The following is a 115,343-nucleotide window of genomic DNA, read 5'->3' as shown; positions in this document are numbered from 1 at the left end:
CTCAGTCCCAGTGTGGCCGGTCACCCTCTCAGGCCGGCTACCCGTCGTCGCCTTGGTAGGCCATTACCCCACCAACAAGCTGATAGGCCGCGAGTCCATCCAAAACCACAAAAGCTTTCCACCAACCACCATGCGATGATCAGTCATATCCGGTATTAGACCCAGTTTCCCAGGCTTATCCCAGAGTCAAGGGCAGGTTACTCACGTGTTACTCACCCGTTCGCCACTAATCCACCAGCAAGCTGGCATCATCGTTCGACTTGCATGTGTTAAGCACGCCGCCAGCGTTCATCCTGAGCCAGGATCAAACTCTCCGTTGAAAACAAACAGACACAACCACAACCACCGGAAATAACGGCGACCACGGCTGCACAAAATTTGAAACCAGCCAAAAACACCATGCACACCACGGGGTGGCGGCACAGCACAATCAACCAATCACATTACATAATCGGTATCAACAAACTTGGCACACTATTGAGTTCTCAAACAACAGACACACCCGGCACCACCCAAACCAACGTTCAGGATCGCTCCGGAGCAACTTTTCAAACTTACCCGCTGGCATCCTGCGTGTCAAACCGGCGTCCGCGACCATCCTCAGCATAAGCTTTTAGGGGATCGTGTTTTCCGTCTGACTCCGTGGAGCAGCGCGGAAATAAACTGTACCACCACTCTTCCGGGATTGCCACTCCACCCTGGACGGACGTCCCCCAAGCAGCTGAAAGGCCCGGAATCACGCGGATTCCGGGCCTTTCGCTCACTCAGAACCGGCTTGTCCAAAGCCGGGCCGGATCACTCAGCCGATGCTGCTCCCGGCTTGAAGTAGGACGCACCAAGCGGCGGCAGCGTAACGGTCAAGGTGGCCGGCTGGCCGTCCTGTCCATGGTCGGTTGCCTTCAGTTCGCCTTCGTTTAGGACGCCCGATCCGCCGTACGTGGTGTGGTCCGTGTTGAGGACCTCGGTCCAGGCGCCGGCCGACGGGACGCCGAGGGTGTAGCCAACATGTGGGGCGCCGGAGAAGTTGATAGCGCACACGACCGGGTTGCCGTCGGCATCCCACCGGATGAAGGACAGGACGTTCCGGTCTGCATCGCCGCCGTTGATCCACTGGAACCCGGCGGGAACGTTGTCCTGCGTGTAGAGGGCCGGAGTGGATGCGTACAACTCGTTCAGGTCCTTGGTCAGCAACTGCAGTCCCCTGTGTGCAGGAATGTCCGCGAGCCACCAGTCCAGGCCGTGCTGCTCAGACCATTCGGCCTCCTGGCCAAATTCGGTGCCCATGAAAATGAGCTGCTTGCCGGGGTGCGCCCACTGGTAGGCAAAGAAGGCGCGGAGGTTGGCCAACTGCTGCCAGCGGTCGCCGGGCATCTTGCGGAGCATGGAGCCCTTGCCGTGCACTACCTCGTCGTGGCTGATCGGCAGCAGGAAGTTCTCCGTGAAGGCATATACCAGGGAGAAGGTCACCGTGCCGTGGTGCCACCTGCGGTTGTAGGGGTCCTCGGAGATGTACTTGAGCGAATCGTGCATCCAGCCCATGTTCCACTTCAGGCCGAAGCCCAGGCCGCCGTGGCTGGTGGGCGCGGTAACGCCGGGGAACGCAGTGGATTCTTCCGCGATCATGACAGCGCCCGGGTGGGTCTTGTACACGGTAGCGTTGACTTCCTGCAGGAAGGAGATGGCTTCCAGGTTCTCCCTGCCGCCGAAGCGGTTGGGCCGCCACTGGCCTTCCTGCCGGGAGTAGTCCAGGTAGAGCATGGAGGCCACCGCGTCCACGCGCAGGCCGTCAATGTGGAACTCCTCCAGCCAGTAGAGTGCGTTCGCCACCAGGAAGTTCCGGACCTCGGAGCGGCCAAAATCGAAAATGAGGGTGCCCCAGTCGGGGTGTTCGCCCAAGGCGGGGTCGGAGTGCTCGTACAGCGGCTCCCCGTCGAACCGGGCCAGGGCCCAGGCATCCTTGGGGAAGTGCGCCGGCACCCAGTCCAGCAGCACGCCGATGCCGGCCTGGTGGAGGGCGTCCACCAGGTAGCGGAACTCATCCGGGTGGCCGAACCTGGACGTGGGGGCGTAGTAGGACGTGACCTGGTAACCCCAGGAACCGCCGAAGGGGTGCTCGGCGACGGGCATGAATTCGACGTGGGTGAACCCGAGCCACTTCACGTACTCCACCAGTTCCTTGGCGAGCTCCCGGTAGCCGAGGCCAAGGCGCCAGGATCCCAGGTGCACCTCGTAGACGCTCATGGCGGAGTTGTGGGGGTCGCGGTTGGCCCGCGCTTCCATCCATTCCTTGTCCTTGAAGGCGTACGACGGCTCCACCACCCGGGACGCGGTCAACGGAGGAACCTCGGTGCCGAACGCCAGGGGGTCGGCCTTTTCAACCCAGTAGCCGCCCCGTGTCAGGATCTCAAACTTGTAGCAAGCCCCTGCCGTAACGCCGGGAATGAAAACTTCCCAGACACCGGAGGAACCCAGCGAGCGCATGGAGTTCTCGCGGCCGTCCCACGCGTTGAAGTCGCCCTTGACGCGGACTGCCTGCGCATTGGGAGCCCACACGGCAAACGACACACCGTTGACGTCGCCCAGCGATGACTTGTAGTGCTGGACGTGGGCGCCGAGCACCTTCCACAGCTTCTCGTGCCGGCCTTCGCCGACGAGGTGCAGGTCCACTTCACCCACGGTTGGCAGGTAGCGGTAGGGCTCGTCAACCGTCACCGGTTCCTTGCCCGGGTATGTCACCGAGAGCCGGTAATCCGGAACGTGTCCCTGCTCCACTGGTTCCAGGACCGCAACCCACACGCCGTGGGCCTCATGCTGCATGGGAACTTCACCGGCCTGGGTGACCACGGTGATTGCTTCGGCGAGGTGCTTCACGGTCCGGATGGTGACATGGCCGTGGTCGTCCAGGTGCGCGCCCAGGACGGAGTGGGGGGCGTGGTGTTCACCGTTCGCGATCCTGCCCAGAGTGCCTTCATCCACGTGCAGGGGCACCCCCGGGCGGTCAGTTCGTGCTGAGCCTGTCATTTTGTTACCTTCCGATGCTGCACCGGCGGAGCCGCCGGCACCATTACTGCCCAGGAGCCGCCTGGAGGCGTTTACAGGAATCGCCACCCAGTCGGGCCTGTTCCGCATTTCATAAACAACTTCGTACAGCGCCTTGTCCAGCCACAATGCCACAAACAGCGGTGAGGTCCGATCCACCGTGCCGGGAATGACCCCGGCATACCCTGCCAGGAAAGCATCGGCGCAGTCGTCCACCCATGTGTCCGGGACCTGCGCACCGTCCTGTTCGCGCTGCGCTGCACCGGCTGCGTAGTCGAAGGACCGGAGCATCCCCACGACGTCGCGCAGGGGGACGTCCGGGACGTTACGTTCGGCAATGGGCCGCAGCGGCTCACCCTCGAAGTCCAGGATGGCCCACCGCGACTCGTCGCCGGACTGTCCGGTCACCAGGAGGATCTGGCCCAGGTGCAGGTCGCCGTGGATGCGCTGCAGCGGCCCGGCCGGCGTTTTGTCCAAGTTGGCCAGCAGCGCGTTCAGGGCATCGTCGTAAGGCCCGACGGCGGCACGGGCTTCAGCCCAGGCGGTGCGGACACGCTGGGCAACGGCAGGTCCTGCCTCCTTGCCGGGTTCAGGCTGGGCTGATTGCCCCAAAGCCTCCGCCAGGCGCTTGTGCACCGTAGCCGTTGCCGCACCAAGGGCCCGGGCTTCTGCCGTAAAGTCCCTGCCCGAGCGCGCGGCGTCCACCGCCAAGCGCCAGGCGTCCCGGCCGCCGGCGAGGAACTCGTGGGCCACGGCAAGCTCACCCTGGACATACCTGGTACCGGAGCCGGCATTACCCTCGGCTCCTTGCCCCAGCCACTCCCCCCTGACCCAGCCAAGGGTGGCCGGGACCTCGGCGGTGCCGGCCTTCGTTAGGGCGGCACCCACTTCAATCTCAGGGTTGGTGCCGTCCGAAAGCACCCGGAAGAATTTCACCATGGCGGCCGATTCGCCGTCGTCCACCATGACGGAACTGTTGGACTGCTCGCCGGAGAGCACCTTCACAACGCCCTTGGCGGTGGGCAGCCGGTAAGGACCGTCAACCCGGAACCCCCTGGCGGTGCCGCTGGCGGCTTTCTCCTCCTGCCGGATCAGTTCCAACCACGCGCCCACGAAGTCGGGGTCGTGCACTGCGTCGTAGACCCAGGGGCGGGTGGGATCCATTCCCGCCGCGTTGCCCACCAGGGCCCGCTCCATCCCGCCTGCCGGTGCCGGCCGGAAGCTCAAGGGAACCTGGACCACGGCCGTCCGTACGCCGCCGTCGGGCCCCTCCGTGGTGACATTGAGCAGGAACACGGCCAGTGCTGCATGTCCGCTGGGGTCGGTCAGCCCCAGGCTGCCTGCCTGGGAGACATCGAAATCGGGGGTTTTGACGGGAAACCACCGCTGCTGCGGCAGCCATTCCTTGAGCAGCGCGGTGAGGGCGGGAGTGAGGATTGGCTGGTTCATCTCAGTTCTCTATCGACAGGATGGGCATGGCCTGGGTGTAGGGCGACGACGGGTTGGAACCCGCCGAGCGCAACCGGAGCCAGAAGAAATCGTGGCTTCCGATGGTCAAGGTGAGGCTGCCGTCGTCGCCGATGCCAGGGAAGATCTGGCCGCCGAAGACGTCACGGAGCCCCCGCCCGGCATACTCGGGGATGCGCAGTGTGGCAGCCACGGGGTGCTGGGAAAGGTTGAAGGCACAAAGGATGGTCTCGGCGTCGGCACCGGCAGGATTGCCGGCCGGCAGCTCCCTCAGGTACGCCAGGACAGCGTCGTGGTCTGCTTCCACATGTTTGAATCCGCCCAGCCCAAAGGCGGGGTGGTTCTTGCGGACGCTGAGGATCTGCCTGGTCCAGCGCAGGAGGGACCCTGAATGTGCGGCCTCCGCTTCCACGTTGGCCATGCCGTAGTTGTAGACCAGCGATTGGATGGGCGGCAGGTACAGCTTTCCGGGATCCGCGTGGGAGAAGCCGGCGTTGCGGTCCGGGTTCCATTGCATGGGTGTGCGGACGGCGTCGCGGTCCTCGAGCCAGATGTTGTCCCCCATGCCGATTTCGTCCCCGTAGTACAGGAACGGGCTGCCAGGAAGCGAGAGCAGCAGTGCGTTGATCAGCTCGATCTCGGCCCGTGAGTTGTCCAGCAGCGGTGCCAGCCGCCGCCGGATGCCAATGTTGGCGCGCATGCGTGGGTCGGGCGCGTACCACCCCAGCATGGCCGCCCGCTCATCGGCGGTGACCATTTCCAGGGTCAATTCGTCGTGGTTGCGGAGGAACGTTCCCCATTGGGCGCCCTCAGGGATATCCGGGGTTTCGCGCATTGTTTGGATGATAGGTGCGGCCTTTTGGTCCCGCAGGGCGTAATACAGGCGGGGCATGATGGGGAAGTGGAAAGCCATGTGGCATTCGGGCTCCTCCGCGGTCCCGAAATACTCCACCACCTCGTTGGGCGGCTGGTTTGCTTCGGCGATGATCACCCGGCCCGGGTAGTTTTCATCCACCATGGCCCGCAGGTCCCGGAGGAACTCATGCGTTGCCGGCAGGTTCTCGCAGTTGGTGCCCTCCTCCTCGTAGAGGTAGGGGATGGCGTCTGCCCGGAAACCATCGATTCCCTGGTCCAGCCAGAACCGGACCACGTCGAAGACGGCGTCGATCACCGCCGGATTCTCGAAGTTCAGGTCCGGCTGGTGGCTGAAAAACCGGTGCCAGAAGAACTGCCGGCGGATGGGATCGAACGTCCAGTTCGATTCCTCCGTGTCCACGAAGATGATGCGGGCGTCCTGGTACTTCTCGTCGGTGTCGCTCCAGACGTAGAAGTCACCGAAGGGCCCGTCCGGGTCCTTGCGGGATTCCTGGAACCAGGGGTGCTGGTCCGAGGTGTGGTTCAGCGGAAGGTCGATGATCACCCGGACGCCGCGGGCGTGGGCCTCTGCCACCAGGCGCTTGAAGTCGCTGATGGTGCCGAACTCGTCCAGGACGGAGTTGTAGTCGGAAATGTCATAACCGCCGTCCCGCAGCGGCGACTGGAAGAACGGGGGCAGCCAAAGGCAGTCAACGCCCAGCCACTGCAGGTAGTCCAGCCGGTCGATGAGTCCGGAGAAGTCCCCGGACCCATCGCCGTTGGCATCCGCAAAGGCCCGCACAAGTACTTCGTAGAACACTGCCTTGCGGTACCACAACGGGTCATGCTGCAGGCCGGGCGCATTTAGCTCGAACGTGCTCTTTGGGGTGAAGTGGCCGGAACTTTGCGGATTGAAATTCACTGATGCATTCTCCTCACGCTGAGGATGTGGGCGGGCTCCACGTGCGGATCCAGGCGCACGTAGTTGTACTCGCCCCATTCCCAGCTTTGGCCGGAGATCAGGTCATCCACATAGAAGCCACCGCCCGGTGTAAGGTCCTGCGGGTCCAGTTCCAGGGCTGCCAGGTCCAGCGCCACGCTGCATTCCTTGGTGACGTGCGGATCCACATTGACCACCACGATGATGGTGTCCTTGGACCCGTCGGGCAGCGTCTTGTGCTTGGAGAAGACCACAGTGGACTCATCCGTGCTCTGGTGGACCGTCAGGTTCTGCAGGTCCAGCAGCGCCGGGTGGTCCCGCCGGATGTGGTTCAGCCGCGTGATGTACGGGGCCAGCGAGCGCCCTGATTCCGCGGCCGCATCCCAGTCGCGGGCCTTGTATTCGAACTTCTCGTTGTCGATGTACTCCTCCGCCCCTGGCCGGGCCACGTGCTCGAACAGTTCGTAGCCCGCGTAGACACCCCAGAGTGGGCTGCCCGTGGAGGCAAGCACCGCCCGGATCCGGAACGCCGCCGGTCCCCCATATTGCAGGTATTCAGTGAGGATGTCGGGGGTGTTGACGAAGAAGTTGGGGCGGAAGAAGGCCGGGGACTCGTGGCTGACTTCGTCGAAGTACGACTCGATTTCCTTCTTGGTGTTCCGCCAGGTGAAGTAGGTGTACGACTGCTGGAAGCCTGCCCTGCCCAGTGCGTGCATCATGGCGGGCCGGGTGAAGGCCTCGGCGAGGAACACCACGCCGGGCTCCGTTTTATTCACTTCGGCAATAAGCCATTCCCAGAACCAGACGGGTTTGGTGTGCGGGTTATCCACGCGGAAAATCTTTACGCCATGGCTGACCCAGAGCAGCACAATCCGCAGAATTTCCTGCGAAAGGCCTTCCGGGTCATTATCGAAATTGAGCGGATATATGTCCTGGTACTTCTTTGGCGGGTTTTCCGCGTAGGCAATGCTGCCGTCCACGCGGGTGGTAAACCATTCCGGGTGGGACTGCACCCAGGGGTGGTCCGGGGCGGCCTGGAGCGCGAGGTCCAGGGCTACTTCCAGGCCCAGCTCGTTGGCACGGGCCACGAAGGCATCGAAGTCCTCGAAGGAACCGAGGTCGGGATGGATGGCGTCGTGGCCGCCCTCCTTGGCTCCGATCGCCCAGGGCGAGCCGGGGTCGTTGGGGCCCGCCACGAGCGTGTTGTTGGGACCCTTGCGGTGCTGCAGTCCGATGGGATGGATAGGCGGCATGTACAGGACGTCGAATCCCATGGCGGCCACGGCGTCGAGCCGTTTTGCCGCGGTCCGGAAGTTCCCTGAGGTCCAGGTGCCGGTGTTGTGGTCCTTGACGGCGCCTTCGGACCGGGGGAAGAACTCGTACCAGGCGCCACGGCCGGCACGGTCCCGCTCCACCAGCAGCGGGTATTTCCGCGACACGGTCACCAGTTCGCGGATGGGCTGGCGGGCAACGATGTCCGCGATTTCCACGCTGAACCCGGCCCCGAGGCGTTCCTCGGTGCCGCGGGACTGGTCCGCGAGGACGTCCGCGGCACGCTGCAGGGCTGCCCGGTCCACGTCGTCCCGAAAGTCCTCCGCGGCGGCTTCGCCAAGCAGCTTGGCACCCTCCGCAAGCATGAGTTCGACGTCGATGCCGGCGTCGATCTTCACTTCAGCGTTGTGGTGCCAGGTGCCGTAGCGGTCGTGCCAGGCTTCGATGACGAAGGACCAGTTTCCGGTTTCCGACGGCGTGAGGATGCCTTCCCAGCGGTCGGTCCCCATTCCGCGTTCCCCGCGGGGCGGCGCAAGCCGGACGCGCTGGCGCTCTGCACCGGACGGGTCCAGGAGCACTGCGCTGACGCCGAGCATGTCATGGCCTTCGCGGAAGGCGGTGGCGCCCACCACGATCCCCTCGCCGGGCAGGGCCTTGGCCGGGAACTTGCCGTCCTCAACGACAGGCTGCACGGCGGTGATGGGAAAACGTCCGAACCGCAGGCCCTCGGTGATTCGGCGCTGGGGCATTTTGGTGGATGCTGCACTGGTTCCTGAGTTAGTCGTCACAGGCTTGACGTTAGCGAGAAATGAGCAGGATTGCTAAGCCTGCTCACTAAATCCGCCGTGCCGCGGCCCAATTTCTTCATGCCCCTGTCATTTACCCAAAAGAAACCGAAAGCTGGTTCCGGCCGCGCATGTTGTCGGTTAGTGTGACGCAGGTGAAGGCAATCCGCAGGTTTACGGTCCGTACAGTCCTCCCCGAGCCCATTCGGCCGCTGGCCAGGCTGGCCAGCAATTTGCGGTGGTCCTGGCACCGCCCTACCCGGGAACTTTTTGCCGGCTTGAACCCGCGCCTCTGGGAGGAAAGTGGGCAGGACCCCATCGGTTTCCTGGGGATGGTCAGCCGGGAGGAGTTCCAGCAGCTCGCCGCGGACCAGTCCGTGGTGGAGCGGGTGCGCGCCGCCGAAAAGGACCTCGACCGGTACCTTGAGGAGCCGCGCTGGTACCAGGGGCTGGGCGCGGATGCACCCGCCTCCATTGCCTACTTCTCCCCCGAGTTCGGCATCACTGAGGTGCTTCCCCAGTATTCGGGTGGCCTGGGCATCCTCGCCGGCGACCACCTCAAGGCAGCCTCGGACCTGGGCGTCCCCCTCATCGGGGTGGGCCTGCTCTACCAGGCCGGCTACTTCAAGCAGTCGCTCTCCCGCGATGCCTGGCAGCAGGAGACCTACCCCGTCCTGGACCCGGACGGCCTCCCCCTCACCCTGCTCCGGGAGCCCTCCCCGGACGGCAACGGCAAGGCCCTGCAGGTCTCCCTCCCCCTGCCCAACGGCCGGCGCCTGCTGGCACACATCTGGCGGGCCGACGTCGGACGCGTGCCCTTGCTCCTCCTGGACTCCAACGTTCCCGGCAACGACGACGCCGCCCGCAGCATCACCGACCGGCTGTACGGCGGCGGCGGCGACCACCGGCTGCAGCAGGAGCTCCTGCTGGGGATGGGCGGGGTCAAGGCCCTGCGCGCCTTCCAGAAACTGACCGGCTGCGCGGCCCCGGAAGTGTTTCACACCAACGAGGGCCACGCCGGGTTCCTCGGAATCGAGCGCATCCAGGAACTGATGTCCGGCGAACAGGCACTGACCTTCGACGAAGCGCTGGCCGCCGGCCGCGCCTCAACCGTGTTCACCACCCACACGCCGGTCCCGGCCGGCATCGACCGGTTCGAAATCAACCAGATCAGCCACTTCTTCCAGGCCGGGCTGGCCCCCGCGGTGCCGGTGGACCGGATCCTGGAACTCGGCCGGGAAAACTACGCGGACGGAAACCCCTCCGTCTTCAACATGGCCGTCATGGGCCTGCGCCTGGCCCAGCGCGCCAACGGCGTCGCCAAGCTCCACGGTGAGGTGTCCCGCGGCATGTTCTCCGCGCTGTGGCCGGGCTTCGACCACTCGGAGGTGCCCATCACCTCGGTGACCAACGGCGTCCACGTGCCCACGTGGGTGGACAGCCGCATCTCCAAGCTGGCCCGCGACCAGTTCGGCAGCGAGGCTGAAGCGCTGGGCAAGTGGGACCTCGCCTACAACGTCAGCGACGCCGATGTCTGGGCCCTGCGCCGGGAAATGCGGGCGGCCCTGGTGGAGGACGTCCGGCGCAGGTTGCGTGCCGCTTGGAAGAAGCGCGGTGCCGCCGACGCTGAGCTGGGCTGGACCGACAACGTCCTGGACCCGGACGTGCTCACCATCGGGTTTGCCCGCCGTGTGCCCACGTACAAGCGGCTCACCCTGATGCTGCGCGAACCTGCCCGGCTGAAGGCACTGCTCCTGCACAAGGAACACCCCATCCAGCTGGTCATCGCCGGCAAGTCCCACCCCGCCGATGACGCCGGCAAGAAGATGATCCAGGACCTGGTGCGTTTCTCGGATGATCCGGAAATCAGGCACCGGATCGCATTCCTGCCCAACTACGACATCGCCATGGCCAGGACCCTGTTCCCCGGCTGCGACGTCTGGCTGAACAATCCGCTGCGGCCTTTGGAAGCCTGCGGCACGTCAGGCATGAAGGCGGCACTGAACGGGTCCCTGAACCTGTCCGTCCTGGATGGCTGGTGGGACGAGATGTACGACGGCGAGAACGGCTGGGCCATCCCCACCGCCAACAACGACGCCTCGCCGGAGGAACGCGACGACATCGAAGCTGCCGCGCTCTACGAGCTGCTGGAAACGCAGGTGGCTCCGCGCTTCTACGGGAGCACGGTCTCTGAGGGCGCCGGGGCTGCGGGGCCGTCGACCACCAGGAGCGAAACGGTGCCCACCCACTGGGTGTCCATGATCAAGCACACCCTGTCCCACCTGGGGCCGCAGGTCTCGGCCGAACGCATGCTCCGGGACTACGTGAACACCCTGTACCGCCCCGCCGCGGATGCAGGCCGCAGCGCCACCGCCAACTCCTACGCCCAGGCCCGGGCGCTGGCGTCCTGGTCGGCGAAGGTCCGCGGCGCGTGGCCGCAGGTGCATGTGGAGCATGTGGACTCCGTGGGCGTTTCCGAGGACCCGCAGATCGGCGACACCCTGCAGGTCAACGCCTACGTGGCCCTGAACGCGCTCACCCCCGACGATGTCTGCGTGGAGGTGGCCTACGGGCGGGCGGAAGAGAATGACACCCTGGCGGACATCACCATGATGGAGATGCAGGTGAAGGAGGACCTGGGCAACGGCCGCCATCTGTTCAGCGGTTCCCTGGTGATTGACCGCTCGGGGCCGTTCGGCTACACCGTACGGGTCCTGCCGCGGCACGAAGCACTGGCATCCAAGGCCGAGCTGGGACTGATCGTCAACGCTTAGCCTCCGGGTCTGATGGGTACGGTTCCTGGCAGGCAGGCCAGGAACCCGACCCAGGAGGACCAATGACCGAACGTACGGTGGCCGATGTAATTGTGGAGCGCCTCACCACGTGGGGTGTGGACCGGGTCTTCGGCTACAGCGGCGACGGCATCAACGGGTTCATGGGCGCCCTGCGCCGCACCGAGGGCCGGGTTGAGTTTGTCCAGGCGCGGCATGAGGAGTCCGCGGCGTTCATGGCCGTGGGCCATGCAAAATACACCGGCGGCGTAGGAGTGGTCACCTCCACCCAAGGCCCCGGCGCCGTCCACCTGCTCAACGGGCTGTACGACGCCAAGCTGGACGGCGTGCCGGTGGTGGCCGTCGTGGGGCAGCAAAGCCGCACCGTGCTGGGTTCTGCCTACATGCAGGAAATCGACCTCATGGCGCTGTTCAAGGACGTTGCTTCCCAGTTCGTGCAGCAGGTCAGCACGGCGGAGCAGGTGCCCATGGTGCTGGACCGGGCCTTCCGGACGGCGAAGGCCACCTCCTCCCCCTGCGTGGTGATCATCCCGCACGACGTTCAGTCCGAGCCGGCGCCGGAGCTTGAACAGCAGCACGGCATCGTGGTCACCGCCCCGTCCTGGAGCGCCGCAGCCAAGACGCCGCGCGAAGAGGACCTTGCAGCCGCGGCCGTCCTGCTCAACTCGGCGGAACGGGTGGCGCTCCTGGTGGGCCAGGGAGCAAGGCACGCGCGCGAGGAAGTAGTGGCGATTGCCGAGAAGCTTGGCGCTGGAATCGCCACCAGCCTGCTGGGCAAGCCCTACGTGGATGAGACCCTGCCCATCGCGGTGGGAACCATGGGACACCTCGGCACCACGGCCAGCGCGCACCTGCTGGGCACCTGCGACGCCCTCCTGATTGTGGGCTCCAACGATCCCTGGACCGAGTTCTATCCGCCGCCCGGTGCGGCCCGTACCGTCCAGATCGACATCGACGAAAAGAAGATCGGCAACCGCTACCCCGTGGAGGTGGGCCTGGCAGGCGACGCCGCTTCAGCCCTTGACGCCCTCAACCAACGGCTGGAACACCGTCCGCGGACCCCGTGGCGCTCCGAGGTGGAGGAAGAAGTCAGCCGTTGGCGCATCCTGGCTGCAGACCGCGCCGCTGTCCCCGCCAGCCCTGTCAACCCGGAACGTGTGGTGCGCGAGCTCAATGGCCGGCTTCCCGAAGACGCCTTGGTGAGTGTCGACGTCGGGAGCTGCGTGTACTGGTACGCCCGCCAACTGACGCTCCCCCAGGGTGTCCCTGCCCACCTCTCCGGGACCCTCGCCAGCATGGGCTGCTCCATCCCGTACGGCATCGCTGCCAAGCTGGCGCACCCTGACCGTCCGTTGCTGGCCCTGGCCGGGGACGGCGCGATGCAGATGCTGGGCGTGGCCGAGCTGGTCACGGTGGCGCACCGCTGGCGCCAGTGGCAGGACCCGCGGTTCGTGGTGTGCGTCTTCAACAACCGGGAGCTGACCGAGGTTACCTGGGAACAGCGCGAGTCGGAGGCGGAGCCGCGGTTTGCGGCGAGCCAGGAATTGCCCGATTTTCCCTTTGCCGGCTACGCCGACCTGCTGGGGCTCAAAGGCATCCGGGTCGAGGATCCGGAGCTTCTTGCAGAGGCGTGGGACCAGGCCTTCGCCGCGGACTGCCCCGTGGTGATCGAGGTGCTGACCGACCCCGAAGTCCCGCTTCTCCCGCCCTTCCCGGCAGGGCGGGAAAAGGCGGAAAGCATGCGGAAGGGCTTGGCGCAGGAGGACGACGGCGGCAGGGCCTCGGCACTGCTGGACACCTATGTTTCGCACGAGGAGCGCCCGCAGGGCTAGTGCTGGCGGCGCGGGGTTAGGGCATCAAGGTCTGATTCAGAGCAGCACTGCCGTGACGGCAAGGTCCTTGCCCGCGTACCGTTCGGCATCCTGCAGGATTTCGCAGATGATGCCGAACGACCGGTCGCTGCGGAACGGGGCGGCCACCTGCCACAGCACCGTGACGGGCGGATTGCCGTTGTCGGTAATGCTGTCGGCGAAGTCGTGGAGCGAGTCGTTCAGGGCATCGAGGTTCACGCCATAGTGTTCGGGAAAGCCCAGGACCTCGCCGAAGGTTTCCAGGACCGCGCGCTTGCTGTCCGCCGGCGGGACCACCACGCTGCGGCGCCCGGCATCGGCAACCTGTTCCTGCAGTTCTTCCAGGGTCCAGGTGTCGCCGGAGAAGATTTTCATGGTTGTGCTAACTGCCTTCCGCTATGTACTTGAACGTTGCGTAGTGGTCCCCCGTGTAATACTTCTCGCCGCCGTTCCCTGCCACGATGCGCCGGGCGCCCCGGTCCCCTTCGCCGGGCGTGGGGACCGTGTATTCGCGGTAGTAGCCCCGGTCCCTGGCTGGCAGGACGCGCTCGAAGTTGCCGAAGACCTGGTCATCCTGGCTGTACGGGTACGGGCCGCCCGCGCGGATCAGCGCCAGCACCCTGCGGCCTTCGACCGGGAGCGAGGACTCCCTGATTTCGGGCAGGCTGGACGGGTTGGCAGCGCGGTGGGGCGCAGACTGCTTCGCCGCCCCGGACGCAGCCGCGCCGCCCGGAGGGGACGCCTGGCTGGAAACCGTTCCCGGCGTCGTACTTTCCGTCTGCCCGCCCAGTAGCCCGGCCCCGCCGAACGCCACCATGGCCAGCACCACCAGGGTGGTGATGAGCAAGGGAACGATGGAGCGGTTGCGCATTCGGGGTACCTGCCGGCTTGTCCTGGTTGTTCTGGGGCTGGGTAGTTTCTGGCTACGTGCGGTAGATGTTGATGGAGTTGGCCTCCGCGAGGTCCGTTTCCCCCGACGGCACCTGTATGCCCTGCCGCTCCTTGTGGCGCGGTGAGGTAGTCAGCCGAAGCTCGAACAGGCTGGGGGCCGGCCTCCCTGTGTTCGGAAGGGTGACCTGCACGTCCGAGGCGCTGCCGTTGACCACCACAAGGCCAGCAAGGTCGCCGCCGTCATCGCCGAGCAGCAGCTGCATGACACGTTGCTGCGGATCATTCCAGCGTTCGGCGGACATGGGCTGCCCGTCCTGGTCGAACCAGTACAGATAGGACTGCTCGTCCCGGACCGGGAAGTCGTGAGGCTGGGCGGCCAGGAACTCTTTGCGCAACCGGATGTACCGCTTGGTGCTGCGCAGCATTTCGTGTGCCTCCGGCGAGAGCGTCCAGTCCAGCCAGGTGATGTGGTTGTCCTGGCAGTAGGCGTTGTTGTTGCCCTGTTGCGTCCTTGCCAGCTCGTCTCCGGCAGTAATCATGGGCACCCCCAGCGAGACCATCAGCGATGCCATCAGGTTGCGCCTGGACTGGGCCCGCTTGGCCAGGATCGCACCGTTCTCGGTAGGGCCCTCCACACCGTGGTTGTAGCTGCGGTTGTCCCCGTGCCCGTCCCTGTTCTCTTCGCCGTTGTCCTCGTTGTGCTTGCGGTCGTAGGACACCAGGTCGTTCATGGTGAAGCCGTCGTGGGCGGTAACAAAGTTGACCGAGGCCAGGCGCGAACGGCCGGAGGCCTGGAAGAGGCCTGCGGAACCGGACAGGGCGTCCGCCAGCTTGGCCATGGTCCCGCCGTGGCCGCCGGAATCGATCGCCGCCCTGTCTGCCAGCCAAAAGGTCCGCACTGCGTCCCGGAAGTGGTCGTTCCAGTCCACCCACCCGGGCGGGAACTGGCCGGTCTGCCAGCCGCCGTAGCCAATGTCCCAGGGTTCGGCGATCAGCTTGACCTCGGACAGGACGGGATCGGCGGCGACGCCGGTGAGGAAGGGGTGCTTGGGGTCGAATTCGTTCGCCGCGTTGCGGCACAGCGTGACAGCCAGGTCGAAGCGGAAGCCGTCGATGTGGAACTCGTCCACCCAGTACCGCATCGAGTCAGTCACCAGCTGGACCACCCGTGGTTCAGCAAAGTTGAGCGAGTTGCCGCAGCCGGTGGTATCGACGAACTTGCCGTGGCCGTCCACCCGGTAGTACGTGTCCTCCCCCAAGCCCTTAAAGCTTAGGACCGGCCCGTCCTCTCCGCCTTCCGCGGTGTGGTTGTAGACGACGTCGAGGATGACCTCCAGCCCGGCGGCGTGCAGCGCCTTGACCATGGCCTTGAACTCGTCCTGGACAGCCTGGGCACCGGCTTCCTGTGCCGCATGGGTGGCGTACCCCGGGTGGGGGGCAAAAAAGGCAGCGGTGTTGTAGCCCCAGTAGTTGCTGAGGCCCAGGTCCTGCAGGTGCGGCTCATCGATGTGGAAGTGGACTGGCAGCAGCTGGACAGACGTGATGCCCAGGCTGGTGAGGTGCTCGACGACGGCAGGATGCGCCAGGCCGGCGTAGGTGCCCCTCAGTTTTTCCGGCACATCCGGGTGCAGCATGCTCTGGCCGCGCACATGGGCTTCATAGACGATGGTGTTGCGCCAGGGAAGACTAAGGCGTTCATCGGTTCCCCAGTCGAACTCGGTGGCGGTGCGGACACTGGTGAGGACGCCGCCGCGCTGGTCGATGCCCCTGCCGTACGGGTCCAGCAGGAGGGGCTGCCTGCCCGAACCGTTCCCGTTGCCCGGGATAAGGGCCGGCGGCAACGGCCGGGTGTCCGATGACGGACGGAAGCCGTAGCGCGAGCCGTAGGGCATGTCCTCAACGATGCCGTGGTGGACGCCTTTTGTGATGTTGGCCAGGGTCTGGATCCGCCACTGGCCGCCCGGAGGGCAGTAGACGATGTCCAGGCTGGAGACGGCCGGCGCGAAGCATGCAACGTTGGCCCGTCCGCCCGTGTGGTGGCGGGTGCCGCCGGAATCCGCGCGCGGAACGCTCACCCCAAGCGGAACAGCCGTGGAGGCGTCCATGGCGGATGTTGTGTCGAAAAGCGGCATGACCATCACCTAAATAGTAGCGGTCAGCAGCACTTGACCAGCCCGGACGCCCCTGCGGCGCCGGCAACCTGCCCGGGATCAAGTCCCGGAGAAACTATCCCGCCGAAACTATCCCGCGGCGCGCTGGCGTGAGACCTCGTACAGCGAGATGCCCACGGCCATCGAGGCGTTGAGCGACTCCATGGCGGAATCGATGGGGATGGAGACAATCTGGTCGCAGTTTTCCCGGACCAGGCGGCTCAGGCCCTTTCCTTCCGAGCCCACCACGATGCACACCGGTTCGGTGGCCAGGGTGAGGTCCGGCAGCGAAACGTCGCCGTCGCCGTCGAGCCCCAGCACGAAGATGCCCATGTTCTTGAACTGCTTCAGGGCGTTGTTCAGGTTGGAGGCGCGGGCCACGGGCACGCGGACTGCGGCGCCGGCGCTGGTCTTCCATGCGGCGGCGGTTACGCCCACGGAGCGGCGCTCGGGCACGATGACGCCGTGGCCGCTGAACGCGGAGACGGATCGGATGATGGCGCCCAGGTTCCGGGGGTCAGTGATGCCGTCCAGGGCGACGAAGAGCGGGGCGTTGGCAACGTGCCCCTTCTTCCACTTCTCCACGGTTTCTTCGGCCAGTTCGTAAGCGTCCTGGTACTCGTAGGGCGGGATCTGCAGCACCAGGCCCTGGTGGACGGCGTCATCCGTCATCCGGTCCAGCTCGGGCTTGCCGGTCTCCATCAGCGGGATGCCGCGTTCGGCGGCAAGCTTCAGGGATTCCTTGACGCGGTCGTCCATCTCGATGCGGATGGCCACGTGCAGTGCCTTGGCGGGGATGCCGGCGCGGAGGGCTTCAACCACCGAGTTGCGTCCGGTGACCACTTCCTCGGTGGCGCGTCCCTTGGGGCCGGATTTGGCGGCGCCGGCGCTGCGGGCACCGGTACCGCGCTTCGCGGCGGACCGTTCGGCGAGCTGCCGTGCCTTGTGGGCCTTGTGGTAGACGCGGTCCTCGGCCTTGGGCGTGGGGCCCTTGCCTTCGAGGGCCTTGCGGCCGTGGCCCCCGGTTCCGACGGTTGGGCCCTTCTTCGCTTTCACCGATCGGCGACCATTGTTGGCCATGATGTTCCACCCTTGATTGTGCTGACTGAGTCTGCATACCAGTCTACTGACCCGAAAAAAATCGGGGCTGGCCGCCGGTGAGTGGGGTTCAACCGGGCTGGGCAGGTTCAGTCGCGCTTGAGGCTCCAGGTGGCGCCATCCGGGCCGTCCTCCACCACCACGCCGGCCTGGTTCAGGGTGTCCCGGATGGCATCGGAAGCCGCCCAGTCCTTTTCGGCGCGGGCAGCTGCGCGCGCTGCCAGTTGGGCTTCCACGAGGACCTCCAGCGCCTCGGCCTCCCGCGTGTTCACGGCTGCGGACCCGGCGACGGCGTTGAGGCCCAGGACGTCCGTCATGAGGACCACCGCGTGCATCGCATCCCGTGCGGCGGCGTCGTCACCTTCCGCCAGGGCAGTGTTGCCGGCCCGGACCGTCTCGTGCAACGCCGCCAGGGCGCGGGGAACGTTGAGGTCGTCGTCCATGGCTTCGCAGAATGCGTCGATTCCGGAGGAGGGGCCGTGGTTGCCATCGGCGATCCCGGCGTCGCCGCCGAACCGTGCCGCGGCCTTGGCCAGGAACCCGTCTATGCGTTCGACGGCGGCCGCGGCCTCCTGCAGCGAGGTGGGCCGGTAATCCAGCACCGAGCGGTAATGCGCCTGGCCAAGGTAGTACCGCACCACGCGTGGCGGGGCCAGCTCCAGCATCTCGGCAGGGCTGATGGTGTTGCCGATGGACTTGGACATCTTCTCGCCCTGGTAGGTCACCATCCCGTTGTGCATCCAGAAGTTGGCAAACGGATGGCCGGCCGCCTGCGACTGCGCCATCTCGTTTTCGTGGTGCGGGAAGCGCAGGTCCAGGCCGCCGCCGTGGATATCGAAAGCAGTGCCGAGGTACTTGGTGACCATAGCGGAGCACTCAAGATGCCAGCCCGGCCGGCCCTTGCCCCAGGGCGAGGCCCAGCTGGCGGTGGCCGGCTCTCCTTCCTTGGAGCCCTTCCACAGCGCAAAGTCGCGGGGGTCCTTCTTGCCGCGGGGATCGGCGTCGGGCGCTGCCTGCATGTCGTCGATGTTCTGCCGGGTCAACGCACCATACCGGCCCCAGGAGCGGACGTCGAAGTAGACGTCACCGGAATCGTCAAGGGCAGGGTAGGCATGGCCGCGGTCGATCAGCTGCTGGATCAGGGCGTGCATCTCGGGGATATGCCCGGTGGCCCGAGGTTCGTAGGTAGGGCGGGAAACGCCGAGGGTGTCGTACGCCTTCAGGAATTCGCGCTCGTAGCGGTACGCCAGCGCCCACCACTCTTCGCGGGGCACCTCCCCCGCTTCCGGGCTGAAGTCCGGCGCGAAGGAAGCCTCAGACTTGGCCAGGATCTTGTCATCGATGTCCGTCACGTTGCGGACGACGGTGACCCGCAGGCCCCGATACTGCAGCCAGCGCGTCAGCTGGTCGAAAGCGATGGCGGAACGGATGTGGCCCACGTGCGGCATGCCCTGGACGGTGGCCCCGCAGTAATAGAGGCTGGCCTTGCCCTCGATGAGGGGGACGAAGTTCCGGACTTCGGCGGAGGCAGTGTCATAGAAGCGCAGGGTCACCGCTCCAGACTAGCCGATGGCTTGGGACTGCTGCGGGTACACCAGGGCGGTGGCTACCGCGGAGATGCCCTCTCCACGTCCGGTGAAGCCCAAGCCGTCGCTGGTGGTTGCCGTGACCCCCACATGCGCGCCCGCCGCTTCGCTGAGGACTCTTTGGGATTCCTCCCGGCGGGGCCCGAACTTGGGCCGGTTAGCCACGAACTGCACCGCAACGTTGCCGATCTCGAAGCCGGCTGCCCGGACAATCCGGGCTGCCTCGGCCAGGAGGGTGGCACCGGAGGCGCCGGCAAACTCGGGCCGGTCCGTGCCGAAGTGCGTGCCAAGGTCCCCGATGCCGGCGGCGGAGAACAGCGCGTCCGCGGCAGCGTGCGCCACGGCATCACCGTCAGAGTGCCCGGCGAGGCCGCGTTCTCCGGGCCAGAGCAGGCCACCCAGCCAGAGCGGGCGTGGGGCGTCGTGGGGGGCGTAGGCATGGACGTCGATTCCCACGCCGGTCCGCGGGAGGACCATGTCGTGGCTCATCCTTCCACCCACCGGGCTCCGAGCGGGCCTTCCAGGAGGCCTTCGGCGAAGATCAGGTCCAGCGGAGTGGTGATTTTGAGGGACTGCGTTGATCCGCGGACCACGTGGACGGAAGTGCCGAGCATTTCAACCAGCATGGCGTCATCGGTGACAGCCGCGGACTGTTCCTCGTCCAAGGACTGTGCCGCCTGGTGGCCCTGCAACAGGGTGTCGATCCTGAAACCCTGGGGCGTCTGGACCGCGCGCAGTTCCTCGCGGCGGGCAGTCCCGGTAACAACCTCGGGGGCGAAAACCGCGCCCTCCCCCGCGGTGGCGGCTACGGTCTTGACCGTGTCCACGACCGGAAGCGCGGGAATGACGGCATCTGCACCGGCGGCCAGCGCGTCGGACACACGGTGGAAAACCGACTCAGGTGTCAGTGCGCGCGCGGCATCGTGCACCAGCACCGCCTCGATCCCCTCCATCAGGGCAGCGATGCCGGCCCGGACGGAGTCAGCCCTGGTGGACCCGCCTTCGACAAGGCTCAGGAGGGGACCGCCGTCGGCGAGTTCTCCGCGGAAGTCGTCGCACAGCTGGCGCAGGCCCTGGTCCCCCGCGGGCAAGGCGACGCACACCTGCGTGGCAACCCCGGACGCGACGATGCCGCGCAGGGAATGCATCAGGATCGGCTCGCCGCCAAGCGGCACGGCCGCCTTGGGCATGCCATAGCCGAGGCGTTGCCCGGAACCTGCGGCCACCAGGATGACGGCTGTGACCAGGCGCGGAGGTGATTCACTCATGCGGACTAGCCTACGACGCCGGCACTTCCGGCGGGTGCGCGGGCACCGCCGGTGCGCCCAAAAAAAGAAGCCCCGGCGGCACTTGCGTGCGCCGGGGCTAAATTCTTAGGAAGCCAGGACCTCGTCGAGAACGCTTGCAGCCTTCTCCTCGTCGGTCTTTTCAGCCAGCGCCAGTTCTGAAATCAGAATCTGGCGGGCCTTGGCCAGCATTCGCTTCTCGCCTGCGGAAAGGCCCCGGTCGTGATCCCGGCGCCACAGGTCGCGAACAACCTCTGCCACCTTGATGACGTCACCGGAAGCAAGCTTCTCCAGGTTTGCCTTGTACCTGCGTGACCAGTTGGTGGGCTCCTCGGTGAACTCGGCGCGGAGCACATCGAACACGTGCTCCAGGCCTTCCTTGCCCACTACGTCCCGGACCCCAACAAGGTCAACGTTCTCTGCTGGAACTTCAATGGTCAGATCACCCTGGGCCACCTTGAGCTTGAGATACATCTTCTCTTCGCCCTTGATGGTGCGCATCTTGATTTCTTCAATCTTCGCAGCACCGTGGTGAGGGTAAACTACTGTCTCGCCGACCTCAAATACCATGTGGACATTTCCCCTTTCCCGCTGACCAGTTTATCACGATTCAGGCATATGACCGGCCGGGGAAAGTGCCTGCAACCGCGAAAATACGCGGAAAAGCGGCCCAATCAACCTCGTCCACCCTCTTGACGAATGCGCAGATTAGTGCATCAAGTGAGCGTTCCCATAGGGGTTGTGACACGGCCGAATCCTCGTTTGACCCTCTTTGCGGATAGGCTATGGCTGAAAAAGACTTCAAATTTCTTGAGGAGTACGTGACGTGCGTTCCACTGCGATGAACCGGGCCCAGCGCGGCAAACTGGCACTGACGGCTGCTGCCCTTGGCGCCAGCCTGCTGACCGCGGGCTGCGGTTACATCACGCCCCAGCAGACCAGCCATCAGTACTCCGCCTCGGACGGCATCCGCGCAGACCTCGGTCCCCTGCAGCTGCGGAACATCCTCATCGTCTCCACGGGCGAAAACGAGCCCGGCCGCCTTATCGGCGCCGTCTACAACTCTTCCTCCAAGGACGTGAAGCTCACGGTCAACGGCGCCAAGGGGTCGCAGACAGAGGTTCCGGTAAAAGCCAACTCCTACACCCTGCTCAACGAGAAGTCTGATCCCGCCATCTTGAGCACCACCGGCGGCAAGCCCGGCTCCCTGGTGGACGTCAAGATCAGCGAAAACGGCACCAACGTCAGCAACACGGTGAAGGTTCCGGTCCTGGACGCCACCCTCCAGGAGTACAAGAACTACGTCCCCACCCCGAGCTCCTCGGCGACGTCTTCCTCTTCAGCCAGCGCAAGCTCGTCAGCCAGCGCCAGCTCCTCCGCCAGCACATCGGCAGGGGCAAGCTCGTCCGCCAGCGCCACTCCGAGCGCAACGGCAACCGCCACCAGCCGCTAAGCGGTCACCGGGCCCGGAGGCCAACAAACACAACAAAAGGGAGGAGCCCACTGGGCTCCTCCCTTTTGTTGTGCCGCTGTCCGTCCCGTTTAGGGTTCGAACTTGTAACCGAGGCCGCGGACAGTCACCAGGTAGCGCGGGGCGGAGGGATCGGGCTCGATCTTGCCGCGGAGCCGCTTCACGTGGACATCCAGGGTCTTGGTGTCGCCCACATAGTCGGAGCCCCACACGCGGTCGATCAACTGGCCCCGGGTCAGAACCCTGCCCGAGTTGCGCAGGAGCATCTCCAGGAGTTCGAATTCCTTCAGCGGAAGCAGGACCTGCTCGCCCCCCACGCTCACCACATGCCGCTCGATATCCATGCGGACAGGTCCGGCCTGGACCGTGGACGAGATCAGCTCTTCCGGCTCACCCTGGCGCCGCAGCACGGCCCTGACCCGGGCCACCAGTTCGCGGGACGAGTACGGCTTGGTCACGTAGTCATCTGCGCCAAGCTCCAGGCCCACTACCTTGTCGATCTCGGAGTCCTTTGCGGTCAGCATAATCACGGGGACGCTGGAGCGCTGTCGCAGCTGGCGGCACACCTCGGTGCCGGAGAGGCCCGGAAGCTGCAGGTCGAGCAGCACCAGGTCGGCGCCGTTGCGGTCGAATTCGGTGATGGCGTCCAGTCCGTTGTCCACCACCTCCACCTCGAACCCTTCTTTACCCAGCAAATAGGACAAGGGATCGCTGAACGATTCCTCATCCTCCACAATCAAAATCCTGCTCAAGCGTTGGCTCCTTGTTCTGTAGCGCCCGGTTCTGGTGCGCCGGCGGCGCGGGGTACTTGGGTCAGAGTTGGTTGCCCGGGTGTCTCCCGCACCTGCGCCGCCAACACTGCCGGCGCTCCCGGAACTGAAGGACCGCCGTCGCCCTCCTGCCCTTCCATTTCGGGCAGCCGGAGGGTAAAGGTGGATCCCTGCCCGGGCTGGGACCACAGCGTCACTTCACCGCCATGGTTGGAGGCCACGTGCTTGACGATGCTCAGGCCCAGGCCTGTACCGCCGGTCTGGCGGGACCGTGCCGCGTCCACCCGGTAGAAGCGCTCGAAGACGCGCTCCTGCTCCTCGGGGCTGAGCCCCTCCCCCTGGTCGGTCACGGAAATCGAGACCAGGCCTTCCCTGGAACGCACGCCGATGCCGACCCGGGTGTTGGGGGGTGAATAGCGGATGGCGTTGTCAATGAGGTTCCGCAGGGCCGTTACCAGGAGGTCCTGGTCGCCGAACACCTTGCCGTTGGTTCGTCCGCCCACCACGATGCTGATGTTCTTGCTCTCCGCGGGAAGCTGTGACCGATCCACGGCCTCGGCAATAACCGAGTTAATGTCCACGGGTCCGCCCTGCTGGATCACGCTGGCGCCCTGCAGGCGGGAAAGTTCGATGATGTCCTGGACCAGGGCGGCCAGCCTGGCCGATTCCTTGTGCATGCGCTTGGCGAAGCGCCGGACGGCTTCCTCGTCATCGGCGGAGGATTCGAGTGCCTCGGCCAGCAGCGAGATGGCGCCCACCGGGGTTTTCAGTTCGTGCGACACGTTGGCGACGAAGTCGTTGCGGATCTCTTCGGTCCGGGTGATCTCAGTGCGGTCATCAGCGAGGAGGAGGATGTATTCCTCGCCCAGCATGGCTGCCCGGACCTGGACGATGATGGTCCCCTGCCCCAGCGGTCCCCGCGGAAGCTCCAGTTGCTTTTCCAGGATGACGCCGTCCCGCCGGACCCCTGCCGTCATGTCCAGGAGTTCCTTGTGGACCACAGTATGCCCTCGGACCAGGCCGTAGGCGTAGGCTGCGGGGCTGGCACGGACCACACCATCCACGTCGTCCAGCACCACAAAGGCACGTCCGACGACGGCAAGCACCTCCGCTGCACCGGCCGGCAGCGCAGGCTCCTCGGGTTCGACGTCCAGCAGCTCACGCTGCTTCTCGCTGACCCGGTAGGCAAGCACGCCGAACGTGCCAAGCGCCAGGCCGATAAGGCCGGCGACCAGACCAATGAGCATAGGATCCACAGCTCCACTTTATGCTCTTGCCTGGAGCCGTCCGCCGTCTTCGGAGCCATCCGGCAAACGGTTCAACTAACGTTCATCTGTGTGGGCATAATCGTTCACCGGACGATGCCAGAGTTGCTGGTTAGAGCGCCCAACGGCGACACGATTCCTGCTGCCCTGGAGCGGCCGGCGGGAGTTCCAAGGAAAGGACGCCTACGTGCGTAAGGTTTTTCAGGAAGAGCTCACCCAGGTCGGTGACCAGCTGGTGGAGATTTCCCGGCTGGTCAGCGAAGCGATGGCCAAGGCCACTACCTCCTTCCAGGTAGCGGACGTGGACCTCGCCCAGGACGTCATCGCAGCGGATGCGCGCATTGACTTCCTGCAGAACAGCCTGGATGAGCGGGCAATCGACATTCTGGCGCTGCAGGGTCCAGTCGCCAGTGACCTGCGCATGATCGTAGGTTCCCTCCGGATGAGCGCCTCCCTCGAGCGCATGGGCGACCTGGCCCGCCACATCGCCCAGCTGGCCCGTCTCCGGTACCCCTCCACGGTTATTCCGGAATCCATGACGGACACGTTCAACCGAATGGCCGAACTGGACCAGGAAATCGCTGACAAGCTGACCGTCCTCCTGGAGAGCCGTGACCTTGAGGTGGCCCGGGACATCCTCAAGGCCAACACCGCCATCAACGATTTGCACTTGAGCGTCTTCAAGGCCATCGCGGCGCCCGATTGGTCAGGCTCCCCCGCCACCACCGTGGACGTGGCCCTGGCCAGCCGTTACTTTGAGCGGTTCGCTGACCACGGAGTTTCCGTTGCCCAGAAGGTGACCTACCTGGTCACGGGCGCCTGGCAGCCGAACGCCACCGAGCACAGCTAAGCCCAGTAGAACGACGACGGCGGCTGGTCACCTGAGGTGACCAGCCGCCGTCGTCGTTTCACCTTTGACGCAGCGCGTTCTTCGGCCGGAGTGCGCCTAAGGGAGGAACGACCGAGCACCCGGCGAAGAACCGCGAAGTCTTACTTTTTGCCCTGGTTGGCGACAGCCAGGATGGCCTGCTCGGCGGCCTCGGGATCGAGGTAGGTGCCGCCGGGCTTGATCGGCTGGAAGTTTTCGTCCAGTTCGTACACCAGCGGGATGCCCGTGGGGATGTTCAGCCCGGCGATGGCCTCATCGCTGATGCCGTCCAGGTGCTTGACCAGTGCGCGCAGCGAGTTGCCGTGCGCGGTGACCAGGACGGTCTTGCCGGCCTTGAGGTCTTCCTTGATGTCCGATTCCCAGTAGGGCAGGAGCCGCACCAGGACGTCTTTCAGGCACTCGGTGCGCGGGAGGGCGTCGCCCAGGTCCGCGTAGCGGGGATCGTGGGCCTGCGAGAACTCGGAGTCATCGGACAGGGGCGGCGGCGGGGTGTCGTAGGAGCGGCGCCATTCCATGAACTGATCTTCACCGAACTCGGCCAGGGTCTGGGCTTTGTCCTTGCCCTGCAGCGCGCCATAGTGGCGTTCGTTCAGGCGCCAGTCGCGCTTGACGGGGATCCAGCCGCGGTCGGCCTTGTCCAGTGCGATGTTGGCCGTGTTGATGGCCCGCTTCAGCAGGGAGGTGTAGAGGATGTCAGGGAGGATGTTGTTCTCCACCAGCAGCTCACCTCCGCGCGCTGCTTCCGCACGGCCCTGGTCGTTCAGGTCAACGTCCACCCAGCCGGTGAACAGGTTCTTGGCGTTCCATTCGCTGTGGCCGTGGCGCAGCAGAATCAGCTTGTAAGTCATGATTTTCATCCTAGCCGAGCAGTGTTGCCGCCCGCCCAGCGTTACAAGGCCGGCCCGCAACCGCGCTCACAAACCTCGGCCGGCGAAGATAGGGTTGTGCGGTGGTTCAAAAGGCTGAACGGGTCAATGCCCCGCAACTTTCCCGCAGGTCCTCCGCCGCCAGGCAGGGGCGGCCGGTGGGCAACGTCACCCGCGGCACCACCAACCCCAACCGGATGCGCCGGCTGGACCGCTGGCTGGCAGGACCGCAGGCGTGGCGGCTGAGGAGGGCACCCGAGCCGCTCGTGGTGGACCTGGGCTATGGCGCAACGCCGGCCACCGCCCTCGAACTTCATGAAAGGCTGGCCGTGATCCGGCCCGACGTACGCGTCTGCGGGATCGAGATCGAGCCGGAGCGCGTCCGGGCGGCGCTTCCGCTGCAGCGTCCCGGACTGACGTTCCACGTCGGCGGCTTTGAGCTGCCTGTTTCCGGGCGCCCTGTCCTGGTCCGGGCGTTCAACGTCCTGCGGCAGTACGAGGAAGCTGACGTCCCGGGCATTTGGCGGCTGGTGCAGGAACGACTGGCTCCGGACGGCCTGTTCGTCGACGGCACGTGTGACGAGATTGGGCGCCGCGTGACGTGGGTGGCTCTGGACCGGGACCGCCCCCTGTCCCTCAGCGTCTCGGTCCGTTTTGGGAGCTTCGACCTGCCATCCGACGTGGCCGAGCGGCTGCCCAAAGCCCTGATCCACCGCAATGTCCCCGGTGAACCGGTGCACGCTCTCATGCAGGCAATGGACCGGGCGTGGCTTGAGAGCGCGGCGCTGGCCTCATTTGGTAACCGGCAGCGCTGGGTAGGCATGTGCCGGAGCCTGCGCGCAGCGGGCTGGCCGGTCCAGGACGGGCCGGCCAGGTGGCGGCTGGGTGAGCTGACGGTGGATTGGGAGGCAGTGATGCCCTTACATCATGCGGTCAGCCGTTGAATGGGCCGGCGCCGGTGGGATCACCAGGGGCCGTAGGGGCCCATGTTGCGGCTGCCGCCCCGGCCGGCGTCTTTCACTGCAGGCCGGACGTCGGCCAGGTAGACGGAGGCTGCCACGACAGCGGCCAGCCCGAACAGGCCGAGGGTGCTGAAGATGCCTCCACCGGCGCCCAGCAGCGAGATCAGGCCCACGGCGGTGGCACCGCCGGTGAGGGCAAGCCAGAAGGTTTTGGTCCGCTTTCCGGTAGCTTCGAAGGCGTTGGGCCGGTGGCGGAGGCAGTCCACAAACGCCCACAGCTCAAGCCCCAAGGCCACCAGGCCAAGGATGAAGAACACTGCCTGCTCTACGAGCGCGATGATTATTCGACCGTCCACAAACCCAGCCTAGCCGCCCAGCGTGTCCAGCGCCTGCTTAAGGTCAGCCCAGAGGTCCTCAACGTTTTCCACCCCTACGCTAAGGCGCACCAGGTTCTCAGGCACGCTGGTGGGTTCGGCCAAGTGCCGGCGCCGGCGCTCGATGAGGGATTCCACCCCGCCCAGGGACGTGGCAGGCAGCCAGAGTTCCAGTGCCTGCACGAGTTTGTCAGCGGCGTCGGCGCCGCTGAGTCCTGCGGATGGCGCCACCTGGATACAGATGATGGAGCCGAACCCCTTCATCTGCTCCTTGGCGCGGACGTGCCCGGGGTCGGTGCTGAGGCCGGGGAAGCGGATCGATTCGATGGCGGGGTGCGCCGCAAGGCGTTCCGCCAGGACCATGGATGACTCCTGGGACCGCTCGACGCGCAACGCAAGGGTCCGAAGGCCGCGCAGGGCCAGCCATGCTTCAAAGGGTCCGGCAATAGCACCGTGGATGATCCGGTGGTGGAGGAGCGCGGCGCGGATGTCCGGGTTGGAGGTGACGAGCGCGCCGAGGACAACGTCGGAATGCCCGGCCAGGTACTTGGTCACCGAGTGGAGGACGACGTCGGATCCCAGCGACAGGGGCTGCTGCACCAAGGGGGTGGAGAAAGTGTTGTCCGTAACGACGATTGCGCCGGCGGCATGGGCGGCCTCTGCAACGGCGGACATGTCGGCAATTCCGAGCATGGGGTTGGTGGGGCTTTCGAGCCACAGCATGGCCGCTGCCTTCGCGGACGGTCCCTTAGGGGCCAGTGCTGCTTTAACGGCATCCGTATCGGCAATATCCACGGTCCGGAGCTCGATGAAGCCCTTTTGGGCGAGTTCGGAGGCCATCACCAGCGAGCCGGAGTAGCTGTGGTTGGGCATAACCAGGACTCCCCCTGCGGGGATCAGCGACAACGCAGAACTGACCGCGGCGAGGCCCGATGCGTACAGCAGGCCGGGCAACTCGGATCCTTCCAGCTGGCCCAAGGCCTCCTCGAAGGGGTCCCAGGTGGGGTTGGAATAGCGGCCATACCCCCGGTCACCATCACCAAGGGGGCCCGTGCCGAAATAGGTGGAGGAAAGGGTGATGGGAGGATTGACCGGCTGGTCCCTTTCCCGCGGCGGCCGCCCGGCCGCCACCACCACGGTCTCGGGTGACAGGGACGCGGCTTGGTGCTCGGAAAGACTCATGGTGAAAAGCGTACTGTTCCTGTTTGATCCAACGTCAAAGCAGTGACGTTTTGTGGATGGCGACCCCTCCACCTGTCCTGCACAGGCCCAGGGTGGAAGCCGGAAATGTCCGCATGCCTCGGTAGGCTTAAGATGTGAACAAACAGAAGGCCGGATTATTCATCGCGTTCGAAGGTGGCGATGGCGCCGGCAAGTCCACCCAGGCGGCCCGCCTTGCCGCCGCGCTGGAGTCCCGGGGCCACACGGTGCTGCGCACCCGTGAACCCGGCGGCACGCCCATTGGGGAAAAGCTGCGCTCGCTGGTACTGGATCACGGCAACGGCGAGATTGACGCCCATACGGAAGCCCTCATTTTCGCGGCTTCCCGCGCCGCCCACGCCGCACAGGTTATCCGCCCGGCACTTGGCCGTGGCGAGATTGTGCTGACCGACCGCTACATCGACTCTTCGGTGGCATACCAGGGGGCCGGCCGCAAACTCGGCCAGGACGCCGTCCAGTCCCTCAACGAGTGGGCCACCTCAGGCCTGCAGCCACACCTTACGGTCCTCCTGGATGTTGACCCCAAGCTTGGCCGGCGGCGCCGCACTGCAGACCAGGCAGCCGAAGACCGACTTGAATCCGAAGCTGACGAGTTCCACACGCGGATCCGGGACGCCTTCCTGGACCTCGCGGCGGGCCACCCCGCGTCGTACCTGGTCCTCCCTGCCCACCTCCCCGTCGACGACCTGGCTGCGCAGATCCTGGCCCGCGTGGAAACCTTGCTTGATGCGCCGCCCCTTGCAGCGCATGCCCACGCACCGCAAGGGGCGGTACCTGCAGCGAGCGACGGCGGTGGCGCGTGACCGTCTGGGATGACCTCCAGGGCCAGCCCGCCGTCGTCGAACAACTGCGCCAGGCCGCAAGCGGCGAAAGCCTGACGCACGCTTGGCTGTTCACGGGGCCGCCGGGTTCCGGCCGCTCGAACGCCGCCAAGGCCTTCGCCGCCGCACTGAACTGCGACCAGGAGGACGTCGGCCTCCGTGGCTGCGGGCAGTGCCAGGCGTGCCACACGATCCTGGGTGAAACCCATTCGGATGTGACGTTCGTGCGCACCGAAAAGGTCACCATCACCATCGATGAGGCCCGGGAACTGGTGGCGGCGGCAGGTAACCGGCCATCGTCAGGGCGCTGGCGGATCATCGTCGTGGAGGACGCCGACCGCATGGCCGAGCGGACCACCAACGTACTGCTCAAAGCCATCGAGGAACCCACGCCGCGGACTGTCTGGATGCTTTGCGCGCCGTCCCCCGCCGACGTCCTGGTCACCATCCGCTCCCGCTGCCGTAGCGTCGCTTTACGGCTGCCGCCGGCCTCGGACGTTGCAGCCCTGCTGGTGCGGCGTGACGGTGTGGACCCTGCCCTTGCGGAGCAGGCAGCCCGGGTAGCGCAGAGCCATGTAGGCATTGCCCGCCGGCTGGCCAGGGATCCAGCGGCAAGGGAACGCCGGCTGGAAACGGTCCGTTTTCCGCTCGGCCTCCGCGGCGTCACAGCCGCGGTCATGATGGCGGACAAGCTGGTGAAGATCGCCACCGCCGAGGCCAACAGCTCCAACGAGGAGCGGGATGCAGCGGAGAAGGCCTCCCTCTTTGCAACGTTGGGAGCGCCCGAATCGGGAGCCCTGCCCCCGACCATGCGCAGCCAGCTGAAACAGCTCGAAGACGACCAGAAACGGCGGGCCAAGAGATCCATCACGGACTCCCTGGACCGTACGCTCACCGATTTACTTTCCTTCTACCGCGATGTGCTGATCATCCAACTCGGGAACGCCGTGGAACTGGTCAACGTTGAGCTGAGGAGCGAGCTGGAAGAGTTCGCCGCCCGCAGCACTCCTGAGATCACCCTGGCCCGCATGGACGCCATCAACAAAGCCCGCGAACGCATCACCACAACCAACGTTGCCCCGCTTCTGACCATCGAGTCCATGGCGGCCAGCCTGATCCAGCCCTCCAAGGAGACCCGATGACTGCCCGCCCCCTGTCCGCACGCCACAGGTCCCTGGCGGTTGCAGTCCGAGCCGCGGGAGCAATGGCCCTGGCCGTGGTCCTGGCCTCGTGCAGTCTCCTCAACAGCGGCGACAAGAACCCCCCGGAGGCGGCTACTGCCAAGGCCGACCCCTCGATCGTGGCGTCCGCCCCCGCGGGCCTGGAAAAGTTCTACTCCCAGGAAGTCGTATGGCAGCCCTGCGAAGGGGAATTCCAATGTGCCAAGGTGACCGTCCCCCTGGACTATGCCAATCCTGGCGGCGACACCATCCAGCTTGCCGCTTTGCGGGCGTCCAGCACCGGCAAGAAAACCGGCAGCCTCCTGGTCAACCCCGGCGGCCCGGGCGCTTCCGGCTACGACTTCATCAAGGACGCAGCCGCAACCCACTTTTCAGCCGGCGTACGCAACGCCTACGACCTCGTCGGCTTTGATCCGCGCGGCGTCAAGCGCTCCGCTCCCGTAACCTGCATGACCGACGCAGAACGTGACGCGGCCCGGGCCAAGGTCTATGCCCTCGAAACCGACGCCGGACTGGCCGCGGCGCTGGCCGACAACAAGGCGATCGCTGACCAGTGCGCGGCGCAAACCGGCCCGGTCCTTGGCCACATCGACACCGTCAGCGCCGCCAAGGACCTGGACGTACTCCGGGCCGTGGTGAACGACACCAAGCTGAACTACCTTGGCTACTCCTACGGCACGTTCCTGGGCTCCACCTACGCCTCACTCTTCCCGGACAACGTGGGCCGCATGGTCCTCGACGGGGCTTTGGACCCGTCCATCAGCAATGAGGACCTGACCAGCGGCCAGGCCCGGGCCTTCGAAAAAGCGCTCCACAGCTACGTTGCCAGTTGCCAGAAGCAGGGCAAGTGCCCCCTGAGCCGTGATGTCGATTCCGGAGTTCAGCAGATCCGGGACCTGATCAACGCTGTGCAGCAGACTCCCCGCACGGCCAAGGACGGCCGCCTGGTCAATGCCACCATGTTCGTCAGCGGCCTCATCACCCCGCTCTACAACGACCAAAGCTGGCCGGCCCTCACGCAGGCGCTGGAGGCGGCGTTGTCCGGAGACGTGAGCCTCATGCTCCGGCTGGCCGACCTGGGCGCGGACCGCGGCTCCGACGGAAAGTACACCTCCAATTCAACGTTCGCCTTCAACGCGATCAACTGCCTGGACTACCCCATGGTGTCGGATGCCGCAGGCATGCGCGCCGAAGAGAAGCGGTTGGAGCAGGACTCCCCCACCCTCGGCTACTTCTTTGCCTACGGCGGGACCACCTGTGCGGATTGGCCCTACAAGAACCTCCGCACCCCGGCACCTGTGGAATACAGCGGTGGCTCCCCCATCGTGGTCATCGGGACCACGGGCGACCCCGCAACCCCCGTTGACTGGGCAGCCTCACTGCGCAAGCAGCTGGGCAACGCCTCCCTGCTGACGTGGAGGGGTGAAGGACACACCGCCTACGGCCGTGCCAACAGCTGCTTGGAGGATTCGGTGGACAACTACCTGGTGGGCGGCAAGGTGCCGGCCGACAATACGGTCTGTTGACCGCCCCGGCAGCCGCCGCACGCCCCATTTTGACCGGGGCGAGGAGACTCTATTACAGTTGACTCTTGCATGAGGCGCCCGGTTCTGCCGGGGATTTTGTGCGGTGCTTCCTTAGCTCAGTCGGTAGAGCGTTTCACTCGTAATGAAAAGGTCATCAGTTCGATTCTGATAGGAAGCTCGGGATAAACCCCGGACAGCCCCTGGTTTCAGGGGTTTCCGGGGTTTTTCGCTGGTTAATGGTCTGCCTGGGCTCCTGGTACACCGTCCGCTTTGGACCGGATAAACGCCTGGTCCTCGCGGGATATGGCTGCTTCACCGTGCTGCCCCGTTGCTAAGTTCTCCCCGGTTTCCTTGGAAATTACCGCGACAATCGTCCTCGGCAGGATCTGGCATCCCGGGTTGTCGGTCAACCACTTCCTGGTGGCGGGGTCGAGGCGGCTCCAACGGTCTTTGAGATTCATGGCCGGCTGCTGTCTCCCTGATCTAACGAGCAGAGCCCCAGGCTCTGCGGCGGGCACTCCGCCCGCCCCAACCCACTAGTAAACGCCGGACCTGCTGGAGGGCACAGGGCCTTAAGTCTCAATCTCCGGCCGGACCTCCGCGGACAACCGGCTGCAGGGTGGCCATGCAAAGGCCCGGCGTTAAGAAAGCGTCAAGATTATCCCGCTCCTTCCCGCCCCGTCCCATGCCGGTGCTAATCTCGCCGGTTACGGGCAGGGGCCACCCCATGAAGGCTGCCGCTTATGCCGGGACCAGCAGAGGGGAGATGTTCCATGACTGCATCTATCCAGCACTCCGTACCCGAAAGCGTTCCCCGCCCCTCGCACGATGCCACGCCCCACGGGCCCCTCGTCCGTTGGCTGCTTGAAAACCGCGTCCACCAACCTGAAGGCCTCGAAGCCCCTGAGCGGGAAGAGGGACAGCAAAGCTGGTGGAAGGTTATGTGCCTGACCGGCGTTGACTACTTCTCTACATTGTCCTACCTGCCCGGAATCGCCGCTCTTGCTGCGGGTGCGCTGTCTCCGCTGGCGACACTGCTGATTGTCGCGCTGACTCTTTTGGGCATGCTGCCCATGTATCGCAGGGTGGCCGCTGAAAGCCCCCATGGGCAGGGCTCAGTGGCCATGCTTGAAAAGCTGCTGCCCTTCTGGCGGGGCAAGATCTTTGTCCTGGTGCTGCTCGGGTTCGTAGCCACATCCTGGATCATCACCATCACGCTTTCCGCAGCCGATGCCACCGTCCACCTGCTCGAAAATCCCTTCCTTCCGCCCGCCCTCAAGGGCCAGGCCGTACCCATAACCGTGCTGCTGCTGGTGATCCTTGGCGGAGTGTTCCTGCTGGGCTTCTCCGAGGCTGTCGCCGTCGCTATACCGCTTGTCGGGGTCTTCCTGCTGCTGAACGGCGTCGTTATCGGTTCAGGCATCGCTGACATCGTCGCCGATCCCGCGCTGCTGAATTCATGGAGCGGGGCGTTGGCCGCCCAGGGAACCGGTTCGGGCGGCATTGCAGGACCTGCGCTGCTGGCCTTTCCCCTGCTGGTCCTGGGGCTCTCGGGTTTCGAAACAGGGGTCAGCATGATGCCCTTGATCGCCTCCACAGGCGCCACGAGTGAAGAGAAGCTGCGGGGGCGGATCCGAAACACCCGCAAGCTGCTGACCACTGCGGCACTGATCATGAGCGTCTACCTGATCGGCAGCAGTTTCGTGACCACCGTCCTTATTCCCAGCGAAGCATTCCAGCCGGGCGGGCCGGCCAATGGCCGTGCCCTCGCATATCTGGCCCACGAACGCCTGGGCAGCGGTTTCGGCTCCGTGTATGACATCAGCAGCATCCTTATCCTCTGGTTCGCGGGGGCGTCGGCGATGGCTGGGCTGATCAACATCGTCCCGCGCTATCTTCCGTCCTATGGCATGGCACCCGAATGGTCGCGCGCAGTCCGGCCTGTTGTGCTCGTCTACACCACGGTCAGCATCCTGATCACCGTGGGGTTCAAGGCGGACGTCAACGCCCAGGCCGGCGCCTACGCAACAGGAATCCTTGTGATGATGGTTTCCGGAGCCATAGCGGTGACGATCTCGGCGATCCAAAGGAAACACCGCGGAGCCGCAACCGGCTTCACCGTGCTGACACTGGTGATGCTCTATGCACTGGCGGCCAATGTGCTCGAAAAGCCGGACGGCATCACCATTTCCGGCTTCTTTATCCTCGGCATTATCACCGTGTCACTCGTATCAAGGGTCAGCAGGACCACCGAACTCCGAGTGGACAGGATCGAATTCGATCCGGCTGCCCGCCGGTTCATCAAGGAGTCCCTGGACTACGACGGACGGCTGACCCTGATAGCGAACAAACCGCAGGCGCGCGACGTCGCCGAATATGACCAGAAGACGGCAGACCAGGACGACAGCAACCCAACCCCTTGGACTGCCGACGTCATCTTCCTTGAGATTGACGTCACCGACCCCTCGGGATTCAGCAAGGTGCTGGCCGTCAGGGGCGTCGAGGTAGGGCACCACAGGGTGCTCCGCGTGCAGAGTCCCGCCGCACCCAATGCCATCGCAGCCATCCTGCTGGCACTGCGCGATGCCACAGGTGTGATTCCGCATGCCTACTTCGAGTGGTCTGAAGGCAACCCGCTGGCACACCTGATGCGCTACTTGCTCCTGGGTCAGGGCGATACTCCCCCAGTGGTCCGCGAAATCCTCCGGCGGAACGAACCCGATCCCCGTCGGCGTCCCGGGATCCACGTGGGATAGACGGTGGCTTTTTGCCCGCGACGACTGATTATTACGCCCGCCGCTCCGGCTATCCATCGAGATTCAGGAAACGGCAAGGCCGCCAAGGTATCCTCCCGGAGTGACTCCCCGCTTTCAGGCCGCCGTTCCGGGCGCCACGGCCTGCACCACTGCCTGTCCGACGGGCAGCCGCCGTACGGCATGTGCCACCTCCGGTTGCTGCACGGAAGCTGACCGGACCCCTGCCGCAGCCAGGCCCCGGCGGGGGGCTTGACCGTGGAACCGAACGCGCCCCGGCACCTGGGCCAGGACGGCAAGGGCCCCGGCCGCAGGACGGTCCTGCTGGCAGCAGTGCTCACATTGTCGGCCGCCGTTCCCGACCTGCAGTCCCGTTCGAAGCCTCCGGAAACGCAAGGCAGCGCCCGGGACAGCGGTGAGGCAGACCCGGGCGCCTCCCCGGTGATGGATACAGGCCCCGACGGTGACGAGCCTGCACCCGCGCCTGCCACGCCACCGCCCGTACCTTCACGCGCGCAGATCGTCGACACCTACGGGAAGCACCAGCCCCACTACTGGGGCCTGGAGGCTCCCGGCGTCCTGACGCGGCTGCCGCCCGGCCCCCAGGGCATCGCCCTCACCTTCGACTTTTGCGGCGGTTCCGGCGGCAGCGGCTATGACCAGGCGCTCGTCGATGCCCTGCGCCAGCGTCACGTTCCGGCCACGCTCTTCCTGAACTCGCGGTGGGTCACGGCCAACCCCGCCACGGCCCGGCAGTTGGCGGCAGATCCACTTTTCGAAGTTGCCAACCACGGGACCTCGCATAAGCCGTTGTCCACCACCGGCAACACCGCCTATGGAATCCCAGGCACAAAGAACGCCGGCGAGGTCTACGACGAGATCATGCCGAATGACGGCGTCCTGGCCGGCATCACGGGCAAGCGCCCCAGATACTTCCGCCCGGGCACCGCCTACATGGACGACGTCGCTGTGGACATCCTCGGCGCGCTGGGAGTGAAAGCGGCAGGCTTCAGCATCAATGGCGACGGCGGCGCAACGTTTCCAGCCGCCGTCGTCGCCAAAGAGGTGGGAAAGGCCCGGCCAGGCGACGTGGTCATCTGCCACGGCAACCATCCCAACAGTGGAACGGCGGAAGGCGTAAAGCAGGCGGTAGACAAGCTGCTGGCAGCCGGAATGTCCTTCACCCACCTGCCCTGACGGCACCCCCTGTGCTGGTGGCGGGCTGCGTGCTGATCCGATACGTTGACAGGAAAGCCCTGCCCAGCAACGGGCGGCTGGACCGCGGTCCGACCGCAGCCGAACGTTAGGAATTGTTCATGCCGGAACAGCACAACACCCCTGCCATCGGATGGGTCCCCGCTTGGGCAGACCTTCACGGACGCTCCGCAGAAGCTGTGGACGCCGGGTTCGTCGTCGGGGGAGGCACAGCAGAGGAGCCCCAAGGACAGGAGTATGTGGCGGGCTGGGCAGGTGGTGATGCGGAGGAGCTTGCCGCCAAGGCAGCAGGTGCGGGCGCGCGCCTGACCCTGCTTTGCGCTGACGCCGGAAATGCTGGGGACCTGGCCCCCGATGGTCTCGCCCGGGCGTCAGAGAGGGTTCTGCTCATGGCCCCCACGGCGGAGTTGAATACGGGAGTGCAACTGCCGGAAAACTCCCAGGTGGCCCTGGCACCCATGGAAACCTACGACGCCGTCGAAATCACCGTCTTTGACAGCCCGGTGGCCCGGGGGCGTGTCCAGGTGCGGGACGACTTCGCCGCGGTGGCCATCACGGAAGTCCCGGAAGGGCCGGAAAAGGAGACGTTTGAGCGCGGGCTCTTCGCCGCCATGGCAGAGGAGGCTTTTCTCCACGGCGCCGAGTACCTGCACATGGTGGTTGAGGCGGACGCTGCCGGCCCCTATGAGGCATCCGGGTGGACTGTGGCGGGCCGGCTGGTTGGTTTCGGGAAGAGCTAACGACGGCGGTTCGCCCGGGCGGCGCGAAAACAGGCCCGAGCAGGCAGGAGGGGGCGGGCAGGTAGCTAGTCCGGCCTGCCCACCACCACTTGGGCAGGGCTGTGGGTTACGTAGCCATTGGCCCAGGAGAACAGCGCCCGGACTTTCTGCTGGAAGCCAGGCAACAGGGCAAGATGCACTGCCAGCCACGAAACGAACGCCAGCGGGCCCTGCAGTTGCAGGCGCCGGCGGCCGAGTTCCGCCACGGCTGCGCCGCGTCCCACCATCGCCATGTAGCCCTTGTCCCAGTAGCGGAAAGGCTCCCGCACGCCGCCGGTAAGGTCCGCATAGATGTTGCGTGCCGCCCACTTGCCCGACTGCTGTGCCACGGACCCAAGCTGCGGCAGCTTGTTCCCATCAGCGTCGGTGATGTTCGCCGAGTCGCCCAGGACATAGACACCCTCGAGGTCAGGGGCTGTCAGGTCTGGCTGCACGTCCACCCTGCCACCCCTGCCCTGCTTCAACCCGGACTCGGTGATGATCCGCCCCGCCTGCAGGCCGCCGGCCCACACGACGATCCTTCCAGGGATGACAGTCCCGTCCTTGAGCGTCACCCCGTCAGGCCGGACGTCCCCCACCGCGGTGCCCATATGTAGCTGGACACCCAGTTTTGTCAGCCGGTCCCGCGCGTACGCCTGCGACTTTTCCGAGAAAGCAGCCAGCACGTTGGGAACCATGTCCACCAGGTGAACGTGGCACCGGGCGGCCAGCCCGGGCGAGAAGTACTTCGGCACAAGGTACTTAACGTTCTCTGCCAGTGCGCCGGCGGTCTCCACCCCGGTTGGGCCACCGCCCACCACAATCACGTCGGCGTTTACCGAGGGTTCCCGGTCTGCCTCGTCCATGACGGCAGTGATGGCGGCGCTGAGCCGCGTTGCGTCCGCCACCGAGTACAGGGGGTAGGCATGCTCATCGGCGCCGGGGGTGTTGAAGAAGTTTGGCACCGCCCCCGTGGCGATGACCAGGACCCGGGACCGGTAACTTGAGCCGTCGGCGGTGGTGACCGTGCGGTTGGCCGCATCGATGGCGGTGACCTCCGCCGTCAGGACGCGGACGTTGTTGATCTTGCGGAACTCGGACCGGAGCGGCCGGGTGACCGCCGAAACCCCGATCTGGGATGCGGCCACTTGGTAGAGGAGCGGCTGGAACTGCTGGTAATTGTTGGCATCGAGCAGCAACACCCGGACGCCCTTGCGGCCCAACTCCTCAGCCGCCGTCTTTCCGGCAAAACCGCCGCCAACCACGATGACCTGATATGAATCGTCCATTCGTGCAACATACCCCTCCCGGCGGTCGAGTAACAGGGTGGTGTGCCGGGACGTTGTGGCGTGCGTCTTGTCCCGGTCCGGGCGGGGGAACGTTAAGAAGCCCGCCCCTCCCGGCACCTAAGATGGCGGCATGGATGACGCAGCCCTGGCGGACATTGCGGACCGGCTCTACGCCGGGCCGCTGGACGACTTCGTCGCGGCCCGAACGACCGCCGCCAAGGAGGTTGCGCGCCAGGACAAGGGCCTGGCCGCAACAGTCCGCGGCCTGCCCAAGCCGTCCGTAGCCGCATGGGCCCTGAACATGCTTGCCCGGAACCGGCCGGACGTACTGGACGGGCTCAGCGACCTCGGGGCCCGCATGCGGGCCGCGCAGGTGTCACTCGACGCTCCCTACCTGCGCGAACTGGGCCGGGAGCGCCGCACCATGCTGGCTGACGCCGTCGACATCGCCCGGTCTGTTGCCCGGGAGCAGGGCCGTTCCATCAGTGACGCAATGGCCTCCGAAGTCGAGGAGACCCTCCGGGCCCTGACAGCGGACGAGGGCGCAGCCAATGCAGTGGGCAGCGGGCGGCTGCTGAAGGTCCTGTCCGCGGACGGCGTCAACGACGTCGACCTGGAGGGGGCGGTGGCCCTCCCCGGGCTGCTTCCTCCGGCAACGTCCGCCCGCCCGGCGAATGCTCCCCTTTCCGCGCCGAAGGCAAAGGCAGTGGCGAGGACACGGACGACGGCGGAACGCACCTCCCAGCCAAAGCCCACCAGGCCCCGGCTTGAGGCAGTGCGGCAGACACCCCGGCCAGCCTCGCCGCCGGCGCTGGAAAAGGCAAAGGCGGCCCTTGCCGAAGCCCGGGCTGCCGAAGAGGAGGCGACACGCCTGGCCGGTGAACTGCAGGACCAGGAGGAGCAGGCAAGGGCGGACATTGCGCAGCTGCAGCAGGAAACGGTTGAGCTTCGGAGCCGGCTCAAGGCCGCCGAAGAAAGCCTGGAGCGATCGCGCAAGCGGCTTGTGGCGACCTCTGCCGAAGCGAAGCAGGCGGCGCGGGCGGCAGACAAAGCCAACCGCACCGCGGTGCTGGCGCAGGAACGCGTGCTCCGCCTAAGCAGCAACTAAGGGGCGCACAAGGTAGCCAAACGCTTCCTCTCCCGCAGGACGTTCACGGGACCTACTCTGGAGCTATGGACGCCGCAGCAGCCCATACCTTTGCGATTCCGCCGGCAGCAGTTCGCCGCCCCACCACAGCCCTCGAGGACGCCATCACACTGGCCGCCGGCGTCTGGCTCCTCATTGGAACCTGTGTCGACGGCTGGGCCCATAACAACCTCCGCAACCTCGAGACGTTCTTCACCCCGTGGCACGCAATCCTGTATTCAGGCTTCGCGGCCTGCGCCGTCTGGATCGCGTCCCTGACGTGGCGCCGGCACCCTCCCGGAACGCGGTGGCTTGAAGCGGTCCCCGCCGGTTACGGCTCTGCTGCGGCCGGGGTGGCCCTTTTCCTGGCCTCGGGGGTGGGGGACTTTGCCTGGCACTCCGTGCTTGGCATCGAACAGAACATCAGCGCACTGTTCAGTCCCTCCCATCTGGGGCTTGCCACCGGCGGGTTCCTTATCCTGTCCGCACCGTTCTCGGCCGCGTGGCAGTCACCCGGGAGGACGTGGCCCCGACTGGTGCCGGCATTCGTCAGCGCCATGCTCGCCGGAATGGTTGCGGCCTTCATCCTCCAGGAGTTCGCGGTCTTCGCCCGCCACGGGCTCATTCAGACATACAGCAGCGCTGCCGGGACGCCGACGGCCGTGACGGGGCCGACGTCGGCGGGCATCATGATCTCGCTGGCGACCTTCCTGGTCTCCACGGTGGTGCTCTTTGTTCCCGTCCTGCTGTTGTCGCTGCGGTGGAGCCTGCATCCGGTGATCCCCTGCTGCCATGACGGTGGTCCCCTCTGTAGCCCTGCAGGTCATGGTGGCACTGCGGGACGCCTGGCTGCTACCGGTGGCCCTCACCGGCTCCGTCCTGGTGGGAGTGGTGTGGGCGGTGGTGCGACCGGCACCGGACCGTCCCGGCAGGTTGATGACTGGGGCAGGCCTCTCCCCAGTCGTTTTTTGGGCACCCTATTTCGCCGGTGCGGCGCTCCGGGACGGTGCGCTCAGCTTCTCCCCCGAGATCTGGAGCGGAACGCTCGTCTGGGCAGGCCTGGCAATGCTGTCACTGGCCGCGCTGGCCCTGAAGGCCAGGGAAACTGCCATGGGGAACGGTCCAGCCCGGTGAATCCTCCCCCCACAGCCGACAGCTTGGAGTATTTACGTCCGAAAGATGCAGTTCACCAGCCCGCCACGACAGGTTAATTACCGACTAGTAACTTGAGAGCTCCTGTTGAGCCCAAACCTGAAGAGGCCCCACAATGAGCTCCGAAACTACCGGACGCGTACTCACGAGGTACGCGTCCCGGCACAGCCGTACGGCCATCACCGCGCTGGCTGTGTCCCTCCCCTTTGTCTTCCTTGCCCCGGCCGGCGCCTCCACCTCGGCGGCGCCCGCCACTCCGGCTCCGCAGACCGTCGCCACGTCGCCGCCCAACCACTTGGACCTCGGTGCGCAGGACCTGCCCGAAACCCGCACCGTGACCGACCTCGCCCCCGGGCTGACCAAGACCTCCATCAGCCGCGGCGCCCCCAACCAGGACTTCTTCTGGACCGCTGAAGTGGCTGTCCCGTCCGTTTCCCCGGACCCGGACGCCCCGGCCTCGGCACTGTCCTCCCAGGCGCAAGCCCAGATAGTTGCCGACAAGCTTAACGCGGTCGGCGTCACTGCGCGGGTGGAGCACGTCCAGTCACCGCAACTGGCCGACGCCGGCGGCGACCTTGGCTACCGGGTCCGGGCCGGACAGTTCCCGGTGAAGGCCGACGGATCCCCCACCGTCGACCGGATCAAGGCAGCCGGGTACAAATCCTCCGTCATCTACACCGGCTGGGACGGTGATGCCGGCTCGAGCGAGGATGACCGGGGCCCTTGGAACCTGCAGGTACTGACCATCGACCCGAAGGAATTCCGCGGCGACCTCACCTCGACGTTCGGCCCTAACCTCGAAGAGCGTGAAACCACCAGCTCACTCGCCGCCGCTGCGGGGGCCCTGGCGGCAACGAACGGCGGCTATTTCGTCATGGATCCCCAGGCAGGAGCCCCGGGCGATCCCGCAGGCGCGGCAGTCCACGACGGAAAGGTCCTCAGCGAACCCGTCGCCGACCGGCCCTCGTTAGTCATAGACAAGAACAGCACCTCCATCCAACGCCTCCACTGGCACGGCTCCGTCACCGGACCTGGCCAGGCCGGAGAACTTCCCCTGGACGGAATCAACCGGGTCCCAGGGCTTATCCGCAACTGCGGGGGCACCGACGACACCCCCACCAACCTGCCGCTGCATGACGTCACCTGCACGGACGCGGACGAAATCGTCTCCTTCACCCCCGAGTTCGGTCCCGCGACGCCATCCGGGCCCGGACTCGAAGTCCTCCTTGACGCCCATGGCACTGTTACCTCCGTAAACCACATCCGCGGCACTGCCGTCCCGTCCGGCGGACAAACCCTGCAGGCCATCGGAGCGGACGCGGATAAACTCGCTGCCCTGGCTGTCCCTGGTTCAAAGCTGAAAGTCGGCACCGACCTGCTCGACGAGGGTGGCAAGGCCTTGAAGACCGGTTCCACGACGGACGTCGTCAACGGCGGCCCAACCCTGGTTCAAAACGGCCGGCTCAACGTCACCGCCCGCCGCGACGGCATGGTCCGCACCAATGACAGCAACAGCTTCTTTTACGGCTGGGTCCACAAGCGCAACCCCCGCACCTTCGCCGGCACGGACGCCCATGGCCGCACCCTGATCGTAACCGCCGACGGCCGCCAAACCACCAGTCTTGGGTTGAGCATCAAAGAATCAGCCGACGTCGCCCGTTCCCTCGGAATGGTCAACGCCATGAACCTCGACGGCGGCGGATCCACCACCATGGTCCAGGACGGCCGCGTCGTGAGCTCGCCCTCCGACGCCACTGGCGAGCGCCCCGTGGGCGACGCTCTCGTCGTACTGCCCGGCCGCAAGCCGTAACCTTCACCGGCCTCACATATACACATCACAAACTTTGGAGAACCATGAAGTACACCAAGCTGCTGACCGCGGCAGCCATCACCGCAGGCCTCGCCCTGGGAACAGCCCTCCCGGCGCAAGCTGCCGATACCAACCCCAACGGCACAGAAAACCATTTTGATCTCCAGGCGCACCGTGGCGGCATCGGCTTGACCGTCGAATCCACGCTGGCTTCCTTCGCCAAGGGCATCGAGAGCGGCGTGAGCACCTTGGAACTGGATCTGCAGATCACCAAGGACGGCCGGGAAGTCATTACCCACGACCGGAAGATCAACGGCCAGAAGTGCCAGGACACCGCCCCGGTCACCCCCGGTGACCCGTCGTACCCTTACGTCGGCAAGTACATCAAGGACCTCACCTTCGATCAGGTGCGCAGCCTGGACTGCGGCTCCTTGACGCTGCCCCAGTTCCCCGGCCAGCAGGCGTCCCCCGGCGCAAAGATGCCGACCCTGGCCGAGGTGTTCGACCTCGCCAACCGTTACCGTGCCAGCCGAGTCAAGTTCAATATCGAAACCAAGGTTGAAGCCGGGGCACCAGAGCAAACCGCTCCGCGCGAACAGTTCGTGAACGTCGCCCTGCGCGAAATCAAGGCCGCCCACATGGAGGAGCGCGTCTCCATCGAGAGCTTCGACTGGGGCTCGCTGCGCCTGGTGAAGGAACGCGAACCCGGCATGCGGACCGTGGCGCTGACCAACAAGGACTTCCTGCAGGCCGGACAGCCGGGCAAGTCACCCTGGCTCGGCGGCATCGACGCGGACGACTTCGCCGGGGACCTGGTGGACGCTGCTGCCTCCCTGGGTTTCGACGCCATCTCCCCCGTCCACGGCACTCCCCAGAACGGAACCGTCACCGACCCCGGCTACGTGCCCTACGTGACAGCCGATATGGTGAACCGCGCCCACGCCAAGGGCATGCAGGTCATTCCGTGGACCGTCGATGATAAACCCACCATGCGCAAGCTCATGGACGACGGTGTTGACGGCCTGATCACCGACTACCCGAACCGGCTGCGCGAAGTGCTGGCAGAACGATCCCTGAAGCTGCCCAAGCAGTACACGCTGGAACCCGGTGCGTCCGCAGGGAACTGACCACCCGGACAGTCCTTGGATCTGAGCGTTCAGATCTGCGACTGCGCAGTCTGGACCGGGCGTGATGTGAAGCCGGCCGACAGGGTTGCGGAACCCTTCAAGCAATTACAGGCATGGGGAGTGTTGTTCTTGACCTTTGGGTCCGTATCCCAACACGCGGAGGCTGGTTCCTAAGAATGTCAGACCCCGGTTGCACACTGGATTCATGGAAAACCAAGCTGTGCAGGAATTTCACGTAACGTACTTCGACGCCGACTGTGGCCGGTCCCGGTCCGAGGTCTTCGAGACGCTCGAAGAGGCCGAGCGCTTCGCCTGCCGGCACTGCCACGGCGAAGACAACTGGGCCGTGGTGGACGCCATCACTGTGGAGCACATCCAGGCCGCTGCCTAAACCAGGTTCGTGCACCACCGGCGCCCGGCATCCGCGGCGCCCACCGGGGACCCGTCGACCACAAAAGACCATCAGGCTGCGCGGCCACAAACCCGAGCACCGGCGGTCTTAAAAGCACCAGCCCGTGCTGCCTGGCGATGGCCGGCAGCACGGGCTGGTGCTTTTACTCTGGCTGGATTCCGCGCTCCGCCTTGGTCGGGTGCCCATCGGGCGGCGCGCGGCGCGCCGTCGCGGGTTACGCGAAGTCGGAAACCGCGGGATCGGCACCGATGCGGCCTTCGCCGCTGGCGGTGCGGTCAAGGTTGTTGATGGCTTCAACATCCTCTGCGTCCAGGGACACCTCAAGGGCTGCGAAGTTCTCCTTGATGCGCGACTCGGTCACGGACTTGGGGATCACCACGTTGCCGATCGCCAGGTGCCAGGCGATGACTACCTGGGCGGGTGTGGCCTGGTGCTTGGCGGCGATGGACGCGATGGTGGGATCATTCAGCAGCTCGCCACCCTGGCCCAGCGGAGACCACGCCTGGGTCAGGATGCCCTTGGAGGCTCCGAACTCGCGCAGTTCACCCTGGTTGAAGTAGGGGTGCAGTTCGATCTGGTGGATGGCGGGAACCACGCCGGTTTCGTCGATGATGCGCTGCAGGCCCTCGACAGTGAAGTTGGAGACGCCGATGGACTTGACCCGGCCGCGCTTCTGAAGCTCGATCAGCGCCTTCCAGGTGTCAACGTACTTGTCCTGCTTGGGCTGCATCCAGTGGATCAGGTAGAGGTCCAGCGTCTCCAGGCCAAGCCGGTCCATGGATTCCTCGAAGGCGGCGAGGGTTGACTCGTACCCCTGGTCCGCGTTCCACAGCTTGGTGGTGATGAAGATCTGCTCCGGAGAGAGGCCGGAGCTGGCGATGGCGCGGCCCACGCCGGCCTCGTTGCCGTAGATCTTGGCCGTATCGATGTGCCGGAAGCCGGCTTCGAATGCCTGGCGGACAACCTTTTCAGCCACGTCGTCCTCAACCTGCCACACACCGTAGCCGAGCTGGGGAATCGTGTTTCCGTCGTTGAAAGTCAAAGTTGGTGAAAGAGTCATGGTTTCATCCTGCCAAAACAGCGCCACGAAACGCGCTGGATCCGCGGCTTGTCAGCCAGCCGCGTAACCCCAAAATTCCCAACCAAATCGGGAATATTTCACGCCGCTGCCAACCCGGGCTGCCGGCTATTCCCCGCGAAGCTGCCTCTCGGCGTCGTCAACCTGCTGGAAGACGGCCTCGGCACGCCGGCGTACGGACGCCGCTCCCACGGGCACGGGACCGACGGCGAGCCGAAGCATCGCTGCGGCTTCGGCCGTGGTGGCCAGCGAGTTTCCGGCCTTGGACAGCGACCGGTGCACGTTGGCCAGGGCAGCAGGTATGTCCAGGCCTTCGCTGGGCGAACGGCGCTGCGCCTCCACGCACACCGCACGCACCCGGTGCAGGAGGGCGGCGAGTTCGTTCGCAATCTCCACCAGTTCGGCGTACAGCTGGTCATCCTCCACGCCCTCGAGCACCTGGTGGAAGCGGTCCAGTCCCCTGTGGAAGCGGTCGTGGGCGCGGCGCCACAACCCCTTGCCCAGTTCCGCATCATCCTTGCGCCCCTGCCGGGCGGCGCTGAAAAAGCCCAAGCGGAACCTTAGAGGTACTGCCCCGGACCGTGGTCCGGTTCATCACGGGGGCTGGGCCGCGAGGCACTGCCGGGGCGGGCGCCCGCCGGTGCCCGCTGCGGCTCACCGTTCTCACCAATCACGACGCCGGGCGCAATCATGGTGCCGGGCGGCAGCTGGCGCATCTGCATCTGCGCGGCGGCCTGCTGCTGGGCGGCGTGCTGGGCCGCAATGGCGGTCTGGATACCGTGGAAGAGGCCCTCGAGCCAGCCCACCAGCTGGGCCTGGGCGATCCGGAGCTCGGCGTCCGAGGGCGTGGCTTCGTCGGAGAAGGGCAGGCTGATCCTGTCCAGTTCCGCCACGAGCTCCGGTGCCAGCCCGTCCTCAAGCTCTTTGATCGAGCGCTCATGGATGGCAGCAAGCCGGCCACGCGCGGCGTCGTCCAAAGGCGCCGACTTCACCTCCTCAAGGAGCTGGCGGATCATAGTGCCGATCCTCATGACCTTGGCGGGCTCGTCCACCAGGTCCTGCAGGTTGCTGCCCCGGGGCTTGCCGTCCCCGGCGGACGGATCCTGCACGGATTCCTGTGCGTCGTCAACGGGAGTGCCTTCCACCGGGAGGTCCTCAGCTGCCTGAGTGTCTTTGGGATCGCTCATGCGTTCATACTCTCACGGCCTATCCGCCCGGGGCCCGCCAGGAAGCTTCCTGGCGGGCTTGTCCGCTGCGGGCACAATCAGCAGCACCGGCCCTGCGGGTTGCTGTCCTGGCGGTCGGTCCGGTCCCGCCAGAACTCCCGCTCACTCAGGGGTGCCTCATGGTGCCCGGCCGCCCTGTGGTGTTCCAGGTACTTGGCGTAGGCGTCAGCGCCCATGACGCCGCCCAGGTAGCGGGCGAAGCCGCGGAATCCGCTGGCCACCAGGGCGATGCCGCTGCTCATCAGTGCCCGGCCCGTTCCAGGCGGGCGTCGGCGGGTACTTTCTCCCACTCGGCGGCCAGCTCACGTTCGGCGGTCGTCGGCAGCAGCCCCGCGGGGGCGAAGACGCGCGACGGAACGAACGGGTCCTCGTTGTCCTTGGTGGCTGTCCCGGCCGCCCTGTCACGGAACGCCTTGACCGTGGCCAGTACCGCCGTCGCAATCACGATGATGCTGAGCACCACGAAGATCACGGACAGCCAGCCCTGGATAGCGGTGTTGCGGACAACGGCCTCCATGGCGGCCACGGACTTGGCGGTGCCGAACTCGGTCTTGCCGTCCGCCAGCGCCTTGCTAAAGGCTGCGTTGTTGGCGAAGTACCCCACTGCCGGGACGGGCGAGAAGATCTTCTGGTAGCTGGCCGTGATGGTCACCACCGCGGCGAAGGCCAGCGGCAGGGCCACGATCCACAGGTACTTGAAGGTACCGCGCTTGGCGACGATGGCCAGGCACACGGCCAACGCAATGGCGGCCAGCAGCTGGTTGGCGATGCCGAACAGCGGGAACAGGGTGTTGATGCCGCCCAGCGGATCGGTGACCCCCATCAGCAGCACGGCACCCCAGGCAGCGACCATGATGGCGGTGCAGAGCCAGGCGCCCGGCCGCCAGGAGGCTTCCTTGAACTTCGGGACGAAGTTGCCGATCGAGTCCTGCAGCATGAACCGGGCAACGCGGGTGCCGGCGTCCACAGCGGTGAGGATGAAGAGCGCCTCGAACATGATGGCGAAGTGGTACCAGAAGCCCATCAGGGCCGTGCCGCCGACAAACTGGTGCATGATGTGCGCCAGGCCCACGGCCAGGGTGGGGGCGCCGCCGGTCCGGGACACGATGCTCTGCTCGCCCACGTTCCTGGCCGTCTCAGACAACAGGTCCGGGCTGATGTTCACCCCGGCCAGGCCCAGGCTGTTGACCCAGGTGGCTGCAGTTTCAACGGTTCCGCCGGTCAGGGCAGCGGGAGCGTTCATGGCGAAGTACAGGCCGCGGTCGATCGAGATGGCGGCCACCAGGGCCATGATGGCCACGAAGGATTCCATGAGCATGCCGCCGTAGCCGATGTACCGGGTCTGCCGTTCCTTCTCCACCAGTTTGGGGGTGGTGCCGGAGGAGATCAGGGCGTGGAACCCTGACAGCGCGCCGCACGCAATGGTGACGAACAGGAAGGGGAACAGGGCGCCGGAGAACACCGGGCCGTTCTCACGGCCAGCGAACTCGCTGAAGGCGGGAACGGTGACCTCGGGCCGGACCACGATGATGGCCAGCGCCAGCATGACGATCACGCCGATCTTCATGAAGGTGGAAAGGTAGTCGCGCGGTGCCAGCAGCAGCCACACCGGCAGGATGGCGGCGATGAAACCGTAGATGATCAGGCCCCACGCGATGGTCACCTTGTCCAGGTGGAACACGGCGGCGCCCCACTCGGTCTGGGCCACCAGGCCGCCGCCGATGATGGCGGCCATGAGCAGGACGAAGCCGATGATCGAGACTTCCATGACCTTGCCGGGGCGCAGGTACCGCAGGTAGACGCCCATGAAGAGGGCGATGGGGATGGTCATGCCCACGGAGAACACACCCCACGGGCTCTCGCCCAGGGCATTGACGACGACGAGCGCCAGGATGGCCACGATGATCACCATGATGAGCAAGGTGGCGATCAGGGCTGCCGTGCCACCGATGACCCCGAGTTCCTCGCGGGCCATCTGGCCCAGGGACCGGCCGCCCCGGCGCATGGAGAAGAACATGACCAGGTAGTCCTGGACGGCGCCGGCAAAGACCACGCCGACGATGATCCAGATCGTGCCGGGAAGATAACCCATCTGGGCCGCGATGACCGGGCCCACCAGCGGGCCGGCACCGGCGATGGCGGCGAAGTGGTGGCCGAACAGCACGTTGCGGTCCGTGCGGACGTAGTCCTTGCCGTCGGCCTTGTACTCGGCCGGGGTGGCGCGGCGGTCGTCCGGCTTGGTGATGTACCGCTCGATCACCTTGGAGTAGAAGCGGTAGCCGATCAGGTAGGTGCACACGGAGGCGAAGACGAACCAGATGGCGTTGACGGTTTCACCACGGACGATCGCCAGCATGAACCAGGCGACGCCGCCCAGCAGGGCAATGGCGGCCCAGAGTGCGATCTTGGCCGGGGTCCATTTCCGGTCCTCGGCCTCAAGCCGGGCCTCGTCCACGGCGGGCGGGGGAAGATCCGGGTCCGTGACCAGTCCGCCCTCCGCCCGGGATCCGTTTTTCCGTTGGTCAGGCACTCCGGCCATGTCTCCTCCTTGAGAGTTTTCACACTTCTGCCATGGGCACCCTACCAATGCGGGCCAGTCATAAAGCGGCCGACGGCGGCGCGGCGCCCGGCCATGCGGTGAACGGCACTGACCCGGCGACGAACGAGGGGGTCTTCCTGCTAGGCCAGGCCGCGCCGGGACAACGGCAGGCCGGAGCGCGTGCAGGCCCATGCGAGCGATGCACCCGCCAACGGAACGGCAACCACGAGGGCGAGCAGGTGCAGCCAAGGGACCTCCACTGCGGTCCGCATGTCCGTGGACAGGACCAGCAGGAGAGCCGGCACTGCCCCGGCCAGCGCCCCCAGCAGGGCGCCGACGCCACTGGTGAACAGGGCCTGGGAACCCGCCAAGGCCCTGCGCAGCCGGGGTGACGCGCCGACCCCGGCAAGGGTGGCATGGTCCGTGCGGGCGTCGGCCAGGGAGAGGCCAGTGGTAATGCCCGCTGCGCTGAACGTGATGAGCGCCGCGGCGGCCACGATGGACCAGGTCATCCACTGACTGCCCTTCGTGATGCCCGGTTCCGCCTGGAAGGGCATGCCGGGCTGACCATAGACAGCAGCGGCTGCAGCGGAGGCGGCATCCGCCTCAGCCTCCGACGGATACTTGGCCAGCTGCACCAGCAGTCCGGTTGGTGCAGGGCGCAGGTCAAGGCGCGCGGCCGTTTCGGGCGAGACAACGCCGTAGTAAGGGACCGCGACGCGCGGTTCGAGCACCACCGCGTCCAGGATGCTGCTCCTGACCACCGAAGGGACAGTGCCTGGCCCTGAGGGTGCGGGCTGGTGGGTCCGCACATCCCGCGCTTGGAGCACCGCCTTTCCTTCAGTGACGAAAACAGGGTTGGTCACCACCATCCCCCCGGCCCTCAGCACCGCGATCGCCTCCGGGGATGCGTCCCGGCCCAGCGCCGCGCGGATGTCCTCTGCGCCGCCCACCAGGATGACCCGGTCGGACGGCTGTTCATTGACCATGGATCCGCTGCACCGCCAGTCCCCCGGGTCTACGAGCCTTCCCTGCGGTGTCTTGGGGCACTCGTTGGCCTGCGGTCTGGCCAGTGAGAAGACCAGGCAATTTGAGGTATCCGTGCGTGCCGGGAGCGCTGGGTCGGCGGGACCTTCCGGACAGCTGCGCAGGCCTTCAGGAGCCGTGACGAGCCGGGTCGATTCGACAGTGCCCAGGGCCTCCGCCAGCGCGGAGGAGAGTGCGGATGCATCCACCTGCCGGGGTGGCTGCCTGCTGCCGTCGGCCGCCGGCGGCGGGTCCACTGCCAGGGGAACATACGCCTGGTTTTCCAGCCCGCTCCAATAATGCCCTGCCCGCAGTCCCGCCTGCTGGCTGGCTGAAAGCACCAGGGCGGCGCTTGCGAGGGTGGCGGCTGCCAGCACCGCGGCGACGGCGGGCACGCTCCGGCCGCGGTTCCTCGCCGAGTCCCGCGCGGCCATCCGGAGCGAGAGGGACAGCCATTGGGTCCGGGACGTCAGGCGCAGGATCAGCCAGCCTGTCACCAGCACCAGGCCGGTAACCGCGAAAACCGCACCCGCAATCAGCATCGTGACCACCAACGGCAATTGCTCCGCCTGCCGGTCCGGGTCCCCTGTGGAACTACCCAGAAGCCAGCCGGCTGCCAGCAGGCCCGCGGCAAGTGCCAGTGCCACGCCGCCGGCCACGGTGGTGCGCGTACTTTTTGGTGCCGGCGTCCGCCCGGATTTCAACGCGCCCAATACCGCCTGCCGGGACACCTGGCGGGCGGGGACCAGCGCAGCCAGGACGCAGGCCGCCAGGCCCATGGCCATGGCGACGGCGGTCAGCAGGAAGTCCGGGTGCAGGCCGGCGAGCCGGACAGAACCGGTGGAGCGAACCACCTGGACGACGGCTGCAGCGGCTCCCAGCCCCAGCGCGGCGCCAACCGCAACGGCAAGGCTGCCAAGCCACAGTCCGCCCGCCGTGACCACAGTCCCGATGGTGGCACTTTCCGCCCCGGCAGACGCCAGCAGCGCCAGCTCGCGCACCTGGCCTTTGGCTCCGACAGCGAAGGCGGCACCAGCCAGCAGACCCACCTCCAGGAGCGCGAGCGCCCCGACAAGGCCGAACGTGGCGTAGACGGCAACCGCGGCCGATGAGTCATCCCGCGGCGGTGAACCGGGCACCCTGCGCTGCTCAAGGGGCGGCGGATTCAGCACCACGCTCCGGGAAAGCACGCCCACCCCTTTGCTGTTCGCTTCCCTGACCTGCTGCCACGTCACCGGCTCCGGTCCCACCACGTAGTAGGACACGGACTGGCGGTTCAAAGGCCCTTGCTGGACACCGGGAGGCACCTGGCTGGACTGCAGGTACAGGAAGCTGTTGCTGTCCGCTGCCCCCGCGTCCCGAATGGTTCCTACGGGAACAAAGGTTCCTGCCGACGTCGTAAATTCCATGCCCAGGCTGAGGTGGAAGCGCGCCAGCAGCCCGGGCGAGGCCAGGACCTCCGTGGCGGTCTGGGGCGCCCGCCCATCCAGGAGCGTGAACTTGCCGGCGAATGCCGGGTTGAGCGCGTCCAGTTCCCTGCCCTGCAGAGAAACCAGCGCGTCGCCCACAGCGGTGGTGAGCGGCAGCATCCGTTGCCGCAGGACCTCATAGCCGGCCGGGATAACGTCGAGGGGATCCGTCCGCTGGAAGTCCGGGTCGAACCGGCCCGTGCTGGAGGCGACCACTGCGTCATTGGACGGGTCCTGCAGGGAGTCCGGGCTGGGAACCGGCAGCACACTGAACCGCGCCTGGGTGTTGCCCAGCTCGTACCGGACGGTCTCCCCGGGTGTGCGCTGGGAACTCTGGTAGAGCGTGGCGGCGCCGGTCAGCCCTGCCACGGGCAGCATGATCAGCAGGATGATGAGGAGGGACCGCCCCTTGTGGCGTGCGATGTCGCGGCGGGCCAGCCTGAGGGCAAGCCGGTGGCTGCTCCGGCGCCAGCGCGGCACCGGAGCCAGGTCCATCGGCATCAGAGTCCGGCCTGCGTCAGCAGCATCGTGGGATCGTGCATGGCGGCCGCCTGGTCAATGATGCGCCCGTCCCGAAGGAAGACCACCCGGTCCGCCCAGGCAGCGTGCCTGGGCTCATGGGTGACGAGCATGACGGCGGCACCGGCGTCGGCGCGGGACCGCAGCACCTCCATGACCCCCTGGCCCGTCGTGGAGTCGAGCGCGCCGGTGGGTTCGTCGGCCAGGATCAGCCGTCGCTTGCCCACGATGGCACGGGCGATGGCCACGCGCTGCTGCTGGCCACCGGACATCTGGTCCATGAAGCGGTCGGCGAGTTCCGGGATTCCCACCTGCCGGAGCGCATCCGCGGCCTGCCGGTGGGCCTTCCTGGCGGAAGTTCCATCCAGCTCCAGCGGCAGCGCCACGTTTTCCGCGGCGGTAAGCGTAGGGACCAGGTTGAAGTCCTGGAAAACGTAGCCAACGGCCCGGCGGCGCAGGCGGGCGAGGTCATTCAGGCCCAGCCCGGCCAAGGGCGTGGATTCGACATAGACAGCGCCCGACGTCGGCCGGTCCAGTCCGCCGGCAAGGGCCAGCAGAGAGGACTTGCCGGAGCCAGACGGGCCCATGACCGCGACGAACTCCCCCGCGCAGATGGTGAGGTCAACGTCGCGGAGTGCGGCGACCGCCGTCGCGCCTTCCCCAAAGGTCCTGCCGACCTTGGCGAGTTCAAGGACCTGCTGCGGCCCGCGGACGCTCACCGGCGGCTGTCCGCGTTGAGCGGGGCGTCTTCCGTGGCCCCGTTGGACGTCTTCCGCGGGGCACCCGTGGCGGCGGCCTGGGCCTGCTGGACCATCCTGGCCTCGCAGAGGTCCAGCCAGCGGACCTCCGCCTCGGTCTGGAAGATCAGCGAATCCAGGACCAGCAGCCAGGCGGTGTCGGCAGCCCGCTGGTTGGCCGCCGTTTCACGGCGCGCCTTGGTGTAGTCCTGCAGGGCACGGATGGAGGCCACCCGCTGGGCCTGGATGATGGCCTGCACATCCACACCGGGCAGGGTGACAGCGAGCGCGAGCTTGATGGCCAGCTCATTGCGCGGCGGGTTGTTCCGCTCCACCGGGGCCGCGAACCAGTTGCGTACCTCTGCTTTTCCGGCGGGGGTGATGCTGTACACCACGTGCCCTTCGCCGTCGTCGCCTTCCTTGGCCACCAGGGCGTCGCGTTCCAGCCGGTCCAGGGTGGTGTACACCTGCCCGATGTTCAGGGGCCACGTGGCTCCGGTGCGGTTCTCGAACTCGACCCGCAACTGGTAGCCGTAACGCGGCTGGTCCTGCAGCAGGGCGAGGAGGCTGTGGCGAATGGACATTTTGCTCCCCCGGGCTAGTCACTGTCGGTATGCACAGGCCCCCAAGACCCGTGCATACCGCGTATGGTCAGCCTAACGCGCGCATACCCTTTGCGCAATACCGGGTATGCATTCGAGGGTTGTTACATAACCAGCAGGACCTTGCCCACATGGTCGCCGCTGTCGAAGTAGCGGTGGGCCGCCGCAACCTGGTCCATCGGGAAGGTCTTGGCTACCAGCGGGCGGATCCTGCCGTCGGCCACCAGCGGCCACACGGCATCGCGGACAGCGGTCATGATGGCGCCCTTTTCCGCCACCGGCCTGGGCCGCAGTGCGGTAGCCACCACGGCAGCCCGCTTCTTCAGCAGCAGCCCCAGGTCCAGCTCGCCCTTGGCCCCGCCCTGCAGCCCGATCACCACCAGGCGGCCGTAGTCAGCCAGGGCCTCCACATTCTGCTGGAGGTATTTGGCCCCCACCACATCCAGGATGACGTCCGCGCCCTTGCCGTCGTTTTGGCGTCGGAGGCTCTCCGGGAAATCTTCCTCTTTGTAATTGATGGCAATGTCCGCGCCGAGGAATGCCTTGGCAGTGCTGACCTTTTCCTCGGTGCCCGCCGTCGTGGCCACCTTGGCACCGAACGCCTTGGCCAGCTGGATGGCCATGGTGCCGATCCCACCGGTGGCGCCGTGGATGAGGACCGTTTCGCCCGGCTGCAGCTGCGCCGTCATGATCAGGTTGGAGTAGACCGTGGCAGCCACTTCAGGAAGGGCTGCCGCGGTGACCAGGTCCACCCCCTCAGGCACACGCAACACCTGCTCTGCAGGGACTGCCACCTGCTGCGCGTAGCCACCCCCGGCCAGCAGGGCCACCACCTTGTCCCCCAGCGAGAAAGGCTTGCTGACGCCGGGGCCGAAACCGGCAATCCTGCCGGAAACCTCCAGCCCGGGGACCTCGGAGGCGCCGGGCGGCGGCGGGTAGAACCCCCGGCGCTGCTGCACATCGGCCCGGTTGAGGCCGGCAGCCACCACATCAATCAGCACCTCACCCTGGCCGGGCACCGGGGCATCCACGTCCCGGACTTCCAGCACCTCCGGGCCGCCCGGCTCCGAAATGTAGATGGCTTTCATGGACCTCTCCCGTTCCTGACTCAAAATCCTGGCTGCAACCAGTGTGCACCGGACACCTTCCCCGGCCTGTTTTGTTGCAGGCAAGTGCCTATGAAACACTACTAGCTGAGGAAGGTTGTCCGAGCGGCCGAAGGAGCTGGTCTTGAAAACCAGTGTGCGGTAACCCCGTACCAAGAGTTCGAATCTCTTACCTTCCGCAAGGGAACCCCTGGCAGCCGGTGACGGCGGCCAGGGGTTTTTTGCTTTAACGCCATTCCCCCGCCGCCACGGACCCCGCCTGCCGACCATGCCGTATTACCGGCACGTAAATTCTTTGGACTAACCCCCTGCCAAAGCCCGGCCGGAAAGCTACCCGCGGGTATCGTGTGTGATTAGCGGCACACCCGCGGGTGCCCGCATCATCACTCCCGCAACAGCACCTTCGGTACGGGTTGGGGAAGCCCGTCCCGGAGGCGGGGCGTTCCGCTGGGGAACGTCCCGCCGAATGCACGCTCCAGCCACCTTGCGTTCATTCAGAGCTGTTGTCCTGAGCCGGACACCCACTTGACCAGGAGCAGGATCCGGGCGCCACGCCCGGGTACAACCTGGACGCACCCCGCCGGGCCACCCACCCGGGACACCTCAATGAAAGTAAGAGCGGATGCATCAAAAAACATGGAAGTTGACGCTGGGCACAGCGTTGTCGGCGGGGCTTATTGCAGCCCCACTGGCAACCGTCCCGGCAGCCGCGGAGGTCTCAGCCGCGGCCGGCACCTCCCCCGTTGTGATCAACGAGGCCTACCTGAGCGGCGGCAGCATCGGCGCCGCCTACAAGAACAAGTTCGTGGAGCTTTACAACACCTCCGACGCTCCCGTTTCGCTTGACGGCTGGTCGGTCCAGTACCGCTCCGGTGGCGGCACCGCGGCACCGAGTGGAGTGGCCGCGCTATCAGGATCCCTCCCGGCCGGGGGCCACTACCTGGTGCAGGGCGGCAGCAACGGTACCAACGGCGCCGACCTGCCCAAGCCCGACCTCGTGGCCGGCGCCCTTAACTTTTCCGGCGCCTCAGGCACCATCGTGCTCGCCAAGCAGCCCACCGCCGTCGGACTTCCCACCGGTTCCGTGGTGGAGACCGCAGGCGTAGCCGATCTCCTGGGCTACGGAACCTCGAACACCTTTGAGACCCAGGCAGCCGCGGCGCCCGCCTCAAACACCGATGTGAGGAGCCTCAACAGGACCGCCGGCGCGGACAGCAACAGCAACGCCGCGGACTTCACCCTCAGCGCCACCATCACGCCGACGTCCTCCGGCGGCGCAGCTCCCGCTCCGGATCCGACGCCGGCCCCTGACCCGGTTGCCAGGACCATCGCCGAGATCCAGGGCACTGGTACAGAAAGCCCCCTGACCGGCGCCACCATCACCACCAAGGGCAAGGTCACGGCGGCCTTCCCCACCGGCGGGCTCAACGGTTACTACATCCAGACCCCGGGCACCGGCGGCGACCTCACGGCCACCAACCATGCCGCATCCGACGGCATCTTTGTCTACTCCCCCGCCACGGTGGGTTCGGTACGGGCAGGCGACTACGTCCAGGTGACCGGCACCGTGGCCGAGTACTTCGGAATGACCCAGCTCAACGTCACGGCGGCCGCTGGCCTGACGAAGCTCACCGACGCCGCACCCGAGGTCAAGGCCACCGCCTTCACCCTCCCCGCCACGGAAACCTTCCGCGAATCGTTGGAAGGCATGCTCCTGGCGCCCCAGGGCCCCATGACAGTGAGCGACAACTACAGCCTGAACCAGTACGGCGAGATCGGCCTGGCCGGCGGGACCACCCCGCTCGAGCAGCCCACAGCCGTGGCGCCCTATGGCTCGGCCGAGTACACCGCCCTCGTCGCGGAGAACGCAGCACGCAGCATCAAGCTCGACGACGGCGCCAGCACCAACTTCCTCAAGGACGCCACCACCAAGGCCGAGATCCTGCCGTACCTGGCCACCACGGACCCCGTGCGGGTGGGCTCGCCTGCCGCCTTCACCACCAACGTGGTGCTCGGCTACGCCAACAACTCCTGGAAGCTGCAGCCACTCACCCACCTCACCGAGGCCAACAAGGACACGGTCCAGCCGGCCCGCTTCGGCGGCACCCGCACCGAGGCTCCCGCAGCGGTGGGCGGCAACCTGAAGCTCGCCTCCTTCAACGTGCTGAACTACTTCCCCACCACGGGCGACACGCTGACCGGGTGCACGTTCTACGAGGACCGGGCCGGCAACCCAATCACCGTCCGCGGCGGCTGTGACGCCCGCGGCGCCGCCAACGCCGAGAACTTCAAGCGCCAGCAGGACAAGATTGTTGCCGCCATCAGCAAGTCCGGCGCCGACGTGGTCACCCTCATGGAGGTGGAGAACTCCGCGCAGTTCGGCAAGGACCGGGACGACGCCCTGGCCAAGCTCGTGGAGGCGCTCAACATCCCAACCCCCGGGATCTGGGACTACGTCCGCTCGCCCGCGAACGCACCCCCGCTGGCGGACGAGGACATGATCCGCACCGCATTCATCTACAAAAAGGCCGCGGCGGAGCCTGTCGGCGAATCGATCATCCACAACGACACCGTTGCCTTCGCCAACGCCCGCAAACCACTGGCGCAGGTATTCAAGCCCATCGGCGGCGGCGCCGGCAGCGAGTTCATCGCCATCGCCAACCACTTCAAGTCCAAGGGCTCGGCAGCAACGCCGGACGACACGGACAAGGGCCAGGGCGCCTCCAACCTCGCCCGCACGGCCCAGGCCAAGTCCCTGCTGGACTTCGCCAACTCCCTGCAGGCAGCCAAGGGCACGGACAAGGTCTTCCTGATCGGTGACTTCAACTCGTACGGCAAGGAAGACCCCATCAACGTCCTGACGGGGGCCGGATACGCCAACCAGGATGACAAGGCACGCAACGCCGACGGCTCGGCCAAGCACTCCTACCTGTTCGGCGGCCTGGTGGGTTCGCTGGACCACATCCTGGCTTCCCCCGCCGCCAATTCGGTGGTGTCCGGCGCGGACATCTGGAACATCAACTCCGTTGAATCCGTGGCCCTGGAATACAGCCGCTACAACAACAACGTCACCAACTACTACGCCCCGGACCAGTTCCGCGCCAGCGACCACGACCCCGTGCTGGTGGGCCTGAACCTTCCGTCCACACCTGCCAGCGTTGACCTGAACTTCCTGAACATCAACGATTTCCATGGCCGGATCGACACCAACACCGTCCAGGTGGCCGGCACCATCGAGAAGCTCCGTGCCGCGGCCGCCCCCGGTGCCACGGCATTCCTGTCGGCAGGTGACAACATCGGCGCCTCCCTGTTCGCCTCGGCGGTTGCCAAGGACCAGCCCACCATCGACGTGCTGAACGCCCTGGAGCTGAAGGCTTCGGCCGTGGGCAACCACGAGTTCGACGGCGGGTGGGCGGACCTGCGCGACCGCGTCATTGCGGGCGGCACCAACGCCAAGTTCCCCTACCTGGGCGCCAACGTCTACCGCAAGGGCACCACCGAACCGGTCCTGCCCGAGTACACCGTGCTGGACATGAACGGGATCAAGGTGGCCGTGATCGGCACCGTCACCCAGGAAGTTCCGTCCCTGGTGACGCCGGCCGGGATCGCGGACCTCGACTTCGGCGACCCCGTCGAGGCCATCAACCGGGCAGCCGCGAAGATCACGGCTGACAAGCTTGCCGACGTGATCATCGTTGAGGATCACGACGGCGCCGGCTCCGGTGTGGTGGAAGGCGCCACTCTGGAGCAGGAAGTGGCAGCCGGTGGGCCTTTTGCCAAGCTGGTCACCGAAACATCCCCTGAGGTTGACGCGATCTTCACCGGCCACACCCACAAGGAATATGCCTGGGACGCACCTGTCCCCGGCAGGGCGGGCGAGACCCGGCCCATTGTGCAGACCGGCAACTACGGCGAGAACGTAGGCCAGATCCAGCTGACCGTGGACACCGCCACCAGGCAGGTGACCAGTTACAAGGCCGGGAACGTCAAGCGCAGCACCGATCCGGCTGCCGATCTGGTCGCCACCTACCCACGGGCGGCCGCCGTCGACGCGATCGTCAAGAAGGCTTTGGCGGACGCCGCCGTGGTGGGCAACCAGCCCATCGGCTCGGTCACCAAGGACATCACCACCGCCTTCACCACCGATGCCACCGGCACCGCCAAACGTGATGACCGGGGCAGCGAGTCCACCCTGGGCAACCTGGTGGCCGACTCCCTGCTTGATTCGCTGAAGTCTTCCGACCTCGGCGGTGCGGAAATCGGCGTCGTCAATCCCGGCGGGCTGCGCAACGAGCTGTACTACGCGCCCGACGGCACCATCACCTACGCCGAGGCCAACGCAGTGCTCCCGTTCGTGAACAACCTGTGGACCACGTCCCTGACCGGCGCGCAGTTCAAGACGCTCCTGGAGCAGCAGTGGCAAACCAATGCTGACGGCACGGTCCCCAGCCGCGCCTACCTGCAGCTGGGCCTTTCAAACAACGTGAACTACACCTACGACGCCGCCCGTGCAGCAGGCGACCGGATCACCGCGGTGCGGGTGAACGGCGAACTGCTGGACCCGGCGAAGTCCTACCGGGTAGGCACGTTCAGCTTCCTGGCGGCCGGCGGGGACAACTTCCGGGTCTTCACCGAAGGCGCCAATACCCGGGATTCGGGACTGGTGGACCGGGACGCGTGGATCGGGTACCTGCAGAAGAGCAGCCCCGTGTCCCCCGACTTCGCCCGCCGCTCCGTGGCAGTCACCAACACTACGGCTGCCGAGGTCAAGCCCGGCGAACCCATCACCCTGGCGGTGTCCAAGCTGGACCTGACCTCCCTGGGCAGCCCGGTCAACACTGCCCTGCAGGCGTCCTTCACGGACGCCGCCGGCACGGTGACGCAGCTGGGGACTGTTCCGGTGGCCTCCGGCGCGGCATCGGTGAACCTGGCGGTCCCGGCCGGCGCAGCGGAAGGCGCGGCAACCTTGGTGCTCACCGCCGTCGAATCCGGCACCGAGGTTAAGGTCGCAGTCCTGGTGGGCGCGGACACCCCGGCACAGCCGGTCTGCGTCCCGCCGGTCAAGCCCACCCGTCCGGCTGATGTCAGGGGCCAGGCCAACTACGGACAGGCCATGGCCGCGTACAGGGCCTGCCTGCGCGGCTAAGACCGCAGATGCGCCATCACTTTGGTCCCTATTCCGCCCGTTTAGCGGCCAAAAGTGATGGCGCATCGCCGTTTAAGCCCTGTTGAGGATGGCGTTCGCGATCTCGTCCGCGTCGCGGAGGGTGCGCTGGCCGCTGCGGTACGCCGGGCCGCCCGCCTGGAGGGCCTCGGCGGCGATGGCTGTGCCCCACTGGGCGGAGGACAACTGCAGTCCCAGCACATACAGGTTCTCCGTCACGGATCCATTGGCGGCCACGGGTCGGTACGGGTGGGGCTCCACGTCCAGCCCGGTGGACTCGATGGGGGCGCCCTCCGGGGTCATCATGAGCTTGGGGCGCACCAGCCCATCCGACAGCAGCTGTTCCAGTACCGGGGAGTCGTTGGCCGAGACCCGGTTGCCGGGGGCCAGTGCTTCCACCATGGTCCGCGCGGCGGCGGGTGGACCGGCAACCCACGGCGAAGCCGCGGTGAACATCGCCGCTTTCCGGTCGATGCCAAACTTCGGGTCGGGGCCAACAAAGCTGACCACCCCGGCCCGTGCCAGTGCGGCGAGCTGTTCGGCCCGCAGCGCCGGCGGGCCGCTGGCCAAGCCCTCCACAAAGGACTCGAACCAGCCACGCAGCCCGGCGACCCAGGACTCATCGGTGATGCCGCCGTCGGCCACTGCTGTCTTGAGGACCGCCCGCCCGTGGTGCAGCGCCGCGATGGCCATTTTGACGGGGTCGTCCTCACCCAGCGCCGAGCGGCGCGCATCGTCGAGCAGGAACTCCACCACTGCCCCGTCGTGCTCCCCGCGGGATGCGAACGAGCGGCCCGACAGCGGAGCCGCAAGCCCGGGCAGGTCCAGCCGGTGCCGTGGGCCAACGTGGATGGCCAGGACGCTCTCCACGCCGTCTTCCCAGTTGGCGGCACTGTGCGCGTGCGGCTGCAGGGCCTCCTTTAGAGCGGCCAGGAATGCCGGCGCATCGGGCACCGCCCCGGGCTGCGAGCGCACCAGCGTTGAGTAGTAGGCCCACAGGGCGTCACGGTGCAGCAGCGGCCACAGGTCGTGGTCAAAGGACGGTCGGATTCCGGCCTTCGCCAACCGCTCGATGGCAGCCTCGGTGAGGTAGCGCAGGGTGATGGACGGGGCGTAATAGCCGGGCAGGGCCGCCTTTGCCCGGTACGGCGTGCCCCGCCGGGACGCAGCGATGATCAGCGGTTCCTGGCCGGACGGTTCGTACTCCAGGCCGCTGCCGGTGGGAACGAACTTCCCGCCGCGGCCTTCGGTGAGCTGGCCCATGGTGTCGAAGAAATTCAGCCCCATGCCACGGACCAGGACGGGCTCGCCGGCGGGGATCAGGTCCCAGTCCACATCCGCGGGCGCGGCCGGCGGGAAGTACTGCAACCCCAGCTGCACGGCTGATGCCTGCAGTTCGCGTTGTTCCGGGTTCAGGCGGGACGGAATGTGCCCCAGCGCCAGCACCACGGCGTTGGCGCGGATGATCGCTCCGGTGGCCAGGCCGACGTCGTACCTTCCGTCCCCGACGGGACGCACCGACTGTGCGGACGTTTCGTGGAATTCGACCGTGACGCCGTCGGGCGCCTTGTCCAGCAATTCCGCCAGGGTGCTGCGGAGGTACCGTCCGTAGAGGGCACGGCTGGGAAAGTCGGTGGACTCCAGCACCGCCAGTTCCGCAAGTTCGTCGGCCGTAAGGTCCGGCAGCGGGTCGCGCTGCTGCTGGGCCCGCCACTGGTCGAAGGTGGTTCCGGCAACCGGCGCCGGCAGCGACGCATCCTGGGGAATCAGGGTGGGATAGAAAGACTGGGTGTTCATGAGGAACAGCCGGGACTGGCCCGGCTGCCAGACATGCCCGGGACCTGCCGGATAGGGGTCCACCACGTCGACGTGCAGCCGGACCGGCCCGCCGGCCGCCGCCGCGTGGGCGAGCAGCCGCTCCAGCACGCTGGTGCCACGGGGGCCGCCGCCGATGATGACGGCCCGGTTGCTCTGCGAGAATTCCACGGATCCAGCGTACGGGCTGAAGACGGGGCCGGCGCCCACCGTGTGACTTGCCAGCCATGGGTGATGTTGTTTGGATGGGGCGCATGACCACCACAGCAGCTGATCAAGCGTCCGTTCCCGGTCCCGGCCGGGACACTTCCGGCACCGCAGCCCGGGAAACCGCACCCGAACCCGTCGACGAAAACGTATGGCTGGAGGATATCTACGGCGAGGAGCAGCTGGCCTGGGTCAAGGAACAGAACTCCCGTACCGAGGACCTGCTGGAGGACGGCGGCTACGCCGAACTGGAAGCCGGCATCCTGGAAGTCCTGGACTCAACGGACCGGATCGCCATGGTGGGCAAGCGCGGCGACTGGTACTACAACTTCTGGAAGGACAACCGGAATCCCAAGGGCCTCTGGCGGCGCACCACCTGGGACAGCTACTGCACCGGTTCGCCGGAATGGGACGTCCTGCTGGATGTGGACGAGCTGTCCCGCACCGAGGGCGTGGAGTGGGTGTTCCACGGCGCCACCTTCCTGCGCCCCGCGGCCGGCGAGCCCTACCGGCTGGCGCTGCTGGCCCTCTCCCCCGACGGCGGCGACGCCAACCGCTACCGCGAGTTCGACGTCGAAGCACGCGGCTTTGTGGATCCCGCCCAGGGCGGGTTCGACCTCCCCACAGCCAAGGGCAACGTTTCGTGGCTGGATAACGACATGCTGCTGGTGGCCTCTACCGCAGATGGCCTGCCCAAGACCGCCTCCTCCTACGCCCGGACGGCGGTGTCCCTCAAACGGGGCGAATCCCTGGCCACGGCACCGCGCATTTTCGAGGTGCCGGAAGACCACATGATGGCCGTGGCTGCGCACGATTCCACGCCCGGCTTTGAGCGGACCTTCGCCGTGGACTACATCGACTTCTTCAACCGCACCAACTTTGTGCTGCGCGACGAATCCTGGACGCCGATTGACGTCCCCACCGACGTCAACGTGAGCGCGCACCGGGAATGGCTGCTTTTCCGCCCGCAGCAGGACTGGGTGCTGGACGGCACCACCTATCCGTCCGGATCCCTGCTGGCCGCCAATTTCGAGGACTACCTCGGCGGCATTCGGCAGCTCACCGTCCTCTTCACCCCGGACGCCCACACCTCGCTGCAGTCCTGGAGCTGGACCCGGAACTTCCTGCTGCTCAACCTGCTCAAGGACGTCTCCTCCGAGATCCGGGTGCTGGACCCGTCACGGCCCGCCGGCTCCGCGGACGGCGGCTGGGCTGCCACTCCCCTGGATGCCTGCCCGCCGCTGCACGACGTCAACGCCTACGCCGTGGACGACGAGGACGAGGCACCGGCCGAGGGTGGGGCCGGTGACGACTTTTGGCTCATCGCCACCGGCTTCACCACCCCCACGACGCTGATGCGCGGCACGCTGGAAAAGGAACACGACGGGACGTCCGGCGTGGTGAGCCGGCACGCGACAGTCAAGACCTCGCCGTCGTTCTTTGCTGACGGTGACTACGAGGTGGAGCAGCACTTTGCAGTGTCCGACGACGGCACCCGGGTCCCGTATTTCCAGGTGGCTCCGCGGGGGCTGGCTTTGGACGGGCAAAACCCCACACAGCTGTCCGGCTATGGCGGGTTTGAGGTTTCACGGACACCTGCTTACAGCGGCACCGTGGGCCGGGCCTGGCTGGAGCGGCGGACCGCGCTTTCGGACGAAAGCGGCGGGAAGGCTCCGCACTCGCGCGGCGGCGTCTACGTGGTGGCGAACATCCGCGGGGGCGGCGAGTACGGGCCGGCATGGCACCGGGCCGCCCTGAAGGAGAACCGGCACCGGGCATATGAGGATTTCGCGGCCGTGGCACGCGACCTTATCTCGCGCGGCGTCACCTCGCCCCGGCGGCTGGGCTGCGTGGGCGGCTCCAACGGCGGCCTCCTGGTGGGGAACATGCTCACCCGCTACCCGGAACTGTTCAGAGCCGTCTCCTGCGGAGTGCCCCTGCTGGACATGCGGCGCTACACCAGGCTCTCCGCCGGGCATTCGTGGATTGCCGAGTATGGGGATCCGGACGTTCCCGAACAGTGGGAGTACATCAGGACGTTCTCGCCCTACCACCTGCTCAGGGACGCCGTGGAATATCCGGAAACCTTCATCTGGACGGCGACCTCCGACGACCGGGTGGGCCCTGTGCAGGCACGCAAGATGGCGGCCCGGATGTTGGCCATGGGCATCCCCAATGTCTGGTTCCACGAGGCTTTGGAAGGTGGCCACGCGGGCGCATCGGACAACCGGCAGGCCGCTGCGCTGCAGGCCCGCAGCCAGCATTTCCTGTGGAAGGCGCTGGCAGGCTGAACGCTTTAAATCCTGCCCTGACGGTCCGCCGGGCCGGCCCCGGCGACGTTGAGCGGCTTGCCCAGGTGCACGTCCGCTGCTGGCAGGAGACCTACCGGGGAATGCTGTCCGATGCCTTCCTTGCCTCAGTGGATCCGGCGGGGCGACTGCGGCTGTGGCGACACTTGCTGGACCGCCCGGAGCCTGCCGAGGCATGGGTGGCGTGCGACGGCGGGACAGTGGTTGGGTTCTCCGGCGCCCGCCGGCTGCCAGCGCCCGGTTCGCCCGAAGGGCACCCGCCGCCGTCGTCCGGGGACCTGGAACTGTGGGGCCTCTACCTGCTGGCCTCGCACCAGGGCCTTGGGCTGGGCGGCCGTTTGCTGGAGGCTGCCATCGGCACCAGCGCGGCGAGCTTGTGGGTGGCCGCCGGCAACAAGCGGGCCATCGGCTTCTACCGGCGTTTCGGCTTTGAACCCGACGGCGCCGAGGACGTCCTGGCTGACTGGGAGAACCTGCCCGAGATCCGCATGGTCCGCCCGGCACAGCGTTTCCTGTAGGGGGCGGCGGGACTTCAGCGATTGGTTTGGGTGGGGAAGGAAACCGTTTTGCGCTGCATGGCCGGATCTGCGTATCCTTGGTGGGCTAGCAATAGCGATTGGAGACGTGCCAGAGCGGCCGAATGGACTTCACTGCTAATGAAGGGTCGGGGTTAAACTCGACCGGGGGTTCAAATCCCCCCGTCTCCGCGTTTGGCCCCGGTCCCCGGACCGGGGCCTTTTGCGTTGCCTGCGCTGTCGGAATGCGCTGTCCACCACACGGACGTGCAGGGCGCAAGGTGTTGCCGCAGTGGCAGGATTAGCCCATGGCGGCACCCAGCAAACCACACCAGCCGGACGGCACCAGTTCAGGATGGAACCCTCGCCTGGCACTCCTGGTGGCAGCGACCTTCTTCATGGAATTCCTGGACGGCACGGTCCTCACTACCGCTATTCCCAGCATCGCGGCTGACTTCGCCATTCCCGCTGCCGACGTCAACATCACCATGACGGCCTACCTCCTGACGGTGGCCGTTGGAATTCCCATCAGCGGCTGGCTGGCTGAAAGGTTCGGTGCCAGGCGGATCTTCTGTGCTGCCATCGCCGTGTTCACCCTCGCTTCGCTGGCCTGCGCCCTCAGCCAGGACCTGGCCACGCTGACCCTGAGCCGCATCGCCCAGGGGGCCGGCGGGGCCATGATGGTCCCGGTGGGAACCCTGGTGGTCCTGCGCGGCACACCGAAGTCCGAGCTGCTGCGGGCCACCGCATTCCTGGTGTGGCCCGGGCTCCTCGCACCGGTCCTCGCACCGCTCGTGGGCGGCGCGCTCACCACCTACCTGTCGTGGCACTGGATCTTCCTGGTGAACATCCCCCTCGGCGCAGCAGCGTTTGCCGCGGCCCTGCGCCTGGTTCCGGTGACACCGGGAGACCCCGGCCGACGGCTGGACTGGACCGGCATGGCGTTGACCACCGTTGGGGTGGGCGCACTGGTGGCCGGGCTGGAGCTGGCCAGCAGCCATCCGGAGCTGCCCTGGGCCGGGATCAGCGCGCTGGCTGGAGCCGTGGCACTCACCGCCGCCGTGCTCTGGATGCGCCGGGCTCCCCACCCCCTGTTCAATCTCCAGGTCTTCCATGCCCGGACGTTCCGGGCCATGGCCACCGGCGGGTTCGTATACCGGGTCACCATCAGTTCGGTTCCGTTCCTGCTGCCGCTCATGTTCCAGACGGGCTTCGGCTGGTCACCGCTGCAGGCCGGTGCCATGGTGGCGGCAGTATTTGTGGGCAACATCGGGATCAAACCGGCCACCACCCCCCTGATCCGGAAGTTCGGGTTCAAGGCAATGCTGGTGTTCGCTTCCGTGGCATCAGCCATCACCTTCGCCGCCTGTGCCTTCCTGACGCCGGAGACCCCGGAAGCGTTGATGTTCGTGCTGCTGGTGTGCAGCGGCGCCTTCCGTTCCATCGGCTTTTCCGCATATGCGTCGGTGCAGTACGCGGACATTCCGCCGGCGCAACTCACGTCCGCCAATACGGTTTCGGCCACAATCGTGCAATTGGGCACGGGTTCAGGCATCGCCCTGGCAGCCCTGCTCATCCGGACCTTCAACGGCCCGGTGCTGGTACCGCAGGATCCGGCCAGGCCCTTCCGCGGTGCGTTCCTGGCGATGGCGGTCCTGATGCTCGCCAGCACTGCGGACAGCCTGCTGCTCCCGCGTCATGCGGGGGCGGCAGTGAGCCAGCGCGGTCACGGGCAGGACCAGTCCACCAGGCCGGGTACCACCGCGGACGGGGACACGCAGCCTGGCACCTCCGGCACAGCCGCCATGTCTACGCCTGCCCAAGCTGGCACCACCCAGCCTGCGGTCAGCCCGCCTGCGCCAGAACCAGGGGAAGTACCGCTCCCACCCCGGCCTGCCGAAGGGCGCGCCCCGCGACGGTAAGGGTCCAGCGGCTGTCGGCGAGGTCATCGATCAGCATCACGCTCTGCCCCTGCACCGACTGCAGGGCATCCTCGAGGTCCGGGCCCACCACCAGCCGGTCCCAAACCCCTGCCAGCCGGTAGGCGCTGTTGCCGCCACGGCCGCCGGTGGGGCCACCGTGCGCCAGCTGCAGCTCGCCAAGGTAGGGAATGCGTCCAATGTCGGAAATTCCGCGGGCCAGTGAGCCCACCAGCTGCGGCTTGCTCCGGGACGGCATACCAACAATCGCGGCAGGCCGGCCCGCCCCACTCCAGCCCGGGTTCCGGCTGTCGCCGGTTCCCCATTCGCGCAGGACCTGCACACATGCCTGGAGCATCGCGGGGTCCACCGGCCGGTCCTCCGCGCCGGCGGCGAACAGCTCCCGCAGGGCACCGCCCCACCCCAGGTCGGTCAGCCGGGCCAGGACGCGCCCCTCCGACAAGCCTTCGCCCGGTTTGAGTTTGCCTTTCACCGGCACTCCCAAACGGTCCATGCCGCTGGGCCACTGAAGCCGCGGCTCCAGGACGCCTCCTGCCCTGCTCAGCGTCTGGCCGGCAGCCGCGGTGGCATCCGCGGCAACGTCTGCGGGGAACCAGCGGCCCGCGCAGTTGTCGCAGCGGCCGCAGGGACGGGCTGTTTCGTCGTCGAGGACCGAAGTGATGTATTCCATCCGGCAGCCTGCAGTGTCCTGGTAGATCACCATGGAGTCCTGCTCGTCCACGCGGGCCTCGGCAATGCGGCTGTACCGCTCCGCGTCGTAAACCCACGGTTGGCCGGTAGACCGCCAGCCTCCACCGACCCGTTCCACCGCGCCGTCCACCGACAGCACTTTCAGGAGCAGCTCCAGCGGCGTGCGGCGCAGGTCGACGCGGACTTCCAGGGCCACCGTTGACAGGGCTGCACCGGCCTCGGCCAGTGCCGTCAGCACGGCCGCAGCCTTTTCCTCGGAGGGCATGGAGGCGGTGGCGAAGTATTGCCAGATCTCACGGTCCTCGGAGCCCGGCAGCAGCAGGACATCGGCGTTGGCAGCGCCACGGCCGGCGCGGCCCACCTGCTGGTAATAGGCGACCGGTGACGACGGCGCTCCGAGGTGGACGACGAAGCCAAGATCGGGCTTGTCGAAGCCCATGCCAAGCGCGGACGTGGCCACCAGCGCCTTGACCTCGTTGTCCTTCAGCAGCTGCTCTGCCCGCTCCCGGTCTGCCGGATCGGTCCGCCCGGTATAGGCGAGCACATTGTGTCCGGCTTCGGACAGCAGCCGGGCGGTGTCCTCCGCCGCGGAAACTGTCAGCGTGTAAATGATGCCGCTGCCGGGGAGATCGGCCAGGTGGGTCAGCAGCCAGCCCAGTCGAGCTTTGGAATCGGGAAGCGACAGGACTCCCAGCCGCAGTGAGTCACGGCCCAGGGACCCGCGGATAGTCAGGACCCCCACGCCGAGCTGTTCTTCGATATCGTGCACCACCCGGGAGTTGGCCGTGGCTGTGGTGGCGAGGACGGGTACCGAATCCGGCAGCCGGGTGATGAGGTCCGCGATGCGGCGGTAATCCGGGCGGAAGTCGTGGCCCCAGTCGGAAATGCAGTGGGCTTCGTCGATGACCAGCAGCCCGGTGCGTCGGAGGAGTTCAGGCAGTTGGGTCTCCCGGAATGCGGGGTTTGTGAGCCGTTCCGGGGAGACCAGGAGGACATCAACCTCATCGGCGGCGAGTTGCCCGCGGACGGCGTCCCACTCCAACTGGTTGGCGGAGTTGATGGCGACGGCGCGAACCCCGGCGCGGGCGGCGGCCGCCACCTGGTCCCGCATCAGGGCAAGAAGGGGCGAAACGATCAGGGTGGGCCCGGCTCCCCGGCGCCGCAGCAGGAGGGATGCCACGAAGTACACGGCCGACTTGCCCCAGCCGGTGCGCTGGACCACCAAAGCCCGCCGCCCGCCGTCGACCAATGCCTCAATGGCTTCAAACTGGCCGTCGTGGAAGACAGCGCCCGGGTTGCCTACCAGCCCGCGAAGCACCTCAAGCGCCTCGGCATGTGTGGCGGTCCCGGGCGCGTCCGGACCTGCCGTATCTGCAACTGCGTCAGCGGAAACTGGGGAAGCGTACTGGTTATTGACCATTGATTCAGTATCCCAGCACCCTCCGACAGCTGCGCATGCCTGCGCTCCTATGTGGAAACCGCTACAAGTGCGACGGAAAGCCGCGCCCGTTACGGGAAGCCCCTTGGCGGGGTGCGCCGCCCACGTAAGATAAAGCCCGTGACTAGCGAACAGACAACGACATTTGATCTCTCGGCCTCCTTCAAGGCCTACGACGTCCGCGGGATCGTAGGCGAGTCGATCACCGCCGAAATCGTCGAAGCCGTGGGGGCCGCGTTCGTGGATGTCCTGCAGCTTGAGGGCCAGACCATCGTGGTGGGCGGCGACATGCGCCCCTCATCCCCCGAGTTCACCAAGGCCTTCGCGAACGGAGCGGCAACGCGGGGTGCCAACGTGGAATTGCTGGACCTGATCTCCACCGACGAGCTGTACTTCGCCTGCGGTTTCCTCAACCGCGCCGGCGCAACCTTCACCGCCAGTCACAACCCTGCCGAGTACAACGGCATCAAGATGGCCAAGGCAGGCGCCGTGCCCATCTCCTCCGAAACGGGCCTCAAGGACATCCAGGCCCTCGCGGAGCAGTACCTGAACTCCGGCTCCATTCCCCGCGCCGGCACCAAGGGCCTCATCAGCGTCCGCGACGTGCTCAAGGACTACTCCGAGTACCTCCGCAAGCTCGTTGACCTCTCCGCATCCCGCCCCCTGAAGGTGGTGGTGGACGCCGGCAACGGCATGGCCGGGTTGACCACGCCTGCCGTCCTGGGGGATGCGCTGCTGCCCAAGCTGCCGTTCGACGTCGTCCCGCTCTACTTCGAACTGGACGGTTCCTTCCCCAACCACCCGGCCAACCCGCTGGAGCCGGAAAACCTCCGGGACCTGCAGGCCGCCGTCATTGAACACGGCGCGGACATCGGCCTGGCGTTCGACGGCGACGCCGACCGCTGCTTCGTCATCGATGAAAAGGGCGAGCCCGTGTCGCCGTCGGCCATTACCGGCATGGTGGCCCGCCGCGAAATCGCCCGGGCAAAGGCCCAAGGCGAGGAAAACCCCACCATCATCCACAACCTGCTCACCTCGCGCGCCGTGGCGGAGCTGGTGGAGCACGACGGCGGACGCGCGGTCCGCACGCGCGTGGGCCACTCCTTCATCAAGGCGGTCATGGCCAAGGAAGGCGCGGTGTTCGGCGGCGAGCACTCGGCGCACTTCTACTTCCGCGACTTCTGGAACGCGGACACCGGCATGCTGGCCGCCATGCACGTCCTGGCTGCCCTTGGCGAGCAGGACGGCCCGCTGTCCGAGCTGGCACGGGAATACGAGCCCTACGTCAGCTCCGGCGAGATCAACTCCGAGGTGGAGGACAAGCCGGCAGCGGTGGAGCGGGTACGCCAGGCCTTCGCCGACCAGGACCTGACCATCGACAACCTGGACGGCAGCACGTTCACCGCCAACGACGGCAGCTACTGGTTCAACCTGCGCCCGTCCAACACCGAGCCGTTCCTGCGGCTCAACGCCGAGGCCACGGACCGGGCCACCATGGAACGCATCCGCGACCGCGTCCTGTCCCTGGTACGGGCCTAGTACCGGATGACCGACTACACGGGGCAGGCAGCGGACGGCAACGGCGGGCAGGACAGCTGGCGCGATTCCGTCTCCGAAGCCACGGCAACTGACTTGGAGAATCTCCTGGGCACGGGCGTCAGCGCGGCCCAGGAGCAGCTTCAGCGCAATGGCGGCTTCCTGCCCTTCGCACTGACAGTCCAGAACGACGGCGAGGTGCGGCTGGTTGCCGTCTCCCCGGCAGATGCCGCGGAAGGCATGGACGGGGACTTCGACGCCGACGCCATGATCAACGACCTGCAGGCACTCCTGCGCCAGAACAGGGACGACTTCCGGGCCGCGGCCGTGGTCTGCGACATCCTCCTGGTGGAGGAGGATTCGGACGCCATCCACGTGGCGGCTGAGCACCGGGACGGTTCCCTCTTCGCAGCCGTCCTGCCGTACTCGGCCAACGCGACCACCCAGACCTGGGAATTTGGTGAGTTGGGCGCGGACGCCAGCGAGCCCACTATCTGGGTGGACTAGACCGGAACTCCAGCAATGAAGATCAACGCCTTCGCCGACGTCAGCCTGCGCGCGCTCATGGTGCTCGCAGCCGTGCCGGACGGAACGCTGCTCACCACCCAGAGCATCGCGGACTCCGTGGGGACGCCCTACAACCACGTGAGCAAGGCCATGGCCAAGCTGCGGAGCATGGGGCTGATCGAGGTGGTCCGCGGCCGGTCCGGCGGCTCGCGGCTCAGCCATGCCGGGCGGGTGGCCACGGTGGGCCAGATCCTGCGGCAGCTGGACACCCGTACGGATCCCGCCGACTGCGTGGCGCCGGGCGGCAATTGCCCCCTGATCAACGAGTGCAAACTCAGGAGTGCGCTGGCCCGCGCCCGTGAGGCCTTCTACGCCGAGCTCGACTCCGTAGTGATCGCCGACCTTCCGCAGGCCCGGCAGATGGCGCCGGTTTTCCAAATGATCGGCCTCCGGCCCGGGCTATAGCTTCCCCATAACCGGGCGCTTGCTATCGGTTTGGATCAAACTTCTACAAGGTGTAGAACTGAGTCAGAAATACTTGTATTTGAAATATGAGTTTTCCTCCGGCCGGACGAAGGCCCCGGCCATAACCTCAGGAGTACAGATGCTCTCGGACAAGTCCCGCCCCGTCATCGAGGCCACCCTGCCGCTGGTCGGCTCCCGGATCGGATCCATCACCCCCAACTTCTACGCCCGCCTTTTCGCGGCGCACCCAGAACTGATGGATGGCTTGTTCAGCCGCTCCAACCAGCGCTCCGGCAACCAGCAGCAGGCGCTCGCCGGGAGCATCGCCGCCTTCGCCACCCACCTGGTCAACAACCCGGGCACCCTGCCGGAAACCGTCCTTTCGCGCATCGCCCACCGGCACGCTTCCCTGGGCATCACCGAACCGCAGTACCAGGTGGTCTACGAGCACCTGTTCGCGGCCATCGCCGAAGACCTGGCCGAGGTCATCACGCCGGAGATCGCCGAAGCCTGGACCGAGGTGTACTGGCTGATGGCAGATGCTTTGATCAAGCTCGAGAAGGGCCTCTACGCCGCCCAGGCCAATGACAGGATGTGGACCCCCTGGCGTGTGGCCGCGAAGACTCCCGCGGGAACCGGGTCCATGACCTTCACCCTGGAACCAGCGGATGACACCCCCGTCACCCCCGCCCTGCCCGGCCAGTACATCAGCGTCAAGGTGGCGGTTGCGGACGGCCTGCGCCAGGTCCGGCAGTACTCCCTCTCCGGTGACGCCGGCACCAGCCGCACCTTCACCACGAAACTGGACGACGGCGGCGAGGTCTCCCCCGTCCTGCACAACACCGTCCAGGTGGGTGACGTCGTCGAAATTTCCAACGCCTACGGTGAGATCACGTTGAAGGAGGGCGACGGCCCGGTGGTCCTCGCGTCGGCGGGCATCGGCTGCACCCCCACCGCCTCCATCCTCCGCTCCCTTGCCGAGTCCGGCTCCGACCGGCAGGTCCTGGTGCTGCACGCAGAAAGCACCCTGGACAGCTGGGCCCTGCGCAGCCAGATGACGGACGACGTGGAACGCCTCGACGGTGCCGAACTGCAGCTTTGGCTTGAAAAGCCGGTGGACGGCGCCAAGGAAGGCTTCATGTCCCTGCGCGAAGTGGACCTTCCCGCGAACGCCTCGCTATACCTCTGCGGCCCGCTTCCATTCATGAAGAACATCCGCAATGAGGCCATCAACGCCGGCATCCCCGCCACGCGCATCCACTACGAGGTCTTCGGCCCGGACATCTGGCTCGCCAGCTGAATCCACTGCTCCGCACTTGTCGTTTTGCCGGTTGAAAACGACAAGTGCGGAGCAATCGAGGGAGTGGGCCCAGAGCTCTTCGGGAACGACGACGGCCCCGCACCTTTCACAAAAGGTGCGGGGCCGTCGTCGTACTTATTGCGGTGAAGCCTGATCAGCCGAGGCGGGCCTTGAGGCCGGCCAGCTCGGACTGCAGTGCCTGCGGCAGGGACTCGCCGAAGTTGCCGAACCATTCCTCGATCGAGGCAAGCTCGGTGGCCCATTCAGCGGGGTCGACCTTGACGGCTTCCTCCACCTGCGCGGGGGTCATGTCCAGGCCGTCCAGGTCAATGGCGTCGCCGGTGGGCACGAACCCGATGGGGGTTTCAACGGCGTCCGCCTTGCCCTCGAGGCGCTCGATGGCCCACTTGAGGACGCGCGCGTTGTCGCCGAATCCGGGCCAGGCGAAACCGCCCTCGGAGTTCCGGCGGAACCAGTTGACCAGGAAGATCCTGGGCAGCCGCTCCGGGTTGGCCTTGGCGGACAGGTTGACCCAGTGGTTGAGGTAGTCGCCTGCGTCGTAGCCGATGAAGGGCAGCATGGCCATGGGGTCGCGCCGGACCACACCGACGGCGCCGGCAGCAGCAGCCGTTGTCTCGGAGGACAGGGTGGAGCCCATGAAGATGCCGTTGGACCAGCTGCGGGCCTCGGTGACCAGCGGGATAGTGGTCTTGCGGCGGCCGCCGAACAAGATGGCTGAGAGCTCCACGCCGTCGGGGTTGTGGTACTCCTCGGCCACCATGTCGATCTGGTCGATCGGGGTGCAGAAGCGGGAGTTGGGGTGCGCTGCCGGCTTGTCGGAGTCCGGGGTCCAGGAGTTGCCCTGCCAGTCGGTCAGGTGCGAAGGGACCTCGTCCGTCATGCCCTCCCACCAGACACCGCCGTCGTCGGTCAGTGCCACGTTGGTGAAGATGCTGTTGCCCTTGGCGATGGCGCGCATGGCGTTGGGGTTGGTGCCCCAGCCGGTGCCCGGCGCAACACCGAAGAGGCCGGCCTCGGGGTTGACGGCACGCAGCTCGCCTTCCTTGCCGAACCGCATCCAGGTGATGTCGTCACCCAGGGTCTCCACCTTCCAGCCCTTGATGGTGGGGTCCAGCAGTGCGAGGTTGGTCTTCCCGCAGGCGGAGGGGAAGGCCGCCGCGACGTAGTAGGTCTTCTGCTCCGGGGAAGTCAGCTTAAGGATGAGCATGTGCTCTGCCAGCCAGCCTTCGTCGCGTGCCATGACGGAGGCGATGCGCAGGGCGTAGCACTTCTTGCCCAGCAGGGCGTTGCCGCCGTAGCCGGAGCCGAAGGACCAGATGGAGCGCTCCTCCGGGAAGTGGACAATCCACTTGTCCGGGTTGCACGGCCACGGCACGTCGTCTTGGCCCGGTTCCAGCGGAGCGCCCACGGAGTGCAGTGCCGGAACGAAGAAGGCGTTGGCTTCCGTAATGCGGTTCAGGACATCGGTGCCGATGCGGGCCATGATGCGCATGGAGGCCACAACGTAGGCGCTGTCGGTGATCTCCACCCCGAACTTTGGGTCCTCGGCGTCGAGGTGGCCCATGACGAAGGGGATGACGTACATGGTGCGGCCGCGCATGGACCCGGCGAACAGCCCGCGCAGCTTGTCCTTCATCTCGCGGGGTTCCATCCAGTTATTGGTGAAGCCGGCGTCGCGCTTGTTTTCGGAGCAGATGAAGGTCTGTTCCTCGACGCGGGCAACGTCAGCGGGATCTGAGAACGCGGCGAAGGAGTTGGGGAACAGGTCCTGGTTGAGCCGGGTCAGGGTTCCAGCAGCAACAAGTTCGTCGGTGAGACGGGTGTTTTCCTCTTCGGACCCGTCAACCCAGTAGATGCGGTCCGGCTGCGTAAGCTCAGCAACCTCTTCGACCCATGCCAGCAGACCGGCATGTGTGGTGGGTGCTTTCTCAAGCAGCGGCTTCTGCGCCAGATCGCCCATTGCAGTTCCCTTCCTCGGGTTCATCGGTGTGAGCTAAATGCTATGGTCCGGACCAGTGGGGTTTTTGGGGATTTTGACTGACATCTCAGGTCACCGAAAGTGAATTCCGCGGAAAATCAAGGAATTATCGCCACAAATCCGCGGATTAAGTGACGAAGGTCACCTATACCGGTCTAGTTGCGGAGATTACAGGTGCTCCGATTTGGCATCAGGCCGCTGCTCGCGTAAAGTAATTCGAGGTTCGGGGAGAGCGGTTCTTCTCCCGGGACACGAAATGCGCCCATAGCTCAGCTGGATAGAGCGTCTGTCTACGGAACAGAAGGTCAGGGGTTCGAATCCCTTTGGGCGCACCAACAAGGTCCGCACCGGTTCGCCGGTGCGGACCTTTTTTGTACAGGCGGGCCAGCCATCACGGTTAGGCTTTGCACATGATGCCCGAGGCCGCTGAGCGCGAATTTGATGTTGTTGTTATCGGCGCAGGCGCCGTAGGGGAAAACGCGGCCGGCCGCGTCGTCGAGGGCGGGCTCACGGCCGTGCTCGTGGAAGCGGAACTGGTGGGCGGTGAATGCTCCTACTGGGCGTGCATGCCGTCAAAGGCCCTGCTTCGTCCCGGCACCGCCTTGCATGGAGCGCAGACCACCCCCGGCGCCAAGGAGGCGGTGACCCGGACCCTGGATGCGGCCGCCGTCCTGGAACGCAGGAACTATTTCACCTCCAACTGGCAGGATGACAGCCAGGCTTCCTGGGTGGAGGACACGGGCATCGAACTGGTGCGCGGCCATGGCTGGTTGACCGGCCCCAAAGCAGTGGAGGTGGCGGGCCTGGACGGGACCCAACACCGGCTGCGCGCGCGGCACGCCGTGGTCCTGGCTACCGGCTCCGCCCCGAACACTCCCCCTATCGAAGGCCTGCAGGACGTGCAGGTATGGGGAACACGGGAAGCGACGTCGGCGAGTGAGGTGCCGAATCGGCTGTTAGTACTGGGCGGCGGGGTGGCCGGAGTTGAACTCGCCCAGGCCTTCGCGCGGCTGGGCTCGAGTGTCACCCTGGTGGCCCGCAGCGGCTTGCTGGGCAACTTTCCAAAGGAGGCCGCTGAACTCGTTGCGGCGGGGCTGCGGGCGGACGGCGTCGAGCTCCGCCTGAATACTGCCACAGAGCGGATCAGCGGGAACGACAACGGCACTATCACCCTCACCCTGGGCGACGGATCCACGATCACCTCGGAGAAGGTGCTGGTTTCCACAGGAAGGCACCCGGCATTGGAGGGCCTCGGCCTGGAAAACATTGGCTTTGAGCCCGACGAATCCGGGCACCTGACCCTGACGGCGGACAGCTCCGGCCTGGTCCAGGGAACGCCGGGCGACGAACCCTGGCTCTACGCCGTGGGAGACGCGGCGGGCAAGAACCTCTTCACCCACCAAGGCAAGTACGAGGCACGGGCAACCGGCGCCGCCATCGCGGCCCGCGCCAAAGGCGAACTCAACGGCACCCCGGGCGAATGGACCCGGTACGCCCAGACCGCCAACCAGCACGCCGTGCCCAGCGTGGTCTTCACGGACCCCGAACTCGCCAGCGTCGGGCGCACCCTGCAGGCCGCCCACAAGGACGGCTACAACGCCTCCTCGGTAGAACTGCCCATCCAGGTGGCTGGGTCCTCGCTCCACTCCGAGAACTACGAAGGGTGGGCGCAGCTGGTGGTTGATGAAGACCGCAAGGTCCTGCTGGGCGCCACCTTCGCCGGCCCGGACGTTGCCGAACTGCTGCATGCGGCCACCATCGCCGTGGTGGGCGAGGTGCCGCTGGACCGCCTCTGGCATGCCGTGCCTTCTTACCCCACCATCAGCGAGGTGTGGCTGCGGCTCCTGGAGAAGTACGGGCTTTGAGTTCTATTTGAACTGACCAGTCAGTTCAGTTAGCCTTGATGCAGACTTCTTCTGCGAAAGGCAACGCCTTGCTCTCAGCACGCCAGCTCCATGCCAAAGGACGCCGGGACCCGCTGCTTCCGTCCACCTCCCTGAGCCTCCGCCGGGGCGAACTGCTGCTCGTCACCGGCGAGCGCCAGGCTCAGCGGACCGCCCTGGCCCTCCTGCTCAGCGGCCGGATGAAGGCCACAAGCGGAGACGTCAGCTGGGACGGCAGCCCGCGGACCAAGCAGCTGCGGGTGGCTTCGGCCCTGGTGGACTCCCCCGGGGTGAACGAACCCGAGGAACACCTCAGCGTCCGCGACCTGGTGACCGAGGACCTGGCCCTCATACCCCGGCGATACCGTGGGGCACTGCTCAGCGGACCATGGCTGAAGGTCAACCGGTTCGAGGACATCGCGGACCTCTGGACGGAGCAGCTGGAACCACGGCGGCGGCTTGAGCTGCTGACGGCTCTCGCCCTGGCCAACCCGCGCACCGACCTGCTGGTGGTCGACTCGCCGGACCGCCACAGTGCAGAGGGTCTCACGTGGCTGCCGCGCCTCCAGGAATTGGCGTACGACGCCGGGCGGCCGCTCGCCGTCGTAGCGGCAGTCAGTGCCGTACCCGGCTGGTGGGACGGCCCGGTTGCCGCGATCGGCAATGACGCGCCCGAGCCTGCCCCTGCCGGTTCCGCCGACAGTTCCGACCCGCGCGATGACATCCAGGCGAATGACGCCACGGCCCCCGCCGGCAAGCACGCCGCCGAAGCCGGGCAGGACCCGGAACCTACCAAAACCACACTCGAAACCGAGGTTGCCAAGTGACTGTCCTGCGGCTGGCCCGCTCCGAACTCAAGCGCATGACCGGCGGGCTGCTGCCCAAGCTGACCATCCTGGCGCTGACCATGGTCCCGCTGCTTTACGGTGCGGTCTACCTCTACGCGAACTGGGATCCCTACGGGCACCTCAACAACCTGGACGCTGCCCTGGTGGTGGAGGATTCCGGCGCCACCGCTGCAGACGGCACCCGGCTGGAGGCCGGCACCAAGGTGGCGGACAGCCTGATGGAAGGCAACGTGTTCCACTGGATTCCAGTGGACAGCTCCGCAGAGGCCGATGCGGGCGTCAGGAGCGGGCAGTACGCCTTTGCACTCCGGATTCCCAAGGACTTCTCGGCCAACCTGGTCTCCCCCGGCAGCTTCGACTCCGCCAGCCAGGCGATGCTGAACGTCACTACCAACGATGCGAACAACTACCTCCTGAGCACCATCGTGGACAAGCTGACCACGGCCGTGCACGCAACGGTGGCCAAAGAGGTGGGTGAGGAGACCGCCAACCAGCTGCTGACAGGTTTCGGCACTATCCACTCCAAGATGGTCCAGGCCGCGGACGGCGCTTCGCAGCTGGCCGACGGCGTGGCCACCCTGAGGGACGGAACCGTCACCCTCCACGAAGGGACCTCGGCCCTGAGCAGCGGCGCGGACCAGTTGTACGCCGGCCAGCTGAAACTGCGCGACGGCGCCAACCAGCTGACCGACGGCGCGGGGCAGCTCAGCAGCGGCCTGGCAGTCCTCAAGGACAAGACAGCCAGCCTGCCAGCGGACACGCAACGGCTCGCCTCCGGTGCAGCCCAGGTCGCGGCCGGAAACGCACAGCTCAACGCCAAGGTCCAGGATGTGGCAGCCCAGTTGGACGCCGCGGACCAGGGCCTCCGCTCACGCGTGGTGGAGTCCAACAGCAGGCTGGTGGCCTCCGGCATCCTGACCCAGGACCAGGCAAACAAAGTCCTGGCCGACTTCGACGCCGCAGCGGCTTCCAGCCCCGTGGCAACGGCCAGGAGCAAAATCCAGACCGACGCGGCCCAGGTCCAGCAACTCGCCGACGGTTCCCAGGCAGTCAGCGCGGGCGCAGCCCAGCTGGCGGCCGGAATGCCGGCCCTCAAGGATGCCATCGGACAGGCCTCGGCAGGGGCTGACCAGCTGCACGCCGGCGCCGCAGCGTTGGCAGCCGGCGAGCAGTCCGCCGTCGACGGCGCCGCAAGCCTTGCCGACGGAGCAAAGAAGGTGGACGCCGGCGCCGCCCAGGTTTCCGATGGTGCGGCCCAGGCAGCCACCGGCTCACGGACGCTGGCAGACGAGATCGGGAAGGGCGCCGGGCAGGTCCCCAACCCCGACGATGCCCAGAAGAACAACCTGTCCCGGGTGATGGCCGATCCCGTGGCGGTCAGCAACGTCTCGCAGGCGAAGGCAGGGTCCTACGGCGCCGGGCTGGCACCGTTCTTCCTTACGCTGGCCATGTGGATCGGAATCTTCATGCTGGTCCAGGCCATGCGGCCCATCACGCAGCGGGCGCTGGCCTCCAACGCGCCGAGCTGGAAGATCGCTTTGGGCGGCTGGCTGCCTTTCCTGCTGGTCTCGGTGGTGCAGGCCTCCCTCCTGACCCTGGTGGTGGATGTCGCACTGGGGCTGGACCCCGCCCACCCGGTGCTGATGTGGATGTTCATGCTGGCCGCCGCAATGGCATTCAGCGCGCTCATCCAAGGCGTGGTGGCCCTGCTCGGTTCACCTGGCAAACTGGTGGTGCTGATCCTGCTGGTGCTGCAGCTGGTGTCATCCGGCGGCACGTTCCCGTGGCAGACCACTCCGCAGCCGCTGCACGTTGTGCACCAGATTCTGCCCATGGGGTACGTGGTGACCGGCATGCGGCACCTGATCTACGGCGGCGACCTGTCCATGATCCTCCCCACCCTGGCAGGACTGGTGGGTTACACGCTGCTGGGCGCGGCCCTGTCCACGCTCGCGGTACGCAAGAACAAGTACTGGACGCTCAAGACGCTGAAACCGGAGATCGCAGTATGACCACGGAACCCACGGCCACTGAACCCACGGCCGCTGCCAAAAGCCTCCGCCCGGCCAGGACCAACGCCACCCGCCAAAAGCTCTTCGATGCCTCCATGGAACTGATCGGCGAGCGCGGGGCGGCCAGCGTCACGGTCGATGAGATCGCGGCAGCCGCGGGAGTTTCCAAGGGCACCGTGTACTACAACTTCGGCAGCAAGTCCGAGCTGATCGCGCAGCTCCTGCGGCACGGCGTGGACATTCTCAAGGCGAGGCTGCTCGAGGCCGCCGACGCCGAAGGGACGGGCAGTGACCCGCTGCTGGCCATGGAGGCGATGATCGGGCAGGCCATGGATTTCATGGCGGAGTACCCTTCCTTCGCCCGCCTTTGGGTCAGCGAGAACTGGCGGATCCCCAGCGAGTGGCAGGGTACCTTCTCGGTGCTGCGCGCCGAGCTCCTGGAGGTCATCGGCCAGGCCGTGGAGAAGGTGGCCAAGGCCTACCCGGTGGATGATTCGGTATCCCGGGGCAGCCTGGAGACCGCCATTTTCGGGGCCTGCTTCGTGGTGGGCCTGGACCGGCAGACGTACAACCCCGAGCGCACCCGTGACCAAAGTGTTGCAGCAATCATGGCCATCATGCGCGGCTACGTCCTGAAGGGGCTTGCTCCTCGGGGATGATGGAGCACATGCGCCATACGGGAAAGAGCGGAAAGTTTGCGGTGATCTGCGGCGTCGTCGCTGCGGGGCTGCTGGTGCTTACCGCGATGACCCTCGCCGAGCCGGTGTTCCTCGCCTTCCTGGGCGTCCTGGCGCTGGCCTACCTTGCCGCGCTGGCCGAAATCCTGGTCCGGCGGCGGCGCTTTGCCCTGCTGGCCGCCGGTGCGGCAACCGCCCTAGCCCTAGGCTTTTCCCTGGCGTTCCTCAGCACCTGGGAGTTGGCATTCGACGGCCAGTCGTCCTTCCTGGGCACCCCGCTGCCCACCCAGGACCCCGATAACTACTTCATCGGCGCTGCCGGCGCCCTTGTGGCCACCTTCGGAATCCTCTTCCTGGGTGCGCTGTGGCCGGGCAAACGGCGTACGGCGGCGCGCCGGCCTTCGCCCGCAGGACGCCAGACTTCCCCTGCAGCCCGTTCCGCCGCCAGGGGAACCGCGCAGGGCCAAGGCAGGTCAGCGGCGCAGCGTCCGCGTCCGCAGGCCGTCCCGCGAGACGCTGCTCCGCGGGCCGGCGCCCAGGCATCCCCGCCTCAGCGGCCCTCCGCTTCCCGGCCCCCGGCCGGAGGTCCGGCGGCAGCCAAGCGCCCGCCGTCGTCGGCATCTCCTGCGGCAAGGCCGGCACCCCGGTCCGGCAGCGGCTCCGCCTCACGCCGCTGACGCCGGCGCCCTCCACTGGTCAGTACCGCCGTCGCCACGCCACCCAACAGGAGCAGACCGCCCGCCAGTTCCGTTGGCGATGGCACCTCCGCGAGGACCAGCCAGGCAGCGCTCATTCCCACCACCGGGACCAGCAGGGTGAAGGGGACAACGGCCGACGACGGGTGGCTGGCAAGGAGCCGGTTCCAGATCCCGTAGCCCACCAGCGAGGCAAAAACCGCGGTATAGAGCGCGCTGAGGATGGTCGGTGCCTGGAGGGTGGCCAGTGACCGCCAGACGGCGTCCGGGCCGTCCAGCAGTACGGACAGCGCGCCGAGTGGGAGCGGAACCACGGCGCCGGACCAGACCACCAGCCCCAGGCCGGAGGCTGCCTTCGCCCTGCGGGCGATGACATTTCCGGCTGCCCATGACAAGGCCGCAGCCAGGACGATGACCAGCGGCAGCAGCGGGGCCACGGCGCTGCGCCCCACCGCCACGAGCCCCAGCCCGGCGACGCCGAGCACCACTCCGGCCAATTGCCGCCGGCTGGGACGTTCGCCCAGGAAGGCGGCAGCGAGGAGGACGGTCAGCAGCACCTGTGCCTGCAGGACCAGGGACGCAAGCCCTGCGGGCATCCCCAGCGCCATGGCCAGGTAGAGAAGGCCAAACTGGCCGGCGCTCATGAAGAGTCCGACGCCGATGATGGCCTTCCAGCTGACATCCGGCTTCCTGACGAAAAGGATCCACGGGAAGACCACCAGGACGAAGCGCATGGCCACGAACAGCAGGGGCGGGAACTCCTGTCCGCCCGCATGCAGCCCGACGTCGATAGCAACGAAATTAAGGCCCCACAGCAGGGCCACAAGGACGGCAAGGAGGGAGTCGCGCAGGTTCACGCTTCCACTGTCGCAGAGCAGCAGATGAAGCACCAGCGCTCATTTATGCACTTGATCATGTACTTTTGCTTCATGATTGACATCGGATCACTGCGGGCGCTGGCAGGAATCGAGCAGCATGGTTCCGTCATCGCCGCCGCCGAAGCCATGGGGTTCAGCCCCTCGGCCGTGTCCCAGCAGGTGAAAAAGCTGGAGAAGGAGGCGGGCTTCGCGGTCCTGGAGCGCCGCGGCCGCGGGGTCCTGCTCACGGAGCGCGGACTCGCGTTGGCGGCGTACGGCCGCCGCATCCTGGCCGAACTGGAAGAGCTGCAGTCCACGCTGTTGGCGGACCCGGCAAAGCCCAGCGGCAGCCTGAAGATCGTGTCATTCTCCACCGCCTGCCGCGGACTGGTGGGCCCCTTGCTGGCGCAGCTGGAGCAGTCCGGCGCGGCGTTGAGCGTTGCCGTCCTGGCGGAGGATCCGCGTGAGGCCGTGGCCCGGGTTGCGAACGGCGAAGCGGACCTGGGCCTGGTGCACAACTGGAACTCCGTGCCGCTGGTGATCCCGGAACACCTGGCGCTGGAATGGCTGTGCGAGGACGTCGCCGACCTCCTGGTGCACCGCAGCCACCCGCTGGCGCAGCGGGCGGAGGTTGAGCCGGCCGACCTGGTTGACGAGCGGTGGATCAGCACGCCGGGCGGGGCGATCTGCAACGAGGCCTTGCTCCGGATTTTCGCGGACCTGGGCCGGGTACCGGACGTTCGGGTCTACGACCCCGATTTCGCGACGCACGTTGCGTTGGTGGAACAGGGGGTAGCGGTTGCCCTCGTCCCGCGGCTGGGGCGGCCCGCGCTGCCTCCCGGCGTTGCGGCTGTTCCCGTGGTCAACCCGGTCCAGGCCCGCCAGGTGGGACTGGTCCACCGCAGGACCATGACGGCCAGCCCGGGAATTAGGCACGTCGCCGGGCTCCTCCGCGGGATTGCCGCCAACGTGCCCAGTGCCTAGCGAGCCCGAGCTGGTTGGGGCAGAACCTAGTGGGCCAGAACCTAGTGGGCGCGGGGAACCGTAAAGCGGGTGATCCGGGCGTCCTGCCCGTCCAGTTCCGCCCATGGCTTTTCCGTTTCCAGGACCGTCAGGGCATTGGTGGGAAAGCGGGTGGCGGCGTCCATGTAGGCGTCGTGGTCGGAGTCGCGTGAGGCGAGGTGCATCGCCAGGTCCTGGACGCCGGGCAGGTGCGCGATGAGCATCAGCGTGGTTACGGTATCCGGCACATGGTTGACCACAGTCAGCATCCGGAGGGCCGACGCCGCATACAGCCCGTCTTCAAGCTTGGGCGTAGGGGCCTTGTCGCCGAGTTCCGAGCAGACCCACGTACAGGTTTGCCGCGTCCGCAGGGCACTGGAGCACAGGATGAAGTCCGGGACGATATTGTGCTTGAGCAGCCACCGGCCGGCCAGCGGAGCTTCCCGGTGCCCACGTTCCTCGAGGGGCCGCTCATGGTCGGCCACCCCGCCGGGCCAGTCGGCCTTGGCGTGGCGCATGATCACAAGGCGTCGGACATGGTGCGAACTCATGGCCCAAGCCTAGCCCCAGCAAGAACAGGCACGGACAGGCAGCGCAGCGGAGACAGCACCACGCAAAGCACGTTTCAAGAGCAGGCAAAGAGCCAGGGCCCGAGACAACAGGGCATCGCCCCCGGCGAGAACGGGAACCCTGCCCACAGTGACGCGAGGCCTCAGCAGCCGCGGAGGCACAGTGCGTGGAGAGGGCCGAACGCGCAAAGGCGGCTTTCTGCGTAGTGCCGCATCGCCGACTGAGGAACGAAGGAGGTGTCTAAGGCACCGCAGAAAGCCGCTTTTCGCGTAAAGAGGGGCTAGATCGAGTACTCCGGAGCGGCCCAGACAACAACTTCCGGGTGCTCGTAGAACCGGTACCCCTGGCCGCGGACGGTGCGGACGGTGTTGGCGAGGCGGCCCAGCTTGGAGCGGAGGCGGCGGATGTGGACGTCGATGGTGCGCTCGTTTGGCACTTCTTCGGCGTTGCGCCACAGTCCTTCGAGGAGTTCGTCGCGGCCCACAGTGCGGGTGCCGTTTTCGACGAGGTAGTTGAGGAGCTCGAACTCCTTGAAGGTGAGGTTCAGGGATTCGCCGTCGAGGTGGACTTCGCGGCGGGCGAGGTCGATGAGGACGCCGGACGGGCGCGGTTCCTGCTGCTGGGCAGGACGGGGGGCCTCGGTGCGCTGGCGGGAGTTGACGGTGGGGTCGCCGAAGGTGGAGCGGACGACGTCGAGTGCGGAACCGGGGGTGCCGGCCGGGGCCACCGCTACAGCGGCGTAGCTTTCGGCGCCGGAGACGAGCGACTGGGCGTAGGCACGGATTTCCTGGGCGAGCTTGGCGATGGAGGTGCCGGCCGCGGCTGCGGTTTCCTCATCGATGCCCATGTAAAGGACGAATCCGCGGGCCACGTTCTCATTGGCTACCGGACGCACGGCGTTTGGTCCGGCCACTACCGGGGTAGGTGCCGTAACGGGAGCGGACTCAGCCGGATGTACGGCTCGGAGCTGGCCGTAGGAGTTGGGGTTGTATCCCTGCGGGGCGAAACCCTGGCCGGGGAAGCTGCTTCCGGAGGTGGAGGGAGCGAGCGCCTGTCGCGGGCCGAAACCGGGACGGAGGCCGGAGGGCTGGCCGGCCTTGGCGGCGTTACGGACAGAGATGTGGACGTATCCGGATGCAACTGACATGGAATGCTTACCTCAATGTGAAATGGCCGCCTTCGCGGCTCGAATGCTGACTTCCCCGTTTGCACTGAGCGGGGAGGGCGCCCGACGCTGGGCTTGGGGGCGAATGCCTAAGAACTTCGGTGGGTGGGAAGGTCAGGCGTGCATTCGACAACAGCGCATGTCGGCAGCAGCGGATGTGCTGGGCCAATATTCTGCGGCTGCAGGTGCTGTTGAGTTCTTGTTCACATTGGAAGTGTGCAGCGTAACAATGCCAACTTGCAAGTAACAATGGACTGAAGAGTCCGCATCGTGAGACAAATCGCGGAATTGTGGTGGATGTCACTAGTTCGGCAGGGGGCTTATATTTCGACTCTTATCCGGACAATTAGCCCTTATCGACGGCGCCACGGAATTTAATTCGCCTAAGAGCCGGCCTGCCGAATAGGTTCGAAATTCAACCGTTTGACGTGGAATCAGCCGACGGGGTCAGCTCGTGTCCAGCCGACGTCCTGCCTCCGGTGGATTTTTCTGCTGAAGTTCCTCCAGCCGGAGGCAGGATGAGCGCATCTTGGCCGCTGCCCGTTGTCCGGGCCTTAGTTGCTGCTGGTTCCCGGGCCGGAAGTTGCTGCAGTGCCCGCCGCTGCAACTTGGATGGTCTGCGCCGTGTAGGTGTCCGGGTTTTTCAGGGCCGTGACGCGGACAGTTGCGCCGGCGGTCACGTTGGAGAAGTTGAGCGTACTGCCGGTGGAGCCCCCACGCTGGCGCATACCCTGGGTCACCTGGACATCGGTGCCCACAGCGTAGGTCCGGGAGAAGCCGTCCTCGCTCTTTACGGTCAAGGAGTTTCCCGAGATCTCCGTGACGGTGCCGGCCTGGCCCGCCATGGTCACATAACTGGAGTCCTGCAGGACCACGTATTCAGAGTGGACGGCTGTATTGAGGCCTGCTCCGCCCATTCCCAGTCCACCGGGTCCGCCGTCCAGGCCCATGCCGCCGTCCATGTCGCGCCCGGTCATGCCTCCGTCCGTGCCGGTTTGGCTACCCGGGCCTGCCATGCCGCCTTGCCCGGTCATGCCGCCTTGCCCTCCGGAACCGAACTGGCCGTTGGCGCCGGCGCCCGGACCGTTGTTTACTGAAGCACCAGCGGTTCCGTTTCCGGCGGCGTAGGCGCCGGCACCGGCTGCTGCGGCAACCACCACCGCCACCCCGCCCACCAGCAACCCCTTCTTCGCTGTCCAGCTTCCTTTCCCGTTCCGCGGCGAAGCGTTTGGCCCGTACTGCTGTGGCGCGCCCCGTCCTGTGCCGGAGCCGGGCTCCTGGCCCACCGCCGGCGTCGTGCCCCATCCGGCGGAAGGCGAACCGGGAACGGGCGCACCCCAACCTTGTGCAGGCTGCGGCGAGATCGGCTCGTACGTGGTGTGGTCCTGAGCATCGTTGGCGCGGTCGGCCGGGGCGCCGGCCCACACGGGTGCCGGCTGCCCCTTCTGTGCTGATGCCCCGGGGACGGCTCGGTTGTCCTGCTGATCCATGGCTTTCTCCAGAAATCGAGTTTGGTGGTGATGCTTTTGTCCTGTTGTTGGATCAGGTTCTGCCGGTTTGCTGTGTGGAGGCTGTGCCACAGACCAAGCCTGCCTGTGACCTGGTAGGACGGGCAGGCCTGGGCAGCATGTGCTGGGGGCCCCGGCTGGCTAGTCTGGAACTCACAGCTGGAACACAGCAACGGCAAAGCATCGGCAAACCGTCAGATCGGAAGGTTGTCCCATGGCATCCCCGCACCCCATGACCAACAACCTCCCGCAGCTCACCCACCCCGATGGCTCCCCCATCCGCGCCCTGGTGGTGGATGATGAGCCCAGCCTGGCTGAACTCATGAGCATGGGGCTGCGCATGGCCGGCTGGTCGGTAGCCGTGGCCGGGGACGGGCCTACCGCCGTCAAGCTCGCAAAGGACTTCCATCCCGACGTCCTGGTGCTTGATGTCATGCTCCCCGGGTTCGACGGCGTGGAGCTGCTGGGCAGGATCCGCGCCTTTGCACCGGAGGTGCCTGCGCTCTTCCTGACGGCGAAGGACGCCGTCCAGGACCGCATCGTGGGACTGGCCGCCGGTGGGGACGACTACGTCACCAAGCCCTTCAGCATGGAGGAAGTGCTGCTGCGCCTGCACCGCCTGGTACAACGCTCCGGGGTGGCCGCCATGGACACCGCCGAACTGGTGGTAGGCGACCTTGTCCTCAATGTGGACACCCGGGAAGTCACCCGCGCCGGTGAGGACATACAACTGACGGCAACACAGTTCGAGCTGCTCCGCTACCTGATGGAGAACCCCAAGCGCGTGGTCAGCAAGGCCCAGATCCTGGACCATGTGTGGGACTACGACTTCGGCGGCCAGGCGAACATCGTTGAACTGTACATTTCCTACCTTCGCAAAAAGATTGAAGCCAACCATCCGCCGATGATCCACACCGTGCGCGGGGCGGGCTACGTCATCAAGCCCGCAGACTAGCCAAGGAAAAGCATGTCATCGCTTTCCGGCGTCCCCCGGCCTGCCGGCCGATCCTTGTTCAACCCGGCCACCTGGCACCTGCGCACCCGGCTGATCCTGCTGTCAATGGCGCTCCTGGTGGCAATCTCCAGCGCGATCGGCGTGGCCAGCTATGCCTCGATGGACGTGGTCCTCACCAACCAACTGGATGCGCAGCTGAAGCTGGCGTCCCGTGGCCGACCGCCCGAAGGCAACCCCTCCGGCCGCCCGGATCCGCTCGACGCACGCGGACAAAGTGTGGGAACGCTGAATGCCCGGGTGGTGAACGGGCAGATCAGCAGGGAGGCAGGCTTCCTTTCCACCGATTTCACCCGGACTTCCCTGACGCCGTCTGATGTTGCCACCCTGCAGGCACTCCCCCACGATGGCCTGCCGGTGGACCGCGAGCTGTCCAAGGGCGACTACAGGGTGCTGGCCACAGAAACCCCTTACGGCGATGTGGTGATCACGGGGCTGCCGCTGTCGATGAAGCAAAGCACCGAGGCGTCCCTGGTGCTGACCATGGTGCTGGTCTCGCTGGGCGGCCTTGTCCTTATCGGGCTTGCCGGCACGGCCCTGATCCGCAGGACCATGCGGCCGCTGGAACAGCTCTCCGACGTCGCAACCAAGGTGTCCAAGCTCCCCCTGGATGCCGGGGAGGTGGCGCTCGCAGTGCGCGTGCCACCCTCCGCAGCACACCCCACCACGGAGGTGGGCAGCGTGGGCCACGCCCTGAACCTGATGCTGGACAATGTCTCCAGCGCGCTGGAGGCCAGGCAACGCAGCGAGATGAAGGTGCGCCAGTTTGTTGCCGACGCCTCCCATGAACTTCGAACTCCACTGACCGCTATCCGGGGATACACGGAGCTGATGCGCATGACCGAACACCTCACCGAGGACGGGCAGAAGTCGCTGGGCCGCGTCCAGAGCCAGTCCGAGCGCATGACCGCCCTGGTGGAGGACCTGCTGCTGCTGGCCCGCCTGGACGAGGGCAAGGCAACCGAAACCACGGACGTGGACCTGACCCAGCTGGTCATCGAAACAGTCAGCGACGAAAAGGTCATGGCCCCGGACCACACCTGGCAGCTGAAGCTGCCCGACGAACCCGTCACCGTGCGCGGAGACACCACCCAGCTGCACCAGGTGCTGGCCAATCTGCTCTCCAACGCCCGGAAGCACACACCTGCGGGCACCACCGTGACCACGGGAGTGATGCGTTCCGCGGACGGAAGCGTGGTGGTCACGGTCACCGATGACGGCCCCGGCATCCCGGCCGAATTCCAAGGCAACATCTTTTCCCGCTTCACCCGGGCCGACACCGCCCGCTCCGGCTCGGAAGGGTCATCAGGGCTGGGCCTGTCCATTGTCGAATCCATCGTGGCCGCCCATGGCGGCACGGTGGAGCTGGCTTCCCGGCCCGGCAGGACCGAGTTCGCCGTGCGCCTCCCCGCCGCGGGGCCGGCCGCGCCCTAACCTGCCCGGGCAATGGCCGGTCACCGCGCGTTGACCAGAAAACCGGGGCGGCAGCACTTACACAGGCACATCACAGGTTGCGCCTAAAACCCACAAATCCGGCGGCGCCACTCTTGATTCATGACGCTCACCGACTCCACTTCAGGAACCCTGCAGGACGCCGCGGTGGCGCCGCCGGGCCTCCCTTCCGCTGGCTTCCCTTCTGCTGGCCTTCCTTCTGCTGGCCTTCCTTCCCGGGGGCGTGCCGTGCGCCGCGCCCCCGTGGACACCCGCACCGCGGTTCCCGTCCTCGATGTCACCATCCCCGTCTTCAACGAGGAACGCGATCTTGAGGAATGCCTCCGAAGGCTCCACGGACACCTGCAAGACACCTTCCCGCACAGCTTCCGGATCACGGTGGCGGACAACGCCAGCACGGATGGGACACTGAAGATCGCCGAACGGCTGGCCCGGGAGTTCCCCGAGGTCGCGGTGGTCCACCTCGACGAGAAGGGCCGGGGGAATGCCCTGCGCAAGGTGTGGCTGGCGTCGCCGTCGCCGGTCCTGGCCTACATGGACGTGGACCTGTCCACCGACCTTGCAGCCCTGCCCCCGCTGCTGGCGCCCCTGATCTCGGGCCACTCGGACCTGGCCATCGGCACACGCCTCACCCGCAATTCCCGCGTGGTCCGCGGCCCCAAGCGCGAATTCATCTCGCGCAGCTACAACCTGATGCTCCACTCCTTCATGGGTGCGCGGTTCAGCGACGCCCAGTGCGGCTTCAAAGCCATCCGCGCCGATGTCGCCCAGCAGATCCTTCCCTACACGGTGGACACTTCCTGGTTCTTCGACACGGAGCTCCTTGTCCTTGCCGAGCGCTGCGGCCTGCGGGTCCATGAAGTTCCCGTGGACTGGACCGACGACCCGGACTCAAGTGTGGACGTGGTCCGGACGGCGCTGGCGGACGTCCGGGGCATGGCCCGGCTCACCCGCGACCTGGTCTACGGCCGCATCCCCGTACCGGAACTGCGCGCTGCCCTGGCGCGGGGTCCGCTGCCGGCGTCATCACGGGCGGACGAGCAGACCCCGGGCAGCAGCCTCTTCGGCCAGCTGGTCCGGTTCGCCGCCATCGGGGCCGCCTCAACCCTGGCCTACCTGCTGATCTTCCTGTTCTGCCGCGGCTTCGTGGACCCGCAGCTGGCAAACTTCCTGGCGCTGCTGATCACCGCGGTGGCCAACACCGGAGCCAACAGGCGCTTCACGTTCGGCATCCAGGGCGGCAACCCGGTCCGGCACCACTTCGAGGGGCTGATTGTTTTCGGCATCGGCCTGCTGCTCACCTCCGGAGCACTCGCCCTGGTGCACAGGACGACGACATCGGACCGGTGGGCGGAAGTCCTCACCGTAGTGGCGGCGAACCTTGCGGCCACCGCAGTCCGATTCCTGCTGTTCCGGCTATGGGTCTTCCGGGACAAGGCACCACGGACGACGGCAGCTCCCGGCGCCAACGACGCAAGTTCCGAACCCCGTACCGACGCCACAGACGCCACAGACGAAAACGCTACGGCCACCACTTCAACAGAAACGGCAGCTTCATGACCTCCACCATCTCCCCGGCAGGCGCCGACTCCACCGGGAGCGCGCAACTCACAGGTCCCCTGCACCCGGACCACCAGCACCCATCCGCCGGCACCACTGCACGCCCCACGGAAGGACCCGCTGGAACTGCCGGAACCGTAGCCCGCAACCCAATGCCGCGCTGGGCCGGCTACGCCTTCGGCAACCAGGCACGCTGGGTGCGGCCCTCAGCGGCGGGGCTCCTGGTGGCCACCGCGGTCCTGTACCTGTGGAACGTGGCAGCAACCGACTACGGCAACTCCTTCTACGCCGCGGCCATCCAGGCGGGCACCAAGGACTGGACCGCCTTCCTCTTCGGCTCGCTCGATGCCGGCAATGCCATCACCGTCGACAAGCCGCCCGCGGCGCTCTGGATCCCCGCACTCGCGGGCCGAATCTTCGGCTTTTCGCCGCTGAGCATGCTGGTGCCGGAGGCACTCATGGGCGTGGCCGCCGTCGGGTTCCTCTATCTGGCCGTCAAACGGGTATCGGGACCGGCGGCAGGCCTGTTGGCCGGCGGTGCGCTGGCCCTGACGCCGGTGGCGGCACTTATGTTCAAGTTCAACAACCCGGATGCCATGCTCACGCTGTGCCTGGTGCTCGCCGCATATTTCACCACCCGCGCCATTGAACGGGCCGGCTGGAAGTGGTTGGCGGCGGCCGGTGCCGTGATCGGGCTGGCATTCCTCACCAAGATGCTCCAGGGTTTCCTGATCGTCCCGGCACTCGGACTGGCCTACCTGTGGGCGGCCCCCGCCTCGGTCGGGCGCCGCATTGCCCATCTGCTGGGCGCATTGGGCGGAATCGTTGTCGTGGCAGGCAGCTACGTTGCCCTCTTCCAGCTGACTCCCGCTTCGGAGCGCCCGTACATGGCCGGATCCACCACCAACAGCTTCCTGGAACTGACCTTCGGCTACAACGGCCTGGCCAGAATCACCGGTTCGGGCGAAGGCATGCCCGGCGGCGCCGCCGGGGGTGCTGCAGGCGGGCCCGGAGGCAGCTTCGGCGGCGGCAACGCTGGATTCGGCGGGGCTGCCGGCCTGTTACGGATGTTCGGGACGAGCTTTGGCGGTGAAGTCTCATGGCTTTTGCCCGCTGCCCTGATCCTGCTGGTGGCGGGCCTGTGGTTCACCCGGCGTGAAGCCCGCACTTCCCCAAGCCGGGCCGCCCTGATTCTGTGGGGCGGCTGGCTCTTGGTCACCGGAGGCGTCTTCAGCTTCATGAGCGGCATCGTCCACCCCTATTACTCGGTAGCACTGGCGCCGGCCATCGCGGCACTGGTGGGCATCGGAGCGGTGGAACTCTGGCGCGGCCGAACCTACTGGCCTGCCCGCATTGTCCTTGCGGTGGCCGTCCTGGGCACCTCGATTTGGTCCTCTGTCCTCCTGGGCCGGGACGCATCCTGGCTCCCTTGGCTGCGCGTGGCGGTCATCATCCTCGGTGTCCTTGCCGCCGCGGCAATCCTGCTCCGCCTTGACGCCGTGCGCACCTCCGGACGGTTCCGGCGTGCGGGGGCGGCCGCCGTCGTCGTCGTATCCCTCTTGGCCGGCGGGCTTGGTGCCGGTGCCTGGACCCTGGCCACCGCTGCCTCCGCACACTCAGGCTCCATTCCGACGTCGGGACCCGCAGGCTCAGCGGGCGCTTTCGGCAACCGGGCCGCGGGCTTCCGCGGCGACCGGACCGACGGCAGGAACTCCGCCACGGACTCGGCCACCGGAACCGACGGCCTTGACCCAATGAACGGCCTCGGCGGCACCCCCGGAGCCGGTACCGGCGCACCTGACGGCGGCCCGGGCGGTGCAGGTGGCCCCGGTGGTGCAGGCGGCGCCGGCGGTCCCGGCGAAGGAACCGCCGATGCCGCGGTGACTGCCCTGTTGAAGGCCACCAGCACAAAGTGGTCTGCGATCGTTTCCGGCGCCACCCAGGCAGCCAGCCTGGAACTGGCCACGGACACCAACGTCATTGCCCTCGGAGGCTGGAACGGCGGTGATCCCTACCCCACCCTGGCCGAGTTCCAGGACATGGTGGCCAAGGGCCAGATCGGCTACTTCATCCAAAGCGGAGGCATGGGCGGTGGCGGCATGGGCGGCCGCGGCGGCAACTCCGAAGTGGCCGCCTGGGTCCAGGCCAACTTCCAGGCCCAGACCGTAGGCAACTCAACCGTCTACCAGCTCACCAAGTAGGACACGATGGCCAGCCAGCAAAGCATGCCTGTAACCACCGCAGCCCGCCCCCGGAGGAATCCACTGGGGCGGGAGCGATTCACCCTCCGGGGCCGGCCGGGCACGCGGGACCATGCGGCCTTCCGCGGAGACCGTGCGGCCTTCCACCGGAGGCTGGAACTGGCAGCTGTACTGGCTGGCACGGCCGTGCTGTACCTGTGGAACCTCGGTGCGTCGGGCTGGGCCAACGCGTTCTATTCCGCCGCAGCCCAGGCCGGATCGCAGGACTGGGCAGCCTGGTTCTTCGGCTCCTCCGATGCCGCGAATGCCATCACCGTGGACAAGCCGCCGGCCTCCCTGTGGATCATGGGGCTGTCGGTCCGGATCTTTGGCCTGAGCTCGTGGAGCATCCTGGTTCCCCAGGCTCTGATGGGGGTCGGCTCGGCGTGGCTGGTCTATCTGGCCGTGCGGCGGGCCGCAACGCCGGCCACCGGTGATGTCGGGCTTGCGCACCGGGCAGGGCTGCTGGCAGCGGCGGTCCTTGCCCTCACCCCGGTTGCCACCCTGATGTTCCGGTTCAACAACCCGGACGCCCTGCTGGTGCTGCTAATGACAGCAGCCGCGTACGGGTTCCTCCGCGCGGTCCAGGAGGACCGGCCTCGGTGGCTCCTGCTGGCCGGGGTATTCCTGGGCTTTGGGTTTCTCGCCAAGCAGCTTCAGGTCCTGCTGGTGGTTCCCGGGTTCGCCATCGCATACATGGTGGCAGCTCCGGGCGGCACGCGGCGGCGGTTGATCCGTCTGGCAGCCGCGGGAGCAGCGATGGTGGTTTCTGCCGGCTGGTGGCTGCTGGCCGTCGAGCTGACGCCGGCGAACATGCGGCCCTACATTGGCGGGTCGCAGAACAACTCCATCCTGGAGCTGACGTTGGGCTACAACGGCCTGGGCAGGCTCACGGGCGACGAAACGGGCAGTGTGGGCGGCGGCAACGGCTGGGGCGTTCCGGGCCTGTTCCGGATGTTCAACAGCGAGTTCGGCGGCCAGATCGCATGGCTGCTGCCGTCCGCACTCATCCTTGCGGCGGGGCTGCTGTGGGTGGGGCGGCGGGCTCCGCGAACAGATGTTGTCCGCGCTTCCGTCATCATCTGGGGCTCGTGGATCCTGGTAGCGGGCCTGGTGTTCAGCTTCATGGCCGGCATCATCCACCCCTACTACGCGGTGGCACTGGCACCGGGAATCGCCGGAATGGCAGGCCTGGGCAGCGTTCTCCTGTGGCAGCGCCGCAGGCAAGCGGCTGCCCGCATCTTCCTCGCTTCAGCAGTGGCCGTGGCATCGCTTACGGCCTTCTACCTGCTGGGAACCACGTCCGCCTACGGCCCTTGGCTGCGCTGGCTGGTGCTCGGCGGAAGTTTGGCAGCCGCAGCAGGCATTGGGCTGGGCAAGTTCCTGCGCTTGGCTTCCATGCAGCGGACGACGGCGGCCCTCGCCATCGCTGCGTCGCTCGCCGGTCCGCTGGACTACTCCGTCACCACCGCGGCTACGGCACACAGCGGGGCGATCGTCAGTGCGGGGCCAGCCTCGGGCTTAGGCGCCGGCGGCCGCGGACCGGGAGGCTTCAGTTCGACCGGCCGGAGCCCTTCGGGCCGCGGTACCGGACAGGGCGTCACGGGCCAGGGTCCCACGGGGCAGGGCTTCCAGCAGCAGGGTTCCCAGCAGCAGGCCGCCCCGGCCGGAACAAACCCTGGCGGCGCTAACTTCGGGGGCAGGCCCGGCGGCGGACTCGGTGGCCTCCTCGGCGCACCTACTCCATCAGCGGATCTTGTGGCCGCGCTCAAAGACGGTGCAACCAATTACACCTGGGCAGCAGCGGTAGTGGGCTCCAACAATGCCGCCGGGTACCAGCTCGCCACGGAACTGCCGGTGATGGCCGTGGGCGGCTTCAACGGCACCGACCCCTCCCCCACCCTGGCGCAGTTCCAAGACCTCGTCGCGCAGGGAAAAATCCACTACTTCATTGCCGGCGGGGCCATGCCGTCCAGCTCCGGTTCGGATGCCGCCGGCCGGATCGCCGAGTGGGTTTCGCAGAACTTCAGTGCGCAGAGCATCGGCGGCGCCACTATCTACCTCCTGGCACGGTAACAACACGGTCTGGTGTCCTGAACGTAACGATTGAACCGCAGGCCAGAAGCAAACCGGCGCGCTGAAGGCCGTGACTTCCGTTACCTAAATGTGACTTTGCTTCGCTTTTCCTGTACCGTCGATTGGGTGCGGCTCCCGTTCGGGCCGCATATCCCGGGTTGACGCCAAGCTCTGCCGCTTCCCCGGATTCCGATTGAGCAACGGCAGAGGCGGGGGACCCACCGTCCCGGGCGATGAACGCCCTTGGGGTTAAGCACGCACGTGATCTTTCCGTGCGGCCGGATGCCCTCATCCGAACCCGACAGCTAACTCCGCAGGTGTGAGAGGCGATCAATCATGTCCAAAAACACGGCAGAAGCATGCCTGCATGCCAAGGGTAAACATCTGGCACAGCAGGGACCGGCCAAGAAACCAGCAAAGAAGACCAGCCTGGGCGTGCGTGCCGGGATCCTTGCGGCATCCTGCGCGGTGCTCGTGGGGGTAGGCGCGGCAGGCCAGGCAACCAGCAGCATGACCCCGGTGTCATCCACCGAATCAAACTCTTCCACGGCAGCGGCCGATGCCCAAATGAGCATCGAGAAGAGCGAAATCCGCTCCAACCCGGCAGCGTCCGTTCCGGCGGCAATCAGCGTAGCCCCCCAGGCAGCGGAACCAGCCCCCGCGCCTGCACCGGCGGCCCCCGCAGCGGAAGCCCCGGCACCCGCCCCGGCTCCGGCACCCGCTCCTGCACCTGCGCCGGCACCCGTCGTCGCGGTGAATGATCCCGCCGGCGCCCAGGCGTATGCTGCCGGCCAGCTGGCAACCTTTGGCTGGGGACCTGACCAGATGCAGTGCCTGCAGACGCTGTGGACCAAGGAGTCCGACTGGACCACCACGGCCACGAATCCCAGCAGCGGCGCCTACGGCATCGTCCAGTCCCTGCCTGCAGAGAAGATGGCCAGCGCCGGCGCTGACTACCTGACCAACTACCGCACGCAGATCAACTGGGGCCTGGATTACATCAAGAAGAGCTACCAGTCTCCGTGCGGTGCGCTGAACTTCCACCTGGCGCACAACTGGTACTAGGCACCTCTCCCTGGCATAGCGCCGCAAAGGGAAACCTTCAGCTGAACCTCCCGGCTCCAAGGACAGCCGACGGCGTGTCCCGCCACCCGCCGTCGTACGCCTTGGCCACGGGGTAACGCCGGGGATTCCAGCGACAGACCGCGGGCCGCATCATCACGATGCGGCCCGCGGTCTGTTTTAAGCGTTGCTGGGCGTACTGCCGGCCTGAGCTGCATCCTGCCCGGCATTCCGCCAAGGGATGTACTGGACGGCCCACTTATTGCCGTCCGGGTCGGCGAAGTAAACGAAGTGGCCCCAAGGCAGCACTTCGATGTCACTGACGTCCACACCATTGTTCTTCAGGTGGTCATGCGCCTTTTGGATGTCGTCGACCACCATCTGGAGGGTGGTTCCCGTGCCGGGAGGGGCGTCCAAAAGCCCCTCGCCCATGCAGATGGAGCAGGCAGAGCCGAGCGGCGTCAGCTGTACGAAGCGCACGTGGTCCGACGGCCGCTCGTCGTAGTCCGCGTTGAAGCCCACCTTGTTGACATAGAAGTCCTTGGCGCGGTCAACGTCGGATACAGGGACAAAGACAAGTTCGAGTTTCCAGTCCATCCGCACAGGCTAGCGGCGGCACACCGATTGAAAAAGGGTAAAAACTACCCTGCGATGCCGTAGAGCCGGTCGCCGGCGTCGCCCAGGCCGGGAACGATGTAGGACTTCTCGTTGAGCTTCTCGTCGATGGAGGCCAGGACGATGTGCACGTTCGCGCCCGAGAGTTCCTCTTCCAGCCGTGCCAGGCCTTCAGGGGCAGCCAGCAGGCAGATGCAGGTGACGTCGGAAGCGCCCCGCTTGAACAGGAACTTGATGGCCTCACGCAGGGTGCCGCCGGTGGCCAGCATGGGGTCCAGCACGAAGACCTGGCGGCCCGTCAGGTCCTCCGGAAGGCGCTCGGCATAGGTGATGATGTCCAGCGTTTCCTCGTCCCGGGCCATACCCAGGAAGCCCACCTCGGCCGTGGGGACCAGCTTGGTCATGCCCTCCAGCATTCCCAGGCCGGCACGCAGAATGGGAACCACCAGCGGTGTGGGCTTGGTGAATGCCGTGCCGATGGTGGTGCTGACTGGCGTCTGGATGGTGACGGGCTCCGTGCGGACCTCCCGCGTGGCTTCGTAAGCCAGCAGGGTCACCAGCTCTTCCGTCAGCTGGCGGAATACCGGCGACGGCGTGTTCTTGTCCCGCAGGACGGTGAGCTTGTGGGCGACCAGGGGGTGGTCAACAACGAGAGTGCGCATCCCCCAAAACTATCATCCGGCGGTGTCCTTGCCTCGGCTGCCGGACGCGCCCTGCTTGCCGGCATCGCCGCCGTCGTGCACGGATTCGAGGACGACGTCCCGCACCACGGGACGATCGAACGTGGGGGCCGGACCCGCATGCTGCTTGCGCCTCAACAGGTGGAACAACCGATGCGCCAGGATCACGATGGCCACCCAGGCCAGCCCCAGCGTCCAGCCGGCCATGACGTCGGTCAACCAGTGGTGGCCCAGGAATACCCTGCTCAGCCCCATGGCAATGATGAAAATCACGCCGGCCGTGATTGCCGTGACCCTGACCCAGAGTTGGTGGAACTGCAGGCAAAGAACGTACAGGAGGACACTGATGACCACGGTGGTGTTGAGGGTATGGCCGCTGGGGAACGACGGCGAATCCTCGTAAGGCGGGACTGCATCGGCGTGGTCCGGCCGGGTCCTGCCCACAAGTTTCTTGCCGAACGTGGTGGCGAGGATGGAGACGGTTGCCGCACCGCCCACCAGGAGGAGTGGGCGCCAGGTCCGGCTCAGGAACGTCAGCCACGCGGTAAGGATGCTGGCGAGGATGGGCATACCGATGCCGCCGCCGATGTTGGTGAAGCCGGTGGCAAAAGCATCAAGGCCCGGGTTTCGCAGCGACTCAGCGTACTGGAGGGCCGGAACATCGAGGTTCGCGAGCCCGTCCTTGCCCACCACGTCGTCATAAACCTCGGCGCCGGCAAGAGCCATGATGACAACCACCGTCCCACCGATGATCAGGGTCAGCCAGAGGGCGGCGTAGGGCTTGAACCATCTGTCCATCCGCTCGTGGACTCTGCTCATCATGCCTCCCAGGAAAAGTACGCAAGCTTAGTATCTCTCGAAACTATCATTGAGCCATGCCGTTGCCCGAAAAGAAACACAACGCCTGGATGGGCCTTGCCTTGACTGAGGCCCGGCGGGCCCTCACCACGGAGGACGTGCCCATCGGCGCCGTGGTGATTGGGCCCGACGGCGATGTGCTGGGTTCCGGCCGAAACCAACGGGAGGCGCTGGGCGACCCCACAGCCCATGCCGAAGTGGTGGCCATCAGGGAGGCGGCCGGACGGCTACAGGAACGGGCACGGCTCCACGGCGGCAACGACGACGGCTGGCGGCTGTCCGACTGCACCCTGGTGGTCACCTTGGAACCGTGCGCCATGTGTGCCGGCGCCATCGTGCTGGCGCGGATTCCCCGGGTGGTGTTCGGAGCGTGGGACGAGAAGGCCGGGGCCGCCGGGTCGGTGTTCGATATCCTCCGCGAACGCCGCCTCAACCATTGGGTCGAGGTGTACCCCGGGGTCCGCGAGGAAGAGTCCGCACAGCTGCTGCGGGCGTTTTTCGCCGGGCACCGGAGCAACAGCCTCTAACCCCGTTGGTTCAGTCGGGGCCCGCTTCAGTCCTGGCCCGGACTTTCAGTCTCCAAGCGGTTCCCGCCGCGCCGCGCCCGACAGCAGGGCCAGCATCCCCTGGGCGGTACTGCTCCAGTCCGGCAGCCTGGTCCGCGCTTTCAGCGCTGCTGCCCGCCAGCCTTCCCGGGTTTGTTCGTCCGTCAGCCAGCGACGCAGGACCTCCGCCAAGCGACCCGGACTCTCACTTGCCCCGGCCGGAAGTGGCAGCGCTGCCCCCGGAAGGCGCGGCCCGCCGTCGTCCGCTCTTATCCCGGCGATGCCAAGCGCTTCCACTGCCCCCGTCCCCTCGCGGACAAGTACCGGGATTCCGTGCGCAAGGGACTCGGTGACCGCCATTCCGAACGCTTCGATCCGGGAAACGAGCAGGGTCAGGTCGGTGCGCGCCCATTCGGCTTCGAGGTCCCTACCCGTGAGCTCACCCTCCAGCCGCACCCGTTCCTGCAGCCCGTTGGCAGTGATGGCAGCCTGGACCTCCCGCGCGTAGTCCGGGTCGGCCTGGTCGGACCCCACGAACGACGCAGTCCATTCGAGGTCCTTGAGCCGGGCCAGCGCCTCGACTGTCAGCACCTGGTCTTTGTTGGGCAGCAGGGCTGCGACGACCGCCAGGTGCGGAGGCGTGGAACCGTCAGCCTGGGGTGCGGGGTCCACTCCGGGCAGGACCACTTGGGCCTGGCGGAGTCCCCGGGTGGTAAGCACGGACGCCGCAGAAGCGCTGCTGCAGACCACTCCGGTTGCTGCACGCAGGGCCCTGACTTCGCGTTCGAGCGCTGCGGATCCCGAACTTTCCGGAACGGGCATATGTACCAGGACCCATGTTTCCCGCCCCGCCTTTGCCGCGAATTCCAGTTCGTCCGGGGCACCAACGGCCACCAGCCCGTCTACGATGACCACGGCATTCCCCGGAGCCTTGTCAGATTCCCACGCCCCGAGCAGGGTGCCCAGACGGCGTCGTTCCTTGGCGCCGGCATCCGGCCAGCTGCCATCGACGCTGATGACGTCCACCTCGGCACCGAGCGCTTGCAGGCCGGCAACCAGATGTGCGTTGTAGACGTTTCCGCCTGAGCTGTGGCGTATGTTGCCGGGGACCAGCAGCCGGATGGGGCGCACGGCTACGCGGTGAGGTCCAGGGAATAAGAGGCCCAGGCGTCCGGATTCTCGCGCAGGGTGACGTCAATTGCCGCCAGTTCCCGGCCGTCGTCGCTGTCCTTGATTTGGGCGGCAACCTGCTGGGTGATGTATTCGGCGAGCGCCTCCGTGGTGGTGAGCTTGCCTTCGAAGTCCGGGTGCTCGTCCAGGTTTTGGTAGTTCAGCCCGGCCAGCACGTCCTCGATGATGGTGCCGGCGGCACCGATGTCCAGGACGATCGCGTCGGCGTTAAGCGCGCGACGGCGGAAGGTCACCTCCGCAACGAAGGTTGCCCCGTGCAGGCCCTGTGCGGGGCCGAACACTTCACGGGGAAGGCTGTGGGCGATCATGAAGTGGCGGCGGACGGTCAGGCTGAACATGGGGTACCTCAAGTTTCCGTTGTTGTCAGTGGCTGGACTGGGGGCGGAGCTGCTTCCGGGGTACTCGACGACGTGGCACAGGGCTTGCAGGGTGCCATCCGCCAGGTTCTGAACCGCGTCTGGCAGGTCCTCGAAGCGGCATGATCCGGTCAGGAACGCGTCGAAGACGGGATCCTTGAGCAGCGATACGGCGAGGTCAAGCCGGTCCGCGTTGGTGCGGCGGTGACGGCGGGCACGTGCCACCATGCCCACCTGGCTGGCACGGATAGATAGGCGCCTCGCGTGGAAATCCTCCCCCAGCGGTACGGTGACCTCCCGGTTGGCGTACCAGGACATTTCGATGACGTCGCCTTCATCGCCGGCGAGCTGGAGGCTGCGTTCCAGGCCCTCCTGGGAGGCCGAGCAGTGGAAAACGATGTCGCAGTCGGCCAGGGCGTCATCCGGCTGCGCGAAGTCCACACCCAGCGTGTCCGCGAGCTGCCTCCTGCCCGGATCAAGGTCCACGAGCTGCAGGCGCTGCAGTGGGAAGGTGCGCAGCAGCGTAGCCACCATGCCGCCCACCAGGCCGGCGCCGACGACCGCGACCCGGTCCCCCAGGCGCGGCCCGGCTTCCCACAGGGCATTGACAGCTGTTTCGACTGTGCCGGTGAGGACCGCCCTGCGCGAGGGGACCTCGTCAGGGATCCGGGTTAGGGATTCCACGGGAACCACGTAGCGGTCCTGGTGCGGGTTCAGGCAGAAGACGCGCTGGCCCTTCCACCCCTCGGGCCCCTCCTCCACGACTCCGACGGAGAGGTAGCCGAACTTCACCGGGCCGGGGAACTCGCCCTCCTGGTGCGGGGCGCGCATTTCCTCTGCGACCCGCGGCGGAACGGCCCCTGCGTGAACCACCATTTCCGTGCCCTTGCTGATGCCCGAGTAAAGGGCACGGACCAGTGCTTCACCCGGTCCGGGGGCGGCCACTTCTTCCGCCCTGAGTTCGCCGTGCTCTTTGGCAGTGGTCCAGTATGCGGTTGCGTGGATGGGAGTTTCTGAATTCGTCATCTTGCTGATGAATCTATCCGGACCCGTGGCGAGGGGGAAAGTCCGACGGCGGATGTCGGGTTTCGTTGCGGCTTGCCGGGACACGTCGGACAGCATCCCGGGCGGTGAAAGGCATGGCTTCGTGGCGGGGCTTAGTGACGCAGTTTCATTTCAGGGTGACCAATCCGCGGGCAAGCCAACGGTGATTTTCCCCGGCACCAGGCAGACAGCTAGGGAGAGGCCGCAGCTAGGTGTATTGACCTGAGAGGTTGATGACGCGGCTGGCCGGTGTCTTACCGTTGAGTGAGGTGTGGCCTCGATGATGATTGTAATGATGGAGCCAGTCGGCGAAAGCGGCAACACGCTCGGCCTCGGAGGCGTAGGGACGGGCGTAGGCCCATTCGTCGAGCATGGTGCGGTTGTAGCGCTCGACTTTGCCGTTTGTCTGAGGCCTGTAGGGGCGGGTGCGTTTGTGCTTGATGTCCGGGCCCAGAGCGTCTTTGAATGCGTAGGAGCGGTAGCAGGATCCGTTATCGGTCAGGACCCGTTTGACAGTGATCCCGTGGGACTCGAAGTAGGCATTGGCGCGTTCCCAGAATCCGGCCGCAGTGTCCTTTTTCTCATCGGTCAGGATCTCCGTGTAGGCGAGCCTGGAGTGATCATCGACGGCGTTGTGCAAGAAGGCGTGACCCGGTCTCCGGTTCGCCGCGGTACCGGTCTTGTTCCGGTTTCCGGCGGCCCTGCCGACACTGCGGTGTCCGCCGCCGTCAGGGATCCGTCCAAGTTTCTTGATGTCGACGTGGACCAGGTCCCCGGGGCTGTGGTGCTCGTACCGGCGAATCACCCGGCCCGTGGCCCGGTCCATCCACGCCAGCCTCGCCAGCCCAAACCGGGACAGCACCCGGTGCACCGTGGAGGGGTGAATGCCCAGCAGATAGCCGATCCGTGCCGGGCCCCAGCGCCGGTTGACTCTGATCGCGACGATCCGCCGCTCCCGCCGCGTGGAGGTCCGACGCGGGGAGTTGATGGGCCGGCTGGAACGATCACCCGTCCCGTGCTCCCCGTGCTCCCGGTAACGGGCCGCCCACCGCGCTGCGGTCGTCACCGACACCTGGAACCGCTCAGCAGCACGGCGCAGCGGCCACCCGTCATCGACGATGCACCGGGCCAGCCGGAGCCGTCCCTTCGGCGTCAGAAGCGCGTTAGCATGGGACATTGAAGACCTCCTTGTGGATCGGACTCTTAGACAAGCCCCACTCCACTTGGAGGTCTTCTTTTTGTCACCTAACCACGCCGCATGTTCCTAACCTCCGTGGTCAATACAGCTAGGCGGAGGGCGGATGGAGGATACCGTCAAGGCATGCTTCCCCCAGGGAGAAGCCCCCGACCACCAAGTCTGTGCAACCTGAGATTGCCCTTTGCGCCGGATTCAGTTGCGGCACCAGCTGCCTGGGCCGTTTGGGTGGTTCCCAGTCCTGGTGTTCGCTTGGGTAGTGCCTGCCAGCGGGTGAGATCCAGCCAGGTGGTTCGTTCTTGGTGGCCCGGGTGGGTTTCCAACCGGTGCTGTGCCGGAGCTTGTGGTGCTTAGGGCAGGGCTGTCCCAGGTTGCTGATCCCGGTGGTGCCGCCCTTGGCCCAGGCGAGGATGTGGTCGGCATCGTTGTCCAGGGAATTGTTGCTGCAGCCCGGGAACGGGCACTTACCGTCCCGCATCCGCAGCCAGGCCCGCATCGCCCCGGTCACCCGGTAACTCTTCCGGCCGATCTCCAGCGGCGCCCCATCCCGCGGATCCACCAACACCCGGTAAAACGACCCCGCACCGTTCGCCACCAAATCGCGGGCCATCGAGGGCGGGATCGGCCCGTACCCGTCCAACATCGCCGGTTCATCGGCCAACCCCATCAGGGAGAACACCGGAACCGTGACCAGAACCTGGGCCCGGATCGGCGAAGACACGTCTTCCCGTCCAGCCCTGCCATTGACACCGGCGCTGTCACGGGCACCGGTATCGCCGTCACCACCATCAGCTTCGTCAATCGCATCCGTGACACTGGCGCCACGGCCGCTACTGGTCCTATTGCCACTGCCACTGCCACTGCCACTGCTGCTGCTGCTGCTGCTGCCGAGGATCGCATCAGCGAACTTGTCCGCCCGCAACTGGGACATGGTCCGGGACTCCTCCGGCCCCTGCAAAGACCTTGCGACCGCGGTGAGCCGGTTCCACCCCGCCAACGCCTGAGCCGCCGGCAAACACGCGGACAGCCACGCCATCCCGTCCTGGTCCGGCCGGAACTCCACCCGCCGATCCGCGACCCCCTTGGCATGGCGCTTCTCAATGCTCTCGGCGTGGTGACGTTCCCGCCACGTCCGTGCCTTGACCCTGAACCGGTGCGCGGGCAGCTGCCCCACCGGACAGCCCTTCGCGCTATCTGGCGCCTCCGGGTCCAAAAAGTGCGCCTCCAAGGCCGCCGACCCCGCAGTATCCAGGCTCGCGGCCTCATCAGCCATCACCACCGCATGACTCCAGGACAACGTCCCCGCCTGCAGCCCCGCAAAAGTCCGCGGCAAACTCGACATCAGGGCGTGCGAAGTCGCCAGAAACGATGACGCCGCCCGCGGCCCCAGCGCCAGTACACAGCCGACCTCCGCAGCGACCGCCATCTCCTGCGCCTGCACCGGCACATCCGGCCCCGCAACGACAGAGGCGCTCTCCGCGTACTTCACCGCGGCCTTCGCCTTCAAACCAGCGAACCCGGCCTCGACCTCACGGGCACCGGCAAGAATGTCCAGGCACCCATCCGCCAAGCCCGCCAACGGATCAACCACCGAAAACGGGTCCGAACCGCACCCGTCAACCTCAGTGTTCAGCACAGCAAGGGCAGCCCGGATGTCCGCATAAGCCTTGACCACTGCTGCCGTTCCCATGAATCAATCATCGCGGCAGGGTCTGACATTCACGCGAAGTGGCATGTGACCGCAATGTTCCGGGCCGGCATTGCAGTTATCTGCCACCTCGCAGATGCATCGGCAGAATCCAGCCCCTGCTCCAAGCCCGCGCTATACGTGCGTTTTGGGGATGCAGGCCTTACTCCGGTACCCTATTGAGGTTGGTGACGTGTCCGAGCGGCCGAAGGTGCAACACTCGAAATGTTGTTTGGTGTAAAAGCCAACGTGGGTTCAAATCCCACCGTCACCGCCAGGTAGAAAGGCCCTGCTTCCCTCTTGTAAAAGAGGGAAGCAGGGCCTTTTGCTTTGCCAAAAGGAGTCACTGGGAGTGCCTCCGACGGCGGGGACCTACGGCACTTATGAACTCTGAACCTTGACACTACTTTCGATGCCGTGACGGAGGCAGTGGAAGGACAGGTGCGCGGCTCTGACCGCGAGGTGCAGGGCCACCTGTTTGGGCTGGGCCAGTGGTCGGCGTGGGCCGTTTTCGCGTTTGATGTGGTGTATCTGGCCCTGGTAGGGGCAAGTGGGGCATTCTCGGGCGCGCCCCGGGATCCGTTCTGGGCGGCAGCTGAAGCAGTGACAGTCATTGGGGCGCCCATCCACGTGGTACTTTTCGCCGTCATTTTCCAGCTCACCCCCGCACCGGCCAGGGTTTTCGGTGTCCTGGCCTTTGGCTTCATGCTCTCCACGGCAGCGGTAACCTCGACCGTGCACCTGATCGAATTGTTGGTGGCCCGCCGGGTGGCCCCCGTCGGCGATCCGGCCCTCGGCTATATCTATGACTTCACCCAACCGTCACTGTTCTTTGCCGCCGACGTCACAGCCTGGCACTTCCTCTTCGGCCTCTCACTGCTGTTCGCGGCGGTGGCATTCACCGGCCCTGGCAGCCCCCTGTACATACGGGCCGCCTTCCTGCTGGCTGGCCTTCTCTGCCTGCTGGGGTTGACAGGCCCTGCTTTCGGTAATCCATACCTCCGCTTGATAGGTGTCTTTGGCTACGGCGTAGTCTTTCCCATCCTCTGCCTGCTGCTGGGCGTCCACTTCAGGTCGGCTCGAAAGAAGATCTTCCGCTGAGGAGCGGCCTGCTGTTCCGTCCGGACCTATTCCGTCCGGGCCAAACCTTCCAAAGGAAGATCCTGCAGAAATCCCAGTATTGCGTGGTTCACAACCGCCTGGGCCTCCATGGCAATCATGTGCCCGACCCCTGGAACCAGATGTGTCTGCGCACCGGGAATGAAGTTCCGCGCCTGCGAGACCGCGATCCGGGGATCGAACGCGGACTCCCGGTCGCCCACCATCAGCAGGACCGGCACCTGGATAGAACTGAGCTCCTTGGTAGTGAAAGGCCTGGGAAAGACACTCACCCGGGGATCTGCGGGCTTGAAGTAGCGGCCACCGAGGATGAACTGCTTTGCGAACCTCTCATCGAACCGGTATCCGGGTGCCATCATCCGCAGCGCAAGGCCTCCTGGCGGACCCCACGGAAGGTAAGGACCAACCTTGAGGAAAGCCAGAATGCTGCGCGAGTAGGGGGCGAGAGAGCCGAAGGGTGCGAGGAGCACCGTCTTGTCGACCCGCTCGGGCCTGTCGATGGTGAAGGCAAGTGCGGCCCAGCCCCCAAATGACCACCCAACCAAAGACGGCCGCTCCAACCCGAGCCCATCAAGGACGGACGACAGCCACTGCACGCAGTCTTTCCGGCCCCGAAGCAGCTTACTTTGGTGTGACTTCCCGGCTTCGCCGACGATGTCGACGGCGAAGACCCGGCACCGGGCACTGAGTGGTCCCACGTTCGCCAACCACCCCGTGGAGCTCGTCCCGGTGGCGTGGAGGAGGACAAGGGGAGGCGCCTCGGTGTCACCGCTCACCAGGACGTGGGTTATTCCAAAGGCTGTCTCGACGGCGATCTCCTCGTAGGCGGCCGGCCATTCTTCCAGTACGTCCTGGTAGGCCCGCAGGTACTGCTGCTCTCCTTCAGTACTCCGAAACCCGGAAAGACGGCCCTTCCTGCGAGTGGCTGCCCACGTGCCATACCTCGCAACTGCCGATAGGGCCGCAAGTGATGAACCTAACGCAGCCACCCGCCGTCGTGCTCCCGCCAGCCGTGCCCCAGCCCCTTACCGAACTCCGTGGAGACTGCCGATTCCTCGGAGACTCGCTGTTGGCACGGGTTCGCGGCATCTCCATTGTTGTCACCTCCTTGCCTCAGCCTCCTGCCGCTTGAGTACGGCGGCCTAGGGCCTGAAGTCCCGGCACCTCCCACCCTTCGTTGTGGGCCCACTGAAACAAGGGAAGCGGTGCCGTTTGCATCAATCTGGAGGAGCAGTGTTTACTTTGCACCGCTCCCCTGCCCACGATTAAAAATGTGGGAACCAAGGGCAGGTGGATGGGGCGTGTATCCAGCCTGTCCCTGTTGATTGCAGCAGGTGCGGCAGCGGGCTGTTCCTACCAATACGACGAGCCTGCGCGGACTCCAACACCCGGCCCGGCACAGGCGACTAACTCCCCCGCGCCCTCCATTGATCCCCTGGTCCTGGAGCGCGAGGTCCACAACTACCGTGAGCTGGACAGGCTCCTCAAGGCAGTGCCGGGCCCGGTCCTCCTTTTTGAGGAGGGTCCCCTTGATGGCCCGGTCAGGGGCTTTGGCACGACGGCGGAAGTCCCGGCAGCCGGGCAGTTCACCGTTACAGCCGCTTGTGCCGGCGCTTCCGGTGCCACGGTCGCCGTCGGGCAGGAGCATCCCGGCGCTCGCTTCCAGCCCGTGGAGCTGACGCTGGATTGCCATGGAGCCACCACGCAAGTCTTGGAGCTGCAGCAGGGGTACGTTTTCGCCCACCTGGTGTTGCCGGCACCCGGCGATACCCCCTGGACAGGAGCCGTCGGCGGAGTACGCGTGACAGGCCGGGTACCTATGCCGAGCCCTGCACAGTCCCCTGAGAATTCCCCCTGACAAAAGGCCCTGGTATCGCTGGCCCCGCCCGACCAGGCTGGGGTTGAAGGATCATTAGCCGCCATATCCAAAACGGATGTCGGCCAAGGCAGGAGGTCTGTGATGACCGCACAGCCACAGCACGGATTGCCGCTGGTACCTGGCGCTGTCGGGAAAGGGTTCACCTCGTTGGTCCGCCGGCACCCTGTATCCGCCTACTACGCCCTAACCTTTGTCTTGTCTTGGGGCGGGATGGCAGCGGTCATTGGCGTCGCACCGGTCCCAATGGCTGTTGGACTTACGCTGGCGCCCCTGGGACCCGCCGTCGCATCCGTCATCCTCACCAGCCTCCTGGACGGAAAGGCGGGGCTTCGGGACATGGGCACCCGCCTCCGCCGGTGGCGGGTGGGTGCCCGCTGGTATGCGCTGGCGCTCCTCACCGCTCCGCTGGTCATGGCTGCGACGGCCGTGGCAGTGGCCGTCGTCTTTCCCGGTTACTACGGCGGCGTGGCGACGTCGGGCGAGCTGGTGACCATCATTTTGGCCGGGATTGCGGTGGGGTTGATAGTCGGCATGCTGGAAGAGGTGGGCTGGACTGGCTTCGCGCTGCCCCGCCTGCGCCGGCGGCACGGTGTTGTGTCCACGGCCTTGATCATGGCCGCCTTTTGGGGTGCCTGGCACTACCCCATGTTCGCCAACAGCACTGATCCTTCAGGGGCCATACCTGCCGCCCTTATCGTTGCCGTGTTCCTCTTTGCCTGGCTGCCCGGTTACCGGATGCTGATGGTTTGGCTTTACGACCGGACCGGGAGTCTCCTCCTGGCGGTGCTGATGCACGCGCCCCTTGCCGCGGGTGCCTTCATCAACTCCTTCATGGCGGCCTCCGGAAACGCATCAGGAATTGCCATCCTGGCTCCGGCCCTCAGCTGGGGTGCGGCCTTTTGGGTGATTGCCGCTGTCGTCCTTCTCACCGAACGCCGGCGCGCACGGGTGTCGACATGACGGCCCAACTTCCACGGGTGCCGGCCGGGGAGGCAATCCTGTCGGCAGCACGGCGTTTCGTCGCTGCCCACGGCCGGAAACTCAGGGTCGGTGAGGTGGAATGGCGCTATGTAAGGCTGGGCGAAGGACCGGCCGTGCTCTGGCTCACCGGCGGCCTGCGCCGGGCTGGGCTGGGATATGACTTCCTTGGGCGCCTTGCGCGCAGCCACACGGTGGTGGCGCCGGATTACCACCACGTGAAGCGGTTTGCCGATTTCGACGACGGCGTCTCGGCCATCCTGCGCGCGGAAGGGATTGCGGGCTGCGACGTGGCGGGCCAGTCCTACAGCGGTTTGCTCGCCCAGGCGTTCCTTGCTTCCCATCCCGAACGGATCGGCCGGCTGGTGCTGTCCAGCAGCGGACCGGCCGACTACGGCCTGCTCTGGGTACCGGCCCTGACATGGGCAACTTTCGCAGCGCGGGTGCTGCCCAAGCGCTGGTCGGCTTCCCTGCTGCTCGCCGGCCTTACCGGCCTGTTCCCGGCCGGATCGGATCCCGACGGCGACTGGGCGGCGGTCCTTCGCCACACTGTCCGGCACGACCTCACCCGGGCGGATATTGTGTCGCATTTCGCGGTCGCAGCTGACGTGGCCAGGAGGCAACTGGTGCGTCGGGAACGGTTTCAGCAGTGGCACGGAGACGCTGTGGTGCTGCGGGCGGAGAATGACCGCACCCAGGCCACCCGCGACATCCCCCGGCTCCAAAGGCTGCTGGGCAGGCCAGTGCAGACGATTTCGATGGGCCTCGCCGGTCACACCGCGGCGCTGCTGGAACCAGAGGCCTATGTGCAGTGGCTGGAAAAGGCGCTGGGCTGACATCCGGCGAACCACCGTCACGTAGACCGCCCCCGGAGTTGGGATACCTACCCCTGGACTTTTTGTCCTACCTGTCCGGCAGAATGGGGTTTCAATTAGTCAAGCGTCTGGAATACAAGCCCGCCTACGAGAACCAGGACAGGAATGAACGAATTCTTCACTGCCTCTTGCGACGGGGACATGCTGCGGTTGCAGTGGGTCCCGGATGTCCACATCACTTACCAGATGGCGGTGCACGCAGCCCGGGTTCTGGAGGGCTTAAGCGGTGGCCGCACTTTGCCTCTCCTGGTTGATCTCGCTGGTGTTGCCGGGTTAACGCCGGAGGCCAGGGCCGGCATGAACGCTTACCGCGGATTCTCGGCCGCGGCCCTCATCGGGGATGGGGCAATGGGCAAAGTCGTGGCCGCATTTTCGCAGCGGTCCCTGACCCCCACGGCATATTTCACCAAAGAATCCGAAGCCCTGAAGTGGTTGTCTGAACACGGCCGGGTCAGTGCCGTGCGGGAAGCCCGGCAAACGGAAAGCTGATCGTCACCAGGATCACGACGACCCCGACGACGTCTCGCGGTTGTGGGCGTCCCCCTCGGCGCGCTTCTTGATGCCCAGCAGCATGGCACGGTCCATGACGAGGTAACCAGGGCGGAGGAGGAAGTCCATGACGCGAAGCGCGGGCGGCCGGTCGGGGCCCGATCGCGTCCGCAGCAGCAACCTGGTTCCCCTGGCACCGGAACTGTTTAGGACGAACTGCCACGTGCCGGTGACTGTTCCGGGAGGGGCGCCAGGGCTTGAATCGAGCACCAGGTAGCGCGCGCTCTCCAACTCCACCACGCGTGGCCCTATCCTTCCTCCCGGATAGCCTTCCGGCGTGAAGGCAATGATGTCGCCAACCTTCAGGTCCTGCCACTCAGGGTGGATGCGGTCAGCATTGGTAACGCCCAGATGGAGCAATCCGTTCTCCACCCAGGTATAGGAATACAAGCCAGCGCGGTCCACACCCATTTGAACCAACCATGGCCAGACCTCGTCCGGAGGGGCGGAGATCGTTACTGCCATGGTCTGTACTTCGTCGGGATCCGGAATCAGGCGGTCGCCCGGAAGGGGCATGGTCCTTTCCAGCTTGGTCGCGCCCCAGGCCCCCAGCACACGCGGCAGGACCGCGTGCGTGAAAATCCCGGCCGCGGCCGCCCCGCCGAGAAAACCCGACTTTCGCCAGCGGAACCCAGTTTGAGCCCGGTGCCCGCGCACGGACGGCCCCATGAATGCCAGGAAACCCGACAACGCGTTGCCCATGCCAAACCTCCTTGTCACCGGAATGCAAGGAGCCTACAAACAGTGATTGGGCCGCCCCCAGAGTCCAAAGGCCCCGCCGGTAAATGCAGTGCCTGTGTGGCGCGTCGGGCGCCGATGCTTGACGCCGACATCCGGCACACGCTAGAAAGTAAGCAGCCTTATTATTTGTCGATTCTGCAAAAGAGTTCTGCAAAAGGAGGACCTGACATGAGTGACAAGCCCGGTAACCAGACACCGAACACGCCCGATGTGAGCGAGACGGAACTGCGCAGCATGAAGGTGGACGAACTCCGCAAGCAGGCCAGGGAAGAACACATCGCCGGCGCTTCGGACATGCGCAAGGAAGAGCTGGTGAAAGAGGTGGCCAAGACCCGGCAGGAGGACCACGACGGCGGGCGGAAGGAAGCTTCCCGGTCCGGCTCAGGGAATTCCGGGCGGTCCAGCAGTGGCAAGGAAGGCAGCGGCAAGGAAGGCCATGACGAGCCCGGCAACCAGACCCCCAACACCCCTGACGTGAGCGAAACCGAGCTGCGCAGCATGAAGGTGGATGAACTCCGCAAGGAGGCCCGGGAAGACCACATCCCCGGCGCCTCCGGCATGCGGAAGGAAGAGCTGGTGAAAGAGGTGGCCAAGGCCCGGCAGGACGGTGACAGCGGCGGAGGCAGCCGGAATGAGGACGCCGGCGGAGACGCCGAAGACCTGGGCGCCGGCCCCGACGGCGGCAAGGTCCGTTACGGCGATGACTCGTCCAAGTCGCTGAAGTATTCGCAGGAAATCACCTCCACGGAGGAGGAGCCCGAGCGCGAAGGCCGCAGCCTGGCAACCACGCACCATGAAGTCATCAGGCAGTGGGCCGAAGAACGCGGCGGTGTCCCTGCCACAGTCGAGGGCACCGAGCATGGCGACCACTTGGGTGTCCTACGCATTGATTTCCGGGATCGGGACGCCAACCTTCGCGAAGTCAGCTGGGAGGAATGGTTCAAGACGTTTGACGACCGGCGGCTGAACTTCATCTACCAGGAAGAGCGGACGGACGGGAACCAGTCCAACTTCTTCCGGCTGGAGAACCCGGAGCGTGAAGACGCCTAAGGGCAACCGCACCACGTGGAGCGGATCATGCAGGAGGCGCCATCGCTGTTGCGGTGGCGCCTCCTGCATGTCCAACAGTCCTAGAGCCGTGTATCAAACGACCCGCAGAACACGTTCTCGTTGAATGTTCCCTGGAACTCCGATTTGCCTTGGATCTTCTCTACGGCGGCCCGGATTGCTTCCCGTGTTCCCGCGTGGGCGTGGATGGCGGTCCTGACCATGGGCACGTCGATCAGGTGGTTCGGCTGGTTCAGGGACACAAACACTGTGGGCACTTCCGTGACGTACCAGGGGATCTCGGCCGCCATGGGAGACGACCATTTGATCCGGATGGCAGCCTCCTGCGCGAAGCCTTTCACGTTGGCGAAGACAAAGGCGGCGTCGTACTTTTCCGCGTAGTCGCCGGTGGCCTCCTCTGCCAGGACCCGCATAAAGTTCATCCCGGCCTCCCCGGCCGCTTCGCGCTGCTCAGCGGTCCGGAACAGGTGCACCTGGAACCCGGCAGCTTCCAGTTCCTCCTTCACCACCTCGAGGTAGGCCAGCGGATCGGCCCGGGTAAAGTCTGCCCCGCCGGAGATGCCGTACAAGCGGATCCGGGGATGCGTCGCAGGCGTGATGGGCAGGTTACCGGCCGTGTCCTTGACCAGCGTCACCGTCTTGTCTGCAATCTCAGCGGCCACGGCACGGTGCTCAGCAGACCCAATAACGGCAAGCGCCTCGGCAGGCGGAACCAGCTCATCAGCAGATTTCCGGTGCAGCCCCAGCGACGCCTTCAATCCCAGGATCCGTCGCAGCGCATCATGCAGCCGCTGCTCGGTGATGATCCCGGACTTGTAGCCGTCCATCATGTACTGGAAGTCCTCGGCGGGGTTCCGGAAGAACAGGAACATGTCGCAGCCCGCCGCGATGGTGGCAGGCACCAGGTCCTTGCGCCTCATGGCCTGGGTCAGCCCCACCATCTGCGAAGCGTCGGTGAGCACCAGGCCGTTGAACCCGAGCTCCCCGCGCAGCAGGTCCTGCAGGAGTTCCGGGGATAACGTGGCAGGCAGGACCTCGGAGTCGGACAGCCCGGGCCGGAAATGCCGGGATACCTCCGGCGCCCCGATGTGGCCGGCCATGATGGACTGCACGCCATGCGCGATCATCTCCCGGTACACGTGTCCGTACGTCCGGTTCCACTCCTCATAGGGGAGGGTGTTGTAGGACGTGACCACGTGCTGGTCCCGCTCATCCACACCGTCCCCCGGGAAGTGCTTCATGGCGCATGCCGTGGGTGATTCGCTGATGCCGTCGAAGTACTCCTTGGCCCGCTCCACCACAACTTCCGGCGTGTTGCCGAAGGAGCGCGTGGAAATGACCGTGTTCCGCCAGTTGTAGTGAATGTCCACGATCGGTGCGAAGGCCCAGTTGCAGCCTAGGGCCGCCGTCTCCACCCCGGCCACCTGCCCCATCTGCCGGGCAATGTTCTTGTCCGGATGCGAGCCCGCCTGCAGATGCGTGGATACGAACGTTCCGTCGTCGCAGCTGCCGGCCCCGCCCATCTCCGGGTTGGACGCAACCAGCAACGGAATCCGGGACTTGGACTGCGCGTAGCGGATGTGTTCCTGCACCGCAGCGGACGGACCCGGACGGTAACGCATGCCGCCCACGTGGTAGTTCTCCAGCACCCCGTCGAGGTACCCGGGTGAGTAGTCGTTGTTGTGGTTGATGAACAGCTGCCCGATCTTCTCCTCGAGCGTCATCGCACCAATGGTGCCCTCCACCCAGGCGACCGCGTCGTCGTCGAGATTGAACGGCGCGGCGGCCAGGTCGACGTCGAACTGCCGCGGCCGGCTGCCCTGTGCCCCCGTGGGAGAAGGTACGACGGCGGCAATTCCCTTGAGTGCCCCGGCCACGACTTCCGGGACGGGCGCGGCGATGTCCACCACCACGCCGCGCTCGTCCTCCTGCAGTGGTTCGAGGGTGGCGAGCTGGGAGTCCAGCAGCGCGGGTGGCATGAAGTGCCCGGCCCTGCCGCCCACACGCTGGGCGAGGACCTCTTTGCTGCCGTTCAGGTGCAGGAAGATGGTGTCCGGAGCCTGTTCCCGGATGGCGTCCCGGTAGGTTCGCCGCAGCGCGGAACAGGCCAGGACCAGCCCGCTGTCCCCGGCGGCAGCCAGCTCGCGGCCCACGATCGTCAGCCAGGGCCAGCGGTCCTCGTCGGTCAGCGGATGGCCCGCCGCCATCTTGGCCACGTTCTCCACGGGGTGCAGGGAGTCGCCGTCGAGGAACGGCACGCCGAGTTCGCGGGCCACGAGGCCGCCCACCGTTGTCTTGCCGCAGCCGGAGACCCCCATGACCACAACACGGGGTTTGGCAGGGGCGGGATTGTTGTTGTTCACCGAAATTTTCCTTCTCACCCGTGTGGGCAGTTTTCAGCCGTGGGCATTCTTACCGGCCGCGGCCGGTTTCACCAGTCGTGGACGGTGCCGTCGACGAGGCGGTTGTAGGGCAGGTAGGCCTGCTGGTACGGGTAAGCGGCGGCGGCTTCTTCGTTGAATTCCACGCCGATGCCCGGCTTGTCGCCCGGGTGCAGGTACCCGTCCACGAACGTCATGGACTGCTCGAACACCTCGTTGGTCTTCACCGAGTGCTGCATGTACTCCTGGATCCCGTAGTTGTGGATCGCCAACCCCACATGCAGCTGCGCCGCGAACCCCACCGGGGAAATATCCGTCGGCCCATGGAACCCGGACTTGATCTGGTACTGCGCCGCGAAATCCATCACCTTCTTCAACGGGGAGATCCCGCCAAAGTGCGTGGACGCCGCCCGCACATAATCAATCAGCTGCTCCTTGATCAGCGTCTGGTAATCCCACACCGTATTAAAGATCTCCCCGATCGCCAGCGGCGTAATGGTGTGCTGGCGCACCAGGCGCAGCCCTTCCTGGTTCTCCGCCGGCGTGCAGTCCTCCAACCAGAACAGGTCATACGGCTCCAACGCCTTGCCCAGCTTCGCCGCCTGGATCGGCGTCATCCGGTGATGCCCATCATGCAACAACGGGATCTCCGGACCGAACTCATTCCGGACGGCTTCGAAAACGGTGGGCAGGTGCCGGAGGTAGGCCCGGGTGTCCCAGTCCTCCTCCACCGGGAACGCACCCCGCCCCGCCGGCTCATAGTCATACCGCTCCCCCGACGCCTGGGCCTGCGCCGCGACCCCATACACAGCCTTGATCCCCGGCACCGCCGTCTGGATCCGGATCGACTTGTACCCCAACTCCAGGTGCTCGCGCACCGAATCAAACAACGACTCAATATCGGCCCCCGACGCATGCCCATACGCCCGCAACCCGTTCCGGGAAGCACCACCGAGGAGCTGGTACACCGGCATCCCTGCCAGCTTGCCCTTGATATCCCACAACGCCATATCCACCGCAGCGATCGCCGCCATCGTCACCGGACCCCGCCGCCAATACGCACTCCGGTACAGGAACTGCCACGTATCCTCAATCCGATGCGGATCCTTCCCAATCAACAACTGCGCCACATGCTCCCGCAGATACGCGGCAACCGCCAGCTCGCGACCGTTCAGCGTGGCGTCACCAATCCCCGTCACCCCATCCTCAGTGGTGATCCGGAGGGTGACGAAGTTCCGTGAGGGACTGGTCACAAACACATCGGCGGCAATGATTTTCATGGGATCTAACTGTTCCTTCCGGAAGTGAAAAAGCAGGGTCTAAAGAGGTGACGGAGTGGCTGTCTTGGCTGCGATGGATCCGCACAGCCCGTGCACCAGGGAAACAATGTCGGAATCATCCGCGATCTCGGCACTCACCAGGCGGAGAAGGGCCTGGACCCTCCCGTAGCCCTCAAGGGCGTTGGCCGCGTGGATGTCCTCAGCCAGCGGGTCCTGGAAGTCCTGGATGGCAGCTACGTAGTCAATCCATGCGGCAAGCATCAGGGCAGCCCCGCTGCCGGTCCGGCCGCTGGCCCGCTCCGCCGTGAGGACGGGCACGGCACGCATCCGCAGCTTAGTGGTGGCGTCGGCCGCTATCTGGGCAAGCCGGTGGGCGATCCGGGCATTTCCAAACCGCTCCAGCAGCGCCTTCCGGTACGCAGGGATGTCCAGCCCGGCCGCCTGCAGGTGGTGTGCGGCCTCGTCCCAGAAGTCCTCCACGGCCTTCCGGCAGGCGGGATCGGCCAGGGCGTCGGCCACGGTGGCGTGCCCGCGGAGCTGCCCGGCGTACGCCAGGATGGAGTGCGAACCGTTGAGGAGCCACAGCTTGCGGTTCTCATAGGGCTCAATGTCGGCAACAACGACGGCGCCGGCGTCCTCCCAGCGCGGACGTCCAGCCGGAAAATCCCCGCTGAGCACCCAGTTCCGGAACGGTTCGGCCACCACGGGCGAGCTGTCGGTGTAGCCGCACTGTTCGGCGACTTCAGCGATGTCCGCCTCGGTGGTCCGCGGGGTGATCCGGTCCACCGAGGTGCTGACGAAGCTGACATTCGCCCCGACCCATTCGACCAGCCCGGAACCCCATCCGGATGCCAGTCCCAGGACGGCGCGGCGGGCAACCTCCCCGTTGGCGGACAGGTTGTCACAGCTGACGACGGCGATCGGTCCCGCCCCGCTGTCCCGGCGTCTGGCGAGGGCCAGCACCAGGCGTCCCAAGGGTGTGCCGGGCACTCCCGCTTCCCCGGACGCCGCCGCCGACAGCGCGCGGAGGTCATCCGCCACACCGGGAGCGCCGCCGTCGAACGTTCCATCTGCGGCAAGCCCGTACGCGGCCTCGGTGATAGTCAGCGTGACCACCGCCGTCTCCTCCGCCGCGACAAGCTCGCAAAGCCGGGCGATGTTGGCTCCGTCCACCGCTTCCACGATGCTGCCGATCACTTCGAAGCTGTCCCCGCCTGCCGAACGTTCCACCAGCGTGTAAAGGCAGTCCTGGGCCGACAGCGCTTCTGCGGCGTCCGGGCGGCGGCCGGTGAACGCCGCGATCCCCCACTCAGCGGCGTCAGGGGCGTGCTGTGTGTACCAGGCCTGGTGGGAACGGTGGAACGCCCCCAGGCCAAGGTGCACGATGCGCGCCGGAGGTTGGGGCATGGGCTTCAGGCTGCGGTCCAGGACAGGAAGTGAGCCCGGTGCAGGCGGGGCGGCGTTCACAGCTTGAACACCCGCCGTGGTGATGCGTCGATGATGTCCACGATGAGTTCGTGTGCCCGTTCCTCGGTGATTCGATGTTCTGCCACCAGCCGGGCCAGGAAGGATGCCTCAATCCGCCGGGCCGTGTCATGGCGGGCGGGGATGGAGCAGAACGCCCTGGTGTCGTCGATGAAGCCCGAGGACCGGGAAAACCCTGCCGTCTCCGTGACCGCCGAACGGAAGCGGAGCATGGCATCCGGTGCGTCCAGGAACCACCACGGAGCGCCAAGGTAAACCGAAGGGTAGAACCCGGCCAACGGAGCCAGTTCGCGTGAAAACACCGTCTCATCGAGGGTGAACAGGACCAAGTGGAAGTCCTTCGCCGTCCCGAAATCCTGCAGCAGCGGGCGCACTGCCTCGGTGTAGTTCACGGCAACCGGGATGTCGTGGCCGGTGTCCGCGCCGAAGGCCTCGAACGTGGGCGTGTGGTGGTTGCGGAACGAACCCGGGTGGATGGTCATGACCAGACCGTCCTCCACCGACATCCGCGCCATTTGGTAGACCATGTGCGCCTCGAAGGCGTCCCGGTCCGCAGCACTCGCTTGGCCCGTCCGGCCGCGCTCGAAAAGCCGCTCCGCTTCGCCGTCGTCCAGTTTCAGCGTGCTGGGCGTGAAGACGCCGTGGTCCGCGGACACCGCGCCGCGCTCCACGAAGTGGCGCCGGCGAGCCTCGAGGGCCTTGATGTAGCCGGCGTAGCCCGAGGCGCCGTCCCCGGCAGCTCCGATGAGGCGCTCCACGTTGTCCTGCCAGGCCGGGTGCGCCATGTTCAGGTACTGGTCCGGCCGGAACGTGGGCAGCACGCGGGCGGCGAACGAAGGGTCCGCCTGCAGCGCGGCATGGCTGTCAAGCGAGTCAAGGGGGTCATCGGTGGTGGCGAGCACCTCGATGTTGAATTCCTTGAACAGCTCCCGCGGCCGGAAACCCGGCTCGGAGAGTTTGGCCTGGAGTGCATCGTAAAGCCGGTCGGCGTTGTCCTTGGACGGCTCCTCCG

88 protein-coding genes, 5 tRNA genes, 1 rRNA gene, 1 pseudogene and 1 riboswitch (2 of these 96 cut by a window edge) are annotated in these 115,343 nt (G+C 66.3%); of the genes and pseudogenes, 47 read left to right on the top strand and 48 right to left on the bottom strand.

Annotated features, from left to right (window positions below; translation table 11 throughout):
• From LFT44_RS03490 to LFT44_RS03475, 4 genes are all read right to left on the bottom strand, one after another.
• Positions 1 to 320, bottom strand: a 16S ribosomal RNA gene (locus tag LFT44_RS03490); it reaches 1,203 nt to the left of the window's first position.
• 475 nt (positions 321 to 795) lie between these two features.
• Positions 796 to 4,488, bottom strand: a complete 3,693-nt coding sequence (locus LFT44_RS03485) for a 1,4-alpha-glucan branching enzyme (protein WP_236801116.1) — start codon at positions 4,486 to 4,488, stop codon at positions 796 to 798.
• 1 nt (position 4,489) lies between these two features.
• Entirely contained in the window at positions 4,490 to 6,283 is a 1,794-nt protein-coding gene (gene treS / locus LFT44_RS03480; protein WP_236801115.1) for a maltose alpha-D-glucosyltransferase, read from the bottom strand.
• The gene (locus tag LFT44_RS03475; protein WP_236802785.1) at positions 6,280 to 8,322 is read right to left on the bottom strand and encodes an alpha-1,4-glucan--maltose-1-phosphate maltosyltransferase; all 2,043 of its coding nucleotides are present in this window, start codon (positions 8,320 to 8,322) and stop codon (positions 6,280 to 6,282) included. The genes treS and LFT44_RS03475 overlap by 4 nt, the downstream gene beginning before the upstream one ends.
• 191 nt (positions 8,323 to 8,513) lie before the next feature.
• Here LFT44_RS03475 and glgP point away from each other — a divergent pair, with 191 nt between their 5' ends.
• Both glgP and LFT44_RS03465 read left to right on the top strand, forming a co-directional pair.
• The gene (glgP, locus tag LFT44_RS03470) at positions 8,514 to 11,132 is read left to right on the top strand and encodes an alpha-glucan family phosphorylase (RefSeq protein WP_236801114.1); all 2,619 of its coding nucleotides are present in this window, start codon (positions 8,514 to 8,516) and stop codon (positions 11,130 to 11,132) included.
• Positions 11,133 to 11,194: 62 nt separating this feature from the next.
• Complete coding sequence (locus tag LFT44_RS03465) at positions 11,195 to 12,982, top strand: thiamine pyrophosphate-requiring protein (protein ID WP_236801113.1); 1,788 nt, start codon at positions 11,195 to 11,197, stop codon at positions 12,980 to 12,982.
• A 36-nt stretch (positions 12,983 to 13,018) separates the two neighbouring features.
• Here the strand turns inward: LFT44_RS03465 and LFT44_RS03460 are convergent, their stop codons facing one another.
• The 8 genes from LFT44_RS03460 to LFT44_RS03425 form a co-directional block, all read right to left on the bottom strand.
• On the bottom strand, positions 13,019 to 13,375 hold the full coding sequence (locus LFT44_RS03460) for a barstar family protein (protein WP_236801112.1): 357 nt from the start codon (positions 13,373 to 13,375) through the stop codon (positions 13,019 to 13,021).
• 7 nt (positions 13,376 to 13,382) lie between these two features.
• On the bottom strand, positions 13,383 to 13,871 hold the full coding sequence (locus tag LFT44_RS03455) for a ribonuclease domain-containing protein (protein ID WP_236801110.1): 489 nt from the start codon (positions 13,869 to 13,871) through the stop codon (positions 13,383 to 13,385).
• 52 nt (positions 13,872 to 13,923) lie between these two features.
• On the bottom strand, positions 13,924 to 16,029 hold the full coding sequence (glgX, locus tag LFT44_RS03450; RefSeq protein ID WP_236801108.1) for a glycogen debranching protein GlgX: 2,106 nt from the start codon (positions 16,027 to 16,029) through the stop codon (positions 13,924 to 13,926).
• A gap of 102 nt (positions 16,030 to 16,131) precedes the next feature.
• Complete coding sequence (gene rlmB / locus LFT44_RS03445) at positions 16,132 to 17,121, bottom strand: 23S rRNA (guanosine(2251)-2'-O)-methyltransferase RlmB (RefSeq protein ID WP_236801106.1); 990 nt, start codon at positions 17,119 to 17,121, stop codon at positions 16,132 to 16,134.
• Between the two features lie 107 nt (positions 17,122 to 17,228).
• Positions 17,229 to 18,692, bottom strand: coding sequence for a cysteine--tRNA ligase (gene cysS / locus LFT44_RS03440; protein ID WP_236801104.1), 1,464 nt, complete (start codon positions 18,690 to 18,692; stop codon positions 17,229 to 17,231).
• Positions 18,693 to 18,701: 9 nt separating this feature from the next.
• A complete protein-coding gene (gene ispF / locus LFT44_RS03435) occupies positions 18,702 to 19,214 on the bottom strand; it encodes a 2-C-methyl-D-erythritol 2,4-cyclodiphosphate synthase (RefSeq protein ID WP_236801102.1) in 513 nt (170 codons plus the stop codon).
• The gene (gene ispD, locus LFT44_RS03430; protein WP_236801101.1) at positions 19,211 to 19,993 is read right to left on the bottom strand and encodes a 2-C-methyl-D-erythritol 4-phosphate cytidylyltransferase; all 783 of its coding nucleotides are present in this window, start codon (positions 19,991 to 19,993) and stop codon (positions 19,211 to 19,213) included. The genes ispF and ispD overlap by 4 nt, the downstream gene beginning before the upstream one ends.
• Before the next feature lie 105 nt (positions 19,994 to 20,098).
• Positions 20,099 to 20,581 carry a CarD family transcriptional regulator gene (locus tag LFT44_RS03425; RefSeq protein WP_011690592.1) on the bottom strand — a complete coding sequence of 161 codons (483 nt, stop codon included), beginning with the start codon at positions 20,579 to 20,581 and terminating at the stop codon, positions 20,099 to 20,101.
• Positions 20,582 to 20,852: 271 nt separating this feature from the next.
• Here LFT44_RS03425 and LFT44_RS03420 point away from each other — a divergent pair, with 271 nt between their 5' ends.
• Positions 20,853 to 21,464 carry a hypothetical protein gene (locus LFT44_RS03420; protein ID WP_236802784.1) on the top strand — a complete coding sequence of 204 codons (612 nt, stop codon included), beginning with the start codon at positions 20,853 to 20,855 and terminating at the stop codon, positions 21,462 to 21,464.
• 89 nt (positions 21,465 to 21,553) lie between these two features.
• Here the strand turns inward: LFT44_RS03420 and LFT44_RS03415 are convergent, their stop codons facing one another.
• Positions 21,554 to 22,234, bottom strand: coding sequence for a response regulator transcription factor (locus LFT44_RS03415; RefSeq protein WP_056330255.1), 681 nt, complete (start codon positions 22,232 to 22,234; stop codon positions 21,554 to 21,556).
• A complete protein-coding gene (locus LFT44_RS03410) occupies positions 22,231 to 23,499 on the bottom strand; it encodes a sensor histidine kinase (protein WP_236802783.1) in 1,269 nt (422 codons plus the stop codon). The genes LFT44_RS03415 and LFT44_RS03410 overlap by 4 nt, the downstream gene beginning before the upstream one ends.
• 205 nt (positions 23,500 to 23,704) lie before the next feature.
• Between LFT44_RS03410 and phoU the strand changes: the two genes are divergently transcribed.
• The gene (gene phoU, locus LFT44_RS03405; RefSeq protein WP_236801100.1) at positions 23,705 to 24,367 is read left to right on the top strand and encodes a phosphate signaling complex protein PhoU; all 663 of its coding nucleotides are present in this window, start codon (positions 23,705 to 23,707) and stop codon (positions 24,365 to 24,367) included.
• A 140-nt stretch (positions 24,368 to 24,507) separates the two neighbouring features.
• Here the strand turns inward: phoU and LFT44_RS03400 are convergent, their stop codons facing one another.
• The gene (locus LFT44_RS03400) at positions 24,508 to 25,254 is read right to left on the bottom strand and encodes a phosphoglyceromutase (protein ID WP_236801099.1); all 747 of its coding nucleotides are present in this window, start codon (positions 25,252 to 25,254) and stop codon (positions 24,508 to 24,510) included.
• Between the two features lie 101 nt (positions 25,255 to 25,355).
• Here LFT44_RS03400 and LFT44_RS03395 point away from each other — a divergent pair, with 101 nt between their 5' ends.
• Positions 25,356 to 26,216 carry a class I SAM-dependent methyltransferase gene (locus tag LFT44_RS03395; protein WP_236801098.1) on the top strand — a complete coding sequence of 287 codons (861 nt, stop codon included), beginning with the start codon at positions 25,356 to 25,358 and terminating at the stop codon, positions 26,214 to 26,216.
• A gap of 20 nt (positions 26,217 to 26,236) precedes the next feature.
• On the opposite strand, the gene LFT44_RS03390 is transcribed toward LFT44_RS03395, so the two are convergent.
• Complete coding sequence (locus LFT44_RS03390; RefSeq protein ID WP_236801097.1) at positions 26,237 to 26,590, bottom strand: DUF2516 family protein; 354 nt, start codon at positions 26,588 to 26,590, stop codon at positions 26,237 to 26,239.
• Between the two features lie 9 nt (positions 26,591 to 26,599).
• Positions 26,600 to 27,790, bottom strand: coding sequence for a trans-sulfuration enzyme family protein (locus LFT44_RS03385; protein WP_236801096.1), 1,191 nt, complete (start codon positions 27,788 to 27,790; stop codon positions 26,600 to 26,602).
• Between the two features lie 134 nt (positions 27,791 to 27,924).
• Between LFT44_RS03385 and tmk the strand changes: the two genes are divergently transcribed.
• The 7 genes from tmk (at position 27,925) to LFT44_RS03350 (ending at position 36,065) form a co-directional block, all read left to right on the top strand.
• Complete coding sequence (gene tmk / locus LFT44_RS03380; RefSeq protein WP_236801095.1) at positions 27,925 to 28,632, top strand: dTMP kinase; 708 nt, start codon at positions 27,925 to 27,927, stop codon at positions 28,630 to 28,632.
• Positions 28,629 to 29,792: a DNA polymerase III subunit delta' gene (locus LFT44_RS03375; protein ID WP_236801094.1), complete on the top strand. Its 1,164-nt coding sequence runs from the start codon at positions 28,629 to 28,631 to the stop codon at positions 29,790 to 29,792. The genes tmk and LFT44_RS03375 overlap by 4 nt, the downstream gene beginning before the upstream one ends.
• The gene (locus LFT44_RS03370; RefSeq protein WP_236801093.1) at positions 29,789 to 31,357 is read left to right on the top strand and encodes an alpha/beta hydrolase; all 1,569 of its coding nucleotides are present in this window, start codon (positions 29,789 to 29,791) and stop codon (positions 31,355 to 31,357) included. Before LFT44_RS03375 ends, LFT44_RS03370 begins: the two co-directional genes overlap by 4 nt.
• A gap of 105 nt (positions 31,358 to 31,462) precedes the next feature.
• Positions 31,463 to 31,535: transfer RNA gene (locus tag LFT44_RS03365), tRNA-Thr, on the top strand.
• Between the two features lie 595 nt (positions 31,536 to 32,130).
• Positions 32,131 to 34,113: an amino acid transporter gene (locus tag LFT44_RS03360; RefSeq protein ID WP_236801092.1), complete on the top strand. Its 1,983-nt coding sequence runs from the start codon at positions 32,131 to 32,133 to the stop codon at positions 34,111 to 34,113.
• Between the two features lie 255 nt (positions 34,114 to 34,368).
• Complete coding sequence (locus LFT44_RS03355) at positions 34,369 to 35,307, top strand: polysaccharide deacetylase family protein (RefSeq protein WP_236801091.1); 939 nt, start codon at positions 34,369 to 34,371, stop codon at positions 35,305 to 35,307.
• A 119-nt stretch (positions 35,308 to 35,426) separates the two neighbouring features.
• Entirely contained in the window at positions 35,427 to 36,065 is a 639-nt protein-coding gene (locus LFT44_RS03350; protein ID WP_236801090.1) for a hypothetical protein, read from the top strand.
• 65 nt (positions 36,066 to 36,130) lie between these two features.
• Here the strand turns inward: LFT44_RS03350 and LFT44_RS03345 are convergent, their stop codons facing one another.
• Positions 36,131 to 37,372, bottom strand: a complete 1,242-nt coding sequence (locus LFT44_RS03345) for an NAD(P)/FAD-dependent oxidoreductase (protein ID WP_236801089.1) — start codon at positions 37,370 to 37,372, stop codon at positions 36,131 to 36,133.
• A 130-nt stretch (positions 37,373 to 37,502) separates the two neighbouring features.
• Here LFT44_RS03345 and LFT44_RS03340 point away from each other — a divergent pair, with 130 nt between their 5' ends.
• The 5 genes from LFT44_RS03340 (at position 37,503) to LFT44_RS03320 (ending at position 42,978) form a co-directional block, all read left to right on the top strand.
• Complete coding sequence (locus tag LFT44_RS03340; protein ID WP_236801088.1) at positions 37,503 to 38,480, top strand: hypothetical protein; 978 nt, start codon at positions 37,503 to 37,505, stop codon at positions 38,478 to 38,480.
• An 810-nt stretch (positions 38,481 to 39,290) separates the two neighbouring features.
• Positions 39,291 to 39,632 carry a hypothetical protein gene (locus tag LFT44_RS03335; protein ID WP_236801087.1) on the top strand — a complete coding sequence of 114 codons (342 nt, stop codon included), beginning with the start codon at positions 39,291 to 39,293 and terminating at the stop codon, positions 39,630 to 39,632.
• A gap of 133 nt (positions 39,633 to 39,765) precedes the next feature.
• A complete protein-coding gene (locus LFT44_RS03330; protein WP_236801086.1) occupies positions 39,766 to 41,460 on the top strand; it encodes a phosphodiester glycosidase family protein in 1,695 nt (564 codons plus the stop codon).
• A gap of 44 nt (positions 41,461 to 41,504) precedes the next feature.
• Positions 41,505 to 42,587, top strand: a complete 1,083-nt coding sequence (locus LFT44_RS03325) for a glycerophosphodiester phosphodiesterase (RefSeq protein WP_236801085.1) — start codon at positions 41,505 to 41,507, stop codon at positions 42,585 to 42,587.
• Positions 42,588 to 42,792: 205 nt separating this feature from the next.
• On the top strand, positions 42,793 to 42,978 hold the full coding sequence (locus LFT44_RS03320) for a hypothetical protein (RefSeq protein WP_236801084.1): 186 nt from the start codon (positions 42,793 to 42,795) through the stop codon (positions 42,976 to 42,978).
• Between the two features lie 235 nt (positions 42,979 to 43,213).
• On the opposite strand, the gene LFT44_RS03315 is transcribed toward LFT44_RS03320, so the two are convergent.
• From LFT44_RS03315 to LFT44_RS03275, 9 genes are all read right to left on the bottom strand, one after another.
• A complete protein-coding gene (locus tag LFT44_RS03315; RefSeq protein ID WP_236801083.1) occupies positions 43,214 to 44,059 on the bottom strand; it encodes an aldo/keto reductase in 846 nt (281 codons plus the stop codon).
• Between the two features lie 126 nt (positions 44,060 to 44,185).
• Positions 44,186 to 44,629: a hypothetical protein gene (locus LFT44_RS03310; RefSeq protein WP_236801082.1), complete on the bottom strand. Its 444-nt coding sequence runs from the start codon at positions 44,627 to 44,629 to the stop codon at positions 44,186 to 44,188.
• An 8-nt stretch (positions 44,630 to 44,637) separates the two neighbouring features.
• Entirely contained in the window at positions 44,638 to 45,264 is a 627-nt protein-coding gene (locus tag LFT44_RS03305) for a bacterial proteasome activator family protein (protein WP_236801081.1), read from the bottom strand.
• A gap of 77 nt (positions 45,265 to 45,341) precedes the next feature.
• The gene (locus tag LFT44_RS03300) at positions 45,342 to 45,545 is read right to left on the bottom strand and encodes a YbdD/YjiX family protein (RefSeq protein ID WP_236801080.1); all 204 of its coding nucleotides are present in this window, start codon (positions 45,543 to 45,545) and stop codon (positions 45,342 to 45,344) included.
• Entirely contained in the window at positions 45,545 to 47,842 is a 2,298-nt protein-coding gene (locus tag LFT44_RS03295) for a carbon starvation CstA family protein (protein ID WP_236801079.1), read from the bottom strand. The genes LFT44_RS03300 and LFT44_RS03295 overlap by 1 nt, the downstream gene beginning before the upstream one ends.
• 140 nt (positions 47,843 to 47,982) lie before the next feature.
• On the bottom strand, positions 47,983 to 50,832 hold the full coding sequence (locus LFT44_RS03290) for a hypothetical protein (protein WP_236801078.1): 2,850 nt from the start codon (positions 50,830 to 50,832) through the stop codon (positions 47,983 to 47,985).
• Between the two features lie 5 nt (positions 50,833 to 50,837).
• Positions 50,838 to 51,575 carry an ABC transporter ATP-binding protein gene (locus tag LFT44_RS03285; protein ID WP_236801076.1) on the bottom strand — a complete coding sequence of 246 codons (738 nt, stop codon included), beginning with the start codon at positions 51,573 to 51,575 and terminating at the stop codon, positions 50,838 to 50,840.
• Positions 51,572 to 52,177 (bottom strand): PadR family transcriptional regulator, encoded by a 606-nt coding sequence (locus LFT44_RS03280; RefSeq protein WP_236801074.1) that lies wholly within the window; start codon positions 52,175 to 52,177, stop codon positions 51,572 to 51,574. The genes LFT44_RS03285 and LFT44_RS03280 overlap by 4 nt, the downstream gene beginning before the upstream one ends.
• 122 nt (positions 52,178 to 52,299) lie before the next feature.
• Positions 52,300 to 53,283, bottom strand: coding sequence for an NAD(P)H-quinone oxidoreductase (locus LFT44_RS03275; protein WP_236801072.1), 984 nt, complete (start codon positions 53,281 to 53,283; stop codon positions 52,300 to 52,302).
• Between the two features lie 109 nt (positions 53,284 to 53,392).
• On the opposite strand from LFT44_RS03275, the gene LFT44_RS03270 reads away from it, so the two are divergent.
• Together LFT44_RS03270 and LFT44_RS03265 are read left to right on the top strand one after the other, a co-directional pair.
• Positions 53,393 to 53,480, top strand: a tRNA-Ser gene (locus LFT44_RS03270).
• Between the two features lie 443 nt (positions 53,481 to 53,923).
• On the top strand, positions 53,924 to 58,447 hold the full coding sequence (locus LFT44_RS03265; protein ID WP_236801070.1) for an ExeM/NucH family extracellular endonuclease: 4,524 nt from the start codon (positions 53,924 to 53,926) through the stop codon (positions 58,445 to 58,447).
• Positions 58,448 to 58,519: 72 nt separating this feature from the next.
• On the opposite strand, the gene LFT44_RS03260 is transcribed toward LFT44_RS03265, so the two are convergent.
• A complete protein-coding gene (locus LFT44_RS03260; protein ID WP_236801068.1) occupies positions 58,520 to 60,451 on the bottom strand; it encodes an FAD/NAD(P)-binding protein in 1,932 nt (643 codons plus the stop codon).
• Between the two features lie 83 nt (positions 60,452 to 60,534).
• Between LFT44_RS03260 and LFT44_RS03255 the strand changes: the two genes are divergently transcribed.
• The 4 genes from LFT44_RS03255 (at position 60,535) to LFT44_RS03240 (ending at position 65,233) form a co-directional block, all read left to right on the top strand.
• Complete coding sequence (locus LFT44_RS03255) at positions 60,535 to 62,778, top strand: prolyl oligopeptidase family serine peptidase (protein WP_236801067.1); 2,244 nt, start codon at positions 60,535 to 60,537, stop codon at positions 62,776 to 62,778.
• Positions 62,757 to 63,314 carry a GNAT family N-acetyltransferase gene (locus LFT44_RS03250; RefSeq protein ID WP_236801066.1) on the top strand — a complete coding sequence of 186 codons (558 nt, stop codon included), beginning with the start codon at positions 62,757 to 62,759 and terminating at the stop codon, positions 63,312 to 63,314. The genes LFT44_RS03255 and LFT44_RS03250 overlap by 22 nt, the downstream gene beginning before the upstream one ends.
• Before the next feature lie 100 nt (positions 63,315 to 63,414).
• A tRNA-Ser gene (locus tag LFT44_RS03245) sits at positions 63,415 to 63,503 on the top strand.
• A 116-nt stretch (positions 63,504 to 63,619) separates the two neighbouring features.
• Positions 63,620 to 65,233: an MFS transporter gene (locus tag LFT44_RS03240; RefSeq protein WP_236801065.1), complete on the top strand. Its 1,614-nt coding sequence runs from the start codon at positions 63,620 to 63,622 to the stop codon at positions 65,231 to 65,233.
• Here the strand turns inward: LFT44_RS03240 and LFT44_RS03235 are convergent.
• On the bottom strand, positions 65,157 to 67,361 hold the full coding sequence (locus LFT44_RS03235; RefSeq protein WP_236801064.1) for a RecQ family ATP-dependent DNA helicase: 2,205 nt from the start codon (positions 67,359 to 67,361) through the stop codon (positions 65,157 to 65,159). The genes LFT44_RS03240 and LFT44_RS03235 overlap by 77 nt on opposite strands.
• 138 nt (positions 67,362 to 67,499) lie before the next feature.
• Between LFT44_RS03235 and LFT44_RS03230 the strand changes: the two genes are divergently transcribed.
• The 4 genes from LFT44_RS03230 (at position 67,500) to LFT44_RS03215 (ending at position 71,187) form a co-directional block, all read left to right on the top strand.
• Complete coding sequence (locus LFT44_RS03230; RefSeq protein ID WP_236801063.1) at positions 67,500 to 68,918, top strand: phosphomannomutase/phosphoglucomutase; 1,419 nt, start codon at positions 67,500 to 67,502, stop codon at positions 68,916 to 68,918.
• Between the two features lie 6 nt (positions 68,919 to 68,924).
• On the top strand, positions 68,925 to 69,422 hold the full coding sequence (locus LFT44_RS03225) for a hypothetical protein (RefSeq protein WP_236801062.1): 498 nt from the start codon (positions 68,925 to 68,927) through the stop codon (positions 69,420 to 69,422).
• 15 nt (positions 69,423 to 69,437) lie between these two features.
• Positions 69,438 to 69,887 (top strand): RrF2 family transcriptional regulator, encoded by a 450-nt coding sequence (locus LFT44_RS03220; protein ID WP_236801060.1) that lies wholly within the window; start codon positions 69,438 to 69,440, stop codon positions 69,885 to 69,887.
• Between the two features lie 139 nt (positions 69,888 to 70,026).
• Positions 70,027 to 71,187 carry a globin domain-containing protein gene (locus tag LFT44_RS03215; protein WP_236801058.1) on the top strand — a complete coding sequence of 387 codons (1,161 nt, stop codon included), beginning with the start codon at positions 70,027 to 70,029 and terminating at the stop codon, positions 71,185 to 71,187.
• Between the two features lie 154 nt (positions 71,188 to 71,341).
• Here the strand turns inward: LFT44_RS03215 and LFT44_RS03210 are convergent, their stop codons facing one another.
• Entirely contained in the window at positions 71,342 to 73,168 is a 1,827-nt protein-coding gene (locus tag LFT44_RS03210; protein ID WP_236801056.1) for a phosphoenolpyruvate carboxykinase (GTP), read from the bottom strand.
• A gap of 276 nt (positions 73,169 to 73,444) precedes the next feature.
• Between LFT44_RS03210 and LFT44_RS03205 the strand changes: the two genes are divergently transcribed.
• The 5 genes from LFT44_RS03205 (at position 73,445) to LFT44_RS03185 (ending at position 78,588) form a co-directional block, all read left to right on the top strand.
• A tRNA-Arg gene (locus LFT44_RS03205) sits at positions 73,445 to 73,521 on the top strand.
• Positions 73,522 to 73,596: 75 nt separating this feature from the next.
• Positions 73,597 to 75,051 (top strand): dihydrolipoyl dehydrogenase family protein, encoded by a 1,455-nt coding sequence (locus tag LFT44_RS03200; RefSeq protein WP_236801055.1) that lies wholly within the window; start codon positions 73,597 to 73,599, stop codon positions 75,049 to 75,051.
• 68 nt (positions 75,052 to 75,119) lie between these two features.
• Positions 75,120 to 75,896, top strand: a complete 777-nt coding sequence (locus LFT44_RS03195) for an ABC transporter ATP-binding protein (protein WP_236802782.1) — start codon at positions 75,120 to 75,122, stop codon at positions 75,894 to 75,896.
• The gene (locus LFT44_RS03190; protein ID WP_236801054.1) at positions 75,893 to 77,929 is read left to right on the top strand and encodes a YhgE/Pip family protein; all 2,037 of its coding nucleotides are present in this window, start codon (positions 75,893 to 75,895) and stop codon (positions 77,927 to 77,929) included. Before LFT44_RS03195 ends, LFT44_RS03190 begins: the two co-directional genes overlap by 4 nt.
• A complete protein-coding gene (locus tag LFT44_RS03185) occupies positions 77,926 to 78,588 on the top strand; it encodes a TetR/AcrR family transcriptional regulator (RefSeq protein ID WP_236801053.1) in 663 nt (220 codons plus the stop codon). Before LFT44_RS03190 ends, LFT44_RS03185 begins: the two co-directional genes overlap by 4 nt.
• A gap of 568 nt (positions 78,589 to 79,156) precedes the next feature.
• Here the strand turns inward: LFT44_RS03185 and LFT44_RS03180 are convergent.
• Entirely contained in the window at positions 79,157 to 80,158 is a 1,002-nt protein-coding gene (locus LFT44_RS03180; RefSeq protein ID WP_236801052.1) for an EamA family transporter, read from the bottom strand.
• A gap of 72 nt (positions 80,159 to 80,230) precedes the next feature.
• Between LFT44_RS03180 and LFT44_RS03175 the strand changes: the two genes are divergently transcribed.
• Complete coding sequence (locus LFT44_RS03175) at positions 80,231 to 81,142, top strand: LysR family transcriptional regulator (protein WP_236801051.1); 912 nt, start codon at positions 80,231 to 80,233, stop codon at positions 81,140 to 81,142.
• Between the two features lie 41 nt (positions 81,143 to 81,183).
• Here LFT44_RS03175 and LFT44_RS03170 read toward each other — a convergent pair whose 3' ends face one another.
• From LFT44_RS03170 to LFT44_RS03160, 3 genes are all read right to left on the bottom strand, one after another.
• Positions 81,184 to 81,711: a SixA phosphatase family protein gene (locus LFT44_RS03170; RefSeq protein WP_236801049.1), complete on the bottom strand. Its 528-nt coding sequence runs from the start codon at positions 81,709 to 81,711 to the stop codon at positions 81,184 to 81,186.
• A 299-nt stretch (positions 81,712 to 82,010) separates the two neighbouring features.
• Complete coding sequence (locus LFT44_RS03165; protein ID WP_236801047.1) at positions 82,011 to 82,877, bottom strand: winged helix-turn-helix domain-containing protein; 867 nt, start codon at positions 82,875 to 82,877, stop codon at positions 82,011 to 82,013.
• A gap of 572 nt (positions 82,878 to 83,449) precedes the next feature.
• Positions 83,450 to 84,385, bottom strand: a complete 936-nt coding sequence (locus tag LFT44_RS03160; RefSeq protein ID WP_236801046.1) for a hypothetical protein — start codon at positions 84,383 to 84,385, stop codon at positions 83,450 to 83,452.
• A 232-nt stretch (positions 84,386 to 84,617) separates the two neighbouring features.
• On the opposite strand from LFT44_RS03160, the gene LFT44_RS03155 reads away from it, so the two are divergent.
• The 6 genes from LFT44_RS03155 (at position 84,618) to LFT44_RS03130 (ending at position 93,808) form a co-directional block, all read left to right on the top strand.
• Entirely contained in the window at positions 84,618 to 85,358 is a 741-nt protein-coding gene (locus tag LFT44_RS03155; RefSeq protein WP_236801045.1) for a response regulator transcription factor, read from the top strand.
• Between the two features lie 12 nt (positions 85,359 to 85,370).
• Positions 85,371 to 86,849 (top strand): sensor histidine kinase, encoded by a 1,479-nt coding sequence (locus tag LFT44_RS03150; RefSeq protein ID WP_236801044.1) that lies wholly within the window; start codon positions 85,371 to 85,373, stop codon positions 86,847 to 86,849.
• A gap of 120 nt (positions 86,850 to 86,969) precedes the next feature.
• A complete protein-coding gene (locus tag LFT44_RS03145; protein ID WP_236801043.1) occupies positions 86,970 to 88,427 on the top strand; it encodes a bifunctional glycosyltransferase family 2/GtrA family protein in 1,458 nt (485 codons plus the stop codon).
• Positions 88,424 to 90,628: an ArnT family glycosyltransferase gene (locus tag LFT44_RS03140; protein ID WP_236801042.1), complete on the top strand. Its 2,205-nt coding sequence runs from the start codon at positions 88,424 to 88,426 to the stop codon at positions 90,626 to 90,628. Before LFT44_RS03145 ends, LFT44_RS03140 begins: the two co-directional genes overlap by 4 nt.
• Before the next feature lie 24 nt (positions 90,629 to 90,652).
• Positions 90,653 to 92,743: an ArnT family glycosyltransferase gene (locus LFT44_RS03135; RefSeq protein WP_236801041.1), complete on the top strand. Its 2,091-nt coding sequence runs from the start codon at positions 90,653 to 90,655 to the stop codon at positions 92,741 to 92,743.
• A 170-nt stretch (positions 92,744 to 92,913) separates the two neighbouring features.
• A riboswitch (cyclic di-AMP (ydaO/yuaA leader) is annotated at positions 92,914 to 93,074 on the top strand.
• A 5-nt stretch (positions 93,075 to 93,079) separates the two neighbouring features.
• Positions 93,080 to 93,808 carry a hypothetical protein gene (locus tag LFT44_RS03130; protein ID WP_236801039.1) on the top strand — a complete coding sequence of 243 codons (729 nt, stop codon included), beginning with the start codon at positions 93,080 to 93,082 and terminating at the stop codon, positions 93,806 to 93,808.
• Between the two features lie 177 nt (positions 93,809 to 93,985).
• On the opposite strand, the gene LFT44_RS03125 is transcribed toward LFT44_RS03130, so the two are convergent.
• Genes LFT44_RS03125 through LFT44_RS03115 form a run of 3 tightly spaced genes read right to left on the bottom strand, consistent with a single transcriptional unit; the run spans position 93,986 to position 95,919 of the window.
• Positions 93,986 to 94,402, bottom strand: a complete 417-nt coding sequence (locus LFT44_RS03125; RefSeq protein WP_236801036.1) for a glyoxalase superfamily protein — start codon at positions 94,400 to 94,402, stop codon at positions 93,986 to 93,988.
• Positions 94,403 to 94,446: 44 nt separating this feature from the next.
• Complete coding sequence (gene upp, locus LFT44_RS03120; protein WP_142030188.1) at positions 94,447 to 95,082, bottom strand: uracil phosphoribosyltransferase; 636 nt, start codon at positions 95,080 to 95,082, stop codon at positions 94,447 to 94,449.
• Between the two features lie 12 nt (positions 95,083 to 95,094).
• Complete coding sequence (locus LFT44_RS03115; protein ID WP_236802781.1) at positions 95,095 to 95,919, bottom strand: phosphatase PAP2 family protein; 825 nt, start codon at positions 95,917 to 95,919, stop codon at positions 95,095 to 95,097.
• 56 nt (positions 95,920 to 95,975) lie between these two features.
• Here LFT44_RS03115 and LFT44_RS03110 point away from each other — a divergent pair, with 56 nt between their 5' ends.
• Positions 95,976 to 96,485, top strand: coding sequence for a nucleoside deaminase (locus LFT44_RS03110; RefSeq protein ID WP_236801035.1), 510 nt, complete (start codon positions 95,976 to 95,978; stop codon positions 96,483 to 96,485).
• 45 nt (positions 96,486 to 96,530) lie between these two features.
• Here the strand turns inward: LFT44_RS03110 and LFT44_RS03105 are convergent, their stop codons facing one another.
• The 5 genes and pseudogenes from LFT44_RS03105 to LFT44_RS03085 all read right to left on the bottom strand — a co-directional run bounded on the left by LFT44_RS03105 (position 96,531) and on the right by LFT44_RS03085 (position 101,979).
• A complete protein-coding gene (locus tag LFT44_RS03105) occupies positions 96,531 to 97,634 on the bottom strand; it encodes a glycosyltransferase family 4 protein (protein WP_236801034.1) in 1,104 nt (367 codons plus the stop codon).
• 2 nt (positions 97,635 to 97,636) lie between these two features.
• Positions 97,637 to 98,032 carry a 6-pyruvoyl trahydropterin synthase family protein gene (locus LFT44_RS03100; protein WP_236802780.1) on the bottom strand — a complete coding sequence of 132 codons (396 nt, stop codon included), beginning with the start codon at positions 98,030 to 98,032 and terminating at the stop codon, positions 97,637 to 97,639.
• Between the two features lie 42 nt (positions 98,033 to 98,074).
• A pseudogene (locus tag LFT44_RS03095) lies at positions 98,075 to 99,076 on the bottom strand (zinc-dependent alcohol dehydrogenase); the annotation flags it as partial.
• A 226-nt stretch (positions 99,077 to 99,302) separates the two neighbouring features.
• Positions 99,303 to 100,271, bottom strand: coding sequence for an IS481 family transposase (locus tag LFT44_RS03090; RefSeq protein WP_236801033.1), 969 nt, complete (start codon positions 100,269 to 100,271; stop codon positions 99,303 to 99,305).
• Positions 100,272 to 100,380: 109 nt separating this feature from the next.
• Positions 100,381 to 101,979, bottom strand: a complete 1,599-nt coding sequence (locus LFT44_RS03085; RefSeq protein WP_236801032.1) for an HNH endonuclease signature motif containing protein — start codon at positions 101,977 to 101,979, stop codon at positions 100,381 to 100,383.
• Between the two features lie 184 nt (positions 101,980 to 102,163).
• Here LFT44_RS03085 and LFT44_RS03080 point away from each other — a divergent pair.
• Positions 102,164 to 102,253, top strand: a tRNA-Ser gene (locus LFT44_RS03080).
• Between the two features lie 140 nt (positions 102,254 to 102,393).
• Positions 102,394 to 103,077: a hypothetical protein gene (locus LFT44_RS03075; protein ID WP_236801031.1), complete on the top strand. Its 684-nt coding sequence runs from the start codon at positions 102,394 to 102,396 to the stop codon at positions 103,075 to 103,077.
• A gap of 26 nt (positions 103,078 to 103,103) precedes the next feature.
• Here the strand turns inward: LFT44_RS03075 and LFT44_RS03070 are convergent, their stop codons facing one another.
• The gene (locus LFT44_RS03070) at positions 103,104 to 103,871 is read right to left on the bottom strand and encodes an alpha/beta fold hydrolase (protein WP_236801030.1); all 768 of its coding nucleotides are present in this window, start codon (positions 103,869 to 103,871) and stop codon (positions 103,104 to 103,106) included.
• Positions 103,872 to 104,389: 518 nt separating this feature from the next.
• On the opposite strand from LFT44_RS03070, the gene LFT44_RS03065 reads away from it, so the two are divergent.
• From LFT44_RS03065 to LFT44_RS03050, 4 genes are all read left to right on the top strand, one after another.
• The gene (locus LFT44_RS03065) at positions 104,390 to 104,953 is read left to right on the top strand and encodes a hypothetical protein (RefSeq protein WP_236801029.1); all 564 of its coding nucleotides are present in this window, start codon (positions 104,390 to 104,392) and stop codon (positions 104,951 to 104,953) included.
• 102 nt (positions 104,954 to 105,055) lie between these two features.
• Complete coding sequence (locus tag LFT44_RS03060; RefSeq protein WP_236801028.1) at positions 105,056 to 105,934, top strand: CPBP family intramembrane glutamic endopeptidase; 879 nt, start codon at positions 105,056 to 105,058, stop codon at positions 105,932 to 105,934.
• Positions 105,931 to 106,788, top strand: coding sequence for an alpha/beta hydrolase (locus LFT44_RS03055; RefSeq protein ID WP_236801027.1), 858 nt, complete (start codon positions 105,931 to 105,933; stop codon positions 106,786 to 106,788). The genes LFT44_RS03060 and LFT44_RS03055 overlap by 4 nt, the downstream gene beginning before the upstream one ends.
• Positions 106,789 to 106,932: 144 nt before the next feature.
• The gene (locus tag LFT44_RS03050; RefSeq protein WP_236801026.1) at positions 106,933 to 107,316 is read left to right on the top strand and encodes a DUF7793 family protein; all 384 of its coding nucleotides are present in this window, start codon (positions 106,933 to 106,935) and stop codon (positions 107,314 to 107,316) included.
• Between the two features lie 12 nt (positions 107,317 to 107,328).
• Here LFT44_RS03050 and LFT44_RS03045 read toward each other — a convergent pair whose 3' ends face one another.
• Positions 107,329 to 108,078 (bottom strand): hypothetical protein, encoded by a 750-nt coding sequence (locus LFT44_RS03045; protein ID WP_236801025.1) that lies wholly within the window; start codon positions 108,076 to 108,078, stop codon positions 107,329 to 107,331.
• A 207-nt stretch (positions 108,079 to 108,285) separates the two neighbouring features.
• On the opposite strand from LFT44_RS03045, the gene LFT44_RS03040 reads away from it, so the two are divergent.
• The gene (locus LFT44_RS03040) at positions 108,286 to 109,167 is read left to right on the top strand and encodes a Rho termination factor N-terminal domain-containing protein (protein ID WP_236801024.1); all 882 of its coding nucleotides are present in this window, start codon (positions 108,286 to 108,288) and stop codon (positions 109,165 to 109,167) included.
• A gap of 80 nt (positions 109,168 to 109,247) precedes the next feature.
• Here the strand turns inward: LFT44_RS03040 and LFT44_RS03035 are convergent, their stop codons facing one another.
• The 4 genes from LFT44_RS03035 to uxaC all read right to left on the bottom strand — a co-directional run.
• Positions 109,248 to 111,503: a gluconokinase, GntK/IdnK-type gene (locus LFT44_RS03035; protein ID WP_236802779.1), complete on the bottom strand. Its 2,256-nt coding sequence runs from the start codon at positions 111,501 to 111,503 to the stop codon at positions 109,248 to 109,250.
• A 113-nt stretch (positions 111,504 to 111,616) separates the two neighbouring features.
• Positions 111,617 to 112,846 (bottom strand): D-mannonate dehydratase ManD, encoded by a 1,230-nt coding sequence (gene manD / locus LFT44_RS03030; protein ID WP_236801023.1) that lies wholly within the window; start codon positions 112,844 to 112,846, stop codon positions 111,617 to 111,619.
• 39 nt (positions 112,847 to 112,885) lie between these two features.
• Positions 112,886 to 114,253, bottom strand: a complete 1,368-nt coding sequence (locus LFT44_RS03025) for a mannitol dehydrogenase family protein (RefSeq protein WP_236801022.1) — start codon at positions 114,251 to 114,253, stop codon at positions 112,886 to 112,888.
• Positions 114,254 to 114,309: 56 nt separating this feature from the next.
• Positions 114,310 to 115,343: the 3' portion of a glucuronate isomerase gene (gene uxaC, locus LFT44_RS03020; RefSeq protein ID WP_236801020.1), read on the bottom strand. It continues 370 nt past the right edge of the window; only the last 1,034 of its 1,404 coding nucleotides appear in the window; its start codon lies off the right edge, out of view; its stop codon occupies positions 114,310 to 114,312.

This window comes from Arthrobacter sp. FW306-05-C, assembly GCF_021801725.1.
In the GTDB taxonomy this organism is placed as follows: domain Bacteria; phylum Actinomycetota; class Actinomycetes; order Actinomycetales; family Micrococcaceae; genus Arthrobacter.
This window is presented reverse-complemented; position numbering and strand designations above follow the sequence as displayed.

Excerpts from the sequence above, each read along its gene's own strand:
- LFT44_RS03130 (WP_236801039.1), top strand. The coding sequence starts at position 93,080 with ATGTCCAAAAACACGGCAGAAGCATGCCTGCATGCCAAGGGTAAACAT.
- LFT44_RS03280 (WP_236801074.1), bottom strand. The coding sequence starts at position 52,177 with ATGTCCATTCGCCACAGCCTCCTCGCCCTGCTGCAGGACCAGCCGCGT.
- rlmB (WP_236801106.1), bottom strand. The coding sequence starts at position 17,121 with ATGGCCAACAATGGTCGCCGATCGGTGAAAGCGAAGAAGGGCCCAACC.
- LFT44_RS03125 (WP_236801036.1), bottom strand. The coding sequence starts at position 94,402 with ATGGACTGGAAACTCGAACTTGTCTTTGTCCCTGTATCCGACGTTGAC.
- upp (WP_142030188.1), bottom strand. The coding sequence starts at position 95,082 with ATGCGCACTCTCGTTGTTGACCACCCCCTGGTCGCCCACAAGCTCACC.
- LFT44_RS03135 (WP_236801041.1), top strand. The coding sequence starts at position 90,653 with ATGCCTGTAACCACCGCAGCCCGCCCCCGGAGGAATCCACTGGGGCGG.
- LFT44_RS03295 (WP_236801079.1), bottom strand. The coding sequence starts at position 47,842 with ATGGCCGGAGTGCCTGACCAACGGAAAAACGGATCCCGGGCGGAGGGC.
- LFT44_RS03110 (WP_236801035.1), top strand. The coding sequence starts at position 95,976 with ATGCCGTTGCCCGAAAAGAAACACAACGCCTGGATGGGCCTTGCCTTG.
- LFT44_RS03225 (WP_236801062.1), top strand. The coding sequence starts at position 68,925 with ATGACCGACTACACGGGGCAGGCAGCGGACGGCAACGGCGGGCAGGAC.
- LFT44_RS03040 (WP_236801024.1), top strand. The coding sequence starts at position 108,286 with ATGAGTGACAAGCCCGGTAACCAGACACCGAACACGCCCGATGTGAGC.
- LFT44_RS03345 (WP_236801089.1), bottom strand. The coding sequence starts at position 37,372 with ATGGACGATTCATATCAGGTCATCGTGGTTGGCGGCGGTTTTGCCGGA.
- LFT44_RS03175 (WP_236801051.1), top strand. The coding sequence starts at position 80,231 with ATGATTGACATCGGATCACTGCGGGCGCTGGCAGGAATCGAGCAGCAT.
- LFT44_RS03170 (WP_236801049.1), bottom strand. The coding sequence starts at position 81,711 with ATGAGTTCGCACCATGTCCGACGCCTTGTGATCATGCGCCACGCCAAG.
- LFT44_RS03465 (WP_236801113.1), top strand. The coding sequence starts at position 11,195 with ATGACCGAACGTACGGTGGCCGATGTAATTGTGGAGCGCCTCACCACG.
- LFT44_RS03055 (WP_236801027.1), top strand. The coding sequence starts at position 105,931 with ATGACGGCCCAACTTCCACGGGTGCCGGCCGGGGAGGCAATCCTGTCG.
- LFT44_RS03475 (WP_236802785.1), bottom strand. The coding sequence starts at position 8,322 with ATGCCCCAGCGCCGAATCACCGAGGGCCTGCGGTTCGGACGTTTTCCC.
- LFT44_RS03485 (WP_236801116.1), bottom strand. The coding sequence starts at position 4,488 with ATGAACCAGCCAATCCTCACTCCCGCCCTCACCGCGCTGCTCAAGGAA.
- LFT44_RS03035 (WP_236802779.1), bottom strand. The coding sequence starts at position 111,503 with ATGGGGGTCTCCGGCTGCGGCAAGACAACGGTGGGCGGCCTCGTGGCC.
- LFT44_RS03315 (WP_236801083.1), bottom strand. The coding sequence starts at position 44,059 with ATGACTCTTTCACCAACTTTGACTTTCAACGACGGAAACACGATTCCC.
- LFT44_RS03090 (WP_236801033.1), bottom strand. The coding sequence starts at position 100,271 with ATGTCCCATGCTAACGCGCTTCTGACGCCGAAGGGACGGCTCCGGCTG.
- glgX (WP_236801108.1), bottom strand. The coding sequence starts at position 16,029 with ATGGTCATGCCGCTTTTCGACACAACATCCGCCATGGACGCCTCCACG.
- LFT44_RS03140 (WP_236801042.1), top strand. The coding sequence starts at position 88,424 with ATGACCTCCACCATCTCCCCGGCAGGCGCCGACTCCACCGGGAGCGCG.
- LFT44_RS03460 (WP_236801112.1), bottom strand. The coding sequence starts at position 13,375 with ATGAAAATCTTCTCCGGCGACACCTGGACCCTGGAAGAACTGCAGGAA.
- LFT44_RS03340 (WP_236801088.1), top strand. The coding sequence starts at position 37,503 with ATGGATGACGCAGCCCTGGCGGACATTGCGGACCGGCTCTACGCCGGG.
- LFT44_RS03025 (WP_236801022.1), bottom strand. The coding sequence starts at position 114,253 with ATGCCCCAACCTCCGGCGCGCATCGTGCACCTTGGCCTGGGGGCGTTC.
- LFT44_RS03145 (WP_236801043.1), top strand. The coding sequence starts at position 86,970 with ATGACGCTCACCGACTCCACTTCAGGAACCCTGCAGGACGCCGCGGTG.
- LFT44_RS03150 (WP_236801044.1), top strand. The coding sequence starts at position 85,371 with ATGTCATCGCTTTCCGGCGTCCCCCGGCCTGCCGGCCGATCCTTGTTC.
- LFT44_RS03220 (WP_236801060.1), top strand. The coding sequence starts at position 69,438 with ATGAAGATCAACGCCTTCGCCGACGTCAGCCTGCGCGCGCTCATGGTG.
- LFT44_RS03290 (WP_236801078.1), bottom strand. The coding sequence starts at position 50,832 with ATGGACCTGGCTCCGGTGCCGCGCTGGCGCCGGAGCAGCCACCGGCTT.
- LFT44_RS03045 (WP_236801025.1), bottom strand. The coding sequence starts at position 108,078 with ATGGGCAACGCGTTGTCGGGTTTCCTGGCATTCATGGGGCCGTCCGTG.
- LFT44_RS03455 (WP_236801110.1), bottom strand. The coding sequence starts at position 13,871 with ATGCGCAACCGCTCCATCGTTCCCTTGCTCATCACCACCCTGGTGGTG.
- ispF (WP_236801102.1), bottom strand. The coding sequence starts at position 19,214 with ATGAGCCACGACATGGTCCTCCCGCGGACCGGCGTGGGAATCGACGTC.
- LFT44_RS03425 (WP_011690592.1), bottom strand. The coding sequence starts at position 20,581 with ATGGTATTTGAGGTCGGCGAGACAGTAGTTTACCCTCACCACGGTGCT.
- LFT44_RS03335 (WP_236801087.1), top strand. The coding sequence starts at position 39,291 with ATGACGGTGGTCCCCTCTGTAGCCCTGCAGGTCATGGTGGCACTGCGG.
- LFT44_RS03410 (WP_236802783.1), bottom strand. The coding sequence starts at position 23,499 with ATGCTCATTGGTCTGGTCGCCGGCCTTATCGGCCTGGCGCTTGGCACG.
- manD (WP_236801023.1), bottom strand. The coding sequence starts at position 112,846 with ATGAAAATCATTGCCGCCGATGTGTTTGTGACCAGTCCCTCACGGAAC.
- LFT44_RS03100 (WP_236802780.1), bottom strand. The coding sequence starts at position 98,032 with ATGTTCAGCCTGACCGTCCGCCGCCACTTCATGATCGCCCACAGCCTT.
- LFT44_RS03305 (WP_236801081.1), bottom strand. The coding sequence starts at position 45,264 with ATGAGCGATCCCAAAGACACTCAGGCAGCTGAGGACCTCCCGGTGGAA.
- LFT44_RS03320 (WP_236801084.1), top strand. The coding sequence starts at position 42,793 with ATGGAAAACCAAGCTGTGCAGGAATTTCACGTAACGTACTTCGACGCC.
- LFT44_RS03370 (WP_236801093.1), top strand. The coding sequence starts at position 29,789 with ATGACTGCCCGCCCCCTGTCCGCACGCCACAGGTCCCTGGCGGTTGCA.
- LFT44_RS03165 (WP_236801047.1), bottom strand. The coding sequence starts at position 82,877 with ATGTCAGTTGCATCCGGATACGTCCACATCTCTGTCCGTAACGCCGCC.
- LFT44_RS03235 (WP_236801064.1), bottom strand. The coding sequence starts at position 67,361 with ATGGTCAATAACCAGTACGCTTCCCCAGTTTCCGCTGACGCAGTTGCA.
- LFT44_RS03240 (WP_236801065.1), top strand. The coding sequence starts at position 63,620 with ATGGCGGCACCCAGCAAACCACACCAGCCGGACGGCACCAGTTCAGGA.
- LFT44_RS03115 (WP_236802781.1), bottom strand. The coding sequence starts at position 95,919 with ATGAGCAGAGTCCACGAGCGGATGGACAGATGGTTCAAGCCCTACGCC.
- LFT44_RS03210 (WP_236801056.1), bottom strand. The coding sequence starts at position 73,168 with ATGGGCGATCTGGCGCAGAAGCCGCTGCTTGAGAAAGCACCCACCACA.
- ispD (WP_236801101.1), bottom strand. The coding sequence starts at position 19,993 with ATGAGTGAATCACCTCCGCGCCTGGTCACAGCCGTCATCCTGGTGGCC.
- LFT44_RS03255 (WP_236801067.1), top strand. The coding sequence starts at position 60,535 with ATGACCACCACAGCAGCTGATCAAGCGTCCGTTCCCGGTCCCGGCCGG.
- LFT44_RS03275 (WP_236801072.1), bottom strand. The coding sequence starts at position 53,283 with ATGAAAGCCATCTACATTTCGGAGCCGGGCGGCCCGGAGGTGCTGGAA.
- LFT44_RS03265 (WP_236801070.1), top strand. The coding sequence starts at position 53,924 with ATGCATCAAAAAACATGGAAGTTGACGCTGGGCACAGCGTTGTCGGCG.
- LFT44_RS03350 (WP_236801090.1), top strand. The coding sequence starts at position 35,427 with ATGCCGGAACAGCACAACACCCCTGCCATCGGATGGGTCCCCGCTTGG.
- LFT44_RS03420 (WP_236802784.1), top strand. The coding sequence starts at position 20,853 with ATGAACCGGGCCCAGCGCGGCAAACTGGCACTGACGGCTGCTGCCCTT.
- LFT44_RS03060 (WP_236801028.1), top strand. The coding sequence starts at position 105,056 with ATGACCGCACAGCCACAGCACGGATTGCCGCTGGTACCTGGCGCTGTC.
- LFT44_RS03200 (WP_236801055.1), top strand. The coding sequence starts at position 73,597 with ATGATGCCCGAGGCCGCTGAGCGCGAATTTGATGTTGTTGTTATCGGC.
- LFT44_RS03360 (WP_236801092.1), top strand. The coding sequence starts at position 32,131 with ATGACTGCATCTATCCAGCACTCCGTACCCGAAAGCGTTCCCCGCCCC.
- LFT44_RS03185 (WP_236801053.1), top strand. The coding sequence starts at position 77,926 with ATGACCACGGAACCCACGGCCACTGAACCCACGGCCGCTGCCAAAAGC.
- LFT44_RS03085 (WP_236801032.1), bottom strand. The coding sequence starts at position 101,979 with ATGGGAACGGCAGCAGTGGTCAAGGCTTATGCGGACATCCGGGCTGCC.
- LFT44_RS03215 (WP_236801058.1), top strand. The coding sequence starts at position 70,027 with ATGCTCTCGGACAAGTCCCGCCCCGTCATCGAGGCCACCCTGCCGCTG.
- LFT44_RS03050 (WP_236801026.1), top strand. The coding sequence starts at position 106,933 with ATGAACGAATTCTTCACTGCCTCTTGCGACGGGGACATGCTGCGGTTG.
- LFT44_RS03325 (WP_236801085.1), top strand. The coding sequence starts at position 41,505 with ATGAAGTACACCAAGCTGCTGACCGCGGCAGCCATCACCGCAGGCCTC.
- LFT44_RS03155 (WP_236801045.1), top strand. The coding sequence starts at position 84,618 with ATGGCATCCCCGCACCCCATGACCAACAACCTCCCGCAGCTCACCCAC.
- LFT44_RS03330 (WP_236801086.1), top strand. The coding sequence starts at position 39,766 with ATGAGCTCCGAAACTACCGGACGCGTACTCACGAGGTACGCGTCCCGG.
- LFT44_RS03400 (WP_236801099.1), bottom strand. The coding sequence starts at position 25,254 with ATGACTTACAAGCTGATTCTGCTGCGCCACGGCCACAGCGAATGGAAC.
- LFT44_RS03300 (WP_236801080.1), bottom strand. The coding sequence starts at position 45,545 with ATGAGCAGCGGCATCGCCCTGGTGGCCAGCGGATTCCGCGGCTTCGCC.
- LFT44_RS03065 (WP_236801029.1), top strand. The coding sequence starts at position 104,390 with ATGGGGCGTGTATCCAGCCTGTCCCTGTTGATTGCAGCAGGTGCGGCA.
- LFT44_RS03160 (WP_236801046.1), bottom strand. The coding sequence starts at position 84,385 with ATGGATCAGCAGGACAACCGAGCCGTCCCCGGGGCATCAGCACAGAAG.
- LFT44_RS03385 (WP_236801096.1), bottom strand. The coding sequence starts at position 27,790 with ATGAGTCTTTCCGAGCACCAAGCCGCGTCCCTGTCACCCGAGACCGTG.